Source organism: Thermogladius calderae 1633 (genome assembly GCF_000264495.1).
Classification (GTDB): Archaea; Thermoproteota; Thermoprotei_A; order Sulfolobales; family Desulfurococcaceae; genus Thermogladius; species Thermogladius calderae.
Window position 1 is genome coordinate 452,163 of the sequence record NC_017954.1, and the last position, 109,203, is coordinate 561,365.

At 55.1% G+C, this 109,203-nt stretch carries 127 protein-coding genes and 10 tRNA genes (2 of these 137 running past the window's edge); 101 read left to right on the forward strand and 36 right to left on the reverse strand.

Annotated elements, in window-relative coordinates; translation table 11 throughout:
• Together TCELL_RS02585 and TCELL_RS02590 are read left to right on the forward strand one after the other, a co-directional pair.
• Window positions 1-487: the 3' portion of a methyltransferase gene (locus tag TCELL_RS02585; protein WP_014737170.1), read on the forward strand. The gene continues 95 nt to the left of window position 1, outside the view; the window shows 487 of its 582 coding nt (coding positions 96-582); its start codon lies beyond the left edge, outside the window; its stop codon occupies window positions 485-487.
• Entirely contained in the window at window positions 484-1,185 is a 702-nt protein-coding gene (locus tag TCELL_RS02590; RefSeq protein WP_014737171.1) for an RNA methyltransferase, read from the forward strand. Before TCELL_RS02585 ends, TCELL_RS02590 begins: the two co-directional genes overlap by 4 nt.
• A gap of 9 nt (window positions 1,186-1,194) precedes the next feature.
• On the opposite strand, the gene pyrH is transcribed toward TCELL_RS02590, so the two are convergent.
• Entirely contained in the window at window positions 1,195-1,866 is a 672-nt protein-coding gene (pyrH, locus tag TCELL_RS02595) for a UMP kinase (protein ID WP_014737172.1), read from the reverse strand.
• A 90-nt stretch (window positions 1,867-1,956) separates the two neighbouring features.
• Between pyrH and glmS the strand changes: the two genes are divergently transcribed.
• The 3 genes from glmS (at window position 1,957) to TCELL_RS02610 (ending at window position 5,844) form a co-directional block, all read left to right on the forward strand.
• The gene (gene glmS / locus TCELL_RS02600) at window positions 1,957-3,792 is read left to right on the forward strand and encodes a glutamine--fructose-6-phosphate transaminase (isomerizing) (protein WP_014737173.1); all 1,836 of its coding nucleotides are present in this window, start codon (window positions 1,957-1,959) and stop codon (window positions 3,790-3,792) included.
• Window positions 3,793-4,977 (forward strand): nucleotidyltransferase family protein, encoded by a 1,185-nt coding sequence (locus tag TCELL_RS02605; RefSeq protein ID WP_014737174.1) that lies wholly within the window; start codon window positions 3,793-3,795, stop codon window positions 4,975-4,977.
• Window positions 4,978-5,040: 63 nt separating this feature from the next.
• Window positions 5,041-5,844 carry a BtpA/SgcQ family protein gene (locus tag TCELL_RS02610; RefSeq protein WP_014737175.1) on the forward strand — a complete coding sequence of 268 codons (804 nt, stop codon included), beginning with the start codon at window positions 5,041-5,043 and terminating at the stop codon, window positions 5,842-5,844.
• 25 nt (window positions 5,845-5,869) lie between these two features.
• Here TCELL_RS02610 and TCELL_RS02615 read toward each other — a convergent pair whose 3' ends face one another.
• Both TCELL_RS02615 and tsaA read right to left on the reverse strand, forming a co-directional pair.
• Window positions 5,870-7,105, reverse strand: a complete 1,236-nt coding sequence (locus TCELL_RS02615) for a S8 family peptidase (protein WP_014737176.1) — start codon at window positions 7,103-7,105, stop codon at window positions 5,870-5,872.
• 233 nt (window positions 7,106-7,338) lie between these two features.
• A complete protein-coding gene (gene tsaA, locus TCELL_RS02620) occupies window positions 7,339-7,851 on the reverse strand; it encodes a tRNA (N6-threonylcarbamoyladenosine(37)-N6)-methyltransferase TrmO (RefSeq protein ID WP_014737177.1) in 513 nt (170 codons plus the stop codon).
• Window positions 7,852-8,775: 924 nt separating this feature from the next.
• Between tsaA and TCELL_RS02625 the strand changes: the two genes are divergently transcribed.
• The 4 genes from TCELL_RS02625 (at window position 8,776) to TCELL_RS02640 (ending at window position 11,901) form a co-directional block, all read left to right on the forward strand.
• Window positions 8,776-9,288: a ferredoxin domain-containing protein gene (locus tag TCELL_RS02625; protein WP_014737178.1), complete on the forward strand. Its 513-nt coding sequence runs from the start codon at window positions 8,776-8,778 to the stop codon at window positions 9,286-9,288.
• A gap of 607 nt (window positions 9,289-9,895) precedes the next feature.
• The gene (locus TCELL_RS02630; RefSeq protein ID WP_014737180.1) at window positions 9,896-11,413 is read left to right on the forward strand and encodes an ArsB/NhaD family transporter; all 1,518 of its coding nucleotides are present in this window, start codon (window positions 9,896-9,898) and stop codon (window positions 11,411-11,413) included.
• A gap of 9 nt (window positions 11,414-11,422) precedes the next feature.
• Complete coding sequence (locus TCELL_RS02635) at window positions 11,423-11,635, forward strand: MoaD/ThiS family protein (protein ID WP_014737181.1); 213 nt, start codon at window positions 11,423-11,425, stop codon at window positions 11,633-11,635.
• Between the two features lie 2 nt (window positions 11,636-11,637).
• Window positions 11,638-11,901, forward strand: a complete 264-nt coding sequence (locus TCELL_RS02640) for a MoaD/ThiS family protein (RefSeq protein WP_014737182.1) — start codon at window positions 11,638-11,640, stop codon at window positions 11,899-11,901.
• A gap of 3 nt (window positions 11,902-11,904) precedes the next feature.
• On the opposite strand, the gene TCELL_RS02645 is transcribed toward TCELL_RS02640, so the two are convergent.
• Genes TCELL_RS02645 through tes form a run of 5 tightly spaced genes read right to left on the reverse strand, consistent with a single transcriptional unit; the run spans window position 11,905 to window position 15,975 of the window.
• On the reverse strand, window positions 11,905-12,645 hold the full coding sequence (locus tag TCELL_RS02645) for a HesA/MoeB/ThiF family protein (protein WP_014737183.1): 741 nt from the start codon (window positions 12,643-12,645) through the stop codon (window positions 11,905-11,907).
• Entirely contained in the window at window positions 12,638-12,847 is a 210-nt protein-coding gene (locus tag TCELL_RS02650; protein WP_238529036.1) for a MoaD/ThiS family protein, read from the reverse strand. Before TCELL_RS02650 ends, TCELL_RS02645 begins: the two co-directional genes overlap by 8 nt.
• Window positions 12,844-13,623, reverse strand: a complete 780-nt coding sequence (locus TCELL_RS02655) for a GTPase (RefSeq protein WP_014737185.1) — start codon at window positions 13,621-13,623, stop codon at window positions 12,844-12,846. Before TCELL_RS02655 ends, TCELL_RS02650 begins: the two co-directional genes overlap by 4 nt.
• Before the next feature lie 13 nt (window positions 13,624-13,636).
• Entirely contained in the window at window positions 13,637-14,233 is a 597-nt protein-coding gene (locus TCELL_RS02660; protein ID WP_014737186.1) for an adenylate kinase family protein, read from the reverse strand.
• 50 nt (window positions 14,234-14,283) lie between these two features.
• Window positions 14,284-15,975: a tetraether lipid synthase Tes gene (gene tes, locus TCELL_RS02665; RefSeq protein WP_014737187.1), complete on the reverse strand. Its 1,692-nt coding sequence runs from the start codon at window positions 15,973-15,975 to the stop codon at window positions 14,284-14,286.
• Window positions 15,976-16,047: 72 nt separating this feature from the next.
• On the opposite strand from tes, the gene TCELL_RS02670 reads away from it, so the two are divergent.
• The 3 genes from TCELL_RS02670 to TCELL_RS02680 all read left to right on the forward strand — a co-directional run bounded on the left by TCELL_RS02670 (window position 16,048) and on the right by TCELL_RS02680 (window position 16,762).
• Window positions 16,048-16,494 carry a hypothetical protein gene (locus TCELL_RS02670; protein WP_238529037.1) on the forward strand — a complete coding sequence of 149 codons (447 nt, stop codon included), beginning with the start codon at window positions 16,048-16,050 and terminating at the stop codon, window positions 16,492-16,494.
• A gap of 17 nt (window positions 16,495-16,511) precedes the next feature.
• Window positions 16,512-16,585: transfer RNA gene (locus TCELL_RS02675), tRNA-Lys, on the forward strand.
• A gap of 75 nt (window positions 16,586-16,660) precedes the next feature.
• Window positions 16,661-16,762, forward strand: a tRNA-Gln gene (locus TCELL_RS02680).
• On the opposite strand, the gene TCELL_RS02685 is transcribed toward TCELL_RS02680, so the two are convergent.
• Complete coding sequence (locus tag TCELL_RS02685) at window positions 16,760-17,338, reverse strand: endonuclease dU (protein WP_014737189.1); 579 nt, start codon at window positions 17,336-17,338, stop codon at window positions 16,760-16,762. The two genes, TCELL_RS02680 and TCELL_RS02685, sit on opposite strands and share 3 nt — an antisense overlap.
• The gene (locus tag TCELL_RS02690; RefSeq protein WP_014737190.1) at window positions 17,335-18,522 is read right to left on the reverse strand and encodes a Cdc6/Cdc18 family protein; all 1,188 of its coding nucleotides are present in this window, start codon (window positions 18,520-18,522) and stop codon (window positions 17,335-17,337) included. The genes TCELL_RS02685 and TCELL_RS02690 overlap by 4 nt, the downstream gene beginning before the upstream one ends.
• 123 nt (window positions 18,523-18,645) lie before the next feature.
• Between TCELL_RS02690 and TCELL_RS02695 the strand changes: the two genes are divergently transcribed.
• From TCELL_RS02695 to TCELL_RS02730, 8 genes are all read left to right on the forward strand, one after another.
• Window positions 18,646-18,719: transfer RNA gene (locus tag TCELL_RS02695), tRNA-Ala, on the forward strand.
• Between the two features lie 123 nt (window positions 18,720-18,842).
• Complete coding sequence (locus TCELL_RS02700; protein ID WP_014737191.1) at window positions 18,843-19,118, forward strand: DNA-directed RNA polymerase subunit H; 276 nt, start codon at window positions 18,843-18,845, stop codon at window positions 19,116-19,118.
• A gap of 35 nt (window positions 19,119-19,153) precedes the next feature.
• Window positions 19,154-22,570, forward strand: a complete 3,417-nt coding sequence (locus TCELL_RS02705) for a DNA-directed RNA polymerase subunit B (RefSeq protein ID WP_048163614.1) — start codon at window positions 19,154-19,156, stop codon at window positions 22,568-22,570.
• 4 nt (window positions 22,571-22,574) lie between these two features.
• Window positions 22,575-25,223, forward strand: a complete 2,649-nt coding sequence (locus tag TCELL_RS02710; protein ID WP_048162974.1) for a DNA-directed RNA polymerase subunit A' — start codon at window positions 22,575-22,577, stop codon at window positions 25,221-25,223.
• The gene (gene rpoA2 / locus TCELL_RS02715; protein ID WP_014737194.1) at window positions 25,211-26,422 is read left to right on the forward strand and encodes a DNA-directed RNA polymerase subunit A''; all 1,212 of its coding nucleotides are present in this window, start codon (window positions 25,211-25,213) and stop codon (window positions 26,420-26,422) included. The genes TCELL_RS02710 and rpoA2 overlap by 13 nt, the downstream gene beginning before the upstream one ends.
• Before the next feature lie 2 nt (window positions 26,423-26,424).
• Window positions 26,425-26,748, forward strand: coding sequence for a 50S ribosomal protein L30e (locus TCELL_RS02720; protein WP_014737195.1), 324 nt, complete (start codon window positions 26,425-26,427; stop codon window positions 26,746-26,748).
• Entirely contained in the window at window positions 26,745-27,191 is a 447-nt protein-coding gene (locus TCELL_RS02725; RefSeq protein ID WP_014737196.1) for a NusA-like transcription termination signal-binding factor, read from the forward strand. The genes TCELL_RS02720 and TCELL_RS02725 overlap by 4 nt, the downstream gene beginning before the upstream one ends.
• 45 nt (window positions 27,192-27,236) lie before the next feature.
• Window positions 27,237-27,680 (forward strand): 30S ribosomal protein S12, encoded by a 444-nt coding sequence (locus TCELL_RS02730; protein WP_014737197.1) that lies wholly within the window; start codon window positions 27,237-27,239, stop codon window positions 27,678-27,680.
• Between the two features lie 11 nt (window positions 27,681-27,691).
• Here TCELL_RS02730 and TCELL_RS02735 read toward each other — a convergent pair whose 3' ends face one another.
• Window positions 27,692-28,147 carry a bifunctional nuclease family protein gene (locus tag TCELL_RS02735; protein WP_014737198.1) on the reverse strand — a complete coding sequence of 152 codons (456 nt, stop codon included), beginning with the start codon at window positions 28,145-28,147 and terminating at the stop codon, window positions 27,692-27,694.
• A gap of 154 nt (window positions 28,148-28,301) precedes the next feature.
• On the opposite strand from TCELL_RS02735, the gene TCELL_RS02740 reads away from it, so the two are divergent.
• The 3 genes from TCELL_RS02740 to rpsJ all read left to right on the forward strand — a co-directional run bounded on the left by TCELL_RS02740 (window position 28,302) and on the right by rpsJ (window position 30,686).
• A complete protein-coding gene (locus TCELL_RS02740) occupies window positions 28,302-28,901 on the forward strand; it encodes a 30S ribosomal protein S7 (RefSeq protein WP_014737199.1) in 600 nt (199 codons plus the stop codon).
• Window positions 28,902-29,012: 111 nt separating this feature from the next.
• Complete coding sequence (tuf, locus tag TCELL_RS02745; RefSeq protein ID WP_014737200.1) at window positions 29,013-30,329, forward strand: translation elongation factor EF-1 subunit alpha; 1,317 nt, start codon at window positions 29,013-29,015, stop codon at window positions 30,327-30,329.
• 45 nt (window positions 30,330-30,374) lie between these two features.
• Window positions 30,375-30,686, forward strand: a complete 312-nt coding sequence (gene rpsJ, locus TCELL_RS02750) for a 30S ribosomal protein S10 (RefSeq protein WP_083829962.1) — start codon at window positions 30,375-30,377, stop codon at window positions 30,684-30,686.
• Window positions 30,687-30,948: 262 nt separating this feature from the next.
• Here the strand turns inward: rpsJ and TCELL_RS02755 are convergent.
• A tRNA-Ser gene (locus TCELL_RS02755) sits at window positions 30,949-31,034 on the reverse strand.
• 157 nt (window positions 31,035-31,191) lie between these two features.
• Here TCELL_RS02755 and TCELL_RS02760 point away from each other — a divergent pair.
• From TCELL_RS02760 to rpl7ae, 15 genes are all read left to right on the forward strand, one after another.
• Window positions 31,192-31,668 (forward strand): 30S ribosomal protein S13, encoded by a 477-nt coding sequence (locus tag TCELL_RS02760; RefSeq protein WP_048162977.1) that lies wholly within the window; start codon window positions 31,192-31,194, stop codon window positions 31,666-31,668.
• 16 nt (window positions 31,669-31,684) lie between these two features.
• The gene (locus tag TCELL_RS02765) at window positions 31,685-32,197 is read left to right on the forward strand and encodes a 30S ribosomal protein S4 (protein WP_014737203.1); all 513 of its coding nucleotides are present in this window, start codon (window positions 31,685-31,687) and stop codon (window positions 32,195-32,197) included.
• The gene (locus TCELL_RS02770) at window positions 32,197-32,598 is read left to right on the forward strand and encodes a 30S ribosomal protein S11 (RefSeq protein WP_014737204.1); all 402 of its coding nucleotides are present in this window, start codon (window positions 32,197-32,199) and stop codon (window positions 32,596-32,598) included. Before TCELL_RS02765 ends, TCELL_RS02770 begins: the two co-directional genes overlap by 1 nt.
• Window positions 32,599-32,613: 15 nt before the next feature.
• Entirely contained in the window at window positions 32,614-33,462 is an 849-nt protein-coding gene (locus TCELL_RS02775; protein ID WP_014737205.1) for a DNA-directed RNA polymerase subunit D, read from the forward strand.
• Window positions 33,449-33,808, forward strand: a complete 360-nt coding sequence (locus tag TCELL_RS02780) for a 50S ribosomal protein L18e (RefSeq protein ID WP_014737206.1) — start codon at window positions 33,449-33,451, stop codon at window positions 33,806-33,808. Before TCELL_RS02775 ends, TCELL_RS02780 begins: the two co-directional genes overlap by 14 nt.
• Entirely contained in the window at window positions 33,801-34,271 is a 471-nt protein-coding gene (locus tag TCELL_RS02785; RefSeq protein ID WP_014737207.1) for a 50S ribosomal protein L13, read from the forward strand. Before TCELL_RS02780 ends, TCELL_RS02785 begins: the two co-directional genes overlap by 8 nt.
• Window positions 34,268-34,690 carry a 30S ribosomal protein S9 gene (locus tag TCELL_RS02790; protein WP_014737208.1) on the forward strand — a complete coding sequence of 141 codons (423 nt, stop codon included), beginning with the start codon at window positions 34,268-34,270 and terminating at the stop codon, window positions 34,688-34,690. Before TCELL_RS02785 ends, TCELL_RS02790 begins: the two co-directional genes overlap by 4 nt.
• Before the next feature lie 5 nt (window positions 34,691-34,695).
• Complete coding sequence (locus tag TCELL_RS02795; RefSeq protein ID WP_048163617.1) at window positions 34,696-34,896, forward strand: DNA-directed RNA polymerase subunit N; 201 nt, start codon at window positions 34,696-34,698, stop codon at window positions 34,894-34,896.
• A 34-nt stretch (window positions 34,897-34,930) separates the two neighbouring features.
• Window positions 34,931-35,569, forward strand: coding sequence for a 30S ribosomal protein S2 (gene rpsB, locus TCELL_RS02800; protein ID WP_014737210.1), 639 nt, complete (start codon window positions 34,931-34,933; stop codon window positions 35,567-35,569).
• Window positions 35,570-35,580: 11 nt separating this feature from the next.
• The gene (amrB, locus tag TCELL_RS02805) at window positions 35,581-36,444 is read left to right on the forward strand and encodes an AmmeMemoRadiSam system protein B (protein ID WP_048162981.1); all 864 of its coding nucleotides are present in this window, start codon (window positions 35,581-35,583) and stop codon (window positions 36,442-36,444) included.
• 29 nt (window positions 36,445-36,473) lie between these two features.
• Window positions 36,474-37,565 (forward strand): type 2 isopentenyl-diphosphate Delta-isomerase, encoded by a 1,092-nt coding sequence (fni, locus tag TCELL_RS02810; protein WP_083830052.1) that lies wholly within the window; start codon window positions 36,474-36,476, stop codon window positions 37,563-37,565.
• 45 nt (window positions 37,566-37,610) lie between these two features.
• Entirely contained in the window at window positions 37,611-38,090 is a 480-nt protein-coding gene (locus tag TCELL_RS02815; protein WP_157864688.1) for a DUF2118 family protein, read from the forward strand.
• Complete coding sequence (locus TCELL_RS02820) at window positions 38,026-39,783, forward strand: glutamate--tRNA ligase (RefSeq protein ID WP_048162984.1); 1,758 nt, start codon at window positions 38,026-38,028, stop codon at window positions 39,781-39,783. Before TCELL_RS02815 ends, TCELL_RS02820 begins: the two co-directional genes overlap by 65 nt.
• Window positions 39,776-40,672, forward strand: a complete 897-nt coding sequence (locus tag TCELL_RS02825) for a class I SAM-dependent methyltransferase (protein ID WP_048162986.1) — start codon at window positions 39,776-39,778, stop codon at window positions 40,670-40,672. The genes TCELL_RS02820 and TCELL_RS02825 overlap by 8 nt, the downstream gene beginning before the upstream one ends.
• Window positions 40,673-40,748: 76 nt before the next feature.
• On the forward strand, window positions 40,749-41,129 hold the full coding sequence (rpl7ae, locus tag TCELL_RS02830) for a 50S ribosomal protein L7Ae (RefSeq protein ID WP_048162987.1): 381 nt from the start codon (window positions 40,749-40,751) through the stop codon (window positions 41,127-41,129).
• A gap of 144 nt (window positions 41,130-41,273) precedes the next feature.
• On the opposite strand, the gene TCELL_RS02835 is transcribed toward rpl7ae, so the two are convergent.
• Entirely contained in the window at window positions 41,274-41,501 is a 228-nt protein-coding gene (locus tag TCELL_RS02835) for a 30S ribosomal protein S28e (RefSeq protein WP_193386237.1), read from the reverse strand.
• Between the two features lie 133 nt (window positions 41,502-41,634).
• On the opposite strand from TCELL_RS02835, the gene TCELL_RS02840 reads away from it, so the two are divergent.
• Window positions 41,635-41,811 (forward strand): 50S ribosomal protein L24e, encoded by a 177-nt coding sequence (locus TCELL_RS02840; protein WP_014737217.1) that lies wholly within the window; start codon window positions 41,635-41,637, stop codon window positions 41,809-41,811.
• A 27-nt stretch (window positions 41,812-41,838) separates the two neighbouring features.
• On the forward strand, window positions 41,839-42,258 hold the full coding sequence (ndk, locus tag TCELL_RS02845; RefSeq protein WP_048163622.1) for a nucleoside-diphosphate kinase: 420 nt from the start codon (window positions 41,839-41,841) through the stop codon (window positions 42,256-42,258).
• Window positions 42,259-42,264: 6 nt separating this feature from the next.
• On the opposite strand, the gene infB is transcribed toward ndk, so the two are convergent.
• Window positions 42,265-44,079, reverse strand: a complete 1,815-nt coding sequence (infB, locus tag TCELL_RS02850) for a translation initiation factor IF-2 (protein ID WP_014737219.1) — start codon at window positions 44,077-44,079, stop codon at window positions 42,265-42,267.
• A gap of 227 nt (window positions 44,080-44,306) precedes the next feature.
• Here infB and TCELL_RS02855 point away from each other — a divergent pair, with 227 nt between their 5' ends.
• From TCELL_RS02855 to TCELL_RS02935, 17 genes are all read left to right on the forward strand, one after another.
• Entirely contained in the window at window positions 44,307-44,954 is a 648-nt protein-coding gene (locus TCELL_RS02855) for a 30S ribosomal protein S6e (protein WP_014737220.1), read from the forward strand.
• 63 nt (window positions 44,955-45,017) lie between these two features.
• A complete protein-coding gene (locus TCELL_RS02860) occupies window positions 45,018-46,262 on the forward strand; it encodes a translation initiation factor IF-2 subunit gamma (RefSeq protein WP_014737221.1) in 1,245 nt (414 codons plus the stop codon).
• Window positions 46,208-46,657: a PIN domain-containing protein gene (locus TCELL_RS02865; RefSeq protein WP_274379101.1), complete on the forward strand. Its 450-nt coding sequence runs from the start codon at window positions 46,208-46,210 to the stop codon at window positions 46,655-46,657. Before TCELL_RS02860 ends, TCELL_RS02865 begins: the two co-directional genes overlap by 55 nt.
• Window positions 46,658-46,710: 53 nt before the next feature.
• A complete protein-coding gene (locus TCELL_RS02870; RefSeq protein ID WP_014737223.1) occupies window positions 46,711-47,238 on the forward strand; it encodes a DNA-directed RNA polymerase in 528 nt (175 codons plus the stop codon).
• Window positions 47,239-47,240: 2 nt separating this feature from the next.
• On the forward strand, window positions 47,241-47,447 hold the full coding sequence (spt4, locus tag TCELL_RS02875) for a transcription elongation factor subunit Spt4 (RefSeq protein WP_014737224.1): 207 nt from the start codon (window positions 47,241-47,243) through the stop codon (window positions 47,445-47,447).
• 23 nt (window positions 47,448-47,470) lie between these two features.
• Window positions 47,471-47,926 (forward strand): DUF359 domain-containing protein, encoded by a 456-nt coding sequence (locus TCELL_RS02880; RefSeq protein ID WP_238529039.1) that lies wholly within the window; start codon window positions 47,471-47,473, stop codon window positions 47,924-47,926.
• Between the two features lie 11 nt (window positions 47,927-47,937).
• Complete coding sequence (locus tag TCELL_RS02885; protein ID WP_014737226.1) at window positions 47,938-48,276, forward strand: 30S ribosomal protein S24e; 339 nt, start codon at window positions 47,938-47,940, stop codon at window positions 48,274-48,276.
• A 4-nt stretch (window positions 48,277-48,280) separates the two neighbouring features.
• Window positions 48,281-48,442: a 30S ribosomal protein S27ae gene (locus TCELL_RS02890; RefSeq protein WP_048162993.1), complete on the forward strand. Its 162-nt coding sequence runs from the start codon at window positions 48,281-48,283 to the stop codon at window positions 48,440-48,442.
• A complete protein-coding gene (kae1, locus tag TCELL_RS02895) occupies window positions 48,432-49,511 on the forward strand; it encodes a KEOPS complex N(6)-L-threonylcarbamoyladenine synthase Kae1 (protein WP_014737228.1) in 1,080 nt (359 codons plus the stop codon). Before TCELL_RS02890 ends, kae1 begins: the two co-directional genes overlap by 11 nt.
• Window positions 49,499-50,182 (forward strand): Kae1-associated kinase Bud32, encoded by a 684-nt coding sequence (locus TCELL_RS02900; RefSeq protein WP_014737229.1) that lies wholly within the window; start codon window positions 49,499-49,501, stop codon window positions 50,180-50,182. Before kae1 ends, TCELL_RS02900 begins: the two co-directional genes overlap by 13 nt.
• A gap of 16 nt (window positions 50,183-50,198) precedes the next feature.
• Complete coding sequence (locus tag TCELL_RS02905) at window positions 50,199-50,780, forward strand: non-canonical purine NTP pyrophosphatase (protein WP_014737230.1); 582 nt, start codon at window positions 50,199-50,201, stop codon at window positions 50,778-50,780.
• Window positions 50,781-50,817: 37 nt separating this feature from the next.
• On the forward strand, window positions 50,818-51,282 hold the full coding sequence (locus TCELL_RS02910) for a 30S ribosomal protein S15 (protein WP_014737231.1): 465 nt from the start codon (window positions 50,818-50,820) through the stop codon (window positions 51,280-51,282).
• A 105-nt stretch (window positions 51,283-51,387) separates the two neighbouring features.
• Window positions 51,388-52,362 (forward strand): hypothetical protein, encoded by a 975-nt coding sequence (locus TCELL_RS02915; protein WP_014737232.1) that lies wholly within the window; start codon window positions 51,388-51,390, stop codon window positions 52,360-52,362.
• A gap of 43 nt (window positions 52,363-52,405) precedes the next feature.
• Window positions 52,406-52,535 (forward strand) — tRNA-Trp (locus tag TCELL_RS02920).
• 70 nt (window positions 52,536-52,605) lie between these two features.
• Window positions 52,606-52,680: transfer RNA gene (locus tag TCELL_RS02925), tRNA-Val, on the forward strand.
• A 420-nt stretch (window positions 52,681-53,100) separates the two neighbouring features.
• A complete protein-coding gene (locus TCELL_RS02930) occupies window positions 53,101-55,110 on the forward strand; it encodes a glycoside hydrolase family 13 protein (RefSeq protein ID WP_157864689.1) in 2,010 nt (669 codons plus the stop codon).
• 75 nt (window positions 55,111-55,185) lie between these two features.
• Complete coding sequence (locus tag TCELL_RS02935; protein WP_014737234.1) at window positions 55,186-55,692, forward strand: transcription elongation factor; 507 nt, start codon at window positions 55,186-55,188, stop codon at window positions 55,690-55,692.
• Window positions 55,693-55,755: 63 nt separating this feature from the next.
• On the opposite strand, the gene truD is transcribed toward TCELL_RS02935, so the two are convergent.
• Together truD and pth2 are read right to left on the reverse strand one after the other, a co-directional pair.
• On the reverse strand, window positions 55,756-56,841 hold the full coding sequence (gene truD / locus TCELL_RS02940; protein ID WP_014737235.1) for a tRNA pseudouridine(13) synthase TruD: 1,086 nt from the start codon (window positions 56,839-56,841) through the stop codon (window positions 55,756-55,758).
• Entirely contained in the window at window positions 56,838-57,200 is a 363-nt protein-coding gene (gene pth2, locus TCELL_RS02945; protein ID WP_014737236.1) for a peptidyl-tRNA hydrolase Pth2, read from the reverse strand. The genes truD and pth2 overlap by 4 nt, the downstream gene beginning before the upstream one ends.
• A 73-nt stretch (window positions 57,201-57,273) precedes the next feature.
• Between pth2 and TCELL_RS07400 the strand changes: the two genes are divergently transcribed.
• From TCELL_RS07400 to fen, 5 genes are all read left to right on the forward strand, one after another.
• Window positions 57,274-57,492 (forward strand): zinc finger domain-containing protein, encoded by a 219-nt coding sequence (locus TCELL_RS07400; RefSeq protein WP_083829964.1) that lies wholly within the window; start codon window positions 57,274-57,276, stop codon window positions 57,490-57,492.
• 9 nt (window positions 57,493-57,501) lie between these two features.
• Window positions 57,502-57,774, forward strand: a complete 273-nt coding sequence (locus TCELL_RS02950) for an elongation factor 1-beta (protein WP_014737237.1) — start codon at window positions 57,502-57,504, stop codon at window positions 57,772-57,774.
• 111 nt (window positions 57,775-57,885) lie between these two features.
• Window positions 57,886-60,075, forward strand: coding sequence for a CDC48 family AAA ATPase (locus TCELL_RS02955; RefSeq protein WP_014737238.1), 2,190 nt, complete (start codon window positions 57,886-57,888; stop codon window positions 60,073-60,075).
• A gap of 114 nt (window positions 60,076-60,189) precedes the next feature.
• The gene (locus TCELL_RS02960; RefSeq protein ID WP_048162997.1) at window positions 60,190-60,450 is read left to right on the forward strand and encodes a hypothetical protein; all 261 of its coding nucleotides are present in this window, start codon (window positions 60,190-60,192) and stop codon (window positions 60,448-60,450) included.
• 55 nt (window positions 60,451-60,505) lie between these two features.
• Window positions 60,506-61,567 (forward strand): flap endonuclease-1, encoded by a 1,062-nt coding sequence (gene fen / locus TCELL_RS02965; RefSeq protein WP_014737240.1) that lies wholly within the window; start codon window positions 60,506-60,508, stop codon window positions 61,565-61,567.
• 2 nt (window positions 61,568-61,569) lie between these two features.
• On the opposite strand, the gene TCELL_RS02970 is transcribed toward fen, so the two are convergent.
• Window positions 61,570-62,241: a protein-L-isoaspartate O-methyltransferase gene (locus TCELL_RS02970; RefSeq protein WP_048163627.1), complete on the reverse strand. Its 672-nt coding sequence runs from the start codon at window positions 62,239-62,241 to the stop codon at window positions 61,570-61,572.
• A 69-nt stretch (window positions 62,242-62,310) separates the two neighbouring features.
• Between TCELL_RS02970 and TCELL_RS02975 the strand changes: the two genes are divergently transcribed.
• Window positions 62,311-62,799, forward strand: a complete 489-nt coding sequence (locus tag TCELL_RS02975) for a DUF371 domain-containing protein (protein ID WP_238529040.1) — start codon at window positions 62,311-62,313, stop codon at window positions 62,797-62,799.
• On the opposite strand, the gene TCELL_RS02980 is transcribed toward TCELL_RS02975, so the two are convergent.
• Window positions 62,746-63,726 (reverse strand): class I SAM-dependent methyltransferase, encoded by a 981-nt coding sequence (locus TCELL_RS02980; RefSeq protein ID WP_014737242.1) that lies wholly within the window; start codon window positions 63,724-63,726, stop codon window positions 62,746-62,748. The two genes, TCELL_RS02975 and TCELL_RS02980, sit on opposite strands and share 54 nt — an antisense overlap.
• A 308-nt stretch (window positions 63,727-64,034) precedes the next feature.
• Here TCELL_RS02980 and TCELL_RS02985 point away from each other — a divergent pair, with 308 nt between their 5' ends.
• Window positions 64,035-64,856, forward strand: coding sequence for an NAD(+)/NADH kinase (locus TCELL_RS02985; protein WP_048162999.1), 822 nt, complete (start codon window positions 64,035-64,037; stop codon window positions 64,854-64,856).
• Window positions 64,828-65,358, forward strand: a complete 531-nt coding sequence (locus tag TCELL_RS02990; RefSeq protein WP_048163000.1) for an NOB1 family endonuclease — start codon at window positions 64,828-64,830, stop codon at window positions 65,356-65,358. Before TCELL_RS02985 ends, TCELL_RS02990 begins: the two co-directional genes overlap by 29 nt.
• Here TCELL_RS02990 and TCELL_RS02995 read toward each other — a convergent pair.
• Window positions 65,345-66,523, reverse strand: coding sequence for an RsmB/NOP family class I SAM-dependent RNA methyltransferase (locus TCELL_RS02995; protein ID WP_014737245.1), 1,179 nt, complete (start codon window positions 66,521-66,523; stop codon window positions 65,345-65,347). The genes TCELL_RS02990 and TCELL_RS02995 overlap by 14 nt on opposite strands.
• A 55-nt stretch (window positions 66,524-66,578) precedes the next feature.
• Between TCELL_RS02995 and TCELL_RS03000 the strand changes: the two genes are divergently transcribed.
• On the forward strand, window positions 66,579-66,893 hold the full coding sequence (locus TCELL_RS03000; RefSeq protein ID WP_014737246.1) for a hypothetical protein: 315 nt from the start codon (window positions 66,579-66,581) through the stop codon (window positions 66,891-66,893).
• 14 nt (window positions 66,894-66,907) lie between these two features.
• On the forward strand, window positions 66,908-67,129 hold the full coding sequence (locus TCELL_RS03005; protein WP_014737247.1) for a DUF2283 domain-containing protein: 222 nt from the start codon (window positions 66,908-66,910) through the stop codon (window positions 67,127-67,129).
• Window positions 67,130-67,160: 31 nt separating this feature from the next.
• Here TCELL_RS03005 and TCELL_RS03010 read toward each other — a convergent pair whose 3' ends face one another.
• The 4 genes from TCELL_RS03010 to TCELL_RS03025 are packed head-to-tail and all read right to left on the reverse strand — an operon-like array spanning window position 67,161 to window position 70,722.
• Window positions 67,161-67,655, reverse strand: a complete 495-nt coding sequence (locus TCELL_RS03010) for a hypothetical protein (RefSeq protein WP_014737248.1) — start codon at window positions 67,653-67,655, stop codon at window positions 67,161-67,163.
• A gap of 16 nt (window positions 67,656-67,671) precedes the next feature.
• On the reverse strand, window positions 67,672-67,887 hold the full coding sequence (locus TCELL_RS03015) for a hypothetical protein (RefSeq protein ID WP_014737249.1): 216 nt from the start codon (window positions 67,885-67,887) through the stop codon (window positions 67,672-67,674).
• 58 nt (window positions 67,888-67,945) lie between these two features.
• Window positions 67,946-69,289: a TldD/PmbA family protein gene (locus TCELL_RS03020; protein ID WP_014737250.1), complete on the reverse strand. Its 1,344-nt coding sequence runs from the start codon at window positions 69,287-69,289 to the stop codon at window positions 67,946-67,948.
• Window positions 69,289-70,722 carry a TldD/PmbA family protein gene (locus tag TCELL_RS03025; RefSeq protein ID WP_048163002.1) on the reverse strand — a complete coding sequence of 478 codons (1,434 nt, stop codon included), beginning with the start codon at window positions 70,720-70,722 and terminating at the stop codon, window positions 69,289-69,291. Before TCELL_RS03025 ends, TCELL_RS03020 begins: the two co-directional genes overlap by 1 nt.
• Before the next feature lie 105 nt (window positions 70,723-70,827).
• On the opposite strand from TCELL_RS03025, the gene TCELL_RS03030 reads away from it, so the two are divergent.
• On the forward strand, window positions 70,828-71,589 hold the full coding sequence (locus TCELL_RS03030; RefSeq protein WP_238529041.1) for a DUF2258 domain-containing protein: 762 nt from the start codon (window positions 70,828-70,830) through the stop codon (window positions 71,587-71,589).
• Window positions 71,590-71,593: 4 nt separating this feature from the next.
• On the opposite strand, the gene TCELL_RS03035 is transcribed toward TCELL_RS03030, so the two are convergent.
• Window positions 71,594-72,550: a DHHA1 domain-containing protein gene (locus TCELL_RS03035; protein WP_014737253.1), complete on the reverse strand. Its 957-nt coding sequence runs from the start codon at window positions 72,548-72,550 to the stop codon at window positions 71,594-71,596.
• 169 nt (window positions 72,551-72,719) lie between these two features.
• Between TCELL_RS03035 and xerA the strand changes: the two genes are divergently transcribed.
• Entirely contained in the window at window positions 72,720-73,730 is a 1,011-nt protein-coding gene (gene xerA / locus TCELL_RS03040) for a site-specific tyrosine recombinase/integron integrase (protein ID WP_014737254.1), read from the forward strand.
• Here the strand turns inward: xerA and TCELL_RS03045 are convergent.
• Window positions 73,727-74,188 carry a hypothetical protein gene (locus TCELL_RS03045; protein WP_014737255.1) on the reverse strand — a complete coding sequence of 154 codons (462 nt, stop codon included), beginning with the start codon at window positions 74,186-74,188 and terminating at the stop codon, window positions 73,727-73,729. The two genes, xerA and TCELL_RS03045, sit on opposite strands and share 4 nt — an antisense overlap.
• Before the next feature lie 66 nt (window positions 74,189-74,254).
• On the opposite strand from TCELL_RS03045, the gene TCELL_RS03050 reads away from it, so the two are divergent.
• The 3 genes from TCELL_RS03050 to TCELL_RS03060 are packed head-to-tail and all read left to right on the forward strand — an operon-like array spanning window position 74,255 to window position 77,628.
• A complete protein-coding gene (locus tag TCELL_RS03050; protein ID WP_014737256.1) occupies window positions 74,255-75,838 on the forward strand; it encodes a M28 family peptidase in 1,584 nt (527 codons plus the stop codon).
• A gap of 57 nt (window positions 75,839-75,895) precedes the next feature.
• Window positions 75,896-77,326 carry a proline--tRNA ligase gene (proS, locus tag TCELL_RS03055; protein ID WP_014737257.1) on the forward strand — a complete coding sequence of 477 codons (1,431 nt, stop codon included), beginning with the start codon at window positions 75,896-75,898 and terminating at the stop codon, window positions 77,324-77,326.
• A gap of 56 nt (window positions 77,327-77,382) precedes the next feature.
• A complete protein-coding gene (locus TCELL_RS03060) occupies window positions 77,383-77,628 on the forward strand; it encodes a hypothetical protein (RefSeq protein ID WP_014737258.1) in 246 nt (81 codons plus the stop codon).
• On the opposite strand, the gene TCELL_RS03065 is transcribed toward TCELL_RS03060, so the two are convergent.
• Window positions 77,612-78,310: a diphthine--ammonia ligase gene (locus TCELL_RS03065; protein WP_014737259.1), complete on the reverse strand. Its 699-nt coding sequence runs from the start codon at window positions 78,308-78,310 to the stop codon at window positions 77,612-77,614. The two genes, TCELL_RS03060 and TCELL_RS03065, sit on opposite strands and share 17 nt — an antisense overlap.
• Before the next feature lie 68 nt (window positions 78,311-78,378).
• On the opposite strand from TCELL_RS03065, the gene TCELL_RS03070 reads away from it, so the two are divergent.
• Both TCELL_RS03070 and TCELL_RS03075 read left to right on the forward strand, forming a co-directional pair.
• Window positions 78,379-79,086, forward strand: coding sequence for an MBL fold metallo-hydrolase (locus TCELL_RS03070; protein WP_014737260.1), 708 nt, complete (start codon window positions 78,379-78,381; stop codon window positions 79,084-79,086).
• Complete coding sequence (locus TCELL_RS03075; protein ID WP_014737261.1) at window positions 79,076-79,678, forward strand: class II aldolase/adducin family protein; 603 nt, start codon at window positions 79,076-79,078, stop codon at window positions 79,676-79,678. The genes TCELL_RS03070 and TCELL_RS03075 overlap by 11 nt, the downstream gene beginning before the upstream one ends.
• Here TCELL_RS03075 and TCELL_RS03080 read toward each other — a convergent pair whose 3' ends face one another.
• The gene (locus TCELL_RS03080; RefSeq protein WP_014737262.1) at window positions 79,679-80,233 is read right to left on the reverse strand and encodes an NUDIX hydrolase; all 555 of its coding nucleotides are present in this window, start codon (window positions 80,231-80,233) and stop codon (window positions 79,679-79,681) included.
• A gap of 95 nt (window positions 80,234-80,328) precedes the next feature.
• Here TCELL_RS03080 and TCELL_RS03085 point away from each other — a divergent pair, with 95 nt between their 5' ends.
• Both TCELL_RS03085 and TCELL_RS03090 read left to right on the forward strand, forming a co-directional pair.
• Entirely contained in the window at window positions 80,329-81,186 is an 858-nt protein-coding gene (locus tag TCELL_RS03085; RefSeq protein ID WP_014737263.1) for a TIM barrel protein, read from the forward strand.
• The gene (locus TCELL_RS03090) at window positions 81,146-81,718 is read left to right on the forward strand and encodes a CDP-alcohol phosphatidyltransferase family protein (protein ID WP_157864690.1); all 573 of its coding nucleotides are present in this window, start codon (window positions 81,146-81,148) and stop codon (window positions 81,716-81,718) included. Before TCELL_RS03085 ends, TCELL_RS03090 begins: the two co-directional genes overlap by 41 nt.
• Here the strand turns inward: TCELL_RS03090 and TCELL_RS03095 are convergent.
• Window positions 81,715-83,718, reverse strand: a complete 2,004-nt coding sequence (locus tag TCELL_RS03095; protein WP_157864691.1) for an ATP-binding protein — start codon at window positions 83,716-83,718, stop codon at window positions 81,715-81,717. The two genes, TCELL_RS03090 and TCELL_RS03095, sit on opposite strands and share 4 nt — an antisense overlap.
• A gap of 29 nt (window positions 83,719-83,747) precedes the next feature.
• Window positions 83,748-84,878: a DNA double-strand break repair nuclease NurA gene (locus TCELL_RS03100; protein WP_014737266.1), complete on the reverse strand. Its 1,131-nt coding sequence runs from the start codon at window positions 84,876-84,878 to the stop codon at window positions 83,748-83,750.
• A gap of 87 nt (window positions 84,879-84,965) precedes the next feature.
• Here TCELL_RS03100 and TCELL_RS03105 point away from each other — a divergent pair, with 87 nt between their 5' ends.
• From TCELL_RS03105 to TCELL_RS03125, 5 genes are all read left to right on the forward strand, one after another.
• Window positions 84,966-85,982, forward strand: coding sequence for a single-stranded-DNA-specific exonuclease RecJ family protein (locus tag TCELL_RS03105; protein ID WP_014737267.1), 1,017 nt, complete (start codon window positions 84,966-84,968; stop codon window positions 85,980-85,982).
• A gap of 57 nt (window positions 85,983-86,039) precedes the next feature.
• On the forward strand, window positions 86,040-87,068 hold the full coding sequence (locus TCELL_RS03110; protein WP_014737268.1) for a histone deacetylase family protein: 1,029 nt from the start codon (window positions 86,040-86,042) through the stop codon (window positions 87,066-87,068).
• Window positions 87,068-87,601, forward strand: coding sequence for a class IV adenylate cyclase (gene cyaB, locus TCELL_RS03115; protein ID WP_014737269.1), 534 nt, complete (start codon window positions 87,068-87,070; stop codon window positions 87,599-87,601). The genes TCELL_RS03110 and cyaB overlap by 1 nt, the downstream gene beginning before the upstream one ends.
• Window positions 87,602-87,604: 3 nt before the next feature.
• Complete coding sequence (cas4, locus tag TCELL_RS03120) at window positions 87,605-88,273, forward strand: CRISPR-associated protein Cas4 (RefSeq protein ID WP_157864692.1); 669 nt, start codon at window positions 87,605-87,607, stop codon at window positions 88,271-88,273.
• A 560-nt stretch (window positions 88,274-88,833) separates the two neighbouring features.
• Entirely contained in the window at window positions 88,834-89,652 is an 819-nt protein-coding gene (locus tag TCELL_RS03125; protein WP_014737271.1) for a cation diffusion facilitator family transporter, read from the forward strand.
• A 4-nt stretch (window positions 89,653-89,656) separates the two neighbouring features.
• On the opposite strand, the gene TCELL_RS03130 is transcribed toward TCELL_RS03125, so the two are convergent.
• The gene (locus TCELL_RS03130) at window positions 89,657-90,460 is read right to left on the reverse strand and encodes an SAM hydrolase/SAM-dependent halogenase family protein (protein WP_014737272.1); all 804 of its coding nucleotides are present in this window, start codon (window positions 90,458-90,460) and stop codon (window positions 89,657-89,659) included.
• A gap of 347 nt (window positions 90,461-90,807) precedes the next feature.
• Here TCELL_RS03130 and TCELL_RS03135 point away from each other — a divergent pair.
• Window positions 90,808-90,881: transfer RNA gene (locus tag TCELL_RS03135), tRNA-Ile, on the forward strand.
• 5 nt (window positions 90,882-90,886) lie between these two features.
• Here the strand turns inward: TCELL_RS03135 and TCELL_RS03140 are convergent.
• Entirely contained in the window at window positions 90,887-91,744 is an 858-nt protein-coding gene (locus TCELL_RS03140) for a hypothetical protein (RefSeq protein ID WP_048163010.1), read from the reverse strand.
• A 94-nt stretch (window positions 91,745-91,838) separates the two neighbouring features.
• Here TCELL_RS03140 and TCELL_RS03145 point away from each other — a divergent pair, with 94 nt between their 5' ends.
• From TCELL_RS03145 to TCELL_RS03165, 5 genes are all read left to right on the forward strand, one after another.
• Window positions 91,839-93,665: an aldehyde ferredoxin oxidoreductase family protein gene (locus TCELL_RS03145; RefSeq protein WP_014737274.1), complete on the forward strand. Its 1,827-nt coding sequence runs from the start codon at window positions 91,839-91,841 to the stop codon at window positions 93,663-93,665.
• A complete protein-coding gene (locus tag TCELL_RS03150) occupies window positions 93,662-94,036 on the forward strand; it encodes a DUF120 domain-containing protein (RefSeq protein WP_014737275.1) in 375 nt (124 codons plus the stop codon). Before TCELL_RS03145 ends, TCELL_RS03150 begins: the two co-directional genes overlap by 4 nt.
• A gap of 98 nt (window positions 94,037-94,134) precedes the next feature.
• Window positions 94,135-95,088 carry an ABC transporter ATP-binding protein gene (locus TCELL_RS03155; protein ID WP_014737276.1) on the forward strand — a complete coding sequence of 318 codons (954 nt, stop codon included), beginning with the start codon at window positions 94,135-94,137 and terminating at the stop codon, window positions 95,086-95,088.
• On the forward strand, window positions 95,072-95,872 hold the full coding sequence (locus TCELL_RS03160) for an ABC transporter permease (protein WP_014737277.1): 801 nt from the start codon (window positions 95,072-95,074) through the stop codon (window positions 95,870-95,872). Before TCELL_RS03155 ends, TCELL_RS03160 begins: the two co-directional genes overlap by 17 nt.
• Window positions 95,873-95,880: 8 nt before the next feature.
• Complete coding sequence (locus TCELL_RS03165; RefSeq protein WP_014737278.1) at window positions 95,881-96,642, forward strand: ABC transporter permease; 762 nt, start codon at window positions 95,881-95,883, stop codon at window positions 96,640-96,642.
• Window positions 96,643-96,667: 25 nt separating this feature from the next.
• Here the strand turns inward: TCELL_RS03165 and TCELL_RS03170 are convergent, their stop codons facing one another.
• Together TCELL_RS03170 and TCELL_RS03175 are read right to left on the reverse strand one after the other, a co-directional pair.
• On the reverse strand, window positions 96,668-97,531 hold the full coding sequence (locus tag TCELL_RS03170; RefSeq protein WP_014737279.1) for an MBL fold metallo-hydrolase: 864 nt from the start codon (window positions 97,529-97,531) through the stop codon (window positions 96,668-96,670).
• A gap of 66 nt (window positions 97,532-97,597) precedes the next feature.
• A tRNA-Glu gene (locus tag TCELL_RS03175) sits at window positions 97,598-97,672 on the reverse strand.
• Between the two features lie 93 nt (window positions 97,673-97,765).
• Here TCELL_RS03175 and TCELL_RS03180 point away from each other — a divergent pair.
• The 13 genes from TCELL_RS03180 to TCELL_RS03240 all read left to right on the forward strand — a co-directional run bounded on the left by TCELL_RS03180 (window position 97,766) and on the right by TCELL_RS03240 (window position 106,114).
• Window positions 97,766-97,841 (forward strand) — tRNA-Gly (locus tag TCELL_RS03180).
• A gap of 338 nt (window positions 97,842-98,179) precedes the next feature.
• Window positions 98,180-99,700 carry a proton-conducting transporter transmembrane domain-containing protein gene (locus tag TCELL_RS03185; RefSeq protein WP_048163012.1) on the forward strand — a complete coding sequence of 507 codons (1,521 nt, stop codon included), beginning with the start codon at window positions 98,180-98,182 and terminating at the stop codon, window positions 99,698-99,700.
• Window positions 99,693-100,691 (forward strand): NADH-quinone oxidoreductase subunit NuoB, encoded by a 999-nt coding sequence (gene nuoB / locus TCELL_RS03190; protein ID WP_014737281.1) that lies wholly within the window; start codon window positions 99,693-99,695, stop codon window positions 100,689-100,691. Before TCELL_RS03185 ends, nuoB begins: the two co-directional genes overlap by 8 nt.
• A complete protein-coding gene (locus tag TCELL_RS03195; RefSeq protein WP_014737282.1) occupies window positions 100,681-101,778 on the forward strand; it encodes an NADH-quinone oxidoreductase subunit D in 1,098 nt (365 codons plus the stop codon). The genes nuoB and TCELL_RS03195 overlap by 11 nt, the downstream gene beginning before the upstream one ends.
• Window positions 101,779-101,782: 4 nt before the next feature.
• On the forward strand, window positions 101,783-102,232 hold the full coding sequence (locus TCELL_RS03200) for a 4Fe-4S binding protein (protein WP_014737283.1): 450 nt from the start codon (window positions 101,783-101,785) through the stop codon (window positions 102,230-102,232).
• A complete protein-coding gene (locus tag TCELL_RS03205) occupies window positions 102,225-102,506 on the forward strand; it encodes an MrpF/PhaF family protein (protein ID WP_014737284.1) in 282 nt (93 codons plus the stop codon). The genes TCELL_RS03200 and TCELL_RS03205 overlap by 8 nt, the downstream gene beginning before the upstream one ends.
• The gene (gene mnhG, locus TCELL_RS03210) at window positions 102,503-102,868 is read left to right on the forward strand and encodes a monovalent cation/H(+) antiporter subunit G (RefSeq protein WP_014737285.1); all 366 of its coding nucleotides are present in this window, start codon (window positions 102,503-102,505) and stop codon (window positions 102,866-102,868) included. Before TCELL_RS03205 ends, mnhG begins: the two co-directional genes overlap by 4 nt.
• Window positions 102,865-103,119: a Na(+)/H(+) antiporter subunit B gene (locus TCELL_RS03215; RefSeq protein ID WP_014737286.1), complete on the forward strand. Its 255-nt coding sequence runs from the start codon at window positions 102,865-102,867 to the stop codon at window positions 103,117-103,119. The genes mnhG and TCELL_RS03215 overlap by 4 nt, the downstream gene beginning before the upstream one ends.
• A complete protein-coding gene (locus TCELL_RS03220) occupies window positions 103,109-103,906 on the forward strand; it encodes an MnhB domain-containing protein (protein WP_014737287.1) in 798 nt (265 codons plus the stop codon). The genes TCELL_RS03215 and TCELL_RS03220 overlap by 11 nt, the downstream gene beginning before the upstream one ends.
• On the forward strand, window positions 103,903-104,307 hold the full coding sequence (locus TCELL_RS03225; RefSeq protein ID WP_014737288.1) for a Na+/H+ antiporter subunit C: 405 nt from the start codon (window positions 103,903-103,905) through the stop codon (window positions 104,305-104,307). The genes TCELL_RS03220 and TCELL_RS03225 overlap by 4 nt, the downstream gene beginning before the upstream one ends.
• On the forward strand, window positions 104,304-104,798 hold the full coding sequence (locus TCELL_RS03230) for a Na+/H+ antiporter subunit E (RefSeq protein ID WP_014737289.1): 495 nt from the start codon (window positions 104,304-104,306) through the stop codon (window positions 104,796-104,798). Before TCELL_RS03225 ends, TCELL_RS03230 begins: the two co-directional genes overlap by 4 nt.
• A gap of 3 nt (window positions 104,799-104,801) precedes the next feature.
• A complete protein-coding gene (locus TCELL_RS03235; protein ID WP_238529043.1) occupies window positions 104,802-105,158 on the forward strand; it encodes a hypothetical protein in 357 nt (118 codons plus the stop codon).
• Window positions 105,143-106,114 carry a complex I subunit 1 family protein gene (locus tag TCELL_RS03240; protein WP_014737291.1) on the forward strand — a complete coding sequence of 324 codons (972 nt, stop codon included), beginning with the start codon at window positions 105,143-105,145 and terminating at the stop codon, window positions 106,112-106,114. The genes TCELL_RS03235 and TCELL_RS03240 overlap by 16 nt, the downstream gene beginning before the upstream one ends.
• 50 nt (window positions 106,115-106,164) lie before the next feature.
• Here TCELL_RS03240 and TCELL_RS03245 read toward each other — a convergent pair.
• Window positions 106,165-106,239 (reverse strand) — tRNA-Pro (locus tag TCELL_RS03245).
• Between the two features lie 93 nt (window positions 106,240-106,332).
• Here TCELL_RS03245 and TCELL_RS03250 point away from each other — a divergent pair.
• Window positions 106,333-107,367 carry a deoxyhypusine synthase gene (locus TCELL_RS03250; protein ID WP_014737292.1) on the forward strand — a complete coding sequence of 345 codons (1,035 nt, stop codon included), beginning with the start codon at window positions 106,333-106,335 and terminating at the stop codon, window positions 107,365-107,367.
• 4 nt (window positions 107,368-107,371) lie between these two features.
• On the opposite strand, the gene TCELL_RS03255 is transcribed toward TCELL_RS03250, so the two are convergent.
• The gene (locus tag TCELL_RS03255) at window positions 107,372-108,283 is read right to left on the reverse strand and encodes a VIT1/CCC1 transporter family protein (protein WP_238529044.1); all 912 of its coding nucleotides are present in this window, start codon (window positions 108,281-108,283) and stop codon (window positions 107,372-107,374) included.
• Window positions 108,284-108,444: 161 nt separating this feature from the next.
• Window positions 108,445-109,203, reverse strand: the 3' portion of a protein-coding gene (locus TCELL_RS03260; protein ID WP_014737294.1) for a DMT family transporter. The gene runs 108 nt beyond the window's last position; the window shows 759 of its 867 coding nt (coding positions 109-867); the start codon falls outside the window, past its right edge — the gene reads right to left on this strand; the stop codon is at window positions 108,445-108,447.

The window sequence follows — 109,203 nt, forward strand, 5'->3', positions numbered from 1 at the left end:
CTGCGCCGACATAGGGTCCGGCACAGGGTTTCTAGGGCTGTACACGTTGGTTGCGGGCATCTGTGAGAAGACGGTGTTCGTGGACGTCTACGATAACGCGTTACTCAATACGAGGCTTAACGTAGACTTAAACGGTCTTGGGTCGCGTGGGCTAGTAGTGTCTTCCACAGACGGGTTACACGACTCGTCATTCCAGCTCGTCGTGTCCAACCCACCCTACCTCCCGGGTGTACCGGGCAACGAGTACGAGGCGTCCCTCTACGCGGGCCCCCGCGGGTTCGAGGTCATAGTCGACGTAGTGAGAGAGGCCTATAGACTGCTCGTGGAAGGGGGACTATTGGTTCTAGTCTACTCGTCCCTTAGCAACACAGAGGTGGTAGAGGGGGAGATAAGCAAGCGCTTCAAAGTAAGAGAGGTTAAGGTTAAGAGGTTCTTTTTCGAGGAGCTAAAGGGTGTAGTTCTCGAGAAGAAGAGTGGTGGGAGTTGATAACCAGGGTCATACTGGTCGGCGTCGAGGGAGCGTACAACTTGGGCGTGGTAGCAAGGACGTGCGTTAACTTCGGGGTCGAGGAGCTTTACCTCGTCAACCCGAAGGCGGACTTGAACGAGGCCCTCAACTACTCCGCTAAGGCGAGGGAGTACCTTTCAAGGGCTGTTGTCGTCGGGGACCTGAAGTCGGCCCTGGAGGGAGTGGACCTCTCGGTCTCGACCAGCGACGAGGGCTTTTCCAGGGGCGACGTGTTGAGGCAGGCTATAACCCTCGAGAGGCTCCCAGAGCTCGTGAAGTCCCGGAGAGTGAACAGGCTAGGGATCGTCTTCGGTCGCGAGAGCTCGGGGCTTACGAGGGAGGAGATAGCCCAGACAGACCTGCTGGTCACGATACCGGCTAACCCGGAGTACCCGGCTCTCAACCTGGCGCAGGCCGTGGCCGTTGTCCTGTGGGAGGTCTGGAAGATGAAAGGGGTGGCGCCTACCAACGTCCCCCCGCTCGCGCCTAGAGAGAGGCTCGACAAGATTGTCAGCGTCCTAAGCGAGTTAACGGACCTTGCAGTGACGCCCGAGGACAAACGGAGGAGGATCAAGACAGTACTAAGAAGGGTCGTGTACAGGTCTGGAATGTCCGAGTTGGAGGCGAGGATCGTACTCTACATGCTCATGAGGCTGAAGAGGAGGGTTTGGAGGTAGGAGGGTAGCCTACTCGGGGATTATGGTCGAGCCCGGGTTTCCTCCTCTCATCATCTCGATCAAGTTGCCCGGGTTCTTGTAGCTAGCTATCTTGATGGTGATCCGGCTCCTGGCGGCGATGTCTAGGGCTCTCAGGTCGAGTAGTGCGTAGTCTCCCGGCACCTGGCCGGCCTTGAGCCACTCGGCTAGCTTGGAGGCCTGGACGACCTTAAGCGGCCTCGCATCGGGGCTGGTCCTGGGGTCTTTGTCGTAGACGTAGTCTGTGGCTGACAGGTCGTAGACCTCGCGAGCCCCCACGGCCTCGGCTACTTCTAGTAGGACAGCTGCCGTCGACTGCCCCGGCACCAGGCCTCCCAAGACCACGACTCTACTGTACGCGAGCCCGTGCATGACCTCCCCGAGGGTTCTCGGGACTCCGGGGTAGGAGAAGGGCTGAAGGGACGCTACTAGGATCAACGCGTTGAGCCTCGAGGCCTCTATCCCGATCTCGTCGAGCCAGTAGTTGGAGGAGACCCCTAGGGACTTCGCCTTCTCGATAGCCTCCCTTGCCACCCTACCCCCGCCCGCTACTACGACAACCCTCCTCTCGCGGGCGAGCTCTCTCACTACGTCCACGAACCTCCGCAGTGCCTCCTGGTCGTCGAAAATCTTGCCGGTCACCTTTACTACGACGGTGTCCACGCTACCCGAACACCCTTAGTCTAATAGGTGGATTAGGTTTTAAAGAATGCGTGGGTTTCAACCATAAGTAGGTGCGTGGGGCGCAACTGTTTGTGTGGCATAATAGGTGTTTGCACCCGCGTCGACAAAAAGCTTAACACCGGGGACGTCGTCTACAAGGGCCTTTTAAGACTCGAGTACAGGGGCTACGACTCCGCCGGTGTTGCCTCGGTCGAGCAGGGAGTCCTGAGGGTGTTGAAGGGCAAGGGCAAGATCGCCGACCTAGAGAAGAAGCTGGGGTTGAGCCGGGTCAAGGGCAGCGTAGTAATAGGCCATACCAGGTGGGCGACCCACGGGGCGCCCAGCGACGTCAACGCCCACCCGCACACGGACTGCACGGGGACGATAGCGATAGTCCACAACGGCATAATAGAGAACTACAGGGAGTTGAAGGAGGAGCTGGCTAAGAGAGGGCACGTCTTCAAGAGCGAGACCGACACCGAGGTCGTCGTCCACCTGATAGAGGAGTTTTACAAGAGCGGTGATAGGCCCTACGACGCGTTCAAGAAAGCGGTCTCAATGATCAGGGGCAGCTATGCGATCCTCGTCGTCTTCGCGAGCGCCCCCAACACCATCTTCTTTGCCAAGAAGGACAGCCCCCTCGTAGTAGGCTTGGGGGACGTGGCCAACTTCGTCGCGAGCGACATCCCGGCGATCCTGGAGCACACGAGGAGGGTCATCACGTTGAGGGACGGGTGGGTGGGCTTCGTTACAGGGGACAGTGTTTTCATCGAGGAGCTCGGTAAAGGGCCGGTCAACCCTATGGAGTACGTGAGAGTAGTGGAGTGGAGCCTGGAGAGCGCGAGCAAGGGGGGCTACCCCCACTTCATGCTCAAGGAGATACACGAGCAGCCCAGGGCCCTAGTCGACACTCTCTACGGGCTGAGTAGCGACCCCACCCTGAGAGAGGCCTCTAAGATCATGGCTGAGGCCCGCAGGGTCTTTATAACAGCCGCCGGTACAAGCTACCACGCGTCTCTCCACTTCGCCGTCGCGCTGTCCAAGATAGCGGGGGTGCTGGCGACCCCGTTCGTAGCCAGCGAGTACGAGGCGTACCTCCCCGTCGTGAGGGAGGGAGATGTCTTGATAGCCGTGAGCCAGAGCGGCGAGACGATGGACACTCTGAAGGCAGCGAGGGCGTTCAAGGAGAGGGGCGCGAAGCTTATAGCGGTGTCGAACGTGGTAGACTCCGCCATACCGAGGGAGAGCGACATAGCACTCTACACGAGGGCGGGTCCCGAGATAGGGGTTGCGGCGACGAAGACCTTCACCACTCAGACCCTCCTCCTCTCGTTCCTCGTGTTGGACTACGCCCTCCTGCGAGGGGCGATACTGAAGAGCGAGTACGACGAGTACGCTAGGGAGCTCTCCAGGGCCAGCGATCTCGCGGCAAAGTCCATAGCGTGGAGCGAGGGGCTGGCAAAGAAGGTGAGCGAGATGCTGAGGCTGAAGCAGAGCATGTACTACCTGAGCAGGGGGGTCGGGCTCCCGACGGCAATGGAGGGCGCGCTCAAGATCAAGGAGTTAGCCTACATCCACGCGGAGTCTTACCCCGCGGGGGAGTCGAAGCACGGCCCTATAGCCCTCGTCGAGGAGGGGTTCCCCGTCGTCTTCGTGGTCCCCAGGGACGTCTACTACGAGAAGGTGCTCCTAGGGAACATACAGGAGATGAAGGCGCGTGGGGCCTGGATTATAGGCGTAGCACCCGAGGACACGAGCCTGGGAGAGCAGTTCGACTTGTTCTTCAGAGTCCCCTCCTCGCACTGGCTGACAACCCCTATAACCCACACCCCGCCAATGCAACTACTAGCATACTACACGAGCACGCTCAAGGGCTACGACCCAGACAAGCCGCGTAACCTGGCGAAGACCGTCACCGTGGAGTAGGTGGTCGTCTTGCTCAACGTAGTCCTAGCTGCGGGGAGGCCCTCCAGGGAGCTGGGCGTACTAGTCCCACCCCGCTCTAACAAGGTCTTGTTGAGGGTGCTCGGTAGACCGGTCCTCTACTACCCTGTGAGCGGGGTGTACCAGGCGAACAGGTCGACAGTAGTCATCGTCTACAGGAGCGGGGAGGACGCTGTGCCGAGAGAGGCGTCGTCGGCGCTCGACCTCCCCGTTGAGTTCGTGGAGCAGGAGGCGGGGGAGACGGTGAGGGACGCCATACTGGCCGCGAGAAAAGCCATTGACACGGTGGACTACTTCCTACTGTCGTTCGGCGACTTAGTACTCGACTCCGAGGCCTACGCGAAGGTCGTCAACACGCACTTGGAGGAGAGCCCGGACGCGACCATCCTTGTGACACCTGTCGAGCCCCACAACGTGGAGAACTACGGCCTCGTGTCCGTAGACGAGAACTGGCTCGTGAAGAGGGTCTACTCCACGGCGGGGTCTAGACCCCCAGAAGCGGTGTACACGATAGCCGGGGTGTACATACTCCCGTCGCGGGTATTGGACTACCTCGAGAAGGGGCTGAACCTCCCCGAGGCTCTTCAAAGAGTCGCGGAGTCCGGGCGCGTCAAGGCAGTCCTGTGGACGGGGACGTGGGTGGACGTCGGGTACCCCGAAGACCTCCTAGAGGCCGTGTACCAGCTACTCTCGAGGCTGAGAGAGGTCAGGATATCGGGGAAGGCCGCTGTGGAGAGGACTGCTGTGATCGAGGGGCCGGTCGTGGTCGAGGAGGGCGCCTACATAGACCACTACGCAGTGGTCAAGGGGCCGGCATACATCGGTAAGAGAAGCTTCGTGGGCGCCCACAGCTTCGTAAGGGACTACGTGGACCTGGAAGAGAACAGCAGGGTAGGCTCCTACAGCGAGGTCAAGTTCTCGAGTATCCAACCCTTCTCGCTCATGGACAGCAAGGTCACAGTACTGAACTCCGTCCTCGGCTCGGAGAGCATCGTGGGCATCGGCGTCACCACGCTCAACGTGCTGCCCTCCGAGGAGACGCCGCCCCGTCTCAGGGAGCACGTGGTCAGGGGAGGCGTGTTCGAGAAGAAGATGGGGGCCGTCATAGGCTACGGTGCGAGGGTCCCGCCGTACACGGTGCTCAAGCCGGGTAGCGTATTCAAATGAGGCCCACACCATATAAGATGCGTGGAGGGGTGTCCGCCCCAGGGGCTTAAAGGGGGTTCTGGGTTGGAGGTCGTCGGCGTAATCCACTTGCCCAGGCTACCGTACACCAACACGAGAGAGGACTTCGACCTGGACAGAGTCCTGGAGGCGGTACTGAGAGACGTCTCTGTCCTCGAGAGGCTCGGCTACGACGGGGTCATAGTAGAGAACTACGGCGACAGCCCGTACCCCAAGCGCTTGAGAGACCCGCTGGCCCTTAGCACGCTGGCTGTGATCGTTAGGGAGGTCGCGAAGTCCACGAGTATGAGGGTTGGCGTTAACGTCCTCCGGAACTCGGGGAGGGAGGCGTACGCTATAGCCGTGGCGACGGGGGCCAGGTTCATCAGGGTCAACGCGCTGACCGAGACGATAGTGAGCGACTCGGGTCTCATCGAGCCGGAGGCACCCCGGTTGAGGGCGATCAGGAGGAACTACGGGGGCGTAGAGGTGTACGCGGACGTACTGGTCAAGCACGCCGGTAGCCTGTCCCTACTGGCGTACTCTGCGTCGGGCAAGGGCGCGGAGGGCTACTGGGACGCTCTACGCGAGCTCATACACGACACTGTCGAGAGAGGCGGGGCCGACAAAGTCGTTTTAACGGGCTACAGGACGGGGGAGGCGCCCGAGCCAGGGTTCGTGGAGAGGGCCAGGGGGCTAACACACGCCCCTCTAGTTCTGGGCAGCGGCGCTACACCCGAGAACATCGGGCTCTACAAGAGGTACATCGACGGGGTCATCGTGGGCTCGTATATCAAGGTCGGCGGTAGAGCGGGTAACCCGGTGGACGAGGAGAGGGCTAGGGCTTTCATAAGGGCGGCGAGAGGTTGATGCGGAGGGTAAAAAGAGATCGGGCTCACATGTAGTAGAGCGCGTAGTCGACCGCGGCCTTCGCGTCCACTATACCGTAGCCGTAGAGCGGGTCGTAGCTGTAGCCGGTCGGGTTGTACGCGGTATACTCTATCGCGTAGTAGACCCTGTCGGGCGACAACTTGGCCTTGCCCGCGGCCAGCCTTAGAGCCTGTATCAGAGCGGCTATCGCCGAGACGTGTGGTGTCGCCATCGAGGTACCGCTCATAGTGGCGTACTTACCGCCCGGGTAGGTCGACAGGATGTTGACGCCCGGCGCGGCCACGTCAGGGTACCTGTTGCTCCAGCTCGGCACGTTCCCGTTGGAGTCCACGGCGCCCACGGCCAGCACCTCCGGGTAGGCGGCCGGGTAGTCTGGGGAGCTGGCGCCTTCATTACCCGAGGCCGCGACCAGCACTACGCCGTAGCTGTAGGCGTACTTGACGGCGTCGTGCAGGGTCGTGCTGTCAGAGGAGCTGCCCAGGGACATAGAGATGACATCTGCGTCGTCGCTGGTACCGGCAACACCGTCGGGGCCCTTAGTGGCCTCGATAATGCCCCTGGCTATGTCGCTGACGTACCCGCTGCCAGAGGCGCTCAGCACTCTGATAGCGTACAACAGCGCCTTGGGGGCCACGCCTGCGACGCCCGCCCCGTTCAGCCTGGCCGCGATGATCCCGGCTACGTGGGTGCCGTGCCCGTTGGGGTCGGAGCACTTACTCAGGTCTGTGCCCTTGTAGAAGGTCGCCCCGTTGTTCAGGGACACGACACACCAGGTCACAGCCCCGTTCAAGTCCGGGTGCTTGTAGTCGATACCGGTGTCGACGACGGCCACTCTCACGGTGGAGTAGTAGCCGTAGGCTGCGTTACCGTAGTACGGGCTGTAGGCCGACCAGACCTGCGGCGCTTTGACCATGTAGACGTTCCACTGGATCTCGCCGTGCAGCCTAGCCGGCTTGTCCTCCTCGACGAGTAGCACGCCAGATATACCCGATAGAGCCGCCTTCGCGCTACTGGGCATTGCCAGGACGACCGCCCTTATCTCGGGTATCTCGCTTACAAAGGCCCCTCCAAGCCTCCTAGAGGCGTCCAGTAACTGGGCCTTGACCAGCCCGTAGTTGGCCGAGGGGCTTACCCTTACAACGACCCTCTCAACGGTTACAGGGGCAGCCGCAGTCTCGACCGATAGTAGGATAGTGGCCAAGAACATTACGACGACAAGGGCTACGAGCCACTTTCTCATGTTCGCACCAGGGGTAAAATTAACCTACGGGGTGAATTTATATACTTTTCCCTCCAACCTAGATACATACCCCGCTGTCCCAAATACTTACGTACAATAGGAGGGGCTGGACGTATATACGCAAAACTCGAACAGTGCTCAAGCTACTAGGAGTCGTGTGAGCGTAGGGGCGGCGGGGCCTCGACGCAGAGCACACGCCCTCTCGTCCCGCTAAGCGTTTAGCCTCCGCGGGGTCACGGGGTGATGGTCTTGCCCAGCCTCTCGCGTATCCTCCTCTCGAGTTCCTCGGCCCACCAGGGTTGCTTCGAGTCCTGGACGACCCTCCCCCTATCGTACGGCTTGATGTCGAGGACGGGCGTCCCGTCGAACAAGTCGAGGTTCTCCACGTGTATCCTGTTTCCCTCGATACCCCTGACCCTCAGGATGGAGAGGGCGATCGGGTTGGGCCTGTGGGGGCTGTCGGTCGCGAAAACCCCTACCTCGGGGAGGTCTTCTATGTTTACCCCCAATCGGCACAGCCTCCTGTGCTTGACTCTGAGAACCCTCCTGTCATCTTCGCTCGTCTTGTGGAGGAAGGCTATCACGATTACGTGGGAGAACCCCTCGAGGTTGAGGAGGCCCTCCGAGTACTCGGGTAAGACCTCGATGAAACCCGGTACACCATCCACGCTGTTCTTGACCTCCTCGTCCTTGAAGCCGTGCCTAACAAACCCTATGGGTCTAAGGCATATCTCCGTACAAGACACCCAGAGGTGTGTAAGGCATAGGTGGAATATATCCCTCAGCCCTTGATCAGCTCCTTAAGGTAACACTCCCATTAGTCTAAGACCGTGTAAAGGAGGCCTTGAGTACGAGGCGATCAATCGTAACTGTTAAAACGAAAGTGTCGAACGGTTAAGACTCGACATTACGAAGTCTAAGAGCAGCATGGGTATTACGGGATACGCCGGATCATGGTGTTGGAGGTATCGTAGAACCTATGTCAATACTTGTCGGACCGACGCGATCGACTCTACTCGGTCACACCGGACAATGTTTAGACACTGAAAAGTATGACGATTACGATGACTATTAACTCAATAAAGCATAATGGTACACATGAAGGTTTAACTTCCCTAAATACACAGAGTAGCCGCTTACCGGTGTTACCGGGTTCGGGGGATCAAGGCCTAAACCACTCGCTACACCTATGTCAACTATACCCCCGTCTAGATGGGGCGGGTACGAGGGGTACTACTTCTCTAGTCTTATTATAGTGTATTTCATGCCATAACGCATTAATGGTGTAAAGTGAAATCAACTTGAAGTCCATGAGACTGGCTTGAGATTATAAACCGTGTATTTCGGGTACTTGGGTAATCTACCCTTATACACAATACTTTTGTCTACCATGATCTACCCTAACCCGAAGGATCTTTTACGACCCCGCTTACAGTGTTTCCCCGTCCTCGACGCGGGGGAGGCCTGGTTAACTACCCTCCAGTCAAGTTAACCGGGGATTAACTTCCACGGCTCGATCAGAAGATCCTGTATCGATCAGCCGTCAACACCCCTTTTTCTCCGTTAACTGTCCTAGACCCGGTATCCTGTTGCCCATGGGACGTCGGGGTGTGAGTTAGCCCTGTCTAACGCAAGGGCAATTTCCCGTCTCCAACACTCCACTATTACAGGTGGTCGGGTTGATAAACGAGGAGGCCTTGATAAGCGAGGGCATACTAGAGGCGGCGAGGCTAATGGCGGTAGCGGCTAAGACGGCTCCGAAGGCTAGGGGGGTCGATAACGTCGTCACGGCTCTCGTGACGGACAGAGGCGAGATCGAGAGGCTGGCCTCGAAGATGGAGGAGCTGGCGCCAGTCTACGGGGAGTTCTTCAGGAGGGACGCAGAGTCTGTCAGGGCGAGCAAGGCCGTGTTCTTGGTCGGCTGCAGGCTACTCAAGCTGGGGCTCGAGACGCCCAAGAGGTGGGGCTTAGACGCCGACTTGGTGAACTGCCTCGTGAACCTCGGTATAGCCATCGGCTCGGCGGTCAAGACAGCCCAGATCCTGAACGTCGACAACAGGGTCATGTTCTCGGTGGGCGTCGCGGCGCAGGAGCTCGGCTTAATACAGGCAGACGTGGTCTACGGGATACCCCTCTCTGCGACCTCGAAGAACATATACTTCGACAGGAAGTGGCCTCGTTGAACGAACCCTCAAGTTTTTGTAGACCACACAAGCCGCACCCGCCGTGTCAACTACGTTAACCATTGGTAACGGGCGGGCCCCCTCGAGCGGGCGCGAAGCCCCGGGTTTTGTACACCTACGAGAATAACGCGGGGTAGGCTGTTGTCTAATCCCGGCAACAGAAGTCATAGTCGTAGAAGGAATACCCGTGGTCCTTTCGGTTGCCCTAGAGTGGTGTTTGTCCCGCGTACAGGTGTAGCACCAGGTTACCTGGAAGCAAACCCAGCTGTAAACGTTTACGTGGGCGGTAGCCAGAGCAACAGCACCCCGCCTACAACACGGTAGGCGCCTCGAGCGTGGCTGACGTTGCGTAGTCTCGCTCGCGCGGAGGCTTTTTGTCGGGGTCCTCCCAAGTAAGAACTTTCGGGGTGCACGCCCCTTCCTCGAGGGCCCAGACCTTGTTGAGAGGTGAATAGCTTGGCCGTCGGCGGCGTGGAGGGCGGTTTGGTGCTTGAACGACTCAGCCAGAGTCCGGGAGACTCCCACGGAAATGTGTGGTCCTCGTGGGTTCTAAGAATGTGTATTTTTATGCGTTCTCCAACATAGGCCGTTACCCGGGGCGGTTTCAATGGACAACGTTAAGAAGGGTCTAATAGTGTCTCTCGTGATCCTCGTGTTGTCGTTCGCCGGCATGTACCTCATCAGGGTGCCGTACGAGGGGGTGGGTAAGAGCATCATTGACGCGTGGTGTAGTGCGAGAGGAGGCTGCTCGGACCCTTCGCTGATAAACTCCTCGAGGAGCATAGTGGAGCAGGGCGCTAGCCTGGGCTTCTTCCTCGTCGTGATAGCCCTCACAGTGATCTCGATGGAATACAGGTACTACGCGGCCCTCCTCGGCGTCTCCGCGATAGTCTTCCTAGGGGTTGTCTCCCCGCAACTGGTATTAGGAGGTGTCGAGTGGGGGCTGATCCTCTTCCTAATCGGGAGCATGACCCTCGCCTACGTCCTGAGGTCGCTGAGGGTCTTCGAGTACCTCGCCATAAGAGTGCTGGAGGCCAGCCGCGGCAACCCTGTACTGCTCGTGGCCTACCTGTCCGTCCTCTCCTGGTTCCTCTCGCTCGCCGTAGGCGAAGTAGCGAGTATCACGTACGTGCTCATGCTGGTCTTCGACATCTACAAGCTCACAGGCTACGACGTGAGGCCTCTGGTCATACTGTCAGTACTAGCCACCAACACGGGTAGCGTCGCCCTGCCCGTGGGGAACCCCATAGGGCTATACTTGGCCTTCACAGCGAACCTCAGTATAACGTCCTTCATAGTCAAGGCCTTACCCCTGTCCCTCCTAAACCTAGCGCTCCTAGTAGTGGTGTTCTCCGCGCTCGCGAGAGGCTACCTCTCGGGTTTCGGCGAGAGGTTGAGCAGGGACATGATAGACAAGATAGCGGTGCGCTTCTACACCTCGCTGTCCCCCGACGAGATCAGCAGGGTTAAGGGGGGCCTGGTAATACTAATAGCCTTCCTGACCCTCGTCGGGGTAAACGACCAGCTGTCGAGGGCAATAAGCCTCCTAGGAGGCATTAACGTAGACCCCCACGCCCTATTGGCCTTCACACCCTACCCGCTGATAATGGTGTCGACCCCCCTTATCGGCGCCTCGAGAATGGGCGAGGTGCTCGAGAAGGGCGTCGAGTGGCCCTCTATAATATTCTTCATCTCGCTCTTCATGCTAGGCTACTCTCTGTTCTGGTCTGGCGTGGCCTCCAAGCTGGCTTACCTGACAGTCCTGCTAAGCTCTTTGACAGGCGCGGTGTCCTTCCCGCTCCTGTACACCATCATGCTGGTTCTCTCGGCGGGCCTAAGCAGCGTCTTGGACAACTTGTCTGTCATAGTGGCCCTGACACCCGTCGCGCAGACGCTGGTCTCGATCGGGGGCTCAGCTGCGGCGTTCTGGGCCCTACTATACGGCGGCGTGTTCGGCGGGAACTACACGCCGATAGGTAGCTCGGCGAACATAATAGCCGTGGGCCTGAGCGAGAAGAACAAGATGGAGATAGGGTGGGGCGAGTGGCTGAAGATGGCCCTGGTCGCTACGACCATCGAGGTAGTGGTCGCCATTGCTTGGACTCTCACAGTGGCTAGCATGTAGGAGCCGCCTATGCCCGTGAGGGCCCTCGTACTACCCAGCAGGGTCTGGGTCGAAGTACCCAGAGACTCCATAACGCTGGCAGAGCTCGTGAGAACCATAGTAGAGCGCGGTTTCAGCGGAAACCTCATAGTCTTGGTAAACGACAGAATCGCGGACGAGCCGTGGACTCTTATAAGGGCCGGGGATAGAGTTGTAGTTATAGAGGAAGCGCCGGGTGGCTGACGGTGAAGGTGAAGGTCGTCTTCACCGGGAGAGCGAGCGAGATGTCCGGCGTCTTCGCGATGGAAGTCGAGCTACCGGAGGGTGCTACCCTAGACGAGCTGGTGAAAACAGTGTCCAGTAAGCTCAACCCGAGGATATACAAGAGGTACTCTCAAGGACACTTCGTCTTCGTGACCTTCGTAAACGACAGGCCTGTTCTCAGCCCCGACTACAGGCTCCGGGACGGCGACAGGGTCACGTTCATGACGCCCGAGATGGGTGGTTGAGCCTCACTGGCACCTCTCGAACATTCTTGGGTCTGGCTTGAACTCGATAACCTCGAAAGACGGCTGGAGACCGTTGTAGACGAGCAGCTTGTTGACCAGAAGGTTACCCATACCTAGGATTATCTTGGCGGTCTCCAGGGCCTCTATTAGACCTATGATCCCCGGCGTTGTGGGGAATACCTGGAGAGTGGACTCTTCCCTGGTTTCGTCGCTAATCGGGAACAGGGCCCTAAGACAGGGTGTCACCCCGGGGAGGACGACTGTCACCTGTCCGTAGAAGCCCCTAACGCCCCCGTGGACGAGGGGCTTTCTCTTAGACCAGGCGACCTTGTCAAGGACGAACCTAGCAGGCCAGTTGTCGAACGCGTCGACGTAGACGTCCACGTCTATGCTCGACAAGAGGCTCTCGGAGACCTCGGCGTATATGGGCTGGACGTTCGTGTTCGGGTTCAGCTTCTTAAGTTTCTCTGCGGCGGCGAGCGGCTTGGGCTTGCCCAGGTCGTCTATTGAGTACAGCACCTGCCTCTGGAGGTTGCTGACCTCGACCACCTCTCTGTCCAGTACGTAGAGGTTCCCCACACCCATGGCTGCCAGGTAGATCGATACGGCTGAGCCTAGGCCGCCTAGACCGGCGACGAGGACCCTGGCCTTCTTCAGCTTCAGCTGCCCCTCTTCTCCTATCAGCTCGAGTTGCCTGCTGTAGAGCTCTCTCTCGAACTCGCTCAATTCCACTCTCTCAGCCACCGGACTTCACCACGTAGACGATTACCTCGTCCCCGTCGCTCAGCTCGTCGTCTTCTGTCAGTATGACGCCATTCCGGAGCACGACCACCTCCTCTCCCACTAGGCCTACTTTGGCCAGTAGCTCCCTCACGCTGGAGACGTTCTCGACAACACGCTCTCCCTCCCCTGTTATCCTCACACGTATTCCCATCGCTGTGCTCACTCCGCCTCCACGGGTTCGACGTAGTATGGTATTAGACCATCGTGGAAATCCCTAATAACCTTGCGAGCAGCCTCCTCGACGAGGGGGTCCCCACTCTTCTTGTAGAACCAGCCGTGCTTGGTCGCTATAGCCCTTAGGATCTCGTCGGGGTCCACGGAGTCGAGGCCATAGGCCTTCTTGAAAGCGTCGGGCCTTTTATCGATAACCCTCTTGATCAGCATGTGGGCGACCCCCACCGGGTCCTCGATGTGCTCCACTGGCGTCCCCCTGATAACCCTCTCCAGCGGGTCTCCTTCTATGGGGATCACGCCAGGGGTGTCGACCATAAGGATGTCCTTGTCTACCCTAACGAACTGGACGCCCTTGGTGTAGCCTGGGGAACCAGGGTAGGGGCTTGTGGGGGCAGAGCGCCTCCCCTTCAAGGCGTTGATTATAGACGACTTCCCGGTCTTCGGGAACCCGACTACGGCCACGACCGTCGGGAGTCTCGGGGCTACGCGCTTTATAGTCCTTCTAAGTATGAGCGTGCCCTGGTGTCTAGTGGTCGACACGTAGACCGCGTTGTAGCCCCTGCCAGCGAAGTACCTCTTCCACGCCTCGGCTACATCCCTTGGTACTAGGTCGGCCTTGTTCAAGACGAGGACCAGTTCCTTCCCCTGGCGGCGTACTATGCTCTCGACCCGCGCGCTCAGCGTGGAGAGCGGGTCTCTGGCGTCGAGCACGTGCAGGACTACGTCCGCCGAGTCGATCACCCGCCTGACCTCGCTCCAGGACATCAACCGGAAGAACCTAGGCCTCCGGCTCACGCTCCAGCACCCTTTCGAGCTCCTCTATGAAGCTGGGGTCTACAACACTGAGCCAGTCGACGTACCCGGCTGGGGCAGCCCCTTCTCTGACCTTGCGTAGGAGCTCGTCGACGACCTCTTCTGGGGTCTTGCCAGTGACGTCTACCTCGACAACCTTCCCGGTACCGAACCTGGCCACGACGTTTGTCAAAACTACGGATAAGACCTCTGCCATCACGTTCTCGGCTACCTTCTTATCGTTCCACCCCCGTTTCCTCAACCTGGTGATCAGTACCCTGGGATCCAGCCTGAGGACTACCACCAAGTCCACTACCTTGCTGTCCAAGACCTCGGGGTAGTGCGTCGAGATCACAGTCCCACTACTGCTCTCACACAGCTCTCTCACTCTAGCCGAGACCCTTTCCTCGCTGATAACGTAGCTGTTAGTCTCGGGGTCGTAGTAGTCGTAGAGCCCCTCTCTCACTACTAGCTCGCTCAAGTCGACGTGGGTGCCTCCGATCCGCTCTGCCAGTAGTCTCGAGACTGTCGACTTGCCTACTCCAGGTGTACCGGCTACGACCAGGCACTTGAAACCCGGCATGCTTCAACCAACGTGTAGGGATGGAAATAGCCCGCTAAAAACAGGAGTGGCTACCTCTTCACCAGCTCGAGGATACCCTCGTAGGTCTTCTTGTAGATCTCCGTCGACTCCAGCTTGCGCCTGTCCCTGATGTACTTCCTAGTGACGATGCCCTCGGGCAAACCGTACTTCTTGCTGTACTCGACCAGGCTAATACTGTTCTCCTTGTGTATCTTCTCCCTGTAGATGTCCTCGAAGATGTTGAACGCGCAGAACGGTATCAGTCTACCGTCTGGCACAGCGTAGTGGATGTTACACCTCTGGACCCTCTGAATGTCGTAGTTGTATAGGTCCATGAAGTGCATCTGCCCCAGGAACAAGAGCTTGTAGTGGAGTTCACCCAGGGCCTCGTAGCTCCTCTTCACGATGATGTTGAACAGCAACTTGTAGAGGTCGAAGCCCTCGGGGGCCTTCTCCTGGTGTATGAACTTCCGGATAGTGTAGAGCAGCCTCATCCCGGTCAAGATCCTGCTCGAGCCCTCCACTAAGTCCCTCCACTTCTCCTCGAGGTACTCGACGAGCCCTTCCACGTCCACGAACTCGGTTATGGGCACGAGTCTGGTGGCGTCACCCCTCCTCTCGACGTAGACGTAGGTCCCCACCCCGCAGGCTGGGTGATTGCTCATCTCGAACTTGAACTCCCCGCTGAAGCCCTCTACAAACCTGGAGAACACGGCGCTGACGTTGATCGGGAACCACGCCTCTCTCGGGACCTCCCCCTCGGTCTGCTCCTCTATCAGCTTGACTATGTCGCCTATGGTGACCCTGTACTTCTCCCTCTCGTGCCTCTTCATAAGCCCTGTTATGCTCACCGGTTGGAAGTTCACGGACCTCACGATGTCTATGTGCTTGGCGGCGAACCTTACCATCGCCCCGAGCTCGTGGGTGTTCACGTTGTTGATCACCGTGGGCACCAGTACGACGCTCGTCATACCCGCTTTCCTGAAGACCTCGAAGATGTACGGGATCTCCCAGTGGTTCTTCCAGTTCGTGACGGGCGATACGCCGTCGAAGCTCAGGTAGACCGTGTTCACGCCCGCAGCCCTCAGCTCTCGGGCGTACTCGACAGCTTTAGCGGGCTCCTCCCAGTACAGCTCAGCGAACTTGATCCCGTTTGTGTTGAGCTGTATATGCCTTACGCCCTCGCTCCTCAACATCCTGACTATCTCGACGAGGTCCTCCCTAAGGGTCGGCTCACCGCCTGTCAGCTGGACGGCGACCGTCACGCCCTGCTTCTTGATCGCTCTCACCATCTCCCTTATCTGGTCTATAGACGGCTCGTACACGAAGCCCGAGGCCTCCGCAAAGAAGAAGCAGTACCAGCAACTCAGGTTACACCTGTTAGTCAAAACGATGTTCACTAGGGCTGAGTGCTGCTTGTGCATCGGGCAGAGACCACAGTTGAACGGGCAGGGCCCCCTCAACTGGGTGTAGACGTGTCTCGTCCCTCTCCCGTCTTCCTCCCACTTAGCGATCCTCTTGTACGTAGTAGCGTCACCGTAGTATATCTCCTCGATCTCCCCGTGTTCAGGGCACACTCTCCGTATGTAGATCTTTCCATTTCTCTCGACTAGTACGGCTGGTAAAACTCTGTAGCAGTAGGGGCAAACACTCATGGTCGTGGATACGAGCTCCTCGCCCTGCCTCAACCGGGGGATAACGTAGGAGATCTCCCCGACCCTTTTGCCGACTGTTATGGTCACAATACCACCGTTGTCTTAGGTTCACCTAATAACCGAGGGCGAATATAAGCGTTTACAGGCTCATGAAAACAAGTGAGAGGCATGACAGATATAAACATACAGGTCGTTTTCGAGTCCAGTATCGGCGAGCCGTTCACGCGGGTTTTCAGCGGAAGGATCACAAGCAGGTCTGGGACGCTGGTTTTCGAACTGGGCGATCTCGCCCTCAAATCGAAGCAGAGTATTAGAGTGGAGTACGAGAACAGCGTGGCAGGCTACTACAAATTAATGGCGAGCGGTTGGCTTAGGATCGGGCCTTTTGAGGTTCCAATCCCTTGCCTTATAGCTGTGGGAGAGCCCTGTTACAGAGTCCAGGTCTTGATCCCGGGGCTAGACGAAGAGCTCTATGTAGAACCAGGCGTCTACGGCTCCACCCTCGTTGTGAGTTGGGATTTAGCAGAGGGCTCCGGCTCCCACAAGCTCACCGTGAGAGTCCGCGGTAGAGAAGGCTCTCCCGGTAAAGTTTATAACAGAACATAGAGTAGGAGGAGAACTGAGGGCCCGTAGCTCAGCTTGGTAGAGCGGCGGGCTTTTAACCCGTAGGTCCCGGGTTCAAATCCCGGCGGGCCCGCTCACGGCCCCAGGCGACGAGTCCTCAAGGGTATAAGACTTTTAACCCTTGTTGCCAAGTATCAATATACTTGATAGCCGGGTCGTCTAGCGGCCAAGGATGCGGGGCTCTGGGTCGCCAGGGATTTCCCTGGCGAGGGGAGCCCCCGTGACCGGGGTTCGAATCCCCGCCCGGCTACTCTGCTCCTACACTCAACCTGTGGTATAGGAGTCTTGTTAACGCGGACGCTAAGTTGTGCGCTATCCTAAGGGGCTCGGGGATAGGGCTGTAGACCATAGCGGCTCTGACCAACACGGCGGCCTCGTAGAAGTCCACCCCTACCGGGAGTATCCTTATGGTTCTCCAGGGCGTCTCCAGGGGTTTCATGGACTCGTACGCTCTTAGGAAAGTCTTGAGCCTCTCGTGCCCGTCGGGGAAGTGCCTGGTCAAGGCCTCGACGACGCCTTGTAGGTCAACGTCGCCGTACTGCACCACTACGACGGGTTGCCCCGTGGACTCGTACACTCTCCACGGGTCTACGATGTCGAAGCCGCTGTACGTCACCCCGTCCAGTAGTAGTAGCCCGCCCCCTAGTCTCTTTCCTAGCTCTATCACCGCGTCTTCGCTACGTCCCGCGTCTACCAGGACGGGCTTGAACCCCGCAGCAGTAGGCTTCAAGTTCTCGTCTGTCTTAACCCCGAGTACGATCGTGTAGCCCCTCCTCGACTTGAACCCGACGGGGAAGTACCCGTCGTCGAAGGCAACGTAGTTCATTTAACATCCTTCAACAGGTCGTCGACGGTCTTCACTAGATCGGACCTGACTCTAATAACCTTGGTGACCCCGTGCCTCCCTCTACTCGCAACAGTCGCGTTCACGAGCCCGAGCATGTCCAGCTGGCTTATTATCTCGCTAACCCTCCTCTGAGTCAGCGGTTCTAGGCCCAGCTCCTTGGCGATTTCGGCGTACTTCAAGTAGACCTCGCCCGTGGTTGCGCTCCCTTTCAGCTTGGCGACCTCGATTATTGCCTTCAGCACTATCTTCTGGTGGAGGGGGAGGGACATCACACTCTGCTGGACTCTCCCCTCCTCTATCTCGACATTGGCCCTCTTCACGTGGTCAACCGTGACCTTCGGCGAGCCCTCCCTCTCCGCGATCTCGCCCGCTACTCTGAGCAGGTCGAGCGCTCTCCTCGCGTCTCCGTGCTCTCGGGCGGCTAGTGCGGCGCAGAAGGATATCACGCCGTCGTCCACGACACCCGGGTAGAAGGCCATCTCCGCTCTCTGCTTCAGGATGTCGAAAAGCTGCTCTGCGTTGTAGGGCGGGAAGACGATCTCGACCTCTCCTAGGCTAGACCTCACCCGGGGGTCTAGGCTCTCGACGAAGTTTATGTCGTTGGTAATACCCACGAGGGCTACACGGGAGCTCTTTAGCTCCTCGTTGATCCTCACGAGCTTGTAGAGCAGGTCGTCTCCCTCTCTCTTCACGTAGTAGTCTACCTCGTCGAGGACTATGATGTGAACACCGCCCCAGTTCTCGAGTGCGTTGATGTACCTCCTGTAGACCTCGCTGATCGCTAGGCCTGTCGGGGGGATCTTCAGCCCTATACTAGAGGCTATCTGGGCCACAACCCTGTACGTCGTGTCGAGTTTCCTGGTGTTGACGTAGGCCTGCTCCAGCTTCACGTTGAGCGAGTTGGCCTTCTCGACAAGCCTCTTGACGACGTACCTGGCCACAGCAGTCTTGCCGGTGCCCGTGAGACCGTAGAGAAGTGCGTTGCTAGGTCTTTCGCCTCTTAAGGCGACGATCAGTATCTCCGCTAGGCGCCGGATCTCGTTCTCTCTGTGAGGCAGGACTTCCGGCACGTACTCGGGGTGGAGTATCTCCCTGTTCTTGAAGATCCTCGTAGAGGGTGCTTTCAGGTTCTTGACTAGCTCGTCGATGATGTCCAAGGACATACAGGGACACAACCTCTTCTTCAACTGGGAATAGGGGGCTCTTCCTATTTAACGGAGAGGGTTGAATTGCCCCCTCACGCGTGAACGCTTTTAAGACGTCTGGAGTGTATAGTATCAACTAGCGGGCCGGTAGCTCAGCCTGGAAGAGCGCTCGGTTGGCATCCGAGAGGTCCCGGGTTCAAATCCCGGCCGGTCCATTCCCAACCTCTACTTTTCTATCGGCAGCGTCGTAGCTGACGATAAATTTAATAGACTTTTATCAATTGGGGTATTCAGGTGTGCTAGCTAGGATTATATCATGTTTATAACCGGTGTTGATTATGGGCGAGGAGGAGAGTATAAACATCTTAGAACACGTTCTAGTCCCTAAGCACGAGGTTCTGTCTCCCGAGGAGGCGCTCGAGGTCCTAAAGAAACTGGGTGTAAGCCCGAAGAACCTTCCCTGGATATCTGTTGACGACCCTGCGGCTAAGGCCGTAGGAGCCAGGCCCGGCGACATTATCAGGGTAGTGAGGAAGTCTCCCACAGCCGGGGTTGCGATCGCTTACAGGTACGTAGTAGTGGACGTGAGCAAGAAAGAGGCGAGTATGGAGTGACGTACAAGCCCTCCATCGAGGACTTGTGGACTCTAATGAAGGCTTTTTTCGAAGAGAAGGGTCTTGTGCGCCAGCACCTGGACAGTTACAACAGGTTTGTCCGCGAACTACTCCCTGAGATAATGAGGGAGTACCGGGAGATCCCGATAACGGCCGACCTCAAGCTGGTGATAAAAGACTACAAGATCGGGAAGCCGGTTTGGAAGAATATCGAGGGGGTCGAGAGCGAAGTAACCCCCATGGAGTGCAGGCTCAGGAACCTGACCTACGCTGCCCCGGTGACGGCGAAGGTCGCCCTAGTAGACAGGGAGGGCTCTCACAAGGAGCAGGATATAAAGCTCATGGACCTCCCGGTCATGTTGAAGTCCGAGCTAGACCCGCTAAGCAAGCTGTCCAAGGAGGAGCTTAAGCAGGTCGGCGAGGACCCCGACGATCCCGGCGGTTACTTCATAATAAACGGCGCCGAGAAGGTCTTGATAGCCCAGGAGGACCTGGCGAGCAACAACATAATCGTAGACATATCCCCGGAGGGCTCGTCGACAACACATGTAGCGAAGGTCGTCAGCACTGCCAAGGGTAGGAGAAGCCAGCTAGTGATAGAGAGGAGGAAGGACGGAGTCTTCTACGCGAACTTCCAAGGGAGGAAGATACCGGCTCCAATATTGATGATAGCCCTAGGGCTGGCTACGGAGTACGAGCTGATGAACGCGGTGTCCTTTGACCCGGACGTCCAGATCCAGCTCCTACCATCCATAAGCGAAGTCCAGTCGGTTCTGCCGAGGCTCGAAATCCCGCCGGGGGTCTCCGAAGAGGAGATCCGTAGACTAGAAGAAGAGTACAGGAAGAAAGTAGTCGAGGAGGCCCTCGACTTCATAGGTGCGAGGATGGCCGTCGGCAGGCCTAGAGAAGAGAGGGTCAGGAGAGCGGAGAGGGCACTAGACGAGTACCTCCTACCTCACATTGGCACAGACCCGAGCCCCTCGACGAGGCTGAAAAAAGCCCTGTTCATAGGGCAGATGATAAACAAAATAATCGAGGTCTACCTTGGCAGGAGACAACCCGACGACAAGGACCACTACAGGAACAAGAGGCTCAAGCTCGCGGGAGACCTCCTCGCAACGCTTCTCAGGCACGCAATCGTCGTGTCGTTTATCAGGGAAGTGAAGACTAGCATCGAGAAGACCTACAGCAAGTACAGGAAAGTAGACCTAAAGATGGTTATCAAGCCCAACATAATAACCGACAGGATCTCCCACGCGATGGCCACAGGTAACTGGCCTGGAGGCAGGACTGGCGTCAGCCAGATACTAGACAGGACAAACATGCTGAGCACTCTCAGCCACCTCCGTAGAGTCGTCTCGCCGCTAGCTCGCGCGCAACCCCACTTCGAGGCTAGAGAGCTTCACTTCACTTCTTGGGGTAGGATGTGCCCCTTCGAGACCCCCGAGGGCGCGAACATAGGTCTCGTCAAGAACCTCGCCCTGATGGCTCACATTAGTGTGGGCTTCGACGAGAAGGAGGTCGAGCAGACGCTCGTTAAACTAGGCGTGAAAACCCTGCCTCAGATACTGGACGAGCTCAAGGAGAGTATTAAGAGAGGAGAGGCCTACTCTGGCACAGCGGAGTACAGTTCCTGGAGCAAGGTCTACCTGAACGGCAGGCTGATAGGGCTCTACCCGGACGGCGGTGAGCTCGCGAGGAAGATTAGGGAGCTACGCAGGCAGGGCAAGATCTCGTCGGAGGTCAACGTGGCCTACTTTAGAACAGAGTACCTCAACGAGGTCTATGTCAACTGCGACGCCGGGCGTATCAGGAGGCCTCTTCTCGTGGTAGAGAACGGCGAGCTAAAGCTCAAACCCGAGCACATAAAGCAGCTTAAGAACGGGAATTTGAAATTCGAGGACCTGGTCAAGAGGGGTGTTATAGAGTACTTAGACCCCGACGAGGAAGAGAACGCGTACATAGCCCTAAACCCCGACGAGTTGTCTATTGAACACACGCACCTCGAGATATGGGTTCCGAGCATCCTCGGCATAGTGGCCTCTATTATACCGTACCCAGAACACAACCAGAGCCCGAGGAACATATACGAGGCTGCCATGGGTAAGCAGAGCCTCGGCTTGTACGCTGCGAACTTCCAGAGGAGGATGGACTCTAGAGGGCACTTCCTCCACTACCCCCAGAAGCCTCTAGCCCAGACTAAGCCGCTCGAGGTAATCGGTTACAACGAGAAGCCTGCTGGGCAGAACATGGTGGTGGCCGTGTTGACTTACACGGGCTACAACATCGAGGACGCGGTCATAATGAACAAGAGTAGTATTGAGAGGGGTCTAGGCCGTAGCACCTTCTTCCGTGTTTACTCGACGGTCGAGTACAAGTACCCCGGTGGACAGGAGGACAAGATATCCGTCCCGCCGAGCGACATAAGGGGCTACAAGGGCCCGAGGGCCTACGAGAAGCTAGACGAGGACGGTATCGTAGCCCCGGAGACATACGTTGTAGGCGGCGACGTCCTGATCGGGAAGGTCAGCCCTTCAAGGTTCATGATCACGCAGGAGCTGACTGGTAGCGAGCAGGTCAAGCAGGACACAAGTGTCGTGATGAGGCACGAGGAGAAGGGTATAGTGGACGTCGTCATGATAACCACTGACAGCGACGGTAACAAGCTCGTCAAGGTGAGGGTGAGGGACCTCAGGATACCTGAACTAGGAGACAAGTTCGCCTCGAGGCACGGCCAGAAGGGGGTAGTAGGCCTCATCATCCCGCAGTACGACATGCCCTTCACCGAGGACGGGATTACACCAGACCTCATAATCAACCCCCACGCGTTCCCTAGCAGGATGACTGTGGGGCAGCTGATCGAGAGCATAGCGGGTAAGGTGGCCGCACTAGAGGGTAGGCTTGTCGACGGTACACCCTTCTTCAAAGAGGACCCGGAGAAGCTGATGGTCGTACTGAAGAGGCACGGCTACCCGGAGACAGGTGAAGAGGCCATGTACGACGGTAGGACTGGCGAGCTGATGAGAGCCCCTGTTTTCATAGGCATAGTCTACTACCAGAAACTACACCACATGGTCAGCGACAAGATCCACGCTAGGGCTAGGGGCCCGGTGCAGATCCTGACCCGGCAGCCCACTGAGGGCAGGGCTAGAGCAGGCGGGCTTAGATGGGGTGAGATGGAGGTAGACTGCTTGGTAGGCCACGGCGCGGCCTCGCTACTGAAGGAGACGATGATAGACAGAAGCGACAAGGCGGTGATATACGTGTGCGAGTTGTGTGGCCACATAGGTTACTACGACAGGATCAGGGACAGGTACGTGTGCCCCGTCCACAAGGAGAAAGGGGTTCTAAAACCCGTTGAGGTATCGTACAGCTTCAAGTTGCTCATACAGGAGCTCATGAGTATGGCCATCATGCCCCGTCTAAAGCTGGAGGACGTTAGGGAGGCTTGAGATCATGGGTATGTACAGGATTAAAGAGGTAAAATTCGGCATACTCTCTCCAGACGAGATCCGTAGAATGAGCGTGACCAACATAATAACGAGCGACGTCTACGACAGCGACGGAGCCCCCGTGGACGGGGGCGTAATGGACAAGCGACTAGGAGCAATAGAGCCTAAAGAGGTCTGCCCGATCTGCGGGAACACGAGAGACGAGTGCCCGGGACACTTCGGCCACATAGAGCTGGCTAAGCCCGTTATACACGCCGGTTTTGCCAAGCACATCCACATGTACTTAAAGACCACTTGTAGGGTGTGCGGAAGGGTAAAGCTCCCCGAGAACGAGAGGCAACTCTACCTGAAGCTGTTGAAGGATCTCGAGGACTTAAACCTCAAGTACCTGGTCAAGCGGCTCCACGAGTTCATAAGGAAGAGAGCGGCAGCACAGCAGACGTGCCCGCACTGTGGTGCGCCTCAGTACAAGATCAAGCTGGACAAACCACACACATTCTACGAGGACCGGGAGGAGGGGATCGTCAAGCTCACTCCTGCCGAAGTTAGGAGCAGACTGGAGAAAATACCGGACGACGACGTTAGGCTACTCGGCGGAGACCCGACCGACGCTAGACCGGAGTGGATGGTTCTAACGGTCTTACCGGTACCGCCGAGGGCTGTGAGACCCTCGATCCTGCTAGAGACGGGTATAAGGAGCGAGGACGACCTGACGCACAAGCTAGTGGACATTATAAGAGTCAACAACAGGTTGAGGGAGCACGTAGAGACGGGTGCGCCCAACGCCCTGATCGAGGACGAGTGGGAGCTGTTGCAGTACCACGTCACTACATACTTCGACAACGAGGCACCGGGCATACCGCAGGCCAAGCACAGGACGGGTAAGACGCTCAAAGGCATAGCGCAGAGGCTCAAAGGTAAGGAGGGCAGGTTCAGAGGTAACCTGAGGGGTAAGAGAGTCGACTTCAGTGCTCGTACTGTGATCAGCCCAGACCCCAATTTGAGCATAAACGAGGTGGGTGTACCGGAGGTAGTAGCGAAGGTCCTAACCGTCCCGGAAAAAGTGACGCCTTGGAACATTGAAGAGATGAGGAAACTAGTTCTCAACGGTCCCGACAAGTGGCCTGGCGCAAACTACGTGATAAGGCCGGACGGGAGGAAGATCAGCCTCAAGTTCGTCGACAGGAAGGCCGTGGCCGAGTCGCTAGCCCCCGGTTTCATAGTGGAGAGGCACCTACTAGACGGCGACGTAGTCCTGTTCAACAGGCAGCCCTCGCTCCACAGGATATCGGTAATGGCCCACATCGTCAGGGTTCTCCCGTACAAGACCTTCCGTCTCAACCTGCTAGTATGCCCGCCTTACAACGCCGACTTTGACGGCGACGAGATGAACTTACACGTACCTCAGAGCGAGGAGGCGAGGGCCGAAGCAAGAATACTAATGCTCGTCGAGAAACACATTCTCACCCCGAGGTACGGTGGGCCCATAATCGGTGGGCTACAGGACTACATAAGCGGAGCCTTTTTGCTGACTAACAAGTCCACCATACTCACAAAAGCCGAGGTCATAGACCTGCTGAGCGTTGCTGGCTATAAGGGCTCGCTACCCGAGCCAGCTATACAGAGACCCGTAGAGTACTGGACGGGGAAGCAGATAGTCTCCGTCTTCCTGCCGGGGGACTTCAACTACAAGAGGAACGCTAAGATAGCCTCCGCCTCCGCGTTGAGGTGTATAGACGAGGACTGCCCGCACGACAGCCTTGTCATAATCAAGAAGGGGCAGCTACTCGAGGGCGTTATAGACAAGGCTAGTATCGGCAGGGAGGAGCCCGAGAGCTTGGTCCACTGGTTGATCAAAGAGCACGGGGAAGACGTTGCTAGGAAGTTCATGGACAACGTCTATAGGATGTTCATAAGGTTCTCGGAGATGTACGGTTTCACAATGAGCTACTACCACCTGCTCATACCCCCAGAAGCCAGGGAGAGGATCAGGAGCATAATCGCTGACAAGAAGAGGGAGGTTAGTAGACTGATCGAGGAGTACAGGGCTGGAAGGCTGCAACCCAAGCCGGGGAAGACCGTTGAGGAGACCCTTGAAGACGAGGTCATAGACCTACTGTCCAAGAGGCTTCTCGACGAAGTAGCTGACGTCATCACGCCGTACTTCACACTAGCCAACCCCGTGATAGTCATGGCCAGGACGGGCTCCAGGGGGAACCCTGTCAACCTAACGCAGATGGCTGCCCTGCTAGGGCAGCAGACGGTTAGAGGTAAGAGGCTTACGAGGGGCTACATGGACAGGAGCCTACCCCACTTCAAGCCCGGCGACCTAGGGCCAGAGGCTAGGGGGTTCGTCGCGAGGGGTTTCGTCAACGGCCTATCGCCTATCGAGATGTTCTTCCACGCGGCAGGCGGGAGAGAGGGCCTGATTGACACGGCTGTGAGGACGAGTCAGTCGGGCTACATGCAGAGGAGGCTGATAAACGCCCTACAGGACGTCAGAGTAGACATTGACGGTAGTGTGAGGACTACTAACGGTGAGGTCATACAGTTCAAGTACGGGGAGGACGGTGTAGACCCCATGAGGAGCGACCATGGAAAGGCCGTTAACGTGGACAGGGTCATCCAGAAAGTGGTGGGGTGGAGGATGTGAGGCCCGTTGAGTCGGTCGAAGAGCTAAGGAAGCGTATTGAGTCGCTAAGGGGTAGAGTGAGCGAAAACGTCGTGGAGGAGCTCGAGAAAAAGCTCGTCGAGGTGTACGAGAAGTACGGCCTCTACGAGGAGGAGGTAGACGCCATCCTAGGCGAGGTGGCTAAGAGGTATGAGAGCTCTCTTGTTGAACCCGGCGAGCCTGTAGGGACGGTGGCAGCTCAAAGCCTGGGAGAGCCGTCGACCCAGATGACACTACGTGTCTTCCACTACGCTGGCGTCAGGGAGTTCAACGTGACCCTGGGCCTCCCGAGACTTATAGAGATAGTCGACGCGAGGAAGAGGCCGGAGACTCCTATCATGGAGATTTACCTCGAAGAAGAATACAAGAACAGCGAGGAGAAGGCCAAGGAGATAGCCAGGAGGATAGAGTCAACCCTTATCGAGAACGTTGCCGAGAGTATCGTTATCAACCCGTACGAGGGGGCCATCATCAAGCTGGACCCAGAGATGCTGGAAGACAAGGGCGTCAAGATATCAGACGTGGTGGCCGTCCTCGAGGCGCTTAACATAGGCGAGATCGAGGTAGACGAAGAGAACTATACGGTGAGAGTAGAGTTACCCGAGGAGTACATGGACTACTCCAAGATGGAGAAGATACGGCAGAAAATAGCGTCGGCCCGTATCAAGGGGGTGAAGGGTATCAAGAAGGTCATCATCCAAAAGAGGGGTGACGAGTACGTGTTGATCGCCGAAGGTAGTAACCTACCCGAGGTGATGAGGATCAAGGGCGTTGATTGGAGGAAGGTCTACACGAACGACATCATGGAGATCGAGAGAACGCTGGGGATCGAGGCTGCGAGAGCGGCGATTATACGCGAGATCAAGAGCATCCTAGACGACCAGGGGCTGGACGTCGACATAAGGCACATCATGCTCCTAGCCGACGTTATGACGTGGACTGGTAGGGTGAGGCAAGTGGGTAGGATGGGCGTAGCCGGTGAGAAGCCCAGCGTCTTGGCCAGGGCCACTTTCGAGATGACGGTGCAGAAGCTGATAGAAGCGGCGGTCAGTGGCGAGGTAGACAACTTAAACGGTGTCCCCGAAAATATTATAATAGGGCAGATAATACCTGTTGGTACAGGGTTGGTAGAGCTCTACGCGACATCGTCAAGTATTAGGAACCAGAAGACGGAGGGATAGTCATGTCCACAGCCCAGCCCGAGGTCATCAAGGCTATTCAAACGGCGTATAAGACGGGTAAGGTGGTCATGGGCTACAGAAGGACTGTGAAGTTGCTCCTCCACGGGAAGGTCAGACTAGTAATACTCGCGGCAAACACGCCGCCAGAGTTCAAGGAAGACGTATACTACTACGCTAAGCTGTCCAACGTACCCGTAATGGTCTTCCCGGGCACCAACATGGAGCTCGGCACGATACTAGGGAAGCCGTTCGGCGTGTCCACGTTGGGAGTGATCGAGCCCGGGCAGTCCAACATCCTAGAGCTGGCGGGTGGAGGCAAGCAATGAGCAAAGAGAGACCCCAGATCAAGATAACGCCCGAAGAGTTCAGGTACATGACTCTGCTACACGAGCTGACCGGGGTCCACGTACACGACTGTGTTGTCGACGAGGAGAACAACAGGATAATATTCCTCGTCAAGCCCGACGAGATAGGTAAAGCGATAGGCCCCAAAGGCATATTCGTACAGACACTGAAGAAGATGCTCAATAAGAACATCGAGATCGTCGGCTACAGCGACAACATAGAGGAGTTGACGAAGTACGCCCTAGCACCGGCTAGGGTCAGGGAGGTGAAGGTGGCCCAGAGACCTGGTGGCAAGAGAGTCGTGTACGCCACTGTCGACCCTAACGACAAGGCGGTTGCTATAGGAAAAAACGGTAAGAACGTTGCTAGGGCTCGTCTACTACTCAACCGGTATTTCAACATTGACACAGTGATAATAGCGTGAAGCTTAAAAGCCTATGTGAGACTCCCTTCTTAGAGGGGTCAAGGAATGCCAGGTAAAAAGGCGCCGAACGGCCTCTTCGCTGCGAGGAAGCTGAAGAAGAAGAGGCTCAAGTTTAGGTGGAGCCTTAGAGAGTTCAAGGTGAAGATGTTAAGGCTGAAGGAGAAAGCCGACCCACTAGAAGGGGCGCCAATGGCACGCGGAATAGTGCTCGAGAAGGTGGGTGTGGAGTCGAGAAAACCGAACTCTGCTGTCAGAAAGTGTGTTAGGGTCCAGCTCGTGAAGAACGGCAAAGTGGTTACGGCTTTCGTGCCGTGGGATGGTGGTGTGAACTACATAGACGAGCACGACGAGGTTATCATCGAGGGTATCGGAGGCCCCAGAGGTAAGTCTATGGGAGACATACCCGGTGTGAGGTACAGGGTTATTAAGGTGAACGGCGTCTCTCTAAGGGCTATATGGCTCGGTAAAAAGCAGAAACCGGTCAGGTAAAACCCTACAGTTCACTGCTTAAACAAGGCTTCCTGAGAGTCTACCAGCTCCTTCTTCACGTAGACAGGCTTACTCACTAGTAGAGCTAGAAGGATGGCGTGACTCGGCACCATTTTCCTCTTTATCGTCAGTTCTCCATCGTTGAACTCGACGTAGGCCGAGTACACCCCTCTCGTCTCGTCGAACTCTTCGATCAGGACTCTCTTAATGTGCTTGCCGAGAGCCTCCAGCACCTCGGGCATCGAGATTAACAGGTCGCCTAGCCTCTCTCTGTCGTCTTCGATCACACCGCCGTTGATCTTCTTTACAAATATAATGACGTCGTAGGGCACTCTCTCTAGGTAGAAAGACCTCCCGTCCTCGAGCTCGCAGACCAGTCTCGGTACAGGCATGTATAAGTCAAGCCCTTCTACTTTGACCTCGCCGATCTCGTCGCGAACCCTCTTTACGAGCAGGTATTTAGTCAATCCCGTTGTCCTCTCTTACGCTATGCAGATAGAGTTAAACCTAGTTTTAAACCTAGCATGCCGTCAGCGAGGGTCTTCTACGGGATAGTCCCAGTTGTCTCTTCATGGAGAGGCTGAGGTTTAAAAGACCAGTTTGACTATTCAATCCCTTCAGGTGCTCAGGTTGAGTAGTACTGCTGGGTTAGAAGTGCCGGAGATTAAGCTGTTCGGTAAGTGGAGCTACGACGGAGTGGTTGTCAGAGACCCAAGCCTGAAGAGGTACATATCCCTTAAACCGGTGTACCTTCCTCACACAGGTGGACGGCACGAACACAAGAGGTTCGGAAAGGCCGATGTGCCAATAGTCGAGAGGCTGATAAACAAGATCATGAGACCTGGGCACAACATGGGCAAGAAACACCTAGCGTACAACATAGTGAAGGCCGCTTTCGACATGATATACCTGAGGACCAAGGAGAACCCCATCCAGGTCTTGGTTAGAGCAATCGAGAACGCTGCCCCCCGCGAAGAGACCACTAGAATAATGTACGGCGGTATAGTCTACCACGTCTCCGTAGACGTATCCCCCCTACGCAGGGTGGACTTAGCCCTGAGGCACATAACCGAGGGGGCTCGTTCTAAGGCGTTCAAGAGCACCATTAGCATAGAGGAAGCCCTCGCCGAGGAGATCATACTGGCCGCCTCTAATGACCCCAGGAGCTACGCGATACAGAAGAAGGACGAGATCGAGAGAATAGCCTTGAGCAGTAGGTAGAAGAATAAGATCCGGCCTCTTTTACTTCTCAGCTCTGTTCAAACATAATGCTTTATAAACACCTCATTTTTATTTAAATCCCAGTGCGTTAGGTTACAGGAGAGGGTCGATATGAGCGCATCCCAGAAGCCTCACTTAAACCTGGTAATAATAGGGCACGTCGACCACGGCAAGAGCACGTTGGTAGGGCACATACTCTACCGTCTAGGCTACTTCGACCAGAAGACAATACAGGCGATCGAAGAAGAAGCCAAGAAGATAGGCAAGGAAAGTTTCAAGTTCGCGTGGTTAATGGACAGAATGAAAGAGGAGAGGGAGAGAGGAGTAACAATAGCGTTATCCTACATGAAGTTCGAGACAAAGAAGTACTTCTTCACGATCATCGACGCACCGGGTCACAGAGACTTCGTTAAGAACATGATCACTGGCGCCAGCCAGGCTGACGCGGCTATATTAGTGGTGAGTGCGAGGAAAGGTGAGTTCGAGGCCGGTATGAGCCCCGAGGGCCAGACGAGAGAGCACGCGATCCTGGCCAAGACTATGGGCATCGACCAGCTGATTGTCGCAGTAAATAAGATGGACGCGACCGAGCCACCCTATAGCAAGGAAAGGTTCCTGCAGATCAAGGAGACCGTGAGCAAGTTCCTCAAGGGCCTAGGCTACAACCCGGACAAGGTACCGTTCGTCCCGGTGTCTGCCTGGACAGGAGAAAACCTCATAGAGCGCTCGCCCAACATGCCATGGTATGATGGCCCGACCCTAGCAGAAGTCCTCGATACACTCCAGCCACCGCCAAAGCCGCTAGACAAGCCTCTCAGGATACCTATCCAGGACGTCTACAACATCTCCGGTGTAGGCGTCGTACCGGTCGGTAGGGTCGAGACAGGCGTCTTGAAGGTAGGCGACAAAGTAGTGTTCATGCCAGCTGGGGTTGTCGGCGAGGTCAGGTCGATAGAGACGCACCACATGAGGATCGACAAGGCAGAGCCAGGCGACAACATCGGTTTCAACGTTAGAGGCGTCGAGAAAAAGGACATTAGGAGAGGAGACGTTGCCGGACACTTGGAGAACCCGCCGTCGGTGGTCGAGGAGTTCACGGCTAGGGTGTTCGTTATATGGCACCCAACAGCAATAGCCGTCGGCTACACGCCGGTCATTCACGTACACACAGCTAGTGTTGCCTCGAGGATAACCGAGATCGTCGGCAAGCTTGACCCCAGGACTGGTCAAATAGTGGAGAAGAACCCGCAATTCATAAAGCAGGGTGACAACGCGATAGTGAAGTTCAAGCCGATCAAGCCGCTAGTAATAGAGAAGTACTCCGACTTCCCACCGCTCGGAAGGTTCGCTATGAGAGACATGGGCAAGACGATAGGTATAGGCATAGTCACCGAGATTAAACTAGCCGAGGTCAAGATAAAGAAGTAAGAACGATTTTTTCTCAAAACACAAAGTGTTTTAAGGGTCTCAGTCATGTCAGCGCCTCGAATGGTCAAGATAAAGGTCTGGAGTACTAACGTAGACGTGCTCAACGACTTCACAGGAAGAATTGTAGACATAGCGAAGAAGACAGGGGTCAAACTGTCCGGGCCTATACCCCTCCCCACGAAGAGGCTCTCGATAAGGACTCTCAAGCTACCTCACGGTGAGGGCAAGAAGAAGTACGAGAAGTGGGAGATGAGAATCCACAAGAGGCTGCTTTACATCGCAGCTGACGAGAGGGTAATGAAGCAACTCATCAGGTTAAGGGTTCCACCCGAGATCTGGATGGAGATCGAGCTGTAAAAAAGATTTTTAATTCCAGTACCCGCTACCTGCCATAAGCTTCAAAAACCTTACTTCTTCTCAGCCTTCTTTTCCTCCTTCTTCTCTTCCTTCTTCTCCTTCTTCTTGCTCATACGGACACCCTTTGTTTGCTACCATTTTATGGCTTCAATTACCAAAGTTAAAAAACCTATCTATTTGTCTTCGTGAAAGTCATGATCGCCCTGTTGTAAACCCGCAGTAGAACCGGGACCTCAAACCTTTTTGTATCATAGAACCCAAGCGCCGGGGGCGGGATTCGAACCCGCGCACCCCGTATGGGGCACTGGCTCTCCAGGCCAGCCCCTTAGGCCGCTCGGGCACCCCGGCTCAGTTATAATATTTCGGTGTAAACTTCTTTAAAAGTGTTGAGTAGAGGGGTCCCGGAGTAGCATCCTCAGCGAGAAAGCCTACGACCCTAGGCGGCATAAACTTAAAAAGAGTTTACTTAATTGAAGGTTCTAGGCGTGCTTAAACGGTTTAAGGGATGCGCATGGAGAGAGGCTTTAGACCGATAGTTAGGATAGCAGGTGTCGACGTCGATGGAAACTTATCACTAGTCCACGGGCTAGCGGAGATAAAGGGCGTCGGCCTTAACTTTGCTCTAGGCGTCTCGAGAGTCTTAAGGTTCAACCCCGACATGAAAATAGGCTTTCTAACCGAAGAGGAGGTCAAGAAGATAGAGTCGGTCATAAGCGCGCCGGAAAAGCACGGTATTCCGGCTTGGATGTACAACAGGAGGAAGGACTTTGCGACTGGGAGAAACGTCCACCTGGTCGGCAACGAGCTGATCTTCTTCGTGAAAGAAGACATCGAGAGGGAGAAGAGGATAAAGAGTTGGAGGGGTATTAGGCATTCGCTAGGGCTCAAGGTTAGAGGGCAGAGGACGAGAACCACCGGTAGGACTGGCATGACTGTGGGTGTGAGGAAGAAGAGGCAGGCTCAGCAGCAACAGAAGAAGTAAAAGGTGGGCGGTCCAGATGGGTGACCCGCGTAAGATAAGGAAAAAGTGGGAGGGCCCGAAACACCCCTGGAGGAGGGACGTCTTAGAGCACGAGATGAAGCTGATAGGTACTTACGGTCTTAGGAACAAGAGAGAGCTCTGGATAGTAGCTACCCTGGTCAGGAGGATAAGGCACAGAGCCAGGTCCCTCCTAGCCGCACCCAGAGAGGTGCGCGAGAAGGAGGAGAAGGTCCTCATTCACAGGCTAGTCAAGCTCGGAGTAATACGGGAGAACGCCAAGTTGGAGGACATCCTAGCGCTGAAGCCAGAGGACCTCCTCGAGAGGCGGCTCCAGACAATAGTGTATAGAAAGGGGCTCGCTCGCACGATTCACGAAGCCCGCCAGCTTATAGTCCACGGACACATAGCTATAGCTGGGAGGAGGATCAGGTCTCCTAGTTACCTGGTGACCTTGGACGAGGAGAAACTTGTGGATTACGCTCCTACGAGCCCAATTAAGGCGAGGGCTTCACAGGCTGGTGGTGAGTAATGTCCTTCGCCGGTAGAGAGCTCAAGTGGGGTCTAGCCCACATCTACAGTAGCATGAACAACACGATAATCCACATAACAGACATTACAGGGGCCGAGACGGTAAGTAGGTGGAGCGGCGGAATGGTCGTCAAAGCTGACAGAGAGAAGCCCAGCCCCTACGCCGCTATGATTGCCGCTAGCCGCGCCGCAGGCGACGCGATGGACAAGGGTGTTACGGCGATACACATAAGGGTGAGAGCACCGGGCGGACACGGCCCTAAGACGCCTGGCCCGGGTGCTCAGGCTGCGATTAGGGCCTTAGCTAGGGCCGGCTTTATCATAGGCAGGATCGAGGACGTGACTCCGATACCCCACGATACTACAAGGAGGCCCGGTGGTAGGAGAGGTAGGAGAGTCTAGTGGTGTCCGGGGTTTATGGACATAGAAGTCCTGCGGAGAGAAGGTAACGCTATTAGGTTGCTTGTTAGAGGCGTTAAACTACACGTCTTGAATAGCATAAGAAGAGCAATCTTAGCCGAAGTACCGACAATGGCCGTGGACTACGTGGTTTTCATGGAAAACAGTAGCGTGTTCTACGACGAGTATATCGCGCACAGGCTAGGCCTGATACCGCTGACCAGCGAGAACGCCCTGGGAAAGTACAAGCCACCGGAGGAGTGCCGTGAAGCAGGAGAAAAAGGCGTGTTCTCGGAGGACTGTTTCGTCAAGCTCGAGTTGAGCGGGGAGGGTACTCCTGGGGGAGTTAAAACCCTGTACGCCGGCGACCTTGTCACGGGCGACCCTGACGTTAGGCCTGTGTACGAGAAGATACCTATTGTCCAGCTACTAGAGAACCAGCGGATCAAGTTGGAGGCGTATGCTAGGCTCGGTAGGGGTAGGGAGCACATAAAGTGGAGCCCTGCCTCAGTAGCTTCTCACAAGTACATCGCGAAGATAAACATAGATAGAGAGAAGTGCAGGTACCCGGGTTGCAAAAAGTGTGTTGAGATATGCCCCAAGCAGGTCATTGTAGAGAAGGACGGCACCGTAGAAGTCGAAGAAGCCAGATTAATGGACTGCAGCCTCTGCAGGTTATGTGAGACCGTCTGCCCTAGTGAGGCTATTAACGTTTCCTATAAGGAGGACGAGTACATACTATACTTCGAGTCGACGGGTTCTTTAACCCCCAAGAGAATTTTAATAGAGGCAACTAGAGCTCTAGAAGACAAGCTTAACGAGCTTAAGAAGAGTCTAGTCGAGGGTGTCCCGTATGGAGCTAGCTAAGACAAACATAGTGTTAAGGAGGACTATTAGCGAGCTGAGGAGAGCCGCAAACAAGTACGGGGCAGCTATATGGGATGAGGTCGCAGAAGAACTTTCAAGACCCCGTAGGAGAAGGAGAGTAGTCAATTTGAGTAGGATCAACAGGTACACTGGACCCGGCGACGTGGTGGTAGTTCCAGGGAAAGTCCTAGCCGCGGGTAGACTAGACCACCCAGTGACAGTAGCCTCTTTCAGCTTTTCTAAGGCAGCCGTAGAGAAGATACGGGCTAGCGGTGGTAGGGCAATACATATACTCGACCTAGTCAAGGAGAACCCGAAGGGCAGTGGGGTGAAGATTATTGGGTGAGGGAAAGACGGCTGAGAAAGACAAGGTTCTAGTAGTAGACGCGAGCGGGCTGATCCTAGGAAGAATGGCGAGTATCATAGCAAAGAAGCTACTCGAGGGATACAAGGTCTACGTGGTCAACGCGGAGAAGGCCGTCTTGAGCGGTGAGGGGAGGAGAGTAGTAGAGGGCTATAAGCTACTCTTAAACGTAAGAACCCACTACAACCCGGAAAAGAGTGGTATTAGAAGGCCTAGGACACCAGTGGGAATTGTTAAGAGAGCTGTCAGGGGTATGTTACCAATGGACAAGCCAAAGGGTAGACTCGCCTTCAGGAACCTGAGAGTATTCGTGGGATTACCAAAAGAGCTACAGGGACAGAACGTGGTCCGGTTCGAGGAAGCCGACGCGAACAGGCTTTCGGGCAGGTTTGTGACCGTTGCGGAAGTGGCTAAAAGCCTGGGTTGGAGGGGTGGTACTGAATGAGCTCCCAAGAGGTTAGTGGACACAAGATAGTCGTGTCGTCGGGGAAGAGGAAGACGAGCGTAGCCGTGGCGACGATCAAGCCCGGAAAGGGTAGAGTGTGGGTTAACAACGTCCCACTCGAAGTCATACCTATCGAGTTGGCGAAGAACAAGATCCTCGAGCCACTCTTGCTCATAGGAGACCTGCGAAACGCGATCGACGTGAAGGTCAGAGTCAGAGGTGGGGGTTGGATGAGCCAAGCAGAGGCCTCCAGGATAGCTATAGCCCGAGGTATTGTGGAATACTTTGGACTAGAGGAGATAAAACGGGTTTACAAGGACTACGACAGGCACATGCTCAGCGGTGACCCCAGGCAGACCGAGCCCGAGAAGTGGGGTAGAATTAGTGCTAGGAGAAGGTGGCAGAAGAGCTACAGGTGATGGACATGCTCTTCCCAGTTAGGTGCTTCACGTGCGGTGCTCCAATAGGTCACTTGTGGGAAGACTACATCAGGAGAGTCCAGGCTGGAGAAGACCCGGGGAAAGTCCTCGACGAACTCGGTGTTAAGAGGTACTGTTGTAGGAGGATGTTTTTGTCCCACGTGGACATAGTGAAGCAGGTGTTGTACTTCCCCAAGACCTCGTGAGGTGGTCTAAATGAGTGAGGAGGAAAGACCAGATATGGAGGAGGAGAAGCCAATTACAATGCTACCGGGGGAGAAGGTAGTCGAGCTACTGATACCCCTCGAGGACTACTTGACGGCGGGAGTTCACATTGGTACACACATCTGCACGAAGTTCATGGAGCCTTTCGTATACAGGGTCAGGAGCGACGGGCTCTACATACTGGACGCAAGGAAGATAGACGAGAGGATAAGGATCGCTGCTAAGTTCCTCGCTAGGTACGAGCCGGCGAAGATCGCCGCGGTGTCAGTCAGGCAGTACGGCTTCAAGCCAGTCACTAAGATGTGCCAGTACGTTGGGTGTAAGCCGTTCACTGGCAGGTTCGTCCCTGGGACTTTCACGAACCCCAGCTTGAGCTGGTACTTCGAGCCCGACGTAGTGGTAGTGACAGACCCCAGGGCCGACGCTCAAGCCGTCAAGGAGGCCGCCGAGATGGGCATACCTGTCGTGGCGTTCGCGGACACCGACAACAAGACCGAGTTTGTCGACCTGGTTATACCTGGGAACAACAAGGGCAGGAAGAGCCTCGCCCTACTTTACTGGTTGTTGACTAGGCAGATACTAAGGGAGAAGGGGCTGATCCCGCCCAACGGGGACTTACCGGAGAAACCCTCCGATTTCGAGACGAAGCTCTAGGCGTGGTCTTAATGAGTAAAAGGTATCCCGCTGTCGCCGGGTTTTTTTATCCAGCCAGTAGAAAAGAGCTCGTTGTAAGCATAGAACAGTCCTTCACGCACAAGTTGGGGCCTGGTAAGAAGCCTGTTGTGGCAGCCTCGCGGAATAAGAGCGTTGTCGGTTTCGTGGTCCCGCACGCTGGCTACATGTACAGCGGCCCTGTAGCGGCCCACGCCTATCTCGAGCTCGCCTCGGCGGGAGTACCAGAGACCGTCGTCATACTTGGCACAAACCACACGGGGTACGGAGCACTAGTCTCGGTCTACCCGGGTGGAACCTGGGTTACTCCACTAGGCGAGGTGAGGGTCGACAGCGAGCTCGCGAAGAAGTTAGTGGAGTTCAGCGGCTTCGCCGAACTAGACGAAGAGGCACACATAGAGGAGCACAGTGTTGAGGTTCAGGTCCCCTTTATCCAGTACATGTACGAGGACAGAGTCAAGATCTTACCGGTTGTCATAGGGCTTCACACGGTAGACGTGGCTAGGGACCTGGCTCTCTCTTTGAAGAAGGCTGTATCGGAGCTAGGCCGGGACGTGGTAGTGCTCGCCAGTAGCGACTTCAACCACTACGAGCCTCAACACGTCACTGTGGCAAAAGACATGGAGGCCATAAACTACATCCTGAGAGGCGACTCTGAAGGCTTCTACAGGGCGATAACAGAGAAGAACATAAGCGTGTGCGGTCCAGGAGGGATAATGACCCTCATAGAGTACACCAAGCTATACGAGAAGTACACCCCGCGTATAACGCTTTTGAAACACGCTACGAGCGGCGACGTGACAGGAGACTACTCTGCCGTCGTAGGCTACGCCTCAGTCAAATTCGAGGTAGCCTAAGGTGTTCCAGCCTGGTAGTAGACCACCTACTGAGAAAGCTTAGCCACATAAACGTGGTTCTGACCAAGGATGTCGACCACCCAGACCACTGTAAGCAGTACTTCGACTCGATCGTGTTGGTACACCAGGCTTTCCCGGCTCTGAGACTGGAGGACGTCGATCTACGCGCCAAGTTCCTGAAGTACGAGGTTAACGCTCCAGTTATAATCACCGGTATGACAGGGGGGCATCCCGAGGTCTACTCGGTTAACGAGAAGTTAGCAACAATAGCAGAAGTACTACGTATACCCATAGGCGTTGGGTCGATGAGGCCTGTGTTAGTGAAGCGGGGCGACACTGCCGTCGCAGAGACTTACAAGGTCGTAAGGCGCGTAGCACGGGACGTCCCCGTAATAGGCAATATAGGTGCAGTTAACCTACCGGGCCTCGACGAAAGAGTCTTTATAGACCTTGTGAACGAGTTTGAGCTAGACGCTCTGGCAGTCCACTTGAACCCCGCCCAAGAAGTCGTGCAACCAGAGGGGGAGACAGGGTTCACCGTTGAGGTAGTTGAGGCAGTAGTTAGACTGGCGAAGGCTGTGAAAGTCCCTCTAATAGTCAAGGAGGTCGGTAACGGTCTTTCAATGGAGGCGGTCTCAGTCTTCTACTCGAAGGGCATCAGAATATTCGACGTCGCGGGGGCCTGCGGTACAAACTGGGTTTCCGTGGAAAAGCACAGGCTCCCAGAGAACGACGTGAGAAGATTTGTGGCAGAGTCGCTCTCCTCATGGGGTATACCAACGCCAGCCGCCATTGTAGAGGCCAGGTACATAGCCCCAGACGCTACTATAATAGCTAGCGGAGGAGTTTGGGACGGTTTGAGGGCCGCCAAGTCGATATCTCTGGGGGCAGACCTCGTTGGTCTGGCGAAACCCTTACTCAAGAAGCTCCTCTTAGAGGGCTACGAGCAAGCTCTGAAGTTCATGGAGGCGTACATACAGACCCTGAAGACCGTCATGTTCTTGACGTCCTCGAGGAACACGTTCGAGCTGAGGAGGAGGCCCATAGTTATACTCGGCCCACTACTAGAATACTTGAAGCAGAGAGGGGTCGACGTAAACGAGTACGTGATGGCGAGGTAAGAGTTGTACTACTACCCGGCCGTCCTAGTACCGTGTTCTAGCAATATGAAATGGTGCCTTGTAGGAGACCAGCTCTGTCCGTCGGCTGGCTCGTGCGAGTCTGGTCAAGGGTTCTGTCTCATCGAGTACGAGAGGGCTTTAGAGAGAATAGACCTCGTAGAGGCCACTGTTGTAAGCGACTTTATCGTCATCGAAAAGTACGGCCTGTCTACACCCTCGACTCGCGGGTTCTACCTCAAGGCGGGGGACAAAGTATGCCTCCAAGAGGTCTCGGCAGCCTACGTGACGATAACCAAGAAGGAGGGCGACCAGGTCAGGGAGGGGGAGAGAATAGGCTACATCCTCTCCTCTAAGGGGAATCTTAAGACTATAAGGTCTAGTTGTAATGGGATAATAACGTTGGTCGTCAATATAACATGGGAGACGCCAGAGAAATACGTGGTCGTGGTAGTGAAGGAAGATGAGCTTAGACAAGTCTTTGTTAGAGAAGGTACGGGAGGTTGCTCTAAAGAACGCCCTAATTAACGCCGTTAAACACGGCGGTAGAGCTGATACTAAGGCTGTAGTCTCGAAGGTCCTCGGCGAGCTGTCAGAGGCTAGGAAGTACGCGAAAGAAGTAGTCAAGGTCGTCCAGGAGATCGTCGAGTCCGTTAACAAAATGGCGCCCGAGGAGCAGCTCAGGCTTCTTAAGTCCAACTGGCCCGACCTAGTGCTCGAGAAAAGAGTGGAGAAGGAGAAGACCCTCCCGCCGCTACCAGAAGCAGTGGAGGGCAGGGTCGTCACAAGGTTCGCTCCTAACCCAGATTTCGCCATACACTTAGGTAACGCGCGGCCAGCATTACTTAGCTACTGGTACGCGAGGGAGTATAACGGAAAGTTCATTCTCAGATTCGAGGACACGGACCCGAGAACAAAGGCCCCATTCCCCGAGGCTTATCTGCAGATTAAAGAGGACCTGAGGTGGCTCGATGTCAAGTGGGACGAGGAGTACATTCAGAGCCTCAGGATGGAGTTGTTCTACGATATAGCGAAGGAGCTGATCAGAGTGGGTGGGGCTTATGTGGACAGGTGTAGCGATGAAGAATTCCGGAAACTAAGAAACGAGGGCAAGGCCTGTCCTCACAGGGATAAGAGTCCCGAGGAGAACCTAGAAGAGTTTGACAAAATGCTTGAAGGCCGCTTTGCTGAAGGAGAAGCTGTTGTAAGGGTGAAGACCGACCTTTTCCACCCCGACCCAAGCGTGCGGGACTGGGTGGCTCTGAGGATAATCGACACGTCCAAGACCCCTCACCCTATAACCGGGGACAAGTACGTCGTGTGGCCAACTTATAATTTCGCTGCTGGAGTCGACGACCACTTGATGGGTGTTACCCACATCCTCCGCGCGAAAGAGCATGTATCGAACACCGTAAAGCAGAAATATCTCTACGACCACCTCGGCTGGAAGTACCCTGTTACGATCCACTTCGGTAGACTGGGCCTCGAAGGCGTCATCCTAAGCAAGTCGAAGATGAGAAAGCTCAGTACGAAATCGGGTCTAAACCCCTACACCGACTTGAGGTTCGGCACTATTAGTAGCTTAAGGAGGAGGGGCATCAAGGCAGAGACTATACACCGAGTCGTCATGGACGTAGGAATAAAACCCGTTGACGCCAAAGTCAGCTTGGTGAACCTGTTTGCCATAAACAGGAGCATCGTGGACCCGATTGCTAGAAGGTACATGGCGGTGGAGGGTCCTGTACTAGCGGTTATGGAGCTGAATGTCGACAAAGCGGAAGCCCATATACCTAGGAGGCTTGGGACTAAGGATGTCGACTACTACGAGGTCAGGGGTGGGGATATCGTGGCCATATCACAAAGGGATCTCGCGGCATACAAGCAGACAGGGTTCAGGCTATTAGGTCTAGGGAATTTCCGCGTCAAGGGAGTAGTAGAGAGGGACGGGCTACCTCTACTACAGCTCGAGTTGACGAGTCTGAGCTCAGAGGACGCGAAGAGGCTGGACCTTCCGATCATACAATGGGTGAAGATGGGCGAGCACGTCCAGGCAAAGCTAATCAGAGTTGAGGGCGACAGGTTGGAGTCCCGCGACGTACTCGTCGAGAAGAGGATTTTAGACGAGAAGGCAGACAGTATAGTCCAGTTGTACAGGGTAGGGTTCGCTAGAGTGGACTACGTAGGCGACAACGAGATCGTTCTCGTGTACAGCCATGACTGAGGGATGGCTGGGAGCCCTCAGGTTTCCACGCCACTTTTACAGGCCAGCGAGGGGGTATTGGTTCACGAGCTTTCTAGTGCGGTTACTCGAGAGTGGAGACGGGTGCTTCCACGCCACACTAGACATAGGGCTAACGCAGAGCCTGGTCTGTAGACAGGGCGGTTACGTGAGAGTCGGGGATTTAGAGCTCCCTATTTCAGACCTGAGGCCTACTGAACCCGATAGGGTCGTGTTCTTCGACGTAGACAAGCAGGAGCTCTACGAGGTTGTCAAGCACACGGAGTCGGGGTTCTACAAGCTTAAGGCTGTCGGGCTAGACGTAGCCCCGACACTCGAAATCAACGGTATTCACATGCACCGGATAAAGGACGTCGACCCTATCACGGACACGCTCTACAAGGTAAGAGCGTTGAGGCTCAAGAGAGGGGGGATAGTCCTTGATACATGTATGGGGCTGGGGTACACGGCGATCACTGTAGCCGAGTTCGGGGCAAGCCTGGTAATCACGTTCGAGGTAGACCCCAACGTTGTTTACGTAGCCGAGAGGAATCCGTGGAGCAGGGGCCTGGCAGACGAGAGAGTGAAGATCCACCTAGGCGACGTAGTCGAAGCTGTGTACGAGTTACCAGACGAGTTCTTTGACAGGGTAATCCACGACCCCCCGAGGTTCACGTCCTCGACAGGTGACCTGTACAGCCAGGAGTTCTACAACCAGTTGTTCAGGGTCTTGAAGCCAGGCGGGGTACTCTTCCACTACACGGGTGAACCTAGAGCGAGGGGGCCTCCAAGTATCCTGAAAGGAATAAAGGAGAGACTTGTACGGGCTGGTTACGTGAGGGTGTTCTTTGATAGGAGAGCTATGGGGTTTACTGCCGTGAAGCCTGGTTAACCCGCTCTAAGTTAACGTTAAAAACCCGTTGTAGAATTCTAGGAGACTACAGACGACCACTAGGGAGGAGGATGATATGCCCAAACCGTTCTATGTGAAATTCGAGGTCCCACAAGACCTGGCTGAGAAGGCGTACGATCTCCTTAAGAAAGCGAGGGAGACTGGCGGGAAAATCAGGAAGGGGACAAACGAGACCACTAAGGCTGTAGAGAGGGGCCAGGCGAAACTCGTGTTGATCGCGGAAGACGTCGACCCCCCTGAGATAGTCGCGCACTTGCCGGCGTTGTGCGACGAGAAAAAGATACCCTACATCTACGTGCCCAGCAAGCAGAAACTGGGACAGGCAGCCGGCATCGAAGTCGCTGCGGCCAGTGCTGCGATAATCGACTTTGGAGGAGCTAAGGATCTCGCCGAGGAAGTCCTGTCGAAACTGAAGGAGATCAGGGCCAAGAGCTAGAGTGAACCGCTCTCACATACAAAGAACTGTTTTTATTTTTAGCTTTCGGTCATGTGTACTGCTAGGCTAGTCCTATTAAGCCAGGTAAACTTGATAGCCAAGAACCGCTCTCTTTTACCCGGCGAAGGGCTGAGGTAGAGGGGTTTACCTCTTGCCTGTCAGCTTCTTGGCTTCCCTCTCCGTCTCTCTCAGTATGAGAATGTCTCCCACTCTAACAGGTCCCTTAACGTTCCTAGTTATGACTCTCCCCTTATCGCGCCCTTCGAGGACTCTCACTCGAACCTGTATAATCTCGCCTGTGACGCCTGTCCTTCCAAGTATCTGGACTACTTCGGCGGGGAAGCCTATCTCCTCTACTACGTTAACGTTCAGTGGCTCGAAGACGACTTTCTTGGGGCTGCTCGTTGTTACCACCTTAGCAACGATTACAACTAAAGCGTGTTTATAAAGGTTTATATTGGGGGTTTAAACTGCTTGGTGTATGCAGTAGGTGGGTGTGCTTACAATGCTGAAGATAGCGACGTGCGCCTTTTGCGGCAGAGAGATAGAGCCGGGAACAGGCTTGATGTTCGTGAAGAACGACGGCTCAATCCTCTACTTCTGTAGTAGCAAGTGCTTCAAGAACTACAGGCTAGGTAGAGACCCGAGAAAGTACAAGTGGACGACCAAACACTCGGCTTAGAAATAGTGAAGGCCGGTGAGTGTTGAGATGGTCGTAGAGAGAACACTTGTGATGGTAAAGCCGGACGGGGTTCGAAGGGGGCTCGTAGGCGAGATCATCTCGCGCTTCGAGAAAAAGGGTTTTCGTATAGTGGGCCTGAAGATGTTGAGAATGAGTAGGGAGCTCGCGGAGAAGTTCTACAGTGTACACAGGGGCAAGCCCTTCTTCAACTCTTTAATCGACTTCATAACGTCGGGGCCCGTAGTGGCAATGGTGATAGAGGGGGACTCGGCTATCAGCGTCGCGAGGCTTATGATCGGCAGCACGGACGGTAGAGAGGCTCTCCCAGGCACTATACGGGGTGACTACGCGCTCTCGAAGTCGGAGAACGTCGTCCACGCTAGTGACAGCCCAGAGTCTGCAGCGTACGAAATAGGCTTGTTATTCAGCGAGGACGAGCTAGCTTAGCTGGGCTTACAACTGGTAGAAGCCCCCGTAGAACGGATCCTTCTTTTTCTTTATCGTGATTATCTCCTTTAAAACGAGGAGCTCGTCATCGGACAACTCACTCCTGTACTTTGTCAGCCAGAGGTTGACGTGGTCTTTGGGGATACTAGTGTACAGTAAGTCCCCTTCGTCGATTTGCCTGCCGACCATCACGTGGCCTTTGATACTTATCGCGACAGAGGATCCTACTACTGCCTCCTTTAACACCTGGTCTTTGTCTCTAATCTGCAGGATCACACCTATCTCGGTGCCATCTTCCCTCATGAGGGGGTACCCGGGCTTTATTCTACCGCCCAGCACCTCGACACCCACAATTGCGGGGTCGCTCCTCCTAAAGACGTAGCCCGGCAGTATTCTTATTTTACCGGGTCTAACAAGCTGCTCTAGTTCTTTCATCTTCTCTCTAGTCCTAACCTCTTTGACCCACTTGTCGAGCTCCTCGAGTAACTGGTATATCACGTTGTGGTATAAGATGTTCACGTTTTCTCTCTCGGCCAAGCTCTTCGCCTCAGGCAGTACTTTGACGTTGAAGGCCAACACCACTTTGTACTCAGGAGCCGTCTTACCAACAATGGAGGCCTCTAGAACGTCGTTTTGGGTCACTGGGCCTACGTCGGCTATTCTCACGGGTATGTTCATTTGTTTCAGTGCGGAAGTCAAAGCCTCTAGCGTGCCCAGCGTGTCGGCTTTGACCACCACACCGTTGCCGCTGCCCCTCACTATGATCTCGCTCACCTCCTCTCTAACAGCCTTGACGACCTCACCTAGCACCTCATCGCTGGGGACGACGTATATCGGGGAGCCGGCTAGCGCGTCGTCGAGGTTCGCGGCGGATATCTTTACGCCGGCAGCCGCCACGACCTGGTCTATGAGTGTGAAGGCCCCTTCGTGCATTCTCATGTCCTGCAACGGCCTCGGCATTAGGAGCGCTCTAATCTTTGTAACTATAGGCCCGTTCTTGCCTGCGAGAACGATGGTGTCGCCCCTCTTCAAGACGCCGTCGAATATGACGGCGTCGACGGTCGTCCCAAAGCCAGGCTCCTCCTTAACCTCGAGTACTACCCCCTTCGCCGGCTCGTTTTTGGTTACAAGCCTCTTCTTCATGAACTGCTGTACTAGCCCTGTGATCAGTGCGAGGAGTTCCGGAATGCCCTCACCCGTCTTAGCAGAGACCGGGACGACTGCTACGGTCTTCCGGAAGTCTCTTACTCTGTCAAACCTGTCTGCTTCGAATCCTTGCTCGTAGAGCTTCGAGACGATCACGTAGATCCTCTCGTCTAGTTTGGCGAGGGCCCTCTGGCTCTGCGACTTGAGGGACTCTAGGAAGGAGGAGTCGGGCTTCGAGACCCACCCCTCAACCCTATCGATCTTGTTGGCCACCACCACGAAGGGGACTCTCTTCTCCTTCAGTATGTTGAGGGCCTCGTAGGTCTGCTTCTGGAAGCCCTCTACGACGTCGACGACTAGCAGGGCGAGGTCGGCAACACTACCCCCTCTACGTCTCAAGTTCGAGAAGAGCTCGTGGCCGGGGGTGTCGATGAACAGTATACCGGGGATATCAACGGTCAGCCTCGGGAAGAACTTCCTCAGAGGCTCGGTCACCTTCTTAAGAACGCTGGCCGGCACCATACTCGCGCCCACGTGCTGTGTGATTTCGCCTGGCTCTTTCTTGGCTACAGCAGTACCCCTGATCTTGTCCAGCAGGGTTGTTTTCCCGTGATCTACGTGTCCTAAAACAACTACTATGGGCTGCCTTATCCACTGCTCCGTGTCAGACCCCAACTCAGCATCACCTCCGCTGGATTCACCCGTTCTCACATTTTTACATTGTGAGGTTCACAGCTTAATTAAATGTACGCCAGTACCCGATTCGGCGAGATTGCCTTATCCCTACGGGAAAATCTTAGCCAGCTCGAATTCGCACCGGTGGAGTCGGTCATATTAGAGAAGCGTTTATAAAACTGGCTTTCACATCTAAAACTAGTCCACCGGGCAACTGGTGGAGTCGTATGCCTGACTTCAAGATCGTGGTAAGTGACCCAGAGGCCCCTAAGAAGGAGGTCGTCTTAAAGGTTAAAGTAGTTGGAGACCCCGATGTGGAGTACACTGACAGGGTAAAAGAGAAATTCGAGTTGCCCAAGATCAAGCTTAACCCGGAGACCATCAACAGGCTTGGGGCTAGACACGGCGTTGTTACGATAAGAATGAGGAGGCCGGACACGGGCGACAAGGTGAAAATAACAGGAGTGGTCGTTCCCGACTCGACAGTACCCGAGGGGGAGGCTAGGGTCAACTCGGAGCAGATGATAAACCTTACGGGCGTTAACGAGCTCGAGGGTGAGATTTTCAGGGCGAGGGCATGGCAGATCAGGATCAACGACGAGAGGACAAACTCGTTAATAGGCCTGAAAATAGGTGAGGAGATAGGCGGCGAGATAATTGGTCTCAAGGGCGTCAAGCTGGTTATAACCGGTGGTAGTGACAACAGCGGGTTCCCGATGAGGTCCGACATTCACGGACCCGTTAAGAAGAGGGTTCTTTTATCGGGACCGCCCGGTTTTCATCCGGCCGAGAGTGGGGAGAGGAGGAAGAAGACTGTTCGCGGAGACACTATATCAGGTGACATAGTCCAGATAAACACGATGATTAAATACTAGGAAGGTGGTATTTCTTCACCGCTAAAACCTTGTGCTCGAGGTGAACGGTTTCTGCCCTGGGAGATGAGGCAGCCCGAAGTAAACATAGGCGTCGTCGGCCACGTTGACCACGGGAAAACGACGCTAGTACAGGCTATAACAGGTATTTGGACCGCCAAGCACAGCGACGAAATAAAGAGGGGTATGACGATTAAACTAGGCTACGCTGACGGGAACATTGCGTACTGCGACTCCTTGAACCCCCCCGAAGCTTACACCACGGAGCAGGTGTGCCCCGACGGTAGCGAGTCAAGGCTTCTCAGGCGGGTCAGTTTCATAGACGCCCCCGGTCACGAGGCACTTATGGCCACAATGCTGAGCGGCTCCTCTCTAATGGATGGAGCGATACTCGTCATAGCGGCAAACGAGCCGTGCCCCCAGCCACAGACCCTAGAGCACTTCTCGGCTCTCAACATAATAGGAATCAAGAGGGTCGTCGTAGTCCAGAACAAAATCGACGTGGTGTCGAAAGAAAGAGCGCTGGAGAACTACCGCGAGATCAGGAGACTTTTACAGGGCTCTCAGATCGAGGACGCCCCTATAATACCGGTCTCCTCGCTCCATAAGGTAAACGTTGACGTAGTCTTAGAAGCGCTGTACGAGGAGATCCCTGTCCCCGAGAGAAACCTGGCGGGAGACCCGATAATGCTTGTTGCGAGGAGCTTCGAGGTGAATAGGCCTGGAACCCCGTACAAAGATCTACTAGGTGGAGTTGTCGGGGGATCGTTAATACAGGGTGTTCTGAGAGTGGGTGACGAGATCGAGATCGTCCCTGGGGCTAAAGTACCTGTCGGAAAGACGTCCTATAAGTACCAGCCGCTCGTGAGCACTATTGAAGAGCTTAGGTTCGGAGACCTGAGGGTCAAAGAGGCTAGGCCGGGCGGACTACTGGCGATAGGTACCAACCTAGACCCCTCCCTCACCAAGGCGGATAGTCTCGTGGGCAACGTCGTTGGGAGGCCTGGTAGAACACCACCAGTTGTCGACTCTCTGACTATACAGTACAACGTACTAGAGAGAGTCGTTGGTCTGAAGGAGCTGAGTAAGATGCCTCCGTTGCAACAAAAAGAGATGATAGTCCTCACCATCGGTACGGCCGTGAGAGTGGGCACTATAACGAAGCTCAGCAAGGACCACATGGAGGTCGAGTTGAAGGAGCCTGTAGCTACGTGGCCTAACTTTAGGGTAGCTCTGAGCAGGAGGGTCCTCGGCAGGTGGAGGCTCTCGGGTTGGGGTATAATAGAGAGTGTGTCCAGCAAAGGAGCCTAGAAATAGTCCTTGACACAAACTTTGTAGTCCTCTTGTCCGAGCACCCCCACCTAATATCCCAGCTGGACAGCATTACCGAGTACCCCTCCAAGTGCGTGTTGCTGGGCGTGGTGCTTAGAGAGCTGGAGATCGTATCAAGACAGCTCGGGAGGACGAAGAGGAGGTTGCTAGAGAGTGTATTGGACCACCTTAAACACAGGTGTAGCGTCGTCGACATTGAAACGGCGCCCGACGCGGATCAGGCGATCATAGAGTACGCAAGCGGCAGGGGCTGTCTTGTGGCCGTAGCCACAAACGACAGAGAGCTCAGGAAGCGGTTGAGAGAAGCTGGGATTCCGTGTATATACTTCAGAGAGGAGTCGCGTAGGCTAGAGTACGAGGGATTACTGCTTTGATCGTGAAAACATTAAAAAGACCTTCTTTATACTATTAGGCTAAGGTGTGCTTATTGTTCAAACTCATTAAAGTCAAAAGCGTAGTCAGAATACCTCCGGACAAGTTCGGTAGGCCTCTTGACGAGGTCTCGTGGGAAGAGCTAAGGAAGGAGTACGAGGGGGCATTGACGAGTAACGCGGGGCTGGTCGTGGCGATACTAGACGTGAAAGTCAGCGAGTATGGTAGGATTATACACGGTGACGGTGCCACATACCACGACGTAGAATTCACAGCCCTGACATTCGACCCGTTCCTAAAGGAGGTAGTCGAGGGAGAAGTCCTCAACGTCACGGAGAGCGGTATCTTCATAGACTTGGGCCCCCTCGACGGCTTCATCTATATAGGTCAAGTCTCCGACGAGCGGGCGGAGTACGACTCTTCTAGGCAGGCCCTCTTACTGAAGGGCGGGAAGAAGACTATCGAGAAAGGCGACGTAGTCAAGGCCAGGATTTACAACATTGGTCTCCAGCCGGGGAAGGGCCTGAGAATTCAGTTGACGATGAGGCAGGTCGGCTTAGGCAAGATTGAGAAGGAGGAGTAGCCGTGTCTACTCGTGGAAAGCCTTTCAAAGTTTGCCGGAAGTGTAAGACGCTGGTAGACAAAAAAGCTGAGGTATGCCCTGTCTGCGGCTCAAAAGACTTCTCAGAGGAGTGGGAAGGGGTCGTAGTAGTAATTGACCCCGCCAAGTCGTCTATATCCAAGGAACTGGAGCTCACAAAACCCGGCCGCTACGCTATAAAGGTAGTCTAACCTTGTTTCTACCCTCCCTGGTATTGAGGGAGGAGTTCAGAAGAAGTGCCAGCCTGCCACAGGGCACGCTCTACATTGCGTCCAAAGGAGGTACCGTTAGAGGGCTCGAGTTCACTGCCACAGTAGGGGATGTCGTGTCAGAGACTCTCGAGTCGTCAATAAAAGTCGTGGACGGTAAAACGAGAAGAGGCGACCACCGCTCTAGCGTCGTTGGCGTGGCGAGTATCGTCAACCCGCGGGGGGCGGTATCGCTCCACTCTCTCACGGTTCTCAGGGGGTGTAGAAGCGGCACGTACGTCGTCATAGGAGAGGAGGACCTCTTGACGACGTCTCTTGCTTGGGTGTTGAGCCAGGGTACAGTAGCCTACGGGCAACCAGGAGTAGGTGTGGTCTCCGTGGAAGTCGACAAGGTCAGGTTAGCGAAGTTTATTAAAGTATTAAAACCTGCCATAATTCATATAACACCTGGTCGTGCTTAAGGGGGTCAAGCATGGGCAAGAACGTCCAGGTCGGGGAGTTCGCCGGCGAAGTTGTCGAGGAAAAGTACAACCCGCTCATAAGGCGTAGGGAAGTCGTCCTGAGGATAGGTCACGTGGGTAAGGGTACGATTAGCAGGGGGCTTGTTCGAGCGGAGCTAGCAAGGCTGTACAACGTTTCCGTTGAGCACGTATACGTGAAGAAGATCGAGACGGAGTACGGCATGGGGGTCAGCGTAGTCAAAGCCCACATCTACGACTCGCCGGACAGGGCGAGGTACTTCGAGCCCGAGTACATTGTAAAGAGGAACGAGGAGGCTCTCCAGAAACTCCAACAGGCGCAGGGTGGCTAGGGACATGGCGCACGTCCACAAACTCTACGAGTTTGACCTAGAGAAGGGCTTCATAAAGCCGAAAAACAAGAAGTGCCCGAAGTGCGGCAGCTTTATGGCTTACCACAAACAACCTGTCCCGAGATGGCACTGTGGGAAGTGCGGTTACACAGAGTATGTCCGGTAAGGTCAAGTACAGGATACCCTTCACAGTCCCCCTTAGAGAGGACAGGAGCGTACTAGTCCTGGGCTTCGAATCCACAAGCCACACCTTTGGTGTCGGCCTGGTAGAGTTCAGGGAAGGCGCTGTTACCATACTGGCAAACGTCAACAAGAGGTACACTCCGTCCAAGGGTGGCATACACCCTAGAGAGGCCTCTTACACCCACCTTAGGAACTCGAAACAAGCCCTCGAGGAGGCACTAGACCAAGCGAGTGTAAAGTTGAAGGAGGTAGACGCGGTCGCGGTAGCCCTGGGACCCGGTCTAGGCCCTTGTATCAGGGTAGGCGCTACCTTGGCTAGGTTCATCGCATCGATGTTGAACAAGCCTCTAGTCCCGGTCAACCACGCGGTCGCACACGTCGAGATCGGTAAGCTGGTCTCGGGGCTGGCCGACCCGGTAGTGGTCTACGTCTCCGGCGGCAACACCACGGTCCTCGCAGGTAAGAACCGTACCTACAGGGTGTACGGGGAGACCCTCGATATACCCCTCGGGAACCTCTTCGACACGTTCACACGTGAGGTAGGAATTGCCCCACCTTACGTGGTCGATGGGAAGCACGCTATAGACGTGTGCTCCGAGTGGGGACGGGAGTTCATACCCCTACCCTACGTAGTAAAGGGTAACGACTTGAGCTTCTCTGGACTGTTAACGGCGGCTCTCCACCTGGCCAAGAGAGCGGGTAAGAGCGACAAGAGGAGACTAGGCGATGTTTGTTTGAGCCTTAGGGAGACCGCCTTCAACATGCTAGTAGAGGTCTCCGAGAGAGTCTTGCTTACCACTGAAAAGGACTCTGTCCTACTGGTGGGGGGTGTGGCGTCGAACGCCGAATTGAATAGAAAGTTCGAGCTGATGGCTTCAGAGCATAACGCCGTGTACCACTCAACACCACCCGAGTACTCGGGCGACAATGGAGCGATGATAGCTTACACTGGTCTGTTGAACTACCTCTATGGGGTCGTAGTAGACCCTGTGAAAGCCTACGTCAAACAGAGGTGGAGAGTGGACGAGGTGGAAGTCCCATGGGTTCCTTAGAGAGGCCTACGAGGCTTGCGGAGGGCGCGGAATCGATCGTCCTGCTTGGTAGCCTACTCGGGCAGGACGTTGTGGTCAAGGTAAGAGTCGGTAGGAGCTACAGACACCCCGACTACGACAGGGTCTTCAGGTTCTACAGGACAAAGACTGAGGCCAGGATCATGGCCGAACTACTCGAGAAAGGCTTGAAAGTGCCTCAACCACTCCTGGTGGACATGGAGAACTACGTGATCGTGATGACACTCGTCAGGGGCCGCCGGCTTCTCCACGTGTTGAACAACTACGGAGTCGAGGAGCTGGAAAGGATATACAGGGAGGTCGGCCGACAGGTGGGCGTCATGCACAACTCGGGGATCTACCACGGCGACCTAACAGTCTCCAACGTGATCGTAACTGAAAACGGCGAGGCTTACATAATAGACTTCGGCCTATCGGGGTACAGCAACGACGTCGAGGAGTACGCAATAGACCTCCATCTATTCGACAGAAGCACAAGGAACTTGGCACCGGACAAGGCTGACCGACTATTCAAGTCTTTTATCGAGGGTTACAGCTCGACGTTCCCTAGGCACCAAGAAGTGGTTGAGAGGATGGTTGACATTAGGAGGAGGGGGAGGTATGTCGAGGAAAGGCTCAGAAGAAAGCTCAGGCGCGAAGCATACACCCAGTAGGCAAGAGCTACTCTTCGTGTCAGACAATATACACAAGTACGAGGAGGTGAGAGCTGTTGCCAGAGAACTAGGCTTCGACGTCCAACTAATGCCCGGCCTCAAGCTCGAGGTGCAGAGCGATAGTATAGAGGAGGTGTCGAGGAAATCGGCTATACTCGCGTACCTGCTTGTTGGCAGGCCACTTCTAGTCGAGGACGCGGGGTTGTATATCCAGGCACTAAGAGGGTTCCCAGGTCCGTATAGTAGCTTCGTGTACAGGACAATAGGCATTCAAGGAGTGCTAAAGTTGTTGGAGGGCACGAGCGATAGAAGGGCGTGCTTCAAGTCGGTTACGACGGTGATATACGAGCCCTTCATCATCGTTGAACGTGGAGAAGTATGTGGGTTCATAACCGACAGTCCGAGGGGTAGCCGGGGTTTCGGCTTCGACCCGATTTTCACGCCAGAAGGGTCGGAGAAGACCTTTGGCGAGATGAGCTTAGAGGAGAAGAACAGATATTCCCACAGGGCGAAGTCTGTTTATAGCGCTCTGAGCAAGCTGAAAAAGATGATGGAGCAGAGCGGGTGGGGGCCGGGTAATGTTTTAAAGCTTGGTTAACAGTTTATCCCATTCTTAGACGTTAGGAGTGACCGGTATGAACAAGAGGAGAGACAAGGGGCAGTCCCACTCGACGAGGCCCTCTCGAGCGGGGCCGCCTAGGTGGCTGAAGCTGGATATGACCCCCAGCGACGTGGAGTTGCTTGTGGTGGAGCTCGCCAAGAAGGGCTACTCCCCGTCCATGATCGGTATAATACTTAGAGACCAGTTCGGGATCCCACTGGTGAAGCAGGTCACTGGCAAAAAGGTCGTGGAGATACTCCGCGAGCACAACGTGGCGCCGCCTATTCCAGAAGACTTGTTCAACTTGATGAAGAGGGCGGTTAACTTAAGGAGGCACTTAGATGAACACCCCAAAGACTACCATAGCAAGAAGGGCTTGATCGAGATCGAGTCTAAGATACACCGGTTAGTCAAGTATTATAAGTCTAGGGGCATTCTACCGCCGGACTGGGAGTACACGCCGGAGAAAGCCAAGCTAATAGTCTCGGGCGCCTACTAGGTAGCAGTAGCTGTTCAGCGGGGACAGGCCTTTATAGCCCGAGTGTTATAATTCTAAAGAATATAAATTCAGTTTTCGTAGAGTAGTTAGTGTCGGGAACTAGAGATGAGCAAAAGTAGCCTGCAGAAGGCTATTTACTCCCCCGGGAGGCAAAAACAGGTCTACTCGAGTTTGTGGGATTTGAGGACCTTCTTTTCGAGGAACCCTCGAGTAGTGATCGTGCGGGGCGACAAGAACTACGTTGAGGCGGAGCTCTCGATCAGGACAGGTTTTAGGTCACTACAGAGAGAGTTTGTCAGGATGCGTAGCGAGGCCGTAGACGAGGAGAACTTGACAGTCCGAGGCGAGGGCGGGAACATAAAGTTCACTATCAAGTACAGAGTTATCGGAATAGGTTTCGCGACCCACGTCAACGTCTATATGGACTGTGAAAGCACTATAAGAGACTTGTGTAGACACTTTCTCGCAGATATGATGGACTACATCGAAGAGTACGTCAAGAAGCCTCCCAGTATAGAGGTCCAGATACCAATTCCGGCTAAGCGCGCAGAAACGCCTCCGGCACAGCCGCCGGCACCCACAGCTCCTACACCGCAGCCGGCCCCGCCTACTCAGCCACCGGTGGTTAGCCCTCCCCAGCCGGCCCAGCCTCCCGCAGTACCTACACAACCCGTTGTAGAGGAGCGTAGAGAGGTTGTAGCCAAAGCCCCCGCTCTCACGTTCGACAAAGTAAAGCATTTACTGGACTACACTACTCTAGCCACGCTCGTGATGAACGCGACCCTCATCGCGAGAGTCCAGATGCCGCAGCCTTGGGGTCTAGTAGAGGTGGAGAAGGCTATTAGAGAGAGAGCAGGCTTATTGCGGGACTACGCGGTGGTGGTGTTGAGCGTGAGGGGTGCTGGAGAGGCCTACATCATACTAGACAACCAAGGCAACTACATAGCTGGCCTAGCCGAGATCTCCGGTAACCTTGTTAGCGGGGGAAAGGACGTGGTCGAGAAGATCATCGGTCAACTGGGCAAACAACAGGCTGTGGTCAGGATATGGGGAGTCAAGGAGCTTCCAGCACAGGTTTAAATAACCCCCGTCAGGAATAATTAATCACTTGATGACTGCTGATGGGCCCGTAGCTCAGCCAGGCAGAGCGGCGGGCTCCAGATCCAAACTATGGGTCAGACGACCCCTCGGGGGATGAGTTAGATCTGGAGGGAGTGACCCGTAGGTCGGGGGTTCAAATCCCCCCGGGCCCATCAGCGTAAGCTTCTATCACGTCTTCACGGTCTAAATTTAAAACCTCTCATAGGGTTAACTACTAGGAGAGGGCCCGTCGTCTAGCCTGGTTAGGACGCCGCCCTGACACGGCGGAGGTCCGGGGTTCAAGTCCCCGCGGGCCCACTGAAAACGCACGCTAACAGCACGAGGTATCTGTTGCGTACAGCCTGGACACCCTTCTTCTACTGGACGCCCTCACGTAGCTTAACTCCCCCTTGCGAGAGGGGGGTTACTTGGTGTGCTAGACCCGGTGGTCGGGGCACTCGTTTTCCAACACCCCCGGCTATACAACAAACCTGCTTTACAGGAGTCCGCCTACCGGAGCAATCTGGGGCCATCAGTGGAGCGGGCAGAGCTATGCGTTGTAAACGCTGGCGAGAGAGGATAGTAAGCAGTCGCTGCGAACGGTACAGAGACCGGTGCTAGGGGGTTAGGTGACCCGAGGGTATATGGTGGAGTCCCCCCGGTCTCCATTACGAGGTAACGTTATTATCTAATAGCAAGAATGACTTCATCAAGGGCCCGGTTTAGGTGAAGTCGACGATGCCATCGCTGAAGAAAACGTTAGGGGCGGCTGTTCTCGTCTCTATCCTAGCCTTAATACTCGCAAACGAGTTGTGGGTTTTAACCCAGCAAGGGCGTGAACAGATTTCGACGCAGACCAAGACGTCTTCCCAGGTTTCGACTACAACAACCTACACCCCTAGTACTACGAGTTCCGCCTACACGACAACACCGGGTACTACGACCAGTCCGAATAGCGCTACGGCCTTCCCGGTGGAGGAATACCTAGGTAGCGGGGGATCGAGCGCTGTGTTCAACCCGGCCGACCCGGCGTTCCTCTCCGTGGCAGACGGTGGCGTAGTACTGAGATTGACGACACCCGCGGGGACCTACTCGAGCGTCTATGTCGTCGTCAATGGGACTTCGATAGAGATGAAGAGACAGCTCAAGTGGAGCGGGTACGAGATGTGGTACGCAAGGGTCGACGGTGTAGGCCCCTTCGAGTACTACTTTGTGCTCGCGACGAGTGAAGGTCGGAGAGTCTACCTGTACAACACCACTGAGAGGCCACTGTTCAACTTCGACGGCGTTGACAGGTTCCCGCAGGTAAGGTGGGTGGTCGGCTCGGTCGGTTACCAGATCTTCCCCGACAGGTTCTATAATGGAGACCCAACGAACGACCTCCTAGCGAACAGGACGGACGAGTTGTGCCTGAACGCTTTCTCCACGTCGAGACCCGCTTTCTCGAACTGGAGTGACCCTATAACGCCGCTGCACTGCTGTCACCAGTACTTCGGCGGTGACTTGAAGGGCATCACCATGAAGCTAGGCTACTTAAAGAGCCTCGGGGTGGACATGATATACCTAAACCCCATCTTCCTCTCGGGTAGCGTCCACGGGTACGACACTTACGACTACCTGGTTGTAGACCCCAAGTACGGGACGCAGGAGGACCTCAGGAACTTGATAATAAGGGCACACGACCTAGGCATACGGGTGATATTCGACTTCGTACCGGACCACGTCGGCATAGGCTTCTGGGCCTTCCTAGACGTCTACGAAAAGGGCCCCTCGAGCAAGTACTGGTACTGGTTCACGATCTACAAGTGGCCGTTCAAGCTCGGAGACTCATCGGCCTACAGGTGCTGGTGGGGCTTCGGAAGTCTACCACAGTTGAACACCACTAACCCGGAAGTGCGGGACTACCTGCTGAACGTGGCGCTCTACTGGATGGACTTCGGCTTCGACGGGATGAGGATAGACACCCCGACAGACCTCCTCGGCGCGAAGGACTTCTTCAGGGAGTTGAGGGCTCTCGTTAAGAGCAAGTACCCCCAAGCCTACATCGTCGGCGAGATCTGGGACTTGGACCCCTCCTGGCTCAAAGGAGATTTATTCGACTCGCTTATGTTCTACTCGCTTGGCAGAGGGGTTCTCCTCGCGTTCAGTAGTGGTAAGATAACTGGTACCCAGGCAGCCGAGGCTCTTTCGGTCTTCTACGCCTCCATAGGTGCCAACGTAGCGGGTATGGGCTTCAACGTGGTCGACAGCCACGACACATCGCGCGTTTTGACTGATCTCGGCGGGGGCAGACTGGGCGATAAGCCCAGTTACGAGTCTATACAGAGGCTCAAACTACTAACCGTGCTCCAGTTCACTATGCCGGGCATGCCCGTGATATTCCAGGGCGACGAGAGAGGTGCTCTGGGCGACAAAAACCACTTCGACGAGCAGAGGTACCCCATCCAGTGGGATCAACTGATACCCGAGGTCTACAACCACTACCTGTACTTAACGACCCTTAAGCACACTCTACCAGGGCTCAACACGAGTATCATACGTGTACTGTACTCGAGCGATGACTTACTAGTGTACACTCGAGGATACAACGACGAAGTCCTAGTGATAGCGAATAACGGCCTAATAGACCACGAGGTTCAGCTACCCGAAGGGGCTTGGAGAGTGGTTTACCCGGCCGGTTATCAGGCTGTAGTCGTCAACAAGATCCGTGTCAGCCCGCTCTCTGCGCTGATCCTCGTGAAAGAGTAGCGCGGTCGGCGACCGACACCAATATATTTAAATCAATTAAAGAATCTCTCATTATGATTAAGCGTAGACCTGGTGATGTTCCTAGTGAAGTACCCGCTAGACAGGATATGTGTTAAAAGCGGTGTGCTGTGCCCGAACTGCCAGCGCAAGGTGGAGTCGGGGGAGGTCGCAAGGGAAGAGATCCCTATAATGAAGGCGTTGATGGAGCTGGAGGAAGACCTCAAGGAGCTTAGGACAGGCAACTATATCAAGTCCTTTGATTTCGGGGACGAGGTCATAGTGATCTTGAAGGGCGACTGGGATAAGGCGAGTCTCGACAAGATAGCCAAGGAGCTATCTTCCAGGTTAGGGAAGAGCGCTAAAGTACTCTTGGAGGGCGAAGGCGTCAAGAAGCTGATGGAGCAACTGCTCTACCCCGCGACCATACTCGGGATCAACACGCTCTGGCTTCCTGACGGGAGCGAGCAGATGGTGGTAAGGATCCCGAGGAGGGACAGGAAGTACCTAAGGGGGAAGGAGGAGAAGTACAGGAGGTTCATATCTACTATTCTAGGGAAGGACATAAAGATAACATTTGAATGACGGCCGCGAACCTGCTTTAAGCCAGGTCGCAGGCCTCGGGAGTTCTGGGCCGTAGAGGTGCTGTCACCGGATTTGCTGGACTAAGAAGTTCTCCTTGAAGAGCTCTCTAATGACAATGGTGGCGTAACCTGCTCTCGGGAGCGTGAAGGATATCTCGAGAGTGTTCCCCTCCCTACCCACTGAGGGGTCGGCAGGCCTAATAACGCTGTCTCTATACCAGCACTTGACTAACCCCCAGTTTCTCGGCTCGAGCTTCTCCTCCGACAAAAGCTGCTGGTAAGCCGTTCTATCGCAGCCCAGCGTCGGTATCTTGGTGTCGGGTAGGGAGCCCTTGTTCGAATCAATCAACCTCGTGAGTAACCTGTTGAAAAGGTAGGATACGTAAGCGTCTACGTAAAGGTTCCGCAACTTCTTATTGAGGGCGAGGCCGCAGTCCTCGAGAGGAGGCATTTCGTAACACATTTTTTCATACAGCAAGCTGTTGTCGAACTTCATGAGAGTTCTACTAAGCACGCTCTTCTCCGACTCTAACGGCGTAGTGTCGCTGAGTAGCATCTTCGCGAAGAACGCCGAGTCGGCTTCGAGGACGGCCTTGCCCAACAAGTGGGTCACAGGCCTCTTAACCCCGAACCTCTGGTAACCGTAGTAGTTAGGAAGGCCATGCTCTACCACGAGTCTCATTATCTCTTTCGCGAGTTGGTGGTCTGACTCGTGGGAGGTCTCGAACCTTATTTTGAACCGGTTCCCCAACAGCGCCGATTTGCCCGGCTTGCCCCTACTGAACCCTACGACTCTGGCCTCGACACCGCCCCTCTCCAAGCTGAAGTTCTCGGGGAGTAGGCTTCGTTTAACGAAGACGTACTGGACGCTGGTCGAGTCCTTGTCTTTCAATCCCAGGACGAGGAAGTTCTGTAGGGGGATATCCGCCTCTTTCGACATTATCCTCAAGGCTTCGTACGTGTCTAGCCCCCTCTTCCTCACCTCTAGAACAGCGTACTCCCCCCTCTCGGTCAGGACGCCTCTGTCGAGCACTTCTTGTACGTGGAAGGAGGAGGGGGTCTGGCAGTACTCGGCGTGTAGACCTTTCTCGGTGACCAAGTAGGCTATGTCAAGCACGAAGTCTAGTATGTTGACGTACCTCTTGATCAAAGGAGTTTTAAGCCTCCTGTGAGCTCGTCTACTAGTTTACTTGGGCAAGGCCCGATAGCGACAGCTGTCAGCGTACCGGGCGGTAGCTCCGTTAAGCCAGCGTCTCTTACCAGAGACGCCGGCAACCCCCGCTGCCTAGCCTTCTCGTAGAGCTCGAGAAGCTCACCCTCACTACTCACCTTAACCACGACTTTCTTCTGCCCGCTCTCCCACCACGCCGTAAACCACTCTCTACGCTCTTTGTACGCCTCGAATGCGGCTATCAGGGAGGCGTGGGCTACCTGAACAGCTATCTTCCCCCTGCTCATGTTGAGGTCGCTTCTGACTATCACGACCTGCTTGTAATCTTCTCCCGCCATGTCCCACAGTCCAGAGACAAGTATGTTTTTAAACTGTTTAAATGTTGATATGAATGGATTAGTGTGATACAACATGGCGTCAAAGTACATGCTTACATCGCTAAACATATCTATACACGAGCCAGCGACGACACCCGTGTGTAGCAGTTGTCACCGACCGATGCTGCCCCACGAGCACGGTGTGGAGTTCTTTTGCCCAAACTGCGGGAAGGCTATTATAAGGCGCTGTAAGCGTTGTCGCCAGCTGGGCATCCCTTACGAGTGCCCTAGTTGCGGCTTCAGGGGGCCTTAGGTGGTGTATATGGCGAGGGTACTGGTCGTTCTAAAAGTGCTACCCGAGGATGTCGAGACTAAACCGGAGGAGCTGAAAGAGAGGATTGAGAAGGCGCTGCCCGAGGGCTACGAGCTCAAAGGGTACGATATCGAGCCAATCGCGTTCGGGTTGAACGCCCTACGGCTCTACATATTCATGCCCGAACAGACCGAGGGGGGCACCGAGAAGTTGGAGGAGACGGTGTCGGGCGTCCCGGGCGTCAGCCAGGTAGAAGTGGAGATCGTGCACAGAGTTAGCTGAAGTGTCAAGTTAGCCTTCTAAGCGTGTCTTCCAGTGTATTCTAGTTTTTCCCACTGATGCACCTATAAGGACCCTTCATCATAAAATCTCTCGAGAGGCGGTGCTACCTAAATGTCGAGTGAGAGAGTCAAGCTTACACTGCGGGTTCTAGAGGCTGAGCCCAAAGACGTGGGAAAGGGTATTGGTAGAGTAGACCCGGAAGTACTCGAGAGAACAGGCCTGATGAACGGGGACATCGTGGTCATCGAAGGAAAGAGGAGGACAGTGGTCAGGGTAATGGAGAGCAAGCCCCAGGACAGGGGGCTAGGAGTCATAAGGATAGACAACACAACTAGACAAAACGCTGGTGTGAAGATAGGAGACCTCGTAATTGTGGAGAAAACAGAGGCCGCGAACGCTGTCTCGATAAAACTGGCGCCAAGCAAGTACTACGCTCCACCAGACTCTCAACTAGCGGACTTCGTGAAGAACAAGCTGCTCAACCGCCCGCTCGTTGAAGAGGACATAGTGGTAGTGCCCGTCCTGGGGCAGACCATACCGTTCAAGGTGATATACACCAAACCCAAGGGGCCTGTCGTGGTGACGAAGGACACGATAGTAACGATCTCGGAGAAGCCGATGGAGACCTACAGGCTGCCGCGCGTTACCTACGAAGACATCGGGGGGATGAAGCATATCATACAGAGGGTCAGGGAACTTATCGAGCTACCCTTGAAGCACCCAGAGCTCTTCAGGAAGCTGGGGATCGAGCCCCCTAAGGGTATCCTCTTGTACGGCCCTCCCGGCACCGGTAAGACCCTGCTGGCTAAGGCTGTAGCTAATGAGGCCGACGCGTACTTCATAGCGATAAACGGGCCCGAGATAATGAGCAAGTACTATGGTGAGTCTGAGCAGAGGCTAAGGGATATCTTCGAACAGGCAAAGAAGAACGCCCCGGCGATCATATTCATAGACGAGATCGACGCGATAGCCCCCAAGAGAGACGAGGTCGTAGGAGAAGTCGAGAGGAGGGTAGTAGCCCAACTACTCGCCTTAATGGACGGGCTTGAGGCTAGGGGCGATGTTATCGTGATAGGCGCTACGAACAGGCCTAACGCTCTAGATCCGGCACTCAGGAGGCCCGGTAGGTTTGACAGAGAGATAGAGATACCGATGCCGGACAAGAACGCGAGGCTGGAGATACTACAGATACACACTAGGGGTGTACCGCTGGCCAAAGACGTTGACTTAAACAAACTAGCCGAGATCACGCACGGGTACACTGGGGCAGACCTCGCAGCCCTGGTCAGAGAGGCGGCTCTCCACGCCCTCAGGAGGTACCTGCCCGAGATCAACCTGGACAGCCCGAGTATACCCTTCGAGATACTCGAGAAGATGGAGGTTAGAATGGAGGACTTCATGGCGGCCTATAAGGAGATAGTCCCCAGCGGTTTGAGAGAGGTCTTCGTCGAGGTGCCAGAGGTTAAGTGGAGCGATATAGGTGGGCTGGAGAGCATAAAACAAGAGCTGAGGATGAGCATCGAGTGGCCCATAAAATACCCCGAGACGTTCAAGAGGATCGGGATCAAGCCCCCTAAGGGTATCCTCTTGTACGGCCCTCCCGGCACCGGTAAGACCCTGCTGGCTAAGGCTGTGGCGACGGAGAGTGGTGCTAACTTCATCGCTATCAGAGGGCCCGAGGTACTCAGCAAGTGGGTAGGCGAGTCCGAGAGAGCGATAAGAGAGGTGTTCAGGAAGGCTAGGCTCTACGCGCCGGCGGTAATATTCATGGACGAGATCGACGCGATAGCCCCTGTTAGGGGGTTCGCTTACGACTCGGGAGTCTCCGAGAGAGTTGTGAGCCAGCTCATCACTGAGATGGACGGGATCGAGAAGTTGGAGAACGTCGTAGTCATCGCGGCGACGAACAGGCCGGACATACTTGACCCAGCCCTACTAAGGCCGGGCAGGTTCGATAAGTTGATCTACGTCCCTCCCCCAGACCCGTCTTCGAGGCTCGAGATATTCAAGATACACACCAGGAACATGCCTCTCGCGGACGACGTCGACCTATACGAGCTGGCGAAACAGACGGAGGGGTATAGCGGGGCAGATATCGAGGCCCTCGTTAGAGAGGCTGCCCTGATAGCGATCAGGGAGGATTTGACGATCGACAGGGTCTACATGAGGCACTTCAATGAGGCCTTGAACAAGGTGAAGCCGTCTATAACCCAGGAGATGATCAAGTTCTACATCGAGTGGGGCGAGAAGGCCAAGCAGAAGTTACCCAAGGAGCATCTAAGACCGCAAGTGTACACGTGAGGCACACCTTGTCCTCACGATGATATAGTAATTAGGTTTATAACTCCGCGAAAACCTGTGTTATGAAAGGTGCTTCTACATCGTCTTGAAAACTGTGGAGCGGTGTTTTACCCCATGAGCAAAAGGACGCTGTGGCGCACGAGCCCACTGTTCAGGGTGGTCATTGAAGAAGTGCTGGCAAAACCAGAGGGGATTCTAGAGAGCGAGTTATTAGAGATACTCAAAAAGAAGCACGACCTCGAGGTCTCCAAGCCTGAGCTGTACCAGGCTTTGATTAAGCTGGAGCTCAACGGGTTTATCACGTCCGAGTTTATTGGTAAAGAACTGAAGATTAGGCCGTCTAAGACTCTCATGAGCCAGTTAACCGGGTACTAGTGCGATCAAGTATTTTAAGGTAGCATGTTAATCAAAAAGATTGGGATGCTTCTAGATGGGTGTCAACCTGAAAGACCTCATTCCACCCGAAGCAAAAGTCGTTTTAGACGATTTGAGGGTTCTCCGCGGAAAGATCGTTGTAGTAGACGGGTATAATGCTCTCTACCAGTTTTTGGCCGCCATAAGAGGCCCCGACGGCTCGCCATTGATGGACAGTAGCGGGCGTATTACGAGTCACTTGAGCGGGCTTTTCTACAGGACTATAAACTTGGTCGAGGAGGGTATAAAGCCGGTCTACGTGTTCGATGGCAACCCGCCGGAGCTTAAAATTAAAGAGCTAGAACGGAGGAAGGCGCTCAGAGAGGAGGCCGCTAAGAAGTACGAGGAGGCTGTGAAAGAGGGCGATCTGGAGGCTGCTAGGAGGTATGCGATGATGTCCTCGAAGCTTACCAGTGACATGGTCGAGGAGGCCAAGAGACTGCTGAAAGTAATGGGCATACCGTGGGTTCAAGCCCCCGCCGAGGGAGAGGCACAGGCCGCTTTCATGGTGAGAAGGGGTGACGCCTACGCGAGCGCGAGCCAGGACTACGACAGCCTCTTATTCGGGTCTCCTAGGCTTGTGAGGAACCTCACTATCAGTGGTAAGAGGAAGTTGCCGAGAAAAGACGCATACGTGGAGGTGAAGCCCGAGGTCATAGAGCTCAGCAAGCTCACGGAAAAACTCGGTATTACTAGGGAGCAGCTGATAGACATAGGCATCCTCCTCGGGACGGACTACAACCCGGAGGGCTTCGAGGGTATAGGGCCGAAGACAGCGCTAACGCTCATCAGGACGTACGGGTCGATCGAGAAGATCCCCAAAGGCTACCTCAGAACACGCGAGGAGGTCGACGTGGTCAAGATCAAGAACTACTTCCTCCACCCTCCTGTAACCGCCGAGTACAAGCTAGAGTGGATAGAGCCCGACCAGAAGGGGATAGTCGAGGTGCTCGTTAAGGACCACGACTTCAACGAGGAGAGGGTTAAGAACGCGGTGGAGAGACTTAGCAAGGCCTACAAGGAGTTCCTCAAGGGGAGACAGCTAGGACTTGATCAGTGGTTTAAGAAAAGTAGCTGAAGTCACTCCTCTCGCCACCCGTACTCTCCGATCAAGGGGACGAAGACGCAGTCAATCCCCCACTTCATGGACAGCTCTCCACTAGCCTTCTTCTCGACGATCAAGAGTCTTTGTATGAATCTATCGCCGACAGGTATAACGAGTTTGCCGTGTACGTCTAGCTGGTCTATGAGAGGCTTGGGTACGCTGGGAGCGCCGGCTGTCACTATAATTCTGTCGTAGGGTGCCCCCTCTGGGTAACCCTTAGAACCGTCGCCCACAACAACTGTCACGTAGTCCTTGTACCCCGCTCTCTCGAGGTTACGCTTAGCGAACTCGGCGAGCTCTGGTACCCTCTCGACCGTGTAGACGTGTCCCCTGTGGCTCGGGTCCATTTTGGCCACGATCTCGGCCAGGACTGCGGCTTGGTAGCCAGACCCGGTACCGACCTCCAGTACTTTCATCCCCGGTAGTGGATCCAAGGCCTCTGTCATGATGGCCACCATGTGTATAGCGCTAATGGTCTGCCCGTAGCCTATTGGAAGCGGTGTGTCGTAGTAAGCGTACTTCCTCAGGTTCTCCGGAACGAACATCTCGCGTGGAACCGATAACAGAGCCCTCTTCACGATACCGCTCTTCAAGTACCCCTCTCTCTCCAGCATTTCTATTACTCTCTCCCTGCTGACTCTGAACATGTTGTCCTCGGACAAACGCCTACCCGTTGAAATTTCAATTAAATTACCTTAATTATCTTTCATAGTAGAATGGTCTGGCTGAGAGTAGCCATGAGAGCAAGAGAGGTGGTACATGCGAGGGGGCACTACAACGTGAGAGCGATCCATAGGACTACTATCGAGATCACTAAAGACGAGTACTTGACTGCAAGGGGGGACTGTATAGTTGGGGTCGCGGCCGATAAGTCCGCAAGCGACCTCAGCGAGGAGTTCAAGACGCTAGTAAAAAGGCCGGATAGTGTCGTCTTCGCCCGATTCACAGCCGGAGGAGTGAGTGACGTTCTAGTGGCACAGGGGCATCCCGGGCTCGTACTGAGCGATAATAAGAAGATCATTATAAGGAGGAGCGAGTATCTCGAACCGGCCACGGTAGGCGTGAGGGCCAACAAGGCGGCGCGCGACCTCAGGAGAGACCTCGTCGACGCCCTGCGTAGAGGAGCCGAGCTCGTAGTTGAACTAGTCGTGTTAACGCTTGACGAGGTCTACTCTGAACACGCCGGCTCTAGGGCTGTGCTCTAGGACGAGCCTGTGCCCCTCGATCGAAAAGCCGGCGAGTTTCTCGCTTATGACGTCGTACGTCGTCATGATGTCGTGTGACAAGATGTAGAGGTGTAGAACCCCGCCGCTCCTCAGCAAGCGGCCGTAGAAGGGCGCGAAGTCCAGGCTCCTAGTTGGCAAGTTTGCTATGACCCTGTCAAACACCTCCCTCTCTAAGGCGTTTACCAGGTCGGCGGCGTCGTAGTTGAGTGGGTAAACCACGCCCTTTAACTTCTTGTAGTTTAGCCTCACGTTTACTATTATGTGCTTATAGGCCTCGGGGTTTTTGTCATTAGCGACAACGAAGGCGTCTCGTAGGGAGGCGATGTGTAGGGCGAACCCGCCTATACCGCTGAACATGTCCAGCACGACCTCGCCGTCCTCCACAGACTCTGCAACCCTGTGGTGCTCTTCGGCTAGTCTCGGGTTGTAGTAGGCCCTTCCCAGCGGGACGCGGAAAACTAGCCCGTACTCCCTGGCCTCGGCGTAGCCCCTATTCTCGCCCCACAACAGCCTGAGACTCGGCACCCTGTACTCCCCGGTGGTCTCCTCGACTACGTAGATGCTCTTGAGCCTCGGGTGTATCGAGGTCAAAGCAGAGACGACCTCGTACTCGCCGAGCGACTCGAGGACTCTCGCCCTCACTATGGCCACGTCGCCTATCAGGTCGTACGCCGGGATAGTCGGGGGAGCAGTCCTACTGACAAGGGGAGGGTGGCAGTCGACCACAGCAAACTCTAGACCTCTCAACGCCTCTTCTATTTCTTCTAACTTGGACTCGTCGACAGGCAGTAGAACACGCGGACCCTGTCTAGTGACCCTCAGGTCTCCCCTCAACGCCTTGATGCGCCTCAGTATGGAGAGAGCCCTACTAGCGACTATTTTATCGACACTAACACATAGAGGCAAGAAACCGACCTCTATACCGGGCCAGATAAAATCTTCTCTGACCCAGGCTTATAATAGTGTGAAGATTGACAGCCAAGCTATCTTGTGATACCCTGCACTCTATCCTAGGATTCGCGGATTCGAGGAAGCAAACCATGGTAAAAGAGGTGACCGCAAGACCCTAGATTACTACAGTGAAAACCGTGGATCCCATTAGCGAACCTACACTCCACAACGCTTATTCTCTGCGTTAATCATAGTAGTGCTAGAAGCGTGAGGGGGCCCCAACCGTCGGAGCATGGAAGATTCGTGTCGAGTGGTGGCTTCTAGTGGAAACTCCCGTGTTCACGAGTGCACTAGTAATCTTCAAGCCGAGCTGGAGCTGTATCGAGGTCGCTAAAAAGTTGACAGACCACTTACGGCGTCGTGGGATTGAGGTTGAGAGTGCGTGGGTCGACGACCTCTACAGAATAGAGGGTAAGGAGTTCTCCCTCATAGCCCTCGTAGGGGGAGATGGGACCTTCCTCAGGTTCTCGAGGCTTGCTGGAAAGATCCTCGGCCCCATCTTCCCAGTCCCGTGTGGTAGGAGGACAGCCTTCTACGAGGAAATAAATCCAGAGGAGCTAGGTTCTTTCGTCGACAGGCTTTTCAGCGGCGACTTCTTCATCGAGTACCTGCCGAGAGCAAGGGTGGTTATCGAGAACAGGGAGTACAATGCTTTGAACGAGGTTATGGTAGTCAACGTCGACCAGGGGAGGGTAGGTAGCTTCAAGTTGACGATAAAGACGCCATCGGTCAGCACGGAGTTAGAGGTCGAGAGCGACGGGGTCATCGTAGGGCCTAGTCCGGGCTCCTCTGCCTACAATCTCTCTGCCCGCGGGCCATTAATGGACTTCTCCTACCTAGGACTTTTCGTGAACTTCCTCAACCCCCTGCAGCTCAACTTGACCCCGATAGTACTGCCTTTCACAAGCAAGGTGGTCGTAGAGCCGGAGGTAGTGTCGTCGGTGTATGTCGATGGCGAGAAAGTGTCATCTGTCTACAACACCCCTGTTGAAGCCACTGGCTCCTGGGAGTGGCTGAGAGTGGTTAGGTTTAGAGCCCCACGGGGCTGGATACTCGATGTACTCGCTAAGAGAGCACTCAACTAACAAGGTTGCCATTGTAGGCGATACTGGGGCTTTGCTTGCACGGATCTACTACATGCTCCCCTCCTACCGTTTCGACTTTTACACCACGAGCATTTGTGTCGGTGAGGTTAAAGACCAGGAAAACCGGGAGGCCCTTCTTAAGGCCGTAGACTTGGGCCTGGTAAAGGTCGTTGAGCCGGGGAGCGAGTACCTCCGTAAAGCTACCGACGCGGCGAGGATCGTTGGAGAGCTAAGTAAGGTCTCCGAGGCCGACTTGAGCGTGATAGCACTGGCATTAAAGCTCTCGCAGGAGACCCGCGTTGTCGTGCTCACGGACGACTACAGTGTCCAGAACGTTCTCTACCAGCTAGGGATCGGCTTTAAGCCCGTGAGAACCAGCGGTATTAAGTCGGCTTTCAAATACAGGGAATACTGCCCGACGTGCGGGTATGTACCGGGGAGACCTGGCGAGAAGGTCTGCCCTGTGTGCGGTTCCCCTATAGTGCGGGTCAGGGTTTCCTGAAAACAGCTATGAAGAACCCTGGCATATCGTCTTTCAACGGGTGAAACCGGTAGGCGGCAGTCTCGTCTAAGTAGACCTTGTCCGCTCTGGGCACCCAGCCTAGGTCTAACGGCTCTAGTCCAAGAGACCTCGTAGCGTACAAGACGTTCTCCTCGTTCTCTACTCGAGTGAGTGTACAAGTGGAGTAGACTAGGACTCCCCCCGGTCTCAGGAGACGCCCGGCTACTTTCATGAACTGCCTCTGGTAATCGGCCAGGTTAATCGCGTCCCTGAGAGTCTTCTTGAACGAGAGCTTCGGCCTCACGCCCAAATTGGTGCATGGCGGGTCTATTAGGACTTTGTCTACTCTGTTCTCCAGCAGAGTAACAAGGTCTAGGAACCTCGAGTCGAACGGTAGAGGGAGCACATTTGATGTCAGGCCCAGCCTAGCCAGGTTCTCGACGAGCTTCTCTACTTTCCCAACGCTCCTGTCAACGGCTAAGACGAGGGCCTTTCCCCTCGAGAGCTGGACTATATGCCCAGTCTTTCCACCAGGGCTCGCGTTCATGTCCACCACTAGCTCGGAGCCTGGGAAGACAAGTCTGCCGGCGACCATTGACGGGAAGCTCTGGGGGTAGACCAGGCCCTCCTTGAACTCCGGTAACTCGGCGATCGGGGGAGCCTTATAGACAGACCTAGTGTTGACGGCTACCAACCCCTTCCTCATACTCTTGAGCTGGTCCGATGAAACCGACGCCTCCAGCTCTGCTACTACAAACCCGTTTTTCGTGACAGCCGTCAGAACGTCCCCTCTCTTAAACATGTCGTAGGCGACTACGCCTGGCCGGTACAGGTTAGCACCCATCATTAGAGACTCCGCGGCGATGTCGTCCACGACTATCCGCCTACCGTGATCTCTCACCTGGTAGGGCCCCTCTAACTCTATGTAGATAGCCTCCTCCAGGAGATCGTCTGGCCTGACCTCCACCCCTCTCCTTCTGAGGGACTCTACCACCTCCTCCCGCCGTGTTCTCAGAGTATTCACCCTCAAGTACAACCTTTTAGGAGGGTAGGTGAGCATCTCGAGCAGTCTATCCGTCAGGCTCCCGTAAACCCCCCTCAACTCCATGTATAGCCCGTGGTCTATTCGAGTAGCCTGCACCTCGTCGCCCTCGTACTTGTGCAACTAGGTTCATTTTTATTATCCAATCTATCCATTCAATAATCACGAGGTGATTGGAGTGAGCACTACTAGAGTCACGGACGAAGACCTCAAGAAGGCACTGCTCGAGAAGGAGAAGAAGCCCGGCGACGAGAAGCAGCGGTGGGTGCAGAGAATGATCAAGAAGGCCAAACAGTACCACAAGATATGCCCCTACTTCGACAAGAGAACTAAGATGTGCTTCCTGACCCTCGGGCAGAAGTGCGACAGGGAGGGCAAGTTCGACGTGTGCCCGGTGTTCAAGTCATTCCTCGAGAAGAAGTACGACGAGTTCAAGGCCAAAAACCTCCCACTACCACTAGACTTCGCCGACCTAGTGGCCTCGCCGTTGTAGGCGGTGTTGAGCGCATGTCTGTCAAAGAGTACAGGGTGAGAGACCTAGACAAGGTGTGGTTTGAGTACGACAAACAGAACGACATACTCTACATAAACTTCGGCGACTCCACCGAGGAGGCTGACGAGGAGTTTCTAAGCGAAAACGGCGACGTCGCGTTCAGGATCAAGGAGGGTCGCATCATATCCATAATGATAATCGGCCTGAGCACCAAAGCAGGTTTCACTGTTCTTTAGCCCGAGGGTGTCAGGCCTCTAGTTAAGGACGCTACTCGGGTACAGCTTTCTCGCTCACCTCAGGTGGGCGGAGTTTTTCGTCGAACACTACCTTTAACAGGCCCAGCTTTTTCAAGACCAAGTTTACGTAGTCGGTGATCACGTTCCTGTCAAACCCCATTTTTTCAGCCCTATTCAAGACTATGTTCTCCACGACGCTGTACTTACCGTACTTCTCGTTCAGGTCTTTCCAGGGTATACCGGTCATAGCCTTGATTACCTCGTTGTCCACCGGTAGAATGCCCTTCACCATCATGAAGGCTATGATGGGGTAGCCCACGTACCCTTTGAACACAGTACCGTTGTCGTTGCTGTAGACCCTGTACGAGTTCTCTCCGTCCTTGACTACGACCACTATGTACTCCTTTTCGCCCCTGCTCGATGTGATCTTGGCCGTGTTCTCGTCTACGAGCTTTATTCTCGCGTCACCTATACTCCCAGCAGCCTCTAACACCTTAATCCTAGGGGGCCTAGTCAGGACCTTCAAGCCTAGACAAACCCCGCTAGTCCAGTCTTAGAACAAGAGGAGAATCAGACACCTTGATGGCTTCGCCCTCAATCCTCTGCCCTATACCGAGCCTTAACAGTTCGTTGAACTTGTCCTCCGATACAACGAGCGTGAACTCCGCCGGCGCCCCCTCAATACTCCCGTAAACCTGTACCCGCCTCTCGTCCATAGACTCGAACGAGACTATAACACCTTCAAACCTGACTTTCATCTGTTTTTCAACCCAAAAAATAGGTTGTCTCTAGGTATAAAAATACTTTATGACCTGATCAAACGAAGTGTTTCGTAATATTCACATTCCTGATCAGTGCGTATGGGGCTCTTGTCGGGATCCTTACCTCCCACCACATTATGTCGTAGGTGTCTCTGGTTAGCCCAGCGACGTTCTTGAGGATGTTGGGGAGTTTGTCCGCTATCCTCAGCCTCTCCAGGGGCTTCACAATCCTACCCGACTCGACTAGGAATATAGCGTCTCTAGCGATCGTGGAGAACACGCCCTCAACGTAGTTCTGTAGCCTGGTGTACCAGTTGTTGGTGATGAAGACCCCCCTCTTCACTTCTGAGACTAGCTCGTCGAACTTGTAATCACCGCCCTCGACCACTAGGTTCCAGGCGCGTGGAGAGACCCAGCCGGCGTTACCCGTGGGTTTCGCGTTCAGTTTGGCAGCTGTCTTCGAGTTGTGGAGGATGTTCTTGAGAACCCCCTTCTCTATTATCGGCTTGTTGTACGTCTCGAGTGCTTCGTCGTCGAAGCCGGTAGAGTGAGGCAGTTTTTCGTCCCTCGGGGCGTCCCAGACCGTTAAGAGCGGCGATGCCACTTGCTCCCCGGGTCTCTTGTCCGCGAAGATAGAGGTGCCCGTCAAGACCGAGAGCCCTGTCGACATCCAGGCAACGACGTTTAGCAGTTGAGAGAAGACTAGCGGCGAGAGGATCACGTCGTAGACGCCCGGTTCAACGGGGCTCCTACCCCGGCTCTCGTGGGCTAGCTCCGACGCCTTTAAAGCGGTCTCCTCGATCTTCTTCTCGTCGAGACTCCTCGAGGAGAACCCCCACTGCCCGCTACCGTCCTCTTTAAAGCTCCTGACGTACACTTCTACGCCAGTAGACTCCTCTTCAAGCAGGGCCCCTGTAGACGTCGCCAAGTGCTTTCTCCTCAACCACAAGTCGACTTTCCCAGCAGTGAAGTCTACCTTGTGCTCCCTCGCAGAGGCCTCTAGAACGAGCTCGGCGAGTCTAGACGGGTCTTTCATCGACTCGACGACCCTGGTATCGACGAACGAGAATCCTCCGGCCTTCTTACCCGGCTCTGGTAAAGGCGCGTAGAGCTCGCTCTCGGACACCCTGTCTACGACGTAGCTTATCTCGTGGAGTAGTTTGTCGAGGTCTCTCAGCCTATCCAGTACAACCGACCCGGTGTAAAGCCTCTTATTCTTGCTCAGGTACAAGCTTGCTACCGAGATGTCCCATCTCTGGACTACACTGGGCTGCGAGTTGGCGAACTTCACCATAACCCTGCTTACGTCTTCCACTAGGACGGCAACGTCGCTGAAGCCCATTTCGAGGGCTTTCGAGACGAACCGCGAGGCAAGCTCGCTACCACTCAAAGCCGCCATCACCCCGGGGCAACTCCTAACCTTATCTTAGACAGCTTTACGTCCGGACCGCCGAACCAAACCGGCACACCCTGGCTGGGCTCGCCCTTTCCACACGTGCCAGCGTAGAACCTCAGGTCCTTTGACTTGGCGACTATACTGCTGTAGAACGTCTTGGTCGTGAGCTCTAGCACAGGGTTTCTCACGAACCCCTTCAGCTCGCCCTTCTCTATCAAGTAGGCCTCTAGGCCCACGTACCTCTGGCTCCACCTCTCGTCGTCTATGTTCCACTCCATGTACGACTTGATGTACACGCCGTACTCTATGTCCTCGATGAGCTCCTCGAAGGTGTAGTCGCCCGGTGTTACATAGGTGTTGGACATCCTTATGATGGGTTCGCTGGCGTAGTTCATAGCCCTAGCCGAGCCGTTGGACTCCGTGTTGTACTCGGCTGCAGTGAACCTGTTGTGGAGGTGCTCGTACACCTCGCCCTCCCTGTAAAGGTATTTGGGTCTCGCAGACACACCCTCGTCGTCGTAGAGGAAGAAGCCGTAGCTACCAGGTATAGTCGGGTCGTCCACGACAGTGGCGTTCTCGTTGCCTACCTTGAACCCTCTCATACCTTTCTTTATGAAGCTCATACCTGCCTGAGCGGCCTCCCTGCCGAGGATCCTATCAGCCTCGCTGGGGTGCCCAGCGGACTCGTGTGCCATCAGGCCTACTATCTCGCTCCCCACCAAAACCTCCACGGGCTCGGATGGAGGCGCGCGGGCCTCGAGTAAGACCCTCGCGAGCGTCCCCGCCTCTTCAACAATAGTGCCCACGACCCTCCACTTCTCAACCAGCTCGAAACCGCCGCTTCCACCAAACTCGCGCCACCTCTGAACCACTCCTTTCTGAGGGTGCGAGATCACCATGTTGTAACCGAAGTACAGCCTCGGTATAGTGCTCCTCACGTAGGCGCCCTCGCTAGTTAGTATCACCTTCTCCTCGATGCTCTCCACGTACTCGTTAAACATAACCTTCAGAGAGGCCTCCTTAACGACCTCTCTGCCCCGGCTCCAGAGTTCTCTGAACAGGCCTATCTTCTCGTCTAGCGGCGTGTTCTCGAAGCTTTTGACCACGGGGACCTCGTACTTGACCCTGCCTGTCCTACCAGGGCCTAGCCTGAGGGGGCTCTTCATAAGCCCGCTTAATCTCTTCGCGGTAGCAACCGCCCTCCTAACGGCTTCCAAGATGCCCTCATTGCTAAGGGTACTAGTCGAGGCGAAGCCTAGAGACCCGTCCACGAGTACTCTAACGCCCACCCCTTCTTCAACTTCACGGGACGAGTCGATCAAGTTTCCATTACGTGCTCTCAACGTGAAGTAGTCGTTCTTGTGGTACCTGGCCTCAACGTAAGTAGCGCCCATAGAGGAGGCTTCGGCGATCGCCTTCTGTAGAAGGTCTTCCAAGCTGGTCACACCTCAGAAATATTTAACTATTGCGTCCACTAAATAAAATATGATGCAATTATCGAGGATGAGATGATGTCGACCGAGAACGTCCAAGAATTTACCTTGAGCACAGGGCTAGTGATCGCTGGAGCGTATGCCCAGAAGGTTAGGAGGACGCTGTTTGCACAATTGAAGGATTTGACGAAGAACGATAAGGAGATGGCTAAAGAAGCTGCGAGAGCCACAGCCGAGTTGAACAGGCTGCTCTACTACCTCATAGTAGACGAGCTGAAGAGCGACAAGGGCGATGCTGTTAGGATCAGGGTAAAGTACAAGGTCCACCCCGAGAAGAAAACAATCGAGTGGGACTACAGCAGTCTGGTAGTAGAGTTCTTCAAGAGGGTCAGCGACGAGGAAGTCTCTAAACTTCTCGAAAAGGTGATGAACGAGAAGCTTAAGGAGGTTCAAGAGGCCTTCGGGAGAAGGCCCGGTGGGGAGGAGGCCCCTACAATAGAAACGGAGGAGAAGCATCTCGAGAGGGTTGAGACAGAGGTTGTAGGGCCGGCTACAGCTATTGAGATGATAGTAGACCTGTACGAGATAGGCGAGACCACCATGGGGACTAGACTGCTGAAGATCGAGGGGCCCGGAGGCGAGTCCTTAGGAGTAGTGGAACTCAACGAGAGGGAGGGGAAAGTACTGGGCGAGGTACTCCTGGTAGACGGCGGCGAAGGCTATAGGGCGGTAATATCGTTGCCGGGGAGTATTGAGAAGCTACTGGAGGAGAAGACTAAGGTAATCGAGGAGATCAAGAAGGCAAAGTACGAGAAGATAGGTAAGGAGGAGGCTCAGCATCTTCTTAGAGAGAAAATGAGCATGTTGTGAGACTCTACCTCGTGAAGTCCCTGTACAACGAGTTGATTTTTTCCACGAAGGTTTCAAAGAGGCTAGCAGGAACTCTAGCGCCAGCCGCGAAGGGGTGTCCCCCTCCTTGGACATCAATGGTTTTACTGATCGCCCTCAACAACCTGTTTAGATCGACCCTGTCGCTTCTCAGGCTCATAACTAGTAAGTGACCGCGGGTCTCGTACGCCAGCCCGATTAGACCACCACCGTATATCTTTGCGTAGTTCGCAGCACGACCCACGCTACCCGGCGGGTTCTCGACGATAGAGACCACGCCCCTAGTGTAAACAGACATCTTGACTTTTAGCCTAAGCTCCTCGTCCAGCCTGCTCTGCTTCAATGCTCTCTCGTAGAGCTCGGCTATAGAGCTCGGTAGCTGATTCTGGCTTAAGGCGTGAAGCACCTGCCTTTTAAAGTCGTACTGCCTACCCGTGCCCTCTAGACCCTGGATCAAGACCCCCGCCTCGTAATAGACAAACCTCTTGTCCCATCTCGCCAAATGCTCACGAACCCATGGCGTTTCGTCTATATAGTCGCCTATAGCCCCGTACAACCCTACCCTGGAGTAGTCCGGGTCGAGGTATTTCTCGACGTACCTATAAGTCAGCTCTGACGCTGAGCAGCAAGTGTCGTGGATGAACTCAACGTTGTTCACTCCCTTGAACTCCTCTGGCAAGGGGTGGTGGTCTATGTAGACCACTTTTCCCGCCTCGCCCCGCTTCTCCAGTAGTTCGACCACCTGCCTGAACGTCTTCTCGTCTAGTGCTATATCGGCTATGTAAATGTGGTCCCCCTGGCTCGTGAACTCGGTGAGGTCTTTCAAGATGCCAGCAGGGTGTGTGAAGTAGACTGAGACCTCTCCTTTCTTTTCCAAGTAGGCCTTCAGGAGAGCGCCGCTACAGACTCCGTCGCTATCCCCGTGGACTAAGATCTTGATCAACCCTATTCACCCCGTGAAAAGTAAGACAGGGTGTCAGCCCCGCGCGGATACTTCACTACTCAGACCTGCCACGTTTCTTCATCCAAGTAGGGAATTATAGAAGGAGGCGCACCTATTAACCTAACCCGGTCTCTTAAAACTGGTCCTCCCCGATTTCAGTAGGGGGAGAATGCCGGCCGGGATCGACGTAGGTAAGGCTTCAGACGACATACTGGGGCTCCCGAACGAAGACATCGTTCAGGAGTTTCTAGCAGTACTCGAGGCGTCGGGTGCGAGCCAGGAGACGGTGAAGGCTTATAGGGCGGCCCTCACGGACTTCCTGTCGTTCATTGGTAACAAGCCCCTGAGAGAGGTTACTTTAAGGGATATCGTGGCCTGGAGGAACGACAGGTTGAGGAACGGGTTCAAGGGGAGGAAGACCGAAGAGAAGGACTCTTGGTTGACAACGCTTCACTACTACACGATTTACTTGAAGAAGTTCTTCAAGTGGCTGGGGCTCCCGGTTACGATCCCCTCGGTCAAGAAGCCTCCCAGGAGAGTAGAGGCCTTGAGCGACGAGGAGGTTAACAGGCTCCTGTCAGCGGCTAGCAAGGTAGAGGAGAAGGTCGTCCTGAAGATCCTGCTGGACACGGGTTTGAGAAGCAGAGAGTTGTTGTCGCTCAGGGTCTCGGACGTAAACTTCGACGAGAGAGTGATCAGGGTCAGGGAGGCAAAGTACGGCAGGGAGAGGTACGTCACGGCCACTCAGGATACATTCGAGGCGATCAAGGCGTACGTCAAGCTGAAAAATCTGGGGCCGGGCGACAAGTTGTTCGATTACACGTATTCAGGGCTTTACAAGATGCTCAAGAGGCTGGCGAGGAAAGCAGGACTCGACGAGTCTAAAGTCAGGCCGCACGTTCTCAGGCACACCTTCGCGACAAGAGCTCTCAGGATGGGACTGAGCCTCAACGCTCTTCAGCGAATACTGGGCCACAGCGATATCAAGACAACGCAGGTCTACCTGCACTTGACAATAGAAGACCTGAAATACGAGTACGCTCAGAAGATGGACTCCACCAGCAGAGGGGTGAAGAGGTGTGTTAGTTGCGGGAGGCCTATACCCCTCGACGCTTTGTTTTGCCCGTACTGTGGGGCTAGGCAGGGCACGCCCGGCGAGCAAGCGAGCATGACGGTCTAGGCTAGCTCGTCCAAGAGTCTCGCGACAAGTAACTTCACGGTGTTCTGGTACTGGGGATTTCTACGGTGGTACTCGTCAACGAGCGATTCGCCGTCGGCCACAGGGTACTCGTCGCTGTAACCCCCAAGCGCCTCTATAAGTTCTTCGCTCAGCGCGACTACGGCGACGTCGTCGACAGGTATTCTCCATTTCTCTTCGCTATACTTGACCTCTAGGAGAGCCCTCAGGTACTCCTTGTCGTCCTGTAGCCCTCGTAGCTCAACACGATAGTAGGGGGTTATGAAGTGTATTACTGCGTAGCCTTGTAGAACCCCCTCCCTCTCTATCTTGACCGACACGACCTCGCTCTGGTCTACGAGAACTGTGTGAGGGCCTTCTTCGACCTCGTAGCCTCGGGCCCTCAGGTACTCGATAAACCTGTCTACGTCCTTAACGGGAACTCTTACTACCCTGAGCATTTTACGACCTCGACGGACTTAATTACGGTATACGGTCTCTTAACATTATAATGCTGCGGTGTCTGAATGGGGCTTCGCGTCTTTAGAGGACCTTTTGCAGAGGAGGTTGTAACAGGCTCCACTACCGAGCAGGTAGTTGTGCGCGGTCTTGAAGAGCTGTTTGTCGAAGTAGCAGACTGGGTCAAGGTCTTCGATACCCCAGTCGTCTCGTGGGTGGAGGAGAGCTGCCGAGTAGTAGCCGGGGACACCGTTGTGGAGTGCCGTGTTATGCCGCCTGTAACCGATTTCGAGGTAGAAGGCAGACTGGTAGTTTCTCAAACCCCCATGGATATGCCCGACCGGGCACCCGAGGGCTCAATACTACTCGCCGGCTACACGGGTAGCGCTCTAGGACTGAGCCAGATGGTACAGGAGGCAGTCTCAAGGGGGTTTAGCGGTGTGATCACCTACGACCCGACTAGGGACTCTTTCAAGAGAGAAGTAGTGTCGGGCTCGGCTAGGATATCGCTGGAGGCAGGCTCGCCACCCGCGGTCCCGGTAGTCTCCATTAAAGCAGAAGACGCGAGGAGACTGGCCAAGCTCTCTGGTACAAGGATAGGGCTGTCGGGTAAGGCTAAACTCGTGAGAGGCGCCGTAGGGAAAACAGTCGTAGCGGGCCTCAACGGTAGAGGGGAACTGGAGGTCCACGTCACCGCACACCACGACCACTGGCTGAGCGGGTACTACGATGACCTCGCTGGGCTAGAGACCCTCCTACAGGTTGCTCGCCTCCTGAGACAAATAAGCCGTGCAGTCAATGTGGTTCTCGTCAGCTTTACGGCGAAAGAGTTCGGATCGCCGGGGCTAACGACGTGGTATTGGTCGTGGGGGAGTAGGTACTTCCTCGAGGCACTGGCTTCTAGGGGGAAGGACGAGGGAGTCATAGCCAGTATAACAGTGGACAACCTCAGCGGAGAGAGCGTGAGGGTTTCCTCTCACCCCTTACTGGACGGCTGTGCTGAGAAAGCTGCGCTTGGAGTACAGGCTTACTTCGATGGGTCGCGATACCTACCCTACCTCGACTCCTACAGCTACCTACTACACTCAATACCTTCCGTGGCAGTACACGACCAGCCACGCCACTTGTCAAGGGGGCACGTCGAGGAGGCTGTAGAAGAGCAGCGGTTGAGACGCCTCGTCGAGAGGCTTGCGGAGCTGACAGCCAACATCGCCGTGTGCCTGTCGACTCAGGAGACCGACCTCGGACAACGCCGTCCAGAAGACCTCTTTCCTTACGGGGACTCGGAGCTTAGATACCTTGCTGGCAAAATCGCGATGATATTGGACAGCGCTGGCAGTCTCAAGGAGAAAGCCAAGGTTCTGAAGGAGTTTCACGCAACGGTAGCCTACTACGAACCGTGGCTCGAGGTGAGCTACGGGCTTCTCGAGGACGTCGTCGCCGTTAAAAGAGTCATGGAGGAGGTCGAGAAGGGCGTGGGCGGCAGGTTTGCTGTCGAGGCCCTCGACAACGGGCTGTTAATAGAGCTCCTCGTGAACGACTTCAACAGGAGTGTCGCGGCTTTGGCATTAGCCGAGGTCTACAGGAGGAGGGTGAGACGGTACCTGGAGAAGTCGAACAACATCGTTGCGAGGATGAAGGGAGTAGTCTGATCGCGCCTTATTTAAAAGTTATTTTGGGTATCTCAACTCAATAAGGTTAGAGTCAAGGTGCCTGTATTGTCGAAGATCGATAAATTCAGTAACTTCCCAGAGTGGTACCACGACATACTACGCGACGCGGACATAGTAGACATAAGGTACCCAGTCAAGGGTATGATAGTATGGAGGCCATACGGCCTCAAAGCGCTTAGGCTCGCTCAAGGCATCCTGATAAGGCTCCTCGAGGAGACAGGCCACCAGGAGGCGTATTTCCCGACTTTTATCCCCGAGTCTGTGTTCTCGAAGGAGAAGGACTTTCTCGAAGGCTTCGGTGGCGAGACTTTCGTCGTAGAAGGCACTATGAGCAAGAAGTTCAACGAGAGATTGCTCGTTAGGCCCACTAGCGAGACGGTAATGTACTACATGTGGAACCTTTGGATCAAGGGTAGAAAAGACCTGCCTCTCAAAATGTACCAGATGGTTAACGTCTTTAGGTACGAGACTAAGATGACCCACCCCATCCTGAGAGTACGAGAGATAATGGGCTTCATAGAGGCCCACACGGCGCACGCCACAATGCAGGAGGCCGAGGAGCAGATCAAAGAGGCAATATCAATTTACAAGCAGTTCTTCGACTCACTCCTCCTCCCCTACTTCATAGTCAAAACACCGCCCTGGGACACCTTCGCTGGTGCTGAGTACAACTACGACTTCGTAACTGCCGCACCGGACGGGAAGGGGCTCGAACTAGGGAGTGTAATAAACCTGGGTCAGAGGTTTGCCAAGGCGTTCGACCTGAGGTTCCTCGACAGCGATGGGCAGTACAAGTTCGTGTACCAGACGTGCTACGGGGTTAGCGAGAGAGTCCTAGGAGCCGTAATAGCAGTCCATGGGGACGAGAGGGGCCTCTTCTTCCCCCCTGTCGTAGCGCCCATCCAGGTAGTCATAGTACCTATATTCAGAGAAGGCGAGGAAGACGTCGTTGACTACGCAAGGAAAGTACTGAAAGTACTAAAGGAGAGCGGCGTGAGGGCCCACCTAGACTTAGACACAGAGCACTCGCCAGGCTGGAAGTACTACTACTGGGAGCTGAAGGGGGTCCCCACGAGAGTAGAGATCGGGAGAAGAGAGACGTCGTCGAACACGGTCACAATAGTCAGGCGCGATAACCTGGAGAAGAAGACGGTACCTCTCGAAAAGCTCGTAGACACGCTCAAAGAAACATGGCTCCAGATCGAGACCCACCTGAAGAGCAGGGCTCTTGATTACCTCAAGAAGCTGACCATTATTCCTCACAGGCAACCCCAAACGGAGAAGGGCCTCATAGTGGCGGCCTGGGACGGGACTAAGGCGTGTGCCGAGAGACTCGAGCAGGTGTACGGTAAGAATGTACTGGGGGAGATCGTCGAGTCGCCCATAGAGCTACCGCCTCTGAGCGAGTTTGAGAACTTGTGCGAGAAGCAGCCGGATAGGTACGCTCTCCTGGGTGTGACGTACTAGATCGAGACATTTATAAGGACTCTAAAGTTTTCAATATCCTACGACAGGGTGGTTAGATGAGCGAGTACATAAAACAATTCAAGATACAACTTGCTAGTAAAGTTCGCGGCGTGACATTCCAGGACAGGGGTGCCAACGTCACGTCCGTCCTCATGGGAGGGAGCGTTAGGGCGGTCGTGAAAGACGAGGGCGACTACGTGGTGGTTACCATAGACAACAAGGACTTCAAATACGACAAGTGGTACACTAAGCCCCAACACTTGGCTGATACAATAGCGGTCTACCTCAGCACCAAGAAGTGACCTGTGGCGTCCAGGCGTTTTTAGGAGCAAGAGCGACTCTCTTTATTTCGAGGTATCCCTCGTACTCGGTCACAGACCTCACCACGCCGTCTACGTTCAGCCTGTACCTGAAGAGCGGCATGTCGACGACAAGGGTCTCTGCTTCACCGCCCTCGAACGACGGGTTAAAGCCGTACTTCTTCGAGAGCCTGATTATAGAGTCCACGTCTTCCCTGGTGATCTCCTTTCCTATTAAGCTATGTGGCAGCCCCATTGTCGAGACCCGGACTATTATGAACTTAACCCCCATGTCCAGGATTTTGTACAAGTACTCTTCCTCGTTTACCCCCCACCAGGGAGCGTAGACTTCGAGCCCCACTCTACCGGCCACCTCCTCGAAGACCCTCTTCTGGAACCTGCTGTACAGCCCACCTGTTATGAGCGACTCGACTCCGTACTTCTTTTTCACGCGGTCTAGCGCCTTCTCCAGCACGTCTCTCTCCTTGCTCTCGTTAGAAACGCTTACGGTCTCAAGAGGTACACCGAGAGAATAGCTCTGTAGGCTTAGTGCTTGGAAGTGTGGTCTGTGGTATAAGTAGGAGTAGTCGTAATGGGGGATCACCGAGACGAGAACGGCTATCTTGTACCCTTTCATCGAAGCCTTTAGCAAGGCCGAGGAGGAGTCCTTGCCGCCGGTAAACATGACAGCCGCGCTGGTTATATCTCTTCACCCGCTTTATATGAGTATGTCTACTAGACAGGAGTTTAATCATGCGCGTTTACGTTCTAGTGGGTGGTGCCCCCAGGAAGGGCTTTGAACAGAAGAGGGGCCTATCAATCGGTGTGGAGTATAAGGGGCTGTACATAGTCTTCGACGCAGGCCCCGACGCCTACGTAATAGCAAACAACGCGGGCTTGTCAGGCTTCCCACTGGACTTAGTAGACCACGTGGTGATATCTCACGCCCACTCGCCTCACATAGGCGGCTTGGAAGCCATAGGGTGGGAGGCGCCCTTCGCCAAACTTTACCTCCCCTACGCCTCCATGGAGACGCTCGGTAGGCAAGCCCAGAAATGGCAGCTGAGCCCAGTAGAGGTCGTGAAGGAGACGAGGGTTGTCGATGGCGTTGTGATCTCGAGGCCTTTCCACGGCCCTCCATGGGAGCACTTCATGTTGGTCGAACTCGAGAGTGGTAGAGGGGAGTACGCCCTGTTCACGGGCTGCTTCCACCCCGCTGTCAGGGGGGTGTTAGCGGACATTTCGAACAGGTACAGGGTAACCACGGTGATAGGAGGCTTCCACCTTGAGACGGCGCCGCCAGAGACTGTGAGAGGGTTTGCCGAGGACATAGCCTTGAGGCTACGTGCCGAGCGGGTGTTTCCTCTTCACTGTAGCGGGGGCTTGGTCGGTGAGTTACTATCGGAGAGATTTAAGCTGGACGTGAGGTATCTGAGAACAGGTGACGTAGTTGACCTTTAGCGAGGAGGGCGAGCTGGGAAAACTAGTACTCGCTATGCGCGAGCTTTTCCAGCTAGGACTAATAAACCCTAGAGGAGGGAACGGCAGTGTCCTCCTGGACGAGAGGCACATAGCCATCACGCCATCAGGTGTCGCTAAGCAGTGGCTCAAGGTTGAAGACCTGGTAATTTACGACATGGAAAAAGGCGAGTCTCGAGGGAGGTTCAAGCCCTCGATCGAGGTCAACGCCCATGTCTTGACATACAAAAAGGTCAAGGATGCGAAAGCAGTACTCCACGCTCACCCCCCGTTAGTTCTTGCTTTAACGGAACGCTTCACGAAGTCCAGGTCGCGGAGAAGGTGGTGGGAGACAGGTCTAGTGGAAGTGGAGTACAGCATCGGCAAAGCAGAGGTCGCCGAGCCGTTCCAGCCCGGGAGCATGGAGTTGGCAGAGGAAGTCTCGAGCAAGCTTGCCTCTGGGGCGCGGGTCGTTATCGTCCCTAAGCACGGCGTCTTTGCGTGGGGGCGGACAGTCGAAGAGGCGATGGACGCCATAGTGGCCTTGGAGCTCGTAGCCAAGTATACTCTCGCGTGGCTCTTCTTAGTAAAGTAGCTACCTAAGCCCTAGTAGCCCGCGCCTGTAACCTGCCAGTAGGACTCCTATCACCGTCTTTGCGTCCCTTATCTCGCCTCCCAAGACCTTCAAGAGTACCTCCCTGAAGGGTACTCTGGTCACTTCTATTAGCTCGTGAGGTTCGGGCTTTGCCCCCTTGAACTCTAGACCCTCCGCCTCGAAGATGTGCATTACCTCTGTGCTATAACCGGGCACAGGGTAGACTGTCGCTAGTCTTGTCAGCTTACGCGGGTAGAACCCCGTCTCCTCGACCAGCTCTCTCCTAGCGGCATCTTCGGGGCTTTCCCCCTTGTCTAGGACGCCTGCTGGAACCTCGACAATGTACTCGCCCATAGGGGCTCGGAACTGCCTTATAACGATGATCTCGTTGTCGTTGACGAACGGGACTACTACAGAGCTCTCGGGGAAGACCACTACGTCTCTGGCGAACCTCCGCGACCCGTACTCGTAGTGCCTACGTATCACGTCAAACCTCAAGCCCCTGAACAATACCTGCTCCTCTAGAACCTTGGGAACGTCCCCCGTACACCACACCCCTCGACACCATTTAAACCATCTTTAACGCAAATAAAAGAGTCAGGGGTCGAGTTTTGAGATTCAGGTTCGGACCTGCAGGCAAGCCCTTTTCGATGAAGTCTACCGACATTCTAAAGGCCCCGGCTTTCCTGAGAGACCTGGGCTTGAACGCCATGGAGTACGAGGCCGTCAGGGGGGTGAACATCACAGAGGGGAAGGCAAGGGCGTTCGGCGAGGAGGCGGCGAAAAACAATATTCTTCTGAGCCTTCATGCCCCCTACTTCATAAACCTGTCGAGCAAGAACGCCAAGACCGTAGAGGCGAGCATTGAGCGGCTGAAGCAGAGCGTTCTGGCGTCTTACTGGATGGGGGCGTACGTTGTGGTATTCCACCCCGGCTACTACAAGGACATGCCGAGTCCCAAAGAAGCTCTGAAAGCTGTCATAGAAAATTTGAATGTTGTTGCCGACTACAGGGACTCGATCGGGGCGAAGAACGTGTGGCTGGGCCCCGAGACCACAGGCAAGACGTCACAAGTCGGCGACTTGGATGAGACCATAGAGATATCCAGCAGGGTTCCTGGTACGAGGCCTGTAGTGGACTGGGCCCACCTCTATGCCAGGTACGAGGGGAGGTTCATAGTATCCAAAGACGACGTCATTTGGGTGGTGGACAAGATCGAGAAGAACCTGGGTAGCTGGGCTCTCAAACCCCTCCACATGCACTTTTCCAGGATCGAGTACGGGCGTGGCGGGGAGAGGGAACACCACATGCTCAACGAGTTAGGGTACGGCCCGGACTTCGAGATCGTGTGTAGCGCTCTCGCAGAAGTCGGCGTAGAGGGTGTTTTTATAAGCGAGAGCCCCGTTCTTGAACATGACGCCATCATAATGAAGAACATCTGTGCCAAGGTCTGCGGTGAAGCTTGTGTTGGGGAAGCTGAGAAAGAGGTTGGGGGCGAAGGTAGATGAACTAGGAGGAAAACTAGGAAGACTGGGAGTTAGACCCGTTCACTTGACCTTGGCAGGCCTGGTTTTCTCGACTCTCGCCCTCCTGCTGTCCTTCAAGGGGGACATACCCGCTTATACCGCCCTCCTTGCGCTGTCAGGGCTTATGGACATGTTGGACGGCCCTGTGGCTAGGGCGACTGGCCGTGCTACACCGCTAGGGGCCTTCCTAGACTCGTTCATGGACAGAGTCTCCGACGTGTTCTTGATCGTCTCCTTCGTAAACTTCGGAGTGGACTGGGGCATGGTCACCGCCCTGGTGGTAGTATCCCTCCTAATCAGCTACACTAGGGCGAGGGCTGAGAGCCTCGGGGTCCCGCTCGAAGGAGTAGGGTTGATAGAGAGAGGCGAGAGAGTGGTCGCGCTGTTCATTTCGGCAGTATTATTGGCTTTAAACCGGGTAGCTGGTTATATGGTGCTGTCCCTGCTACTGGCGTTATCGGTTGAGACGGTCGTCCACAGGGTTGTCCACGTGATATACCGGATGAAACGCTAGACCTTGGACAAGTCGTAGTGCCCCGCGATAGTGAGAGGTGTCCTGAACGACACGTAGCCTAGCCTGAGCACGTGGCTCTTGAGCACCCCCACTCTGTCACCACAGCGAGTCACAAAGTCCTTGTACTCGGGAGGTAGGTCGAGCGAGGAGACGTGGGTCTTGTCCATTCGTAGCACTATCTTCGTGTTCGCCAGTTGGAGGATTATGTCGTGGACGTCGTCTGGGCTGTGAGTGCTGAAGACGAGCCCGAGTCCTCTGCTACGTCCCAGCCTCGCGATCCTGTCTATCATGCCACTCACGTGCTCTATAAACTCCTCGGTCCCCCCTCCCTTAGAGGGGAAGAACCTGTGCGCCTCGTCGACGAATATTACAACGGGCTGCGTCCTCATCCGCTCTCTGCTCTTTGCCAGCTTCCATTCAAAGACCCTGTTGAGGATTCTGTAGGCTGCTATGCCTATCACTTTTTCGGGGTCCGCCGGCGAGTACTCCTGGAGGAAGTCGAGGTCGACTACTATAGGGAGGTCAGAGAACACGGTCTTGTGCTTCTCGAGGATGTCGGAGATCGGTGGCTCCACGAGGTAGTCCTCTCCACCCCCCACGCCTATATCGAAGACGCCCGTGTCGATCAGCGAGCCTAGCTGTCTCAAGATGTTTTCCAGGGTGCTCTTGTGGACTGCAAGGTCTTCTACGACTTCCACCAGCTCTCTCCACCTTCCAGTTGGCGTGCCGCCTTTGTGCTCCATGTAGTACCTTGCGACGCGGAGTAGGTCGTAGAGCTCGTTGAGGGTCTTAATAGGGCTGCCTAGGTCTTCCAGCCTCTTCATTAGCCTGGAGAGGGTGTCCTTGGCCTGCCTAGTGAAGTAGGGGTTTAAGACAATGAACTCTCTAGGCGAGAAGTCGCTGAACCTGAAGCTGTAGGGGATAATGTAGAGGGTGAAGGACTCCTCCTCTGGGTACTTGACTGTCACGACTATCTTCACGAACCTCAACGGGCTACGGCCCGGCTCCTCGTGTACGACGAGCTCTCTTATGCTCCAAGCCCAGTTAAACCTCTCGAAGAAGGGCCCGTAGGTGTCCGAGACGTAGGCCTCGCTTATGTCCTTCAGCGCTTTAGCCCAGGTCTGCGAGCCTCTAGCGTACTGCTCAACGACCAGGTTTGTAATGGGGAGGACTACGACAAGCCCGTCCGGCCTCCTGGCCTTCTTCGAGAAGTACTCGACTAGCGCCCTCTCGCTGTATGGTACGTCCTCGGGGAAGACAGGCCTCAGCGGTAGAGAGACGTAGTCCTTGTTCGGGTCTAGGATTATGATAGTAACGTCATGTGAAGTAGTTATGTCATACTTACTATAAATCGACGTGACGATGTTCTTCAGCAGGGTGGTCTTCCCGCTTCCTGTAGTGCCCAGGACGAGTACGTGTTGGTAAAACGTGTTCACCGGGAGGAAGAGGGGTACTTGTGCGTCGAATATGGGCCTGTCCCCTGTGGTGACGAAACCTACGAACACGCCGGTCGTGGGTAGTCCCAGCATGAACTGTGCTGTGGACGCCTCGCGGGGTCTGATGACGGGGCTCTGGGGCTCCACCACGTAGTTCGCTATGCTCACGGTCGAGGTTTCGGGGTCGTAGGACAGGAGAGGCTTAGCCTTAACGCGAGTCCTAGTCAGTAGACCTGTGACCTCAGGGCTGAGAGCGGGAGTGTAGACCTCGGGGATCGACAACTCGGCTAGGATGTCCCTCCTCTCAACCGATATCACGCGTAGGCTGATCACGTGACCTGTCTTCAAATCCACGACGGCAAGAAAGCTCCCGGCAGAGGCCACGTCGACAAACTTGTCGAAGTAGATGACCGGGTCTACATCGAATACTACGAGACCCCCCTCCTCGTCTATTAAGGAAGGGCTAGTCCGCGAGACGAAACCTATTACCTCCCCGAGCTTATTCGCTGTCTCGACGGCCTTACTAGCCCTAGAGCTCAACTCTCTGATAATACTTTCACTCATGTAGAGCATCCATCGATATAATGTTCGATCTATGGACTTAAATACTGGAGGGTCGACTCGCGGTCTACGCCGACGGCTAGCATTACATTCCTCGCGATTGCCTCACTGAGCCTCTTAGCCCTCTGGTCGGCGATGACAATACTTAGCGGGATGCCCGCACCAGTGCAGACGGAGTCGAAGAGAACAGGCTGGATGTCCCTTAGGTTACTCGCGTTGCCGAGCGTCTCGACCCTGAAAAAGACGTAGCTCCCTGTTTCACCCCCAACGAACCTCCTAGGCACGCATATATACCACATGCTCCTATCCACTTTTCTCCCGTCGATCTCGCTCCTGACGTGGATCGGCCCTAGGGCGAAGGGGGACGCCTTCTTTCCAACGAACATCCTCTCAGACAAGATCGACAAGTACGCGTGGTCGCTGACCTTCTCGACCCCAAGTTTAAACGGGTCGTCGCGCGACAGGATGTGAGTGTACTGTAACCTCTTGACGATGCCGAAGACCCTAGTGGTGGAGTCGATCTTTTCGACGATCTCGAGCCTCCTTCTCATCAGTAGACTCCAGTTCTCCTTGTATACATCTATGAGACGGCTTCTTCCACGTGCCTCTGTAACCGGGTGTGTGGGGAGGAAGAGGGGGCCGTCTAGGAACACTAGCTCGCCCCAGCCCAACACGTTCTCGAGTACCTTGTTCTCGAGCTCTACGCGGTGCTCCTCGAGGGCTAGAGCCTTGTTGTACTCGGGCGGGTACGGGCGTGATGAGGGGTCTCTATACTCGACTCCCAGCTCCGCCAGCACGTTGTAGTTGAACGGCTCCACTTCTGGTATAACTAGTATGTACTTGTGGTCGCCTTGTGTCAATATCGAGGAGGGAGCTGGTATATCGAACGCTCTGAGGCCTAGCCTGCTGATCCCTGTTGCTGAGCCCACGGCTATGAACATGTACGGAGTGTCCACGACGCGGCTACTGCTGTCCACGCCTACGATACCCTTCGGCATCGCCTGTGTGCAGTATTCGCGGCCCAGCTCGTAGACCCCGACCCCCGACCCTTCCACGTCCCCGCTCTCGACGGTCACGGTATACTGCCTAGACTCCTCTACCCTGACGACCCGGCCCGAGCTTCTGCTTATCTCGTATAGTGCGCTAATTATGCTGAACGCCAAACGTGTTTACCGAGTATTAATGTATCCTTTAAAATTGGTTTAATTATGTCTCTATAGCTTAGGCTGAGCCCGTTAGTGTGTCGACCCATGGAGAAGCCCAAGAGAGTACTGGTCGCCGGCGACTGGGATGCCGACGGTATCGTCTCGGCCGCCCTGCTGGTCTACACACAGGAGAAGCTGTCCCTCTACCCGCTCAAAAGCGTGAGCATAGTAGACAGGGTCCCCGTCGACCCCGATAGGTTGAGGTACATGCTCAACAGCATCTCGACACACTACGACCTGGTGGTCTTCCTAGATCTCCCATACGTCCCGTTCACCGGCAACGTGCTGAAGATGATGAAACAGCACTTTGGAGTAGGGAAGATAATGTACGTAGACCACCACTTGTCGACACTGCAGCACGAGGAGGAGCTTAGGCAGATAGTAGACGTCCTCCTCGTAGACCACAGGCAACCAACGGTGGGCCTTCTAATGGACGAGCTCTCGAAGAACGGCATTAGAGTACACAAGCGGCTCGAGAGCTTCGCAATGGCGGTCAGGTACATGGACGCCGGTAAAAGGGTGCCACCCGAGTACATGAAGATATTCGAGATAACGAAGACGATCTCGAAGGCTTTGACAGCGGTCAGAGACGACGAGTTGTGGGTCAAGATCGTGAACTGGCTGGCAGACCCCACGCCGCTACCGATGCCTCTTGACGAGCAGGTCATGGACAAGGTCAAGGAGGTGATCGATAAGAGAGACAGCGAGCTGAGAGAGGTGGCCATGTCCCTCGCGATCGAGGCGGTCAAGGTCGGGGATCTAAGGTTTATAGACGCGAGGAAGAAGTGGAAGAAGCGCGGAGCCACGGCACTGGCCTCCAAACTCGCGAGCATACTTAGGGCTCCTGTGGCCCTGCTAGTCGATACGAACAAGAACCACAGTCTCCTGGTTATAAAGGCCTCGCGGGGTAGAGCTTACAGGATAGCAAAGTACCTGGTGGGAGAAGGCGTGGCATACGACATCGCGGGACACCCGAATCTCGCGATCGTCAGAGTAGAGAAGGAGATCGACAAGAAAGTGATACTGGACGCCCTCCAGCAGGCCCTTTTCTACACTGCTTGAGCTCTGTAAGGGTATTAAAGCCCTGGGAACCTACCTACACTTCTGAGGCAATGTGTTTTGCTCGAGGTAATCATAACAAGGAGTTCGTTGACAAAGCACAGGCCTTGGTTCGACCACCCCGAGAATCCTGGTAGAGTGAGTAAGATCCTCGACACTCTCAAGAGGATGGGCTCGGTAACGTATAGAGTGTGGAGCGACGTGACGGACATTGGAGAGGCTGTTGACGTCGCTAGTAGGGTCCACAGCCGCGACTACATCGAGAGACTAATCGACATCTCTAAGAGAGGTACCGCTCTCCTGGACGGCGATACATACATCGCCTCTGACAGTCTCGAACTGGCGCTAGAGTCGTTTCTACTCTCTTACAGGTTCGCGAGCGAGCTGAGAGGCGTCTCCTTCCTCGTCATTAGACCTCCTGGACACCACGCCGGGAAGAGGGGCAGGACGAGAGGCGTCTCGAGCAACGGGTTCTGCCTCTTGAACAACGCAGCAGCGGGCGTCCTCGGTTTCAGGCACAGGGGTTTCAAGAACATCGCTATACTAGATTTCGACGTCCACTACGGGAACGGTACAATGGAGATATTCTACAGGGAGAGGATCCTCCACATAGACCTCCACCAACACCCCGACACCCTTTACCCGTATACGGGGTATCCCGATGAAATCGGGGAGGGTGAGGGGTTCGGCTTCAAGGCGAATTTTGTCTTCCAGCCCTATACGGGCGACGACTCTTACACGGCGGCATTGGATTACGTTGGAGACCTACTCTCAAGGTACCAGCCCGACGCGCTCGTGGTCTCCGCGGGCTTCGACGGATACGCAGACGACGGGCTGGCCGACCTCTCGCTGTCTGAGGCGTCGTATTACAGGCTGGGGAGACTCGTGAAAGACTTGGGCGTCCCTACTCTGGTAGTACTCGAGGGTGGTTATACAAGGGGGCTCGAGGAGGGCTTTAGAGCCTTCATTGAGGGTCTCGCTGGACTAGACAAGTCTTACACCCCAACAACTAGCCCTAGGGGCGTCGCCAGGTTCAACGAGCAGGTCAATAGGGGTGTTTATGAGCAGTTGGCGAAGAGGGTGGGGTGATGTACGAGACCGAGGCTAAGATAAGGGTTAACGGTAGCAGGGAGGCTGTGGTAACCTGGTTTACGAGTATAGGGTTCCAGTACGTAGACTCCTGCTACGAAGAGGACGTCTACTACACGCACCCCTGTAGGGACTTCGCCGAGACAGACGAGGCGTTGAGGTTTAGGTACAGGAGGTGTAGTAGTGGTGACGCCTACATCCTGACGTATAAGGGGCCTAGGGTTAACGAGGGCTTCATTAAGACCAGGCTCGAGCTGGAGACCAGGCTCGAAGAGAGCCAGGTGAAGAGTGTATTAAGGATGCTCGAGATGCTCGGCTTCACAGGGAAGTTCGTCGTGAGGAAGAACAGGGTCACGCTAAGAAACGGGGGGTTGACGGTCAGCGTTGACGAAGTCGAGGATCTAGGCGTCTTCGTCGAGGTGGAGGGTAAGGGTATTGAACCCCTACTGAGAGAGGTCGCTTTAACTCCTTGGTTCGGCGGCTTCGTCGGTAAAACATATCTAGAACTCATGTTAGAGAAGAGTAAGGTGTGAGGTTTGTCCCACCAGAGACAGGCAGTCCATGTCAGGGCCTCTGGAGGACGCATCCTTTCTCTGATATACAATAAATTCATGGGAGACCAGGTTAGCAGGATAAGCGAGCTGACCGATCCCCGTGTAGTGTACGTGACAGACCTCGTGTCGTGTCACCACAAGTTCCACTTGAGAAAGCTGTACCCCGAGCTATCCCTCAGCTTTGAGCCCTCGGCTATAATGGGGAACCTTATACACGCAGGTATAGAGTCTATAGTGCTCCAACACGGGTTTGTTCCAGAGTACACCCTGGAGAAACACGTGATCGTCGGGGGCTCCGTGTACGTTTTAAAGGGTAGGGTTGACGCCTACAACATAGAGACGAGGGAAGTCCTCGAGATAAAATCGGTGAAGACTTTCCAGGGGGAGCCCTACGACCACCACGTCCACCAGCTCAACATGTACCTCAACCTCCTGAACTCCCCTAGGGGTTACCTCCTCTACGTCTCACCCGATAGGATAGTGGAGTACGTAGTAGAGCCATTCCACGTCGACATTGAGGAGGAGGTGGCGAGGCTCTTAATGGACGAGAAGCACCCAATGTACCCCTGGGAGTGCCGCTACTGCCCGTACAGGAAGATATGCCCGTACAGGAGACCCGAAGGTGAAGCCGAGCGCGAGGCGACACTATGACAGTAATGCTCGTGGTATGGGGTAATCGGTTCAACTAGCATCTATGCTTCTCTGCACCAGGGGTTTAGAGATCGAGTCCCCCGGTTTTTACACGCGGGCAAGTCCGGCGCCGAAGACGTGTCGGAGGAGGTAGATGCAGGCCCCTACACGCAACACGTGGCATTTACTGTTTACGCCAACGCCCAGGTACGGGGGAGATGCCAGTTTTTCCGGCCGATTACGAAGGGCCTTCGCCACGTTACCGGCCCGGCTTACTATGGGCGTGGCTACGAGGACGGGCGTGCGTCAGGGGTTAACAGCGACCATTACAGCCGAACAAAGCCTCGAATGGCTAGTGTGCCCTTTGTTTTGGCGTGCCACACCAGTGTTGCATGGCCTGTCAGCACTCAAGACCCATTTCATCCCGTCGAGGTAGTCAAATACCCGAGCTCATCACTCGAATAGGTACATGGTTTCCAGGTGTTTAAAGTGTTGTCTACTCAACCGGCCGTTGGCTCGCTGGGTTTAATAGGTGTGAGGGTCAATTTCTCTCCTCGGTATACGATCTGAGGGTGCCCGGAGTGGAGAGGGACAGGGTAGGCAGGACCATACTGCTCCTCGTCCTTCTCAGCGTAGCTGGCGGTCTCCTCAAGATCTACGGTAGCCTCACCGGTGGTTCGAGAGCCGTGTTCGTCGACGCTATGACGTCGATAGGAAATAGCGTCACTATAGCCCTGACCTACAAGTACTTCAGGGAGAGCTTGAAGCCCCCTGACCTCGACCACCACTACGGTCACTACAAGATGTTGATGGGAGCCCCCGTGTCAACCCTAATGGTATACTCGTTCGTAGCTGGAGTCGTGTTATTCGACCTAGTAGAGTCCTACGGGAGCCCCTACAAGGTGGGCTACGAGTCCCCCCTTTTCGCAGCGCTCGCAGTGGTACCCTACGGGGTAGCAGTGGCCATATCGAAGAGCTCGAGGAGCTTCTTAGCCGTGTACGGGGGTTTTACAGTTATCGAACTCATAGAGAGCTCGGTCTCGATAGCGTCGTCCCTCGGTGGGATGGCGGTGAGTTACACGATCGACTACGCAGGAGCGCTAGTCCTACTGGGTTACTTGTTCTTCGAGCTGGTGTCCAGCTTCCGAGAGGTCATCCTCTCCTACAGCGACGTAGCCCCGATCGATGTAGTCGAGAGAGTTCACGCCGTAGTCAGAGAACTTGGCGTCGAAGTCTCAAGGGTAAGGGTTAGGAAAGTGGCCGACGGGCTGTACCAGGGGGACGTAGTAATAAGAGTCAAGCCGGGGACTTCGGTAGATGAGGCGCACGCTATCATGGACAAGGTCGAGAAAGAGCTGGCTAAGCACGGTATCGAAGTGGTGGTTCACGTCGAGCCGTAGGCGTCTAGCCCGCCCTCCTTATCACTAACTCGTTGTCCAGTCTAACCCCGAGTTCCCGAGATGCGTCGCCCATGTTCACTCCTAGCTCGAGGTAGTCAAAGCTACTTATATAACAAGCCAGCCCCCCTTCATGGACTAAGCTGAAACTACGGGTAAGGGTGCACTCCCTCTTCACACTCCCCGCCTCTACTAGCAGCATGTCGCCCATTCTCCAGCCGAGGGAGTCCAAGAGCCAAGGCTCAACGTTGGTCAACACGTTCCCGTACACGTCTATGTATATGACCCTCGCCTTCACAGCCCCGTCGTGGACCGAGGGCTTTGGTATCTCGATCACTTGTATACTGTTTGAGTCCACTCTCGTGCCCAGCTCACTAAGCGGCACGCCGAGGCTAGCGTAGGCAGCCACAGGGGCGAATATGTCCCTGCCGTGGAACGTCCCGGATACCCTCTCCAGGCGGTACCTCGACTCACCTATGTCGTAGACCTCCTCGACACCGTCCTCTATAGCCAGAAGTGAGAGAAGTCCGTTGTCCGGCCCGATGAGGATGTAGTTCCTCGTCTTTACCAGAATACTCCTCCTCTGGCTACCGACTCCCGGGTCTACAACAGCCACGAAGATGGTGCCCGGAGGGAAGTACTTTGCGGAAGACTTCAGGACTAAGGCGCCCTCTCTAACGTTTTGTCTCTCGATCCCGTGCGTCAAGTCCACTATCTCGGCGGCGGGGTTTATCCTCTTGATTACGCCCTTCAGGACCCCCACGTAAGGGTCTTTGTAGCCGTAGTCCGTTAACAGGACGATCAAAGGCATAGCAAGCCCCAGTCTAAGACACATTATTATAGGCGACTATAACTAACTCTTAAATAGCCGGGGATGAGTACGACGGGCGGCCTGACACGTGATGACCCATTGTAGCACTAACCCGGCCCAGGGTTAAACCCTCCCCAGAAGTAATGTAGCTCAAACCTCCCTGTCCTAATTGACGGAGTCAGTCCTAGAGGGAGGAGAAGCTCATAAAGTCATTAACCCCCTTACCAGCATGGTTACTTAGTGGAGCCCGATGATTGACAGCGGATAATCGGATGGGCGAGTGAAGAGTAACGTGGATGAGGGCCGTGTTTTAAGCTTTAAAAGAAGAAGTCTAATCAGATAGATGGGGGCCCGTAGCTCAGCTTGGTGGAGCGCCCGGCTGATAACCGGGAGGTCCGGGGTTCGAATCCCCGCGGGCCCATTCTTCTATAAGCTGGCTATATACTCTAATATGCTGGGTGGTTGGACGAGCAGGTGCTCGCCTTTCTCGAACGCCACTTCGCCCCCTACGAACACGACCTGCGGCCCTCCCCGCATGGCCACAACTACTGGGCTCAGCTTACTGAGAGGTAGGGACAGTACTGGGTCGGACAGGTCGTAGACCACGAGGTCGGCTAGAGAGCCTCTCTCGACGAACCCGCTGTCGAGCCCGAGAACCCTGTACGGCTGGACAAGGGTTCTCAAGAGAGACCCCGGGTTGTCGGACTTGGAGAACCAGGCCTGCGGGCTTCTAGAGTGCTCCCGTCGCGTGTCTAGTATGAGGCACTTGTCCCCAATACTACGGGGGTCGCAGACGACCTCCCCCCACTTTCCTATTACCTTGTCGTTATAGACGAGCATGTCCTCTTCGATGAGGATGTTGTAGACGCCTGGCTTAGCGCAAGGCTTTGGAGATATTACAGTAGCCGTTAAACCGTGTCTGCTGATCACACTGGAGACTTTACAGTCAGGAGTATCCACTAGTATGGGTAGTGTGACGCCGTTCGCGTACGCCGCGCTCAGCGATGCAAGGACGAGCTTTTCAACCGCGACCTCGTCTATTGGGGGCTGGACGGGGTCTAGACCTCTAAACGGGAATTCCAAGCCTGGTACCAGGGCACTAAAACCGTGTACGATTATCGCCGGCTTTTCATACCTCAACACGAGTTCCGACAGCTCGTACTCCGGCGGCAGCTCCTCGCCGACGTCTCTAATCTTACTCCCGTCTATGAACAAAAAACCTTTCTCGACCCCCTTCGACCCGTAGTAGTACACCTCTCCGTGTATCAGCGTTCTCAGGCTCATCTCAGCCACCACGCCTACTCAACATATGCTGTAGGTCATTATACATAAACTTTTATCTGAGAGCCGGCTTTAGTAATCGAGTGAGGGGTGCGGTGTGGAAGGGTGGTGGGGCCGGCTTCTGAGAGTAGACCTCTCTAGGGGGAAGACCAGCATCGTAGATGTCGACAAAAAGATTCTCCTAGACTACATGGGTGGTAGAGGGCTCGCGATAAGGCTCCTGTGGGATTTCAACCCCCCAGGAGTGGATCCCCTCTCTCCTTACAACACGCTAGTGATAGCCTCGGGTCCCTTGTCCGGGTTACCTCTCCCTAGTAGTGGTAAGCTGGTGGTGACCTCCAAGAGCCCGCTGACGAACGGCTACGGTGACGGAAACATCGGTAGCATGGCGAGCCACCACCTCAAGAGGGCTGGTTTCGACGCAATCGTGATCCAGGGCAAGGCTAAGAAGCCTGTCTACCTTTACATTGAGAACGATAAGGTGAGTATAAACCCCGCAGACGACCTATGGGGCCTAGACTCGTTCGGCGTGGAAGACAAACTAGTCAGAGAGCACGGGAAGAACGTTGGTATCTTGACGATAGGACCTGCCGGAGAGAAGATGGTGAGGTACGCTACTGTTGTCTCCCAGAAGGGGAGGAGCGGTGGACGTCCCGGGATAGGTGCTGTGATGGGCAGTAAGAACTTAAAGGCCGTTGTGATAAAGGGTACTCTCCAGCCTCCCGTCCACGACATAGAATCTCTGAGAAAAACGGCCGAGGAGGCTTACAAGAAGATCATGGAGGCAGAGGGCTACGACTACTGGGTAAGGCAGGGGACGATGGCGACAATAGTGTGGAGCCAGCAAAACAGCGTACTACCGACTATGAACTTCAGAGAAGGCGTGTGGGAGGAGTACGAGGGCATATCAGGGGACTTGATGGAGAAGCTTAAAGTCGAGAGGCGGGCCTGCCCCTACTGCAACATGGGTTGCGGAAACGTGATAAAGGACGAGCTCGACGAGCTCAGCGAGCTGGACTACGAGAACGTGGCGATGCTGGGTAGCAACATACTGTTGGGCGACCTGAGGAAGGTGGCGGACATAAACAAGCTCGCCGACAAGTACGGTCTCGACACGATCTCGCTGGGGAACTCGATTGGATTCCTCATGGAGGCCAGCGAGAAGGGCCTAGTGAGGGAGAGGGTCGAGTGGGGCGACTACAAAGTGGTGAGAGAGCTCACCGAGGACGTGGCTTTTAGGCGTGGCTTGGGCGGGTTCCTCGCAGAGGGCGTAATGAGGATGAGTACGGCACTCGGAGGCGAGGCGCTCGAGTTCGCAATGCACGTTAAAGGCCTCGAGATATCGGCCTACGACTGCCACGCAGCCCCAGCGATGGCGCTCGCATACGGCACCTCGCCTATAGGTGCTCATCACAAGGACGCCTGGATCATAAGCTACGAGGTCAGGACGGATAGGCTCGGATACACGAGGGAGAAAGTCGAGAGGCTTGTGTACCTTCAGGACGTGAGAGGAGGGATGTTCGAGTCTTTAACCGTGTGTAGGCTCCCGTGGGTGGAGTTAGGGCTAGACCTCGACTACTACTTGAAGATGCTGAGCCACGTCACGGGTATCGAGTGGAGCTGGGGCATGATACGCGAGGTCGCAAACAGGATCTACACGTTGATAAGGGCCTTCTGGATAAGGGAGTTCGACGGGTGGAGCAAGTACTACGACTACCCGCCGGCTAGGTGGTTCAAACACCCGTTGACTAAGGGCCCGTACAAGGGTGTCAAGCTAGACCCTGCGAAGTACGAGCAGATGCTCCAGGAGTACTACGCTCTGAGGGGCTGGGACAGCAACGGCGTACCGAAGCCCGAGACCCTCAGTAAGCTCGGACTCACGTTCGTCGAAGACACGTTGAAGAGAGTTGGAGTACTGGTATGATAGCCTTAACGGGGAGAGTAGTCTCCGGTCTCGGCGAGGGGGCTCTCTACGTAGACTTGTACAGGGTGTTTTTTATCAAGTATCTAGAGATAGACCCTTTCCCCGGCACCCTCAACATCGAGGTCGACAACCCCGTCTACGTAAGCGAAGTTCTCGGGATGATCAACCCCGTGAGAATACCACCGCCTAGACCGGGCCTCGGCGGCGTGTTGGCGTACCCGGGTCTAATTCACAACCTCCGCGTCTATGTTGTGAGACCCGAGAAGACGAATCACCCACCGAGGATAGTAGAGATCGTCTCCGAGAGGTATCTGAGAGGCTACCTCAGGCTGAAAGACGGGGACCCTGTCACGGTTGTTTTACTAGCGTGAGATGGCACGAGTCGCTATTATTGTTTAAAATAGGTTTCACGATATTAGTTAAGAGTGTCTCGTTAACGAGAGAGACTTGACTCTTTAAGGCGCTTACTATGTCAAGCAAGACCTCAGCTGTTAGGATTGTGAACTTCACTAAGCGCTTCGGGAGCTTTACTGCCGTGGACAACTTGAACTTGGAGATATACGACAGGGAGATCTTCGGCTTTCTAGGCCCAAACGGCTCCGGTAAGACGACGACCTTGCTCACGATAGCGACAGTTTACAAGCCGACTAGTGGCGACATATACGTGTACGGACACAGCGTGACGAAGGAGGACTACGAGGTAAGGAAGCTTGTCGGGATAGCGTTCCAGGACCCAAAGGCGCTGTGGATAGACAAAGTACAGGACTTGTTAGAGTGGCATGCTAGAGTGGTCGGGCTCAGCAGAGTGGAGGCCAAGAACGTTGTTAAAGAGGTTCTGGAGACTCTCGAGCTGTGGGATCACAGGAACAAGTACTTCTACCAGCTAAGCGGGGGCACGCGCAAGAAAGTCGAGTTGGCCAAGGTACTCATCCAGCGGCCGCGGCTGGCTATACTGGACGAGCCCACGGCCCAAGTAGACGTGCCCACGAAGCACAAGCTCTGGGATATCATTAAGATGATGAGAGACGAAGGCTCGACTATAATAATCGCCACGAACGACATGTTCGAGGCCGAGAAAGTCTGCGAGCGGATCGGGATCATATACAAGGGTAGGCTGGTCACGGTCGACACTATTAGCGGCCTAAAGGACAAGATACCCAAGGGCGACGTAATAGAGGTCACGATCGAGGGCGACGGGTTAAGGGACAGGTTATTGAGCATGTTGAGCGAGATAGGTAGGGTCGACTACAGCGGCAACGTCATAAGGGTCTTCGTCGAGAGAGCCGAGGAGAAGGCCTTGTTCGTCGCGGACATGTTGAGGTCTGCCGGAGTTAAGGTAAAGTCGCTGATGATCAAAGAGCCCACGCTAGACGACGTCTTCATGTACTTTACGGGGGCGAGGCTCATTGAGAGCAGTCAGTAGCCGAGACCTCGTAGACCTCCTCCACGTAATAGAGTGGGACGTTAGGAAGCTCAGACGCCAGACTCTTTTCGTGGCTATGAGGACAACGTGGTTCATACTACAGGTCATAGTATTCGGTACGAGCATCTCCCTGCTCGTCAGGTCCTTCCCGGGTCTCAACTACTACGACTTCTACCTCCTCGGCGTCTTCACGACGCTTGTCTACTCTGTCAGCATAGCTCGGGGTTACGAGATCGCAGACGAGTTCGACGAAGGTATTGTAGAGTACCACCTGGCGCTCCCGGTAAAGAGGAGCACGCTAGCCCTGGGGCGCGTCCTGGGAGGGTCGGTGGCCTCGTTCCTCTTCACCCTCCCAATGTACGCCTTCATAATGTTCATGATCAGGCCGGACAACGTCTTCTACGTCCTCGTATCTCTCGTAGCTATATACTTGTTCTCGGCGGGAGTAGTAGGTTTGGTAATAACGGTAGTCCTGAGCGTCAAGTCAACTGATGCCACAGACATCTTAATGGGGGTTATCGACGCCCTCCTCGTCAGGCTCAGCACGGTGTTCTACCCAGCACCGATAATAGCGAAGGTGCTACCCTACTACTACGCGTCTCTCGCCAACCCTATATCGAGCGTCTCCGACTTCCTAAGGGTTTTGTTCCTACCCGAGTACGCGGTCTACGCTAGCCTCCCACCCCAGGGCCAGGTAGCCTACATCGTGGGGCTCGCAGTGGGCTTCTCGTACTTGGCGATATACGTCATTTCGCATAAACTCGAGGCGGGTGGCTGGAGGTAAGGTCTGAAATGAAGAGCGTACTCGTCATAGCCACTAGGGACTTGAAGAGGTTCTGGAGTTACAGGTTCTGGCTAGCTGGGCAAATAGTGATGAACGTCGCGGACATAGTGATCTTCGGCCTGTTGTTCAACAACATGATCAACAGGAGCCTTATACCCGACTACATCAAGTTCGTCACGCCTGGCATACTCTCCCTAGCGCTGTTCATATCCAGCTTCAGTATAGGGAGGGAGGTGGGCGTGGAGCTCAGGCGGGAGGTGTCGGACTACCTATTGTCGCTACCTGTGTCGAGGGTAGAGCTCGTACTGGGCAGGTTCACTGGCGGCGCCTTGAGGGGCCTCATATACCAGTCCGGGTTCGTCGTATTGGCGATGCTGCTCGTCGGCGTCCCCAGAGGGTACGCGTGGTTAGTGGTGATCTACACTTCGATAACCCTCTCCTTTGCGATGTCGGGTCTCTCAATAGCTCTGTCGACAGTGACAAGGGACTTCAACCTGCAGGCCACAATAAGGTCGGTGGTCTACTACGTCTTGTTCTTCTTCTCCAATATCTTCTACCCCCCACGGGTTATTGCCGCGAGATTCGGGGGGTTCGCCGACGCAGTCTCGTACTCACCTCTATCTATCGCTACCTCGCTGTATAGGTGGGCTTTCGGTTATACACCAGAAGTAGACGTCGTTATCGACAGTTTGCTGCTGGCCGCTTGGACAGCAGTACTGCTGCTCGCGTCTTACTTCCTCTACTTGTGGAACTTGACGAAAAAAGGTTGATTGCCTTTAACACGTCCCAAAGCGCTTACTTAGCTTCTGCGGTAATTGTAAAACCGCTGTGGATTTTCCTCATCCTGTCGCCGTATACTTTCAGCAACTCGGCTTCGCCTCTTAAACCGGTGCAGTGGCCTGCGTAGACCTCCTCAACGCCCTCGTTCTCGAGCTCGCTTACGACTCTACTAACAGTCTCAGCGTCCGCGTTAGCGAGGTGAAGGCCGCCCAGGACTACAAGCTCGTCCCCACCCGCGACCATCCTAGCTTTTCTCGCAATGTTTGAAATACCGCTATGCGAGCAACCAGCTAGGACGAGCGTTGTACTGCCTAGTCTGATAGCCATGCCGGTGTCGTCGAGTACAGAGTCGTCGACGAGCTCACCCTCTCTCAGCTTCTTAAAGCCTTTCACAGCGTACCTGTTGTCATAGTACCTCTCGACCTCCCCGAGGAACCATGTGCCTGGTGCTAACTCGAACGCGCTTTTCGTGAGTAGGGTCCTAAACCTCTCCAGGGCACCCCTAGACTCATCCGTGAGCCCTATATACCTTAGGCCTTGCTCTCCGATGGAGTAGGCCGGCTCCAAGATCCCCGGGTGGGCTATCACTGTCGCCTTTTGGTTGACCTTTGCTACTCCAGGAATGCCGCCTGTGTGGTCCCAGTGCCTGTGCGAAACAACTACATAGTCTACGAGCCCCAAGTCCAGGCCAAGCCTTCTCGCGTTGAACAGTAGGACCCTACTCGTGGCGCCGGTGTCGAACAAGACCCTCTTTACCAGCCCGTCACTGTACCTCAACTCGACTAAGGTGCTGAACCCGTGCTCGCCGAGCAGCCCCTCGGTGAACCCGGCGTAGTCGTCCACTAAGACGACGAGCCTTATCGAGGACAGCTCTCTCATAGTAACCCCTAAGAACGAGACTGGATTTACACTGTTAAATAATCGCCTAACGCAGGGGAGAGCATGTGCCGCCGCCGGGATTTGAACCCGGGTCACGGGCTCGAAAGGCCCGCATACTTGACCGGGCTATACTACGGCGGCCAATCTATGCTATTCATCGAACGGGGTTAAATCCCTTCAGGCCCTAGTCTGCCGGAATTGGATATAAACTCCTGACAATAAGATAGAGAGTAGGCGGCGGTCGTCTAGCCTGGACTAGGACGCCGGCCTTCCAAGCCGGAAATCCCGGGTTCAAATCCCGGCCGCCGCACTCCGAACACTTTTCGTCATGGGAGCTCAACAGCAAACCCCTTAGCTAAGCAGGCGTAGCGCGCCAGGACGCAATCACGGACACCCTCAACACCGAGACCGGGAGATCGGTCGTCATTTCTTTCCCGCGGAGCCTTGGGGTCACAATAGTGCGGGTCGGATGAAGGTACTCACCTAGACTAGGATGGTGTTCTACGGCTTCGAGAGACCGTACGTTCCTGGTTCTCTTATAAGGAGTTGTACATAACTGTGTAACACGTCTTTTATACAGTTAATTAAACCAAAATTTTAAATTTTGGACGCGCTAGTATACGGTAGGGCTTACAAACGGTGTTTAAATTGCTGGGCGTTGATTTGTACCCGCCTCTCATACCGTACGCTTTGATCGGCTTCGCATTTCTCCTCCCGTTACTGAGAGTTTTGGGTGTTAAGAGGTCGGTATCGAGGGACCTGGCTCTAATAGCCACTCTCGCGGCTTTGTACGGCTCTCTTGAGGTCTACAGGTCTGCCTCCAGTGGCGTCCTTGTGTACACTATAGGAGGCTTTCCGATCCCTGTCGGCATAGCCTACGTTGTCGACGGCTTCTCGGCCCTGTTTGGTCTACTGATAGCAACGCTGTTCGCCGTGCTAACCCCTGTCTCACCCGTCTTCGTGGAGGACAACGAGTACTTCTACTCTGCTCTACTCGGCCTGGAGGCCGGCCTACTAGGAGTCGTATACACGGGTGACGTGTTCAACATGTTCGTTATGCTAGAGGTGTTCACTATTTCGGCTTTCGTTCTTATATCCGCGTCCAAGACGAGAGGTGCTTACAGGGCAACGATCACGTACGCCATAGTCGGCATGGTCGCGGGCACGCTGTTCTTTTTCGCGGCAGTACTAATCTACTACGTCGCGGGCTCCCTGAACATAGGGCACGTCGCGGCCATGGTCTCAGGGATCGCCCCGCCTGCGGGAAGGACTAGTCTGGTGCAGCTAGCCATACTAATGCCCCTCTTCATAATCACGTGGTCAATGCTGGCCGAGTCCGCGATCTCCCCCCTCCACTTCTGGCTGCCCGAGGCCTACACTCACGCGCCGCCCGTGGTGTCCTCCCTCTTGAGCGGCCTGGCCGAGGGCGTGGCCTTCTACGTTATAGCCCGGGTCTACTACACGATATACTCCGGCATCCCGCCTTACATCCAGTTGATGCTGTCGATCCTGGGAGGGCTCACGGTAGGGGTAGCTGGTGCCGGGTTACTTGCGTCGAAGGACCTGTTGAAGGTGGCAGGCTACACCGTGATACTGGACTCGGGCTTCATGGCCTTAGCCCTGTCAATGGGTGCGAGAGGGTTACCGGTCTTAATAGCGTACGCAATAGCACACGCCTTCGTCAAGCCCATCATCTTCCTAGTTGGCGGCTACGCGACGAGGTTGAGAGTCGGCGTTTTGAGGAAGAGCTGGCCCTTAGCGGCCTCTTTCATGATCGGGGTGCTCAACATCGTCGGCGTGCCGCCCACAGCGCTGTTCATGGCAAAGTTGCAGCTATACCAGGTAGCACTAGAGTCCCTCGGGTCGAACAGCGTGCCGGCGCTCATAACCCTGGTCAGCCTACCCGTGGGCTCCGTAATGGCTTTAATAGGGTTCATGAAGGTACTACCGCCCCTTGTGGCAACGGAAACTAGAGAGGCAGCAGAAAAACCGCCGAGGTACTTGATGGCTCTCGTGCTCTACCTTGCCCTGGCTAGTTTGCTTCTCGGAATTCTCTATAACCAGGTACAAGCCGTCGTATCCTCCTCTGTCGAATCCATGCTGAACAGGCTCTCATACATTGGTTCGGCCTTGGGGAAGACAACGGAGGTGGTGTACTCCTATGGCTAGCTTGCTAGGGAGGCTCGTAGACTGGGCTAGGTCGAGGAGCCCCTGGATGATACACTACTGCGCGGCCTGCGGGGCAGTGGAGTTCCCGCCCCTAGTGATGTCCCCGCTGGACTGGGAGCGCTACGGCTACATGCCCGTCCCGTCGCCTAGGCAGGCAGACTTCGTAGCTGGAATGGGCTACTTGACAAGGAAGACAGTGAAGCTGATGATAAACCTCTTCAGGCAGACCCCGAACCCGAAGTTCGTGGTGGCTGGTTGCAACTGTACCGCCACTGGAGGCCTCTACTGGGATTCGTACGCGACTTACAAGAGGCTGGACGACTTCTTCACGGTCTCCGGCTGGGTCCCCGGTTGCATGCCAATGCCGGACGACTGGACGGCCCTGATCACAGACCTCAGGAGGCAGATCTACGAGGGCTTGAAGGGAGACAAGCTAAAGGACGCCGAGGAGTTTATCGCGAGGGTCGAGGAGGGCGAGAGGAGGTGGCGGGAGGAGTACTTTGCCAAGCCCCAGCCCCCGGTCAACTACGCATTCAAGGAGACCTACCCTGAGTGCGAGGAGATGTACGAGAGGGCCAAGCTCTGCGTGACCAGCGTGAGAAGAGAGAGGCTTAAGACAGCCCTATCGGAGCTCAAGGAGAAGGGCTTCGTGCTACTCTCCAACATCGACGCAGTCGACTACCCCAAGAACGGCGTCATAGAGCTGTACTACTTCGTAGAAAACAAGGACGACTCGTCCCAGGTTGCTTTGAAGACCTTCGTGCCGAGGTCCGAGCCTGAGATTGAAAGCGTTCACGACCTCTACCCCAACGCCCTGTTCATCGAGAGAGAAGTCTACGAGATGATGGGGGTCGTTTTCAAGGGCCACCCGGAGCTCAGGAAGTGGATACTCGACGGCAACTGGGAGGGACCTCCCCCACTGAGGAAGGACGTGGACACAGCTACCTACGTCGTCAAAACGTTCTACGGGGGTGACAAGTATGGCAGGTAGATACATGCTGTACTTCGGGCCGCAGCACCCGGGAGCGCCGGGGAACGTAGGGTTCAGGCTAGAAATGGAGGGGGAGAGGGTAGTACGGGCCGAGCTAATACCCGGCTTCCTCCACCGCGGCTTCGAGAAGATGATGGAGAACAGGAAGTGGGAGAACAGCTACGTCCTGTCCTACAGGTTCTGCGTCGAGGACCCCGACCCGTTCGAGGTCGCCTACGCAGAGGCGCTTGACATGGTGTTCAAGGTGGACCCGCCCCCTAAGGCCAAGTACTTCAGAATGATACAGGCCGAGTTCTCTAGGATAGCGTCTCACATGTTCTGGACCCACTTCATGCTGGGATCTGTCGGCTTGAGGACACCGGCTTACTGGGCCCTCGCAGCTAGGGAAGAGATACTGAAGTGGTTTGCCTGGGTCACCGGTCACAGGATATACCACAACTTCAGCGTCCCCGGGGGTATCAGGAGCGACGTGCCGCAGGACTTTCAGAGTAGAACACTTGACCTGACCTACCGCGTCGAGGACCTTGTCAAGGACGTGGAGAAGGCGGCGCTGGGGAACAGGGTCTTCAAGAGGAGGACGAGAGGGATCGGTGTGGTCAAGGGCGAGACGGCCCTCAGGCTCGGTGCCACAGGCCCGGTCGTAAGAGGGGGCGGGCTAGCCTACGACGTGAGGAAGCTCGCACCCTACGAGCGCTACGACAGCGTCAACTTCGAGGTACCGGTTGGAGAGGTCGGTGACGCGTACGACAGGGCTCTCGTGAGGTTCAGGGAAGTCCATGAGAGCCTTAAGATCATAAGGCAGGCGACCATGGAAGTGAGACCAGGCGGCCCATATAGGGTAAAAATACCCCTTACAGCACCTCCTGGGAGAGGGTATGCGAGAGTCGAGTCGGCGAGGGGCGAGTATACTGTTCACGTCACGAGCGTTGGCGGGAGGTCGCCGTACAGGGTGAGGTTCAAGAGCCCCTCGATGCCACTGCTCACGACGGTGTTGGACTACATCATAAAGAACGAAGAGGTAACAATAGCAGACCTCCCAGTGATACTCGCCTCCCTAGATCCGTGCGCGCCCGATATAGACAGGTGATACCATGGTACTCTCCACAATAGCCGAGGCGGTAAAGTACCTCTTCAAGAGGCCCTACACGAGACTAGTCCCAGCCAAGACGGGGCCTTTCAAGGCTGACAAAATGAGAGGTGCTCACATACTCGACATGTCGAAATGCACGGGGTGCTCGATGTGCCAGCTGGTCTGCCCAGCGAACGCGATCGACATGGTCGAGGTCCCCGGCCAGTACCCCCAGAACCCCAGGAGGAGGTTCCCTAGGATAGACCTCCACAAGTGCACTTTCTGCGCCCTCTGCGTCGAGTACTGCCCGTTTGACGCCCTCTACATGACGAGCGTGACGGGCTTCGAGCTCTACACTAGGGACAAGTCCACGACGCTCAAGAGCCCGGTCGAGCTCTCCAGAGGGGACTACACGCTCGTGACAGTAAAGAGGGATCTCTACGTGATTAAGGAGGTGAAGGCCAGTGGTTGACGCCTCGCTACTAAACTACGTGTTGCCGGTCGTACTGGGGGTCTACGGGCTCGCCTACTCCATCTACAGCATAGTCGTACTGAGGGGGCCGACGGTCCCAGACATGGTGTTAGCACTAGACGTCATGACCGTGGACCTGATCATTATCTACCTCTTGATAGCCTTGTTCTACGAGTCTCCAATGCTCGCGATCGGAGCGATCCCCCTGGCTTCGTGGATTCTGCTACTCGACTTCGTAGTCGCGAAGTACCTGTTGGAGGTGAGGAAGAAGTGATCGACATACTGCTGTTCATACTAGGCTCCTCCCTGCTGGTCTTGAGCGCGGTACTCTCCCTGATCGGCGCGGTCGGCTTCCTGCGGTTCAGGAACTTCTTTCTTAGACTACACCCAGCCACGGTGGGGTCTATAGGCGGCGGGGTCTACGGACTGATCGGCCTAGCACTGCTAACGCTCTCACTCGACGTACCCGGCTACTTGAAGTACTACATATTCGGCGTCGCGATTGTCTCGGCGGCTCTCGTGGTCTTTGCCTCCCCTACAGGCTCGCACATCCTCGCCAGAGCTGCCTACAGGTCAGGCGAGGCCGTACCCCGACCCCTGATTAGAGACAAACTAAAGGAGGCCGGCCTCGAATGACCCCCGTCATCATCCTGCTCCTCAGCGCGTTCAGCGCGGTAATGGCTTTGATCGCCACGATAAAAATAGTCTACGAGAGAGACGTCTTGAAGACTATAATAATCTCAGGTGTCGAGTCGCTTTTCTACTCCATTATACTCGCCAGTTTCCTGGCCCCCGACCTGCTCATCGCGTATATAGCCGTAGGCCTAGGCCTCAACTCGGCGATCCTCCTGTACGCCCTGAGAGGGGGTGAGAGGTATGAGGAGTAGGGGTACACTCGAGGACGTAGGACTGGTTTTGTCCATACTCTTAGGGGTTCTACTGACCTACTACCTGGTTAGAGCTGACGTGGTCTCTTTGACGTACGGGAACATCCCGTTGGCAAACCTCTACTTGAGAACCGTGCCCGACCCCAGCTCGCTGTTCACTAGTAGGAGCCCCGAGGTAGTTACCAGCGTTATATGGGACCAGAGGGGGTACGACACTTACTTCGAGACCTCGGTGCTGTTCATTGCGATCATAGGGGTGCTCTACCTAGCCAGTTTAACAGGTGGACTTTATAAAAGCTCTGTCTCCACGGTGATACCCAGGGTGATTACGAAGATACTCTTCCCCGTTATAGTCGCCGTTTCTGTGTCTGTCGCGCTACACGGTCACCTCACACCTGGCGGAGGCTTTCAGGGAGGCTCCATTTTCGCGGTCGCCCCCTTCCTGTACCTCCTAGTGTTTGGACGGAGTTTGCTAGAGGGGAAGGGGTTCAGGTCCAACGCACTAATATTCGCGAGGTCGCTAGCCGTATTCTTAATTACGGTCGTCGGCTCAATAGTTCTGGTCATCGGCCTGCTCACCGGCGTCCCTGCTTTCCTCTTCCAGAACCAGCCGAAGCCGCAGCTCTCCCCAATAGGCTACCCGGCTTACGTAGTGTTACCATGGGGTAGCGTCCTCCTGTTCTCTGGTACCCTCATGATACTAAACGTTCTGGAGTTTACCGCTGTCTCGACGGGCTTCACGTTAGCCTTAATTGTCATAGATACCGTGACAGGTGGTAGAGAGTGATCGAGGGGGTCCTGTTCTACCTAATAGTCTTCGCGGTGGGCGTAACGATCGGGGTGTCGATTTACGGGATCATTGTTAGGCCGCACATCGTTAAGAAACTAGTGTTGCTGACGATCTTGACCGACGCCGTCAACGTCATGGCAGTGCTCTTCGGCTACTACTTAAGGGCAATCTCGCCGCCCGTCTATCCAGGAGGCTCCCTCGAGGACTTCACCTTCCCGTCGAGCGGTGAGCTGAAAGAATTCTCCTCTATAAGCGTCGACCCGATACCGCAAGTCCTCATCGTCACAGCGATAGTCATAGGATTAGCAGAGCTGATTTTCCTCTCCCTTGTCACATACAACATTGGCGTGAACTACAAGACATTGATGATTAACAAGCTGGAGGTGGAGGAGCAGTGAAGAGGCTCCTGGTGGTGGGACTCTCTATAGCCCTCGTATACCTGGTGTACACTGGGACCCTTAGCATAGTCGAGGTCCTTATAGCGATCGGCATTGGGTTCGCTTTAAGTGGGATTATAGGGGTAGACCTAGTCAAAGACGAGAGCAAGCTCAATGCTAGGAGGTTCTTCGAGGCTGTTAAGTATACTTTTAAGTACTTCACGATCATAGAGTACCTCGCCCACTACTCGGTAGTTAAAGCAATACTGTCAAGGGACCCGGGGCTGAAGCCGGCTATTGTCGAGGTACCTTACTATGTGAACAGCGAGATAGCCATAGTAACGATCGCGAACTCTATAACCAACACCCCGGGCACGGTCGTGGTAGACGTAGACGAAAAGAGGAAGAGGTTCTACGTACACTGGATCTTTGCCGAGGCGTTCGAGGGCGAGGAGGCGAGGAAAGGTGTCTCGGCGGAGTTCGAGGACTGGGCTAAGAAGATATTCGATTAGGTGATGGCTATGCTCCTAGACCTCTACACCCTGACAGCGGTAGTCGTGGCGACCGCCGCTCTCACGGGTCTTGTAGTGTACGTCGCCTTCTACTGGCTCTTCCAACAAGTGGCTGGTAGGAGGGAGACCGAGGAAGACGAGGTAAAGAGGAAGATCGTTTTCTCGGGCTTTATAGTGGACAAGCCCGAGTTCCCCAGCCTCGTTGAACTCGTTAAGGACATCTATTCAAGGGCTTTCAGGAAGGGCTTCAGGGTCATCGAGAGGACGTCGAGAGGCCTAGTCGTGGACTGGTACCTCGTCGGCTACTTACTCATGCTCGCCCTGCTTATAGCGGGTGTCGTGATATGGTTCACCAGGTAATCTGGTTCTTATTCGAGTCCCTTGTCTACCCCGGGCTCGTTTTCATAATCCTACTGATAATATTCACCCAGTGGCTCTACAGGAAGCTGTCTGCTAGGATCCAGTATAGGAGGGGGCCTATACACTCAGGCCCATTCGGGATACTCCAGCCCCTCGCCGACTTAATAAAGCTGCTTGCTAAGGAGGACGTTTACAATGTCTTCGGCCTCAATATACCACCTCTAGTAGTGATCTCCCTCGCGATAGGTGCTCTCTCGAGCGTTACACTACTTACACCGCTGGCGCTGAAGCCCCTCTACGCGCCTTTCGACGCGGTACTAGTCCTCTACTTACTAGCGTTCGTACCTTTCGCGATAGCGTACCTGGCGCTCTCAAACCCCAACCCGTATACCTCCATAGGCGTTGCGAGGTACCTGGCCCTCCTAATAGCGGCTGAGCCCCCCTACATACTGTCGTTCCTAGCGCCCTTGATAATAGCAGCCAAGTATGAGGGTACAGAGTACTCAGTCTACCTAACGAGCAACTTCTCGTACAGGCTGTGGGCGGAGAACCCGGCGTCCATGGCACTAGCCGCGGCGTCTTCCTTCATAGCTGTCATGGCGTTGCTGATGGTTAAGCCCTTCGACTCTCCTGAGGCCGAGGCGGAAATCTACTGGGGCCTGTTCACCGAGTTGGGAGGTCCGAGACTTGCGTTGGGCATGTTCGCGAAGTTCGCTGAGAGGATAGTGTACCCCCTGTTCTTCGCCCTGCTCTTCCTCGGAGGCCCCTGGCCCTTCCAGGGTTCGGGCCTGCTACCAGTTACGGTGGTTCTACTGAAGTACCTCGTCGTATACGTGGTGCTCACGATATTAGACAACAGCCTGCCGAGGTATAGGCCGGACCAGGCGGTCGAGTTCCTCATTAAGTACCTGTACCCAATGTCTATAATATCACTAGTTCTAGCGGTAGTGTTGTGAGCTCTGACCGTGTCCAGAACTAGTGGGTTGAATACCGGTCCCGACGCCTATGGGGCCGCGGGGATTTGAACCCCGGGTCACGGGGGCCCAAGCCCCGCATCCTAGCCAGGCTAGACTACGGCCCCTTGAATGATTATAATCGGCTGATTGATGTTTTAAACCTGTGCGGAGGATTTCATTTTTTAAGACCCCTGCGATAGGTTTCCTGGGGTGGAAGTGTGGAGGAGTTTATCCTAGGTGAGGTGAAGACTCTAGAAGTCAAGGAGAGGACCGTTCACCAGCTCCTCCTCGAGATGAGCGACGTCTCTTTCCAGGGTAGGGCGTTAGGGGAAGCGTACCGGGTACTCATAGACATGTTCGAGGACAGCGACAACACGATCTTCATGGGTCTAGCGGGGTCAATGAGCACGTCCGGGATGTGGAGGATAGTGAAGTGGTTTGTAGAGAACAGGTATGTCGACGTCCTCGTATCCACTGGAGCCAATATAAGCGAGGACATCGTAGAGGCCATGGGCTTCAAGTACTACAAGACTTACCCGACGGTAGACGACGCTAAGCTACTCGAGCGGAAGTTCGACAGGTTCTACGACACCGTGGTCAACGAACTCGAGTACAGGCGGATGGAGGGCCTGATCGGAGAGTTCATCGAGACCCTCCCAGAGGGCGGCGTCTATTCGACGATGGAGTTCCTCTATTTGTTCGGCAAATTCCTGAACGAGAAGGGAATAGACTCGATAGTCTCCGCGGCCTATAGAGCAGGGGTACCAGTTTTCTCCCCGGCACTAGTAGACAGCGGCTACGGTATCGCCGCCGTCCTGAAGTACAGGAGAGGGCACAGAATAGTCCTGGACATGGTGAAGGACTTCGCACAGTTAGTGGAGATAGGCCTTAGGAGCAAAAAGATCTCCGCGATCTACATCGGAGGCGGCGTCCCCAAGGACTACGTAAACCTCGTCGCAGTCGCCAACACTCTAGTCGCAGAGTACGAGCAAGGCGAACATGACTACTACAAGCCGCTCGAGTACGTCGTCCAGTTCACTACCGACAGCCCTCAGTGGGGTGGGCTTAGCGGTGCAACACTCGAGGAGGCCGTGAGCTGGGGGAAAGTCTCGCCAAGGGCGAAAAAGAGGGTCGTCTATGTTGATGCCACTATAGCATTGCCTTTGATCTCCCACGGCCTGGTTAGCGGGGGTGTTAAGAGGAGGAGGACTGCTGACCTTAGCTGGCTCTTCAGCGAGTTGGAAAAGAGGTGACGGTCTAAACGCCCGTGGATATACCAAAATGCCTACTTAGGGCAGCGCCTAGAAGGTAGCTCGCTAGAGCGATGCCTAGGAGAAGGAAGAGGCTCTCTAGAAACTCCCTCTTAAAGTCTTTGTCCTCGACTATGCTAGAGTAGTAGGTGAAGACCCCCGTGAGAGACACGCTAGCAGCAACGCTTGTCGCGAAGGCGAAGGGCAGGCTCCTCATGGTGAAGAAGGGTGCTACGAGTAAGAGGACCGACAAGATGTAGGCCAGCCCCGTGACCACAGCGCTCCTGGTAGGCGAGACCTTCTTTTCGTGTTTCGACTGGAGGTATGAGGCTCCCGCCATGGAGAGAGCGGCAGAGAAGCCCACTATTAAGCCCGCTAAGCCTACGATGACCGTGTTTTCGGTGGCCCCGAGGAATCCCGCGTTAACACCTGTTATCTCCACGATGGCGTCTGCCAGCCCGAGAGCCACGAACCCTAGGTACTTCAACCTAGGGTCCGAGAGTATACCGATGAGCTCTTTCTCGTGGGATTCCTCGTCTTCGATCAGAGCCTCCAAGGTGCTCCTCGCCTCCCCACTCAACCCGCCTAGCAGGCTGGAGTACTCTCTAATAGCGCTCTCCTCACCCCTCTCTAACAGCTTGATTGTAAACAAGGGGCCCAGGAGCGCATAGCTAAGCTTGAAGAGCCACACCTTCCAGTAGCTGGGTCTACAGTCTTTGCCTGCGTACTTTCTCCAGAACTCGTAGTGCCGTTCCTCGTCCTCTGCCAGCTTGCTTAAAATCCTCCTCCTCTCCTCGTCTTTTTCCAACTTCGACAGAGACTTGTAGACCTCTAGACTAAAGGCCTCGTCGAGACAAAACCGGTACGCTTGACGCTTGTCTATCGAACTAGGTGTGGACTCCATAGAGACTGCTCCCAACAACTAATTCCCACAGTTGGCTCTTTAAACATAGTCGAGCCCGTTATACCTCTGTTAACCGGTGGTCAGTCTTTAAAGGACTCTTCACGCCTCAGCGAGTACAGCCTTCTTCATCCCGTTGCAATCTTATTCGTCCACGGCCTTAAACTAGACGGCCGGGTTCAGACGTAGTTCAGGGCGACTCCTAGCGAGACGGCGATCGAGCCGAGGACGTGGTTTAAGGCGACCTTCTCCCGGGAAACCAGCCTCGTGGTGAACTGGGATAGGACAGGCGTGAAAGCGGTTGCTACGGCGGTCAGCGACGCGCCCACCGTGTTGATCGAGTAGATGAACAGGTACATCCCGATCGTCCAGCCGAGGATCCCAGTGACCAACCCCGCCTTAACGACGTCCCTGAAAGAACGCCGGTCGTACCAGCCTTCGAGGACGTAGCCGATGGGTGTCAGGAATAAGGCTATGAGTACCAGCCGGACAATAGTGAGAGAGACAACGTCCGGCAGGAAGCGTAGACTCATTTTTACCAGTGTTGTGGCCAGCCCCCACAGCACACCGGCGCCGAGACCAGCGAGTATGCCGGTGGAGAGTTTACCCTGCCCTCTAGAGTTGTTAGATCCAATAGTCGCTACAGCGATACCCGTGAAGGCCAACACGCCGCCCAGAGCAGTCTTGAGGCTCACGGCCTCGCCAGCCATGGTAAGAGAGAAGAGCTGGGTGAAGAAGATGTACGTGTAGCTCACGGTCACGGCTAATGAGCCCCCCACGCTCTTTATGGAAAGAGTGTATAGAGAGTCGCCTAAGCCTGGGCCGAGCAAGGCGGACAGCGCTATCACCAGCCACCCGTATGGGGTCGCGTTCAACGCCACTGGTCTGAAGGGAATGAGCGCCAGTAGAGGCGCGACCGCCAGGAGAGCCCTTAGCCC

Excerpts from the sequence above, each read along its gene's own strand:
- TCELL_RS02615 (WP_014737176.1), bottom strand. The coding sequence starts at position 7,105 with ATGAGAAAGTGGCTCGTAGCCCTTGTCGTCGTAATGTTCTTGGCCACT.
- TCELL_RS02630 (WP_014737180.1), top strand. The coding sequence starts at position 9,896 with ATGGACAACGTTAAGAAGGGTCTAATAGTGTCTCTCGTGATCCTCGTG.
- TCELL_RS02635 (WP_014737181.1), top strand. The coding sequence starts at position 11,423 with ATGCCCGTGAGGGCCCTCGTACTACCCAGCAGGGTCTGGGTCGAAGTA.
- TCELL_RS02655 (WP_014737185.1), bottom strand. The coding sequence starts at position 13,623 with ATGTCCTGGAGCGAGGTCAGGCGGGTGATCGACTCGGCGGACGTAGTC.
- TCELL_RS02660 (WP_014737186.1), bottom strand. The coding sequence starts at position 14,233 with ATGCCGGGTTTCAAGTGCCTGGTCGTAGCCGGTACACCTGGAGTAGGC.
- TCELL_RS02685 (WP_014737189.1), bottom strand. The coding sequence starts at position 17,338 with ATGAACTACGTTGCCTTCGACGACGGGTACTTCCCCGTCGGGTTCAAG.
- TCELL_RS02690 (WP_014737190.1), bottom strand. The coding sequence starts at position 18,522 with ATGTCCTTGGACATCATCGACGAGCTAGTCAAGAACCTGAAAGCACCC.
- TCELL_RS02700 (WP_014737191.1), top strand. The coding sequence starts at position 18,843 with ATGGGCGAGGAGGAGAGTATAAACATCTTAGAACACGTTCTAGTCCCT.
- TCELL_RS02705 (WP_048163614.1), top strand. The coding sequence starts at position 19,154 with ATGAAGGCTTTTTTCGAAGAGAAGGGTCTTGTGCGCCAGCACCTGGAC.
- TCELL_RS02710 (WP_048162974.1), top strand. The coding sequence starts at position 22,575 with ATGGGTATGTACAGGATTAAAGAGGTAAAATTCGGCATACTCTCTCCA.
- TCELL_RS02720 (WP_014737195.1), top strand. The coding sequence starts at position 26,425 with ATGTCCACAGCCCAGCCCGAGGTCATCAAGGCTATTCAAACGGCGTAT.
- TCELL_RS02725 (WP_014737196.1), top strand. The coding sequence starts at position 26,745 with ATGAGCAAAGAGAGACCCCAGATCAAGATAACGCCCGAAGAGTTCAGG.
- TCELL_RS02730 (WP_014737197.1), top strand. The coding sequence starts at position 27,237 with ATGCCAGGTAAAAAGGCGCCGAACGGCCTCTTCGCTGCGAGGAAGCTG.
- tuf (WP_014737200.1), top strand. The coding sequence starts at position 29,013 with ATGAGCGCATCCCAGAAGCCTCACTTAAACCTGGTAATAATAGGGCAC.
- rpsJ (WP_083829962.1), top strand. The coding sequence starts at position 30,375 with ATGTCAGCGCCTCGAATGGTCAAGATAAAGGTCTGGAGTACTAACGTA.
- TCELL_RS02760 (WP_048162977.1), top strand. The coding sequence starts at position 31,192 with ATGCGCATGGAGAGAGGCTTTAGACCGATAGTTAGGATAGCAGGTGTC.
- TCELL_RS02765 (WP_014737203.1), top strand. The coding sequence starts at position 31,685 with ATGGGTGACCCGCGTAAGATAAGGAAAAAGTGGGAGGGCCCGAAACAC.
- TCELL_RS02770 (WP_014737204.1), top strand. The coding sequence starts at position 32,197 with ATGTCCTTCGCCGGTAGAGAGCTCAAGTGGGGTCTAGCCCACATCTAC.
- TCELL_RS02775 (WP_014737205.1), top strand. The coding sequence starts at position 32,614 with ATGGACATAGAAGTCCTGCGGAGAGAAGGTAACGCTATTAGGTTGCTT.
- TCELL_RS02780 (WP_014737206.1), top strand. The coding sequence starts at position 33,449 with ATGGAGCTAGCTAAGACAAACATAGTGTTAAGGAGGACTATTAGCGAG.
- TCELL_RS02790 (WP_014737208.1), top strand. The coding sequence starts at position 34,268 with ATGAGCTCCCAAGAGGTTAGTGGACACAAGATAGTCGTGTCGTCGGGG.
- TCELL_RS02795 (WP_048163617.1), top strand. The coding sequence starts at position 34,696 with ATGCTCTTCCCAGTTAGGTGCTTCACGTGCGGTGCTCCAATAGGTCAC.
- rpsB (WP_014737210.1), top strand. The coding sequence starts at position 34,931 with ATGGAGGAGGAGAAGCCAATTACAATGCTACCGGGGGAGAAGGTAGTC.
- amrB (WP_048162981.1), top strand. The coding sequence starts at position 35,581 with ATGAGTAAAAGGTATCCCGCTGTCGCCGGGTTTTTTTATCCAGCCAGT.
- TCELL_RS02815 (WP_157864688.1), top strand. The coding sequence starts at position 37,611 with ATGAAATGGTGCCTTGTAGGAGACCAGCTCTGTCCGTCGGCTGGCTCG.
- TCELL_RS02820 (WP_048162984.1), top strand. The coding sequence starts at position 38,026 with ATGAGCTTAGACAAGTCTTTGTTAGAGAAGGTACGGGAGGTTGCTCTA.
- TCELL_RS02825 (WP_048162986.1), top strand. The coding sequence starts at position 39,776 with ATGACTGAGGGATGGCTGGGAGCCCTCAGGTTTCCACGCCACTTTTAC.
- rpl7ae (WP_048162987.1), top strand. The coding sequence starts at position 40,749 with ATGCCCAAACCGTTCTATGTGAAATTCGAGGTCCCACAAGACCTGGCT.
- TCELL_RS02840 (WP_014737217.1), top strand. The coding sequence starts at position 41,635 with ATGCTGAAGATAGCGACGTGCGCCTTTTGCGGCAGAGAGATAGAGCCG.
- ndk (WP_048163622.1), top strand. The coding sequence starts at position 41,839 with ATGGTCGTAGAGAGAACACTTGTGATGGTAAAGCCGGACGGGGTTCGA.
- TCELL_RS02855 (WP_014737220.1), top strand. The coding sequence starts at position 44,307 with ATGCCTGACTTCAAGATCGTGGTAAGTGACCCAGAGGCCCCTAAGAAG.
- TCELL_RS02860 (WP_014737221.1), top strand. The coding sequence starts at position 45,018 with ATGAGGCAGCCCGAAGTAAACATAGGCGTCGTCGGCCACGTTGACCAC.
- TCELL_RS02885 (WP_014737226.1), top strand. The coding sequence starts at position 47,938 with ATGGGCAAGAACGTCCAGGTCGGGGAGTTCGCCGGCGAAGTTGTCGAG.
- TCELL_RS02890 (WP_048162993.1), top strand. The coding sequence starts at position 48,281 with ATGGCGCACGTCCACAAACTCTACGAGTTTGACCTAGAGAAGGGCTTC.
- kae1 (WP_014737228.1), top strand. The coding sequence starts at position 48,432 with ATGTCCGGTAAGGTCAAGTACAGGATACCCTTCACAGTCCCCCTTAGA.
- TCELL_RS02900 (WP_014737229.1), top strand. The coding sequence starts at position 49,499 with ATGGGTTCCTTAGAGAGGCCTACGAGGCTTGCGGAGGGCGCGGAATCG.
- TCELL_RS02910 (WP_014737231.1), top strand. The coding sequence starts at position 50,818 with ATGAACAAGAGGAGAGACAAGGGGCAGTCCCACTCGACGAGGCCCTCT.
- TCELL_RS02915 (WP_014737232.1), top strand. The coding sequence starts at position 51,388 with ATGAGCAAAAGTAGCCTGCAGAAGGCTATTTACTCCCCCGGGAGGCAA.
- TCELL_RS02930 (WP_157864689.1), top strand. The coding sequence starts at position 53,101 with ATGCCATCGCTGAAGAAAACGTTAGGGGCGGCTGTTCTCGTCTCTATC.
- TCELL_RS02935 (WP_014737234.1), top strand. The coding sequence starts at position 55,186 with ATGTTCCTAGTGAAGTACCCGCTAGACAGGATATGTGTTAAAAGCGGT.
- pth2 (WP_014737236.1), bottom strand. The coding sequence starts at position 57,200 with ATGGCGGGAGAAGATTACAAGCAGGTCGTGATAGTCAGAAGCGACCTC.
- TCELL_RS07400 (WP_083829964.1), top strand. The coding sequence starts at position 57,274 with ATGGCGTCAAAGTACATGCTTACATCGCTAAACATATCTATACACGAG.
- TCELL_RS02950 (WP_014737237.1), top strand. The coding sequence starts at position 57,502 with ATGGCGAGGGTACTGGTCGTTCTAAAAGTGCTACCCGAGGATGTCGAG.
- TCELL_RS02955 (WP_014737238.1), top strand. The coding sequence starts at position 57,886 with ATGTCGAGTGAGAGAGTCAAGCTTACACTGCGGGTTCTAGAGGCTGAG.
- TCELL_RS02960 (WP_048162997.1), top strand. The coding sequence starts at position 60,190 with ATGAGCAAAAGGACGCTGTGGCGCACGAGCCCACTGTTCAGGGTGGTC.
- fen (WP_014737240.1), top strand. The coding sequence starts at position 60,506 with ATGGGTGTCAACCTGAAAGACCTCATTCCACCCGAAGCAAAAGTCGTT.
- TCELL_RS02970 (WP_048163627.1), bottom strand. The coding sequence starts at position 62,241 with ATGTTCAGAGTCAGCAGGGAGAGAGTAATAGAAATGCTGGAGAGAGAG.
- TCELL_RS02975 (WP_238529040.1), top strand. The coding sequence starts at position 62,311 with ATGGTCTGGCTGAGAGTAGCCATGAGAGCAAGAGAGGTGGTACATGCG.
- TCELL_RS02990 (WP_048163000.1), top strand. The coding sequence starts at position 64,828 with ATGTACTCGCTAAGAGAGCACTCAACTAACAAGGTTGCCATTGTAGGC.
- TCELL_RS03005 (WP_014737247.1), top strand. The coding sequence starts at position 66,908 with ATGTCTGTCAAAGAGTACAGGGTGAGAGACCTAGACAAGGTGTGGTTT.
- TCELL_RS03015 (WP_014737249.1), bottom strand. The coding sequence starts at position 67,887 with ATGAAAGTCAGGTTTGAAGGTGTTATAGTCTCGTTCGAGTCTATGGAC.
- TCELL_RS03020 (WP_014737250.1), bottom strand. The coding sequence starts at position 69,289 with ATGGCGGCTTTGAGTGGTAGCGAGCTTGCCTCGCGGTTCGTCTCGAAA.
- xerA (WP_014737254.1), top strand. The coding sequence starts at position 72,720 with ATGCCGGCCGGGATCGACGTAGGTAAGGCTTCAGACGACATACTGGGG.
- TCELL_RS03045 (WP_014737255.1), bottom strand. The coding sequence starts at position 74,188 with ATGCTCAGGGTAGTAAGAGTTCCCGTTAAGGACGTAGACAGGTTTATC.
- TCELL_RS03050 (WP_014737256.1), top strand. The coding sequence starts at position 74,255 with ATGGGGCTTCGCGTCTTTAGAGGACCTTTTGCAGAGGAGGTTGTAACA.
- TCELL_RS03060 (WP_014737258.1), top strand. The coding sequence starts at position 77,383 with ATGAGCGAGTACATAAAACAATTCAAGATACAACTTGCTAGTAAAGTT.
- TCELL_RS03065 (WP_014737259.1), bottom strand. The coding sequence starts at position 78,310 with ATGTTTACCGGCGGCAAGGACTCCTCCTCGGCCTTGCTAAAGGCTTCG.
- TCELL_RS03070 (WP_014737260.1), top strand. The coding sequence starts at position 78,379 with ATGCGCGTTTACGTTCTAGTGGGTGGTGCCCCCAGGAAGGGCTTTGAA.
- TCELL_RS03085 (WP_014737263.1), top strand. The coding sequence starts at position 80,329 with ATGAAGTCTACCGACATTCTAAAGGCCCCGGCTTTCCTGAGAGACCTG.
- TCELL_RS03095 (WP_157864691.1), bottom strand. The coding sequence starts at position 83,718 with ATGAGTGAAAGTATTATCAGAGAGTTGAGCTCTAGGGCTAGTAAGGCC.
- TCELL_RS03105 (WP_014737267.1), top strand. The coding sequence starts at position 84,966 with ATGGAGAAGCCCAAGAGAGTACTGGTCGCCGGCGACTGGGATGCCGAC.
- cyaB (WP_014737269.1), top strand. The coding sequence starts at position 87,068 with ATGTACGAGACCGAGGCTAAGATAAGGGTTAACGGTAGCAGGGAGGCT.
- TCELL_RS03130 (WP_014737272.1), bottom strand. The coding sequence starts at position 90,460 with ATGCCTTTGATCGTCCTGTTAACGGACTACGGCTACAAAGACCCTTAC.
- TCELL_RS03140 (WP_048163010.1), bottom strand. The coding sequence starts at position 91,744 with ATGAGCCTGAGAACGCTGATACACGGAGAGGTGTACTACTACGGGTCG.
- TCELL_RS03150 (WP_014737275.1), top strand. The coding sequence starts at position 93,662 with ATGATAGCCTTAACGGGGAGAGTAGTCTCCGGTCTCGGCGAGGGGGCT.
- TCELL_RS03155 (WP_014737276.1), top strand. The coding sequence starts at position 94,135 with ATGTCAAGCAAGACCTCAGCTGTTAGGATTGTGAACTTCACTAAGCGC.
- TCELL_RS03165 (WP_014737278.1), top strand. The coding sequence starts at position 95,881 with ATGAAGAGCGTACTCGTCATAGCCACTAGGGACTTGAAGAGGTTCTGG.
- TCELL_RS03170 (WP_014737279.1), bottom strand. The coding sequence starts at position 97,531 with ATGAGAGAGCTGTCCTCGATAAGGCTCGTCGTCTTAGTGGACGACTAC.
- nuoB (WP_014737281.1), top strand. The coding sequence starts at position 99,693 with ATGGCTAGCTTGCTAGGGAGGCTCGTAGACTGGGCTAGGTCGAGGAGC.
- TCELL_RS03195 (WP_014737282.1), top strand. The coding sequence starts at position 100,681 with ATGGCAGGTAGATACATGCTGTACTTCGGGCCGCAGCACCCGGGAGCG.
- TCELL_RS03200 (WP_014737283.1), top strand. The coding sequence starts at position 101,783 with ATGGTACTCTCCACAATAGCCGAGGCGGTAAAGTACCTCTTCAAGAGG.
- TCELL_RS03215 (WP_014737286.1), top strand. The coding sequence starts at position 102,865 with ATGACCCCCGTCATCATCCTGCTCCTCAGCGCGTTCAGCGCGGTAATG.
- TCELL_RS03220 (WP_014737287.1), top strand. The coding sequence starts at position 103,109 with ATGAGGAGTAGGGGTACACTCGAGGACGTAGGACTGGTTTTGTCCATA.
- TCELL_RS03235 (WP_238529043.1), top strand. The coding sequence starts at position 104,802 with ATGGCTATGCTCCTAGACCTCTACACCCTGACAGCGGTAGTCGTGGCG.
- TCELL_RS03240 (WP_014737291.1), top strand. The coding sequence starts at position 105,143 with ATGGTTCACCAGGTAATCTGGTTCTTATTCGAGTCCCTTGTCTACCCC.